This is a genomic window from Clostridium collagenovorans DSM 3089 (genome assembly GCF_900130005.1).
GTDB classification, from domain to species: domain Bacteria; phylum Bacillota; class Clostridia; order Clostridiales; family Clostridiaceae; genus Clostridium_D; species Clostridium_D collagenovorans.
In genome coordinates, this window is the sequence record NZ_FQXP01000004.1 from 12,703 (window position 1) to 128,045 (window position 115,343).

Here is a 115,343-nt window from a genome sequence, read left to right on the forward strand (position 1 = left end):
GAGTCGCATCCTTTACGGGTGCGTGGATTGAAATAACTTATACTTTAGCTGAATTGATTGATGGATATCGTCGCATTGATATTGTCAATATTACTTGACAGTTTTTTCTCGTATAGGTTGTTACTAGGCAGCTGTATTTAGAGATTGATAGTACCTATGTCTCTTAATCATAGGAGGTAGTCCTCTATTGACAGAACAGATCCTCCTGTTGTTCCAATAACTGATGAAGTAGCGCCATATAAGAATCTTAAGTTCTTCAACAGTCATTTCTTTAGTATTATAACGTCCATACAGTAATTCTTCCTTCATCCTAGCCCACATGCTTTCGCATCTTGCATTATCATGACATCTTCCACCATCACTATTCATGCTTTGCTGTATACCATATTTACTTATTACCTTGCGGTATTCTTTGCTGGTGTACTGTGTACCCCTGTCAGAGTGTATAATAGCACCCTTGAGCTTTGGATATGCTTTATACGCATTATCAAGAGTATTTACACACAGTGTAGCTTTCATATTTGTATCTATTGCAAGTCCAAGAACAGCTAAATCATAGCAATCAAAAATTGCTGATACATAAAGTTTTCCATCCTTTGCCTTTATTTCAGTTATATCTGTTATAGCTTTTTTTAGAGGCTCAGTTGCTTTAAAATCAAAGCTTGGTGCATACGCACTCTTCCGTAGGTATCATTATATTCATCCTCAGAATGGATTTTCACCATTTCTTTAGCAAGAGACGCATACTTCCAAGGCTTATCTTTATTTATAAGGTAATTATGGAAGTCTTGACGGCTAACTTTAAGCATTCTGCAGTAAAATGCTATTTTCCCTTTAATCAGGCCATCATTAGTCTTAGTTGCTATAAAGCTCATTCGCGATTTCTTGCTGACTTCAGACGGCTCGCTGCGAAAAAAGCGCTTGCTTCTTCAAGAAATTCATTTTCTTCTTTTAACCTTTTAATTTCCTTGTTCTGTTCTTTAACTTGCTTTTTCAAAGCTATAAGCTCTTCCGTAAGTGTAAGGGCACTATCAGGCGATTGAGATCCAATTCCTAAATCTAACATGCCTTCCTTGGAAGCTTTTACCCATCCATTTACTGTGCTTGGAGCAACTCCTATTTCTTTTGCTGCTTTATTAATACCAATTTCCTTGGCTAGCTTTACTGCTTGAATTTTGTAATCCTGGTCATAACGTTTTTGTGCCATGATAAGCACCTCCTTATTCTCTTAATTATATTTTGACTTATACGAGAATAAGGTGTCAACTTTATTTATACAACATCAGAGTAATATCATTAGATATTAGCGTGTACACTATTTAATAAATACAATAAGAGGATAGTTTATAAGTAAGTGTTAAAATTAAGCACCTAGAAACCATTAGCTCCAATTGGTAAACTTAAGTAACAGTTATCAATTGGAGGTTTACTTATGTATAGATAATTAGACAATGATGTTGCAGAAATATATGTAATTTATCTCTTTGATAATTTATCAAGGCTAGACATAGAAGGTAATAAAAATCTAGAAGTTCTTATGGTTTGGTAAGATAAAATACCTGAAAACAGGCAAAACTTTGACGCTTACAAGACGAGTAATCACATTACATGGTTATATGATAGGAGAATTAATTGACCTACAAAATGAAACAATTAAGACTTTGGAAGAAAGTCTATTAAGAAGAATAAAGTCAATAGTTATAGGAGATAGAGATATGCTAAATGATAAAATAGTTATAGAATATCATGAAAAAAATGATATAGAGTATTTAAATACAAAAATTCATGTAAAGTGTTTCATTTAAAAAATACAATATTAATACTTTTATAGAATAAAAATACATAGTATAATGTGCATATATAAACTTGGATTTTCTGCCAAATCTACGTTTATATTAGGAGTAATAAGTAAGAAAAATTGATAAGCCTCCTTCATTATCAAAAGCAGTTACGATAAGATAACTATAAAAATATAATTAATTTTTGAGCTAAAATATATAGGTTGAAGAGTTATCAGAATATATCTCAATTAAATATCAATAAAGTAATAAACTATGGAAGTTAGGAGATTAAGTTATGGAAACACTATATAGTAATTCATTTTCTTATTATGATAACCTGAATTCAAGAAAAATCTTAGATAAAATAATGGAAGCAATTCTTGAAAATAATGGAGAAGAATCACAAATATATGAATTATTAAAAAATGAGGATTTTAGAATATTGGGTCCTTATTTATATGCTTTAAAAGAAAAAGACATTGAGCTATTAGAAGCTATAAAGGATATTTGTATAAGCAAAGAAAAAAGAAAATATTTTAATCAAATCATGTTTAAAAAACAATTTCCACAAATCAATAATTTAACAAAAAAATTAGTATTTGTGGATACTATTGAAGAGGTTTTTTCTAATGGATTATCAAAGGGAGTTATTACTTTTACTTCTTCTTTAACAATACGTAAACAGTTTGAAGTGCTATTTAACGAGGTTCTAGGAGAAATGTCCTCATTTATCAATAGTCATTATGATTTACCTGGGGTTAATTCACTTGTAAGAAGAGGATTAGTTAAATCAATTATTTTGGATAATGATTGTACAGTGGTTACAAAATGTAATAATCCAAATAAGAAAGGTAAATTTTTAAAAGAACAAAGTAATATATTATCGCTCATTAAAATATTGCATTTAGATGAGGAGGATTCATACATTCAGTTGTCAAATAAAAAGTCTATAATGAAGGTTGTAAGACCACTTATTGTATTTGCTGATGTTGAAAGTCAAAAATTCTATTCTATGTCAAGATTTATAGATGGACATACATTAGAAGAGATTCTCCTAAATATACATGATCTTTCTCTTCGATCATCTTATCTTAATGATGTAAGAGCTATACTAGATACACTATATAGTAAAGGAATTCTATGGGGAGATTTGGCTCCTAGAAATATAATTATCAGAGAAAATCAAGATTCAAGAGAGTATTTTCTTTTAGACTTTGAAAAAACTGAAATACTTGATCATGTTGTAACATTATCAGAGAGAAAAAATCATTGCAGAGGTCCAATGTGTGTTGAAGAATTTGGAGCAGTTTGCTCTAGAGAAGAAATTGAAGAATGCTTCAAAGGATATTTTGTTCCAAAAGAATGGTGTACGGAGCCTGGTATACAAATAACACTACATAAACCTAAGCCAGATTTTATAGCCATACTTGAAATAAGGGGAGAAAAAGAGCCTGATATGGCGCAATACAACAAATTAGAGCTTGAAATTATGGAGATTAGATTTCCTTTTTTTGAAGATTCATCTAATAAAATAAAGTATCCTCTTTATACTGGCTTTAAGATAGATCATTATTTAGGGTTTGAATATGATAGAAAGATAACGCAAATATTATTAGCTGCAAAAGAACAGCAATGTTTCGTTCAAATTCTTAATATATTAGAGGATGCTATACAAAACTATGAAAATAAATTAATCGAAGGTGAGCTTTATAATATTCACATTAACAATTTAGTAGATTTTAATGATAAATGTTTTGAATTAAACTTTATTAAGTGCATTATTAATCATTTTTATAGTTGCATTTCAAATTTATCAAGGATAGACATAAAAGACAGTAAAAATCTAGAATATCTTATGACTTAGTGAGATAAAATGCCTGAAAATATGAAAATTAAAGTAAAGAAATAAAATTAATCCTAGTAAAGCTATGGCATTGTCTTACTAGGATTTTTAATACTTTTTTTGAAGATATTAAAGACGTCAAAACTTTGACGCTTACATTCTTAAACACAGAAGTTGTAAGTAATATTATTTTAATATCAATTCATATATGCATTGCTTCTCTATGCCGTCATACCAACCAAAATATTCTTTAGGTACATCAATTATTTCTATTAATTTACATCCTAAATATTCAATTATTTTTCTTGATGCTATATTTGATTCCTTGCATGATAAATTAATTGACTTCATTCCATGCTCTTTTGCTACTTGTAAAACTATACGAGATGCATAAAGTGAATAATTATTTCCTCTAAATTTTTCATCAATTTCATAACCTATATGTCCATTATAATAGGAATGATAGTTATAACCTATTCTAATGCTTATTTTACCAACTTTTTCATTGTATTTATTTTCATATATATCATAATAATAAAAAGGTATCATAATATCATCGCCTGGAAATTTTTCGATTATTTTTAAGTGAACCTTATCATTAGTTAATTCATCAAATTTCTCCTTAAATTCAAACATGATATTCTCCTTTACACTTTAATTACTAGTTGACACTCTAATATTATTGTAAATTATTATATGTATATTATAACTAAAATTTTGAAATAAATATAATATGTTTAGTAAATATCTATTCAATGTAGTTAAAGAGTTGCTCCAACTAAGAATTATTAAGCGTGGTTTTGAAAAATCACCAGTAATAGAAAATTTCCTTGAAAATATTTTTGCAAATTAGGTTGACTCTATAGTTACTATAGAGTTTATAATAAAGCTTGTCGAATTTTTGAAGCAGGGGGTTTAATAATGGTAAAACAATTTTTAAAATATGCCGTTCCATCTGCCTTAGCAATGTTTGTTTCCTCTTTATATACAGTTATTGATGGAATATTTGTAGGGCAAGGTGTTGGAAGTTCAGCCTTAGCTGCAGTAAATATAGTGTTGCCATTTACAGTAATGTTATTTGGTATGGCTAGTATGCTTGCAGTTGGTGGTGGTGCTTTAGTATCTAAAAATGTAGGTGCTGGAGACGTAGATAAAGCTATAAATATATTTAGACAAGTGTTTAAATTTCTTTTAATTATAAGTGGTATTATAACAGTAATATGTGTAGTATTTACAGGCCCAATTGTAAAACTACTAGGATCTACAGAGAATTTACATGAATTGGCTGTAGAGTATCTTAGATATTACGGTATATTTTGTATACCTAACTTAATCGGTATAGTACTTAATAGTTTTGTTAGAAATGATAATAAACCTAAGTTAGCTATGGTATCAACAATAGCTGGTGCTGTAACGAATATTATATTAGACTATCTATTTATCTTTACATTTGGTTTAGGAATAAAGGGAGCAGCTATAGCAACAGGATTAGGACAAATAATAACAGTTGTTATATTATTACCTCACTTCATTCAGAAAAAAGGTAACTTAAGCTTTGGAAATGTAAAATTAGAAAAAGAAAGTATTAAGGAATTTTGCGTAATAGGAATTCCATCATTTCTTTCACAGGCTAGCTTTTCAGTTATAGTATTACTTCATAACTTAACATTAGCTAGATTTGTAGGAGAAATAGGAATATCAGCTTATAGCATAATAAACTATATAACTACTAACGCATACATGGTTTTATTAGGCTTAACTTTTGGAGCTCAACCATTAATAAGCTTTAATTTTGGTAAAAAAGATGAGAAAAAGATGCTTGGTTATTATAAGATAAATTGTATATCATCAATTCTAGTAACAGCAGCCTTTACATTTGTATGTTACGTATTTGGTAGAGAGTTAATAGGTATATTTACTAACGATGCTAGTATTGTAGAGTTAACTTATACTGGGCTAAGAATAGCAATCTTAGGTTACTTTATAGCAGGATTAAACTTAAATACAGTTGTATATTATCAAGCTATTGAGATGCCAAGATTCTCAAATATGATTTGTATATTCAGATCAGTTGTATTCTTGCCAGTATGTTTAATTATATTAGCTAAGTTATTTGGTATAACAGGAATATGGGCTGGAGTATTAAGTGCTGAGGTTGTAACTCTTATAGTTATGTTATTTATAGCAAATATAAGAAGTTGTACTACAAAAGCTATAGGAGAGTAGTAATTAGATAAATAATAAGTATAAAATTTTATAAAGTATTTAAAATATATAAATACTGTTATATGTAGGAAATCCTTCTATGTACAACAGTATTTTATTTTATAATTTTTATAAGCTAAACTTTGTTACATTATATTTTTTTATGGTATTATATAATGTGAAATTAAAAAAAGAGTAAAAATTATATGCTAAAATTTGAGTAATAAAAAATTAAAATATTTTGGAACAGTTATTTATAAGGTATAAAAAATATGATTAATTCTTATAGGTGAAGAGTAAAGAGGTGATAAATTGAGTAAATATATTTCCATTGGAGAGATGTCAAAGTTAAGTAATATTTCTATTCAAACTTTAAGGCACTATGACAAAATAGGTTTGCTAAGACCTACTTATACAAATGAAAAAACAGGATACAGGTATTACTCAATAAAGCATTTTATTGCTATTGATTTAATAAAGCAGTGTAAGGCTATGGGATTATCTCTAGATGAGATAAAAGAACTCATAGGCAATTATACATCTCTAGAATCTGTAATAAGTATTTTGAGTAAACAAGAAAAAGTAATAGATGAAAAAATAAGAGAATTAAGTAATATAAAAAATAATATAAGCTATCTTGAAAATAGAATAAAGGATTCCTTAAATAAAGGGTTCAATGAGGTTTTCATAAAACATAATAAAGAAAGAAATTATATAAAATATAACTATGGTTCTAGGTTTACAGATGAATTTGAAATGAACTTGAGAAAAGCTTTGCTTGATATGGAGAAAAAGTATAGTAGCTTTATATCTGAGCTAGCCTTTGTAACCTCTTATAGCCAAGTTAAAAATGGTGAAGAATTAAAATACGATAGTTTACTTCTTAACATAATAAAGGATACTCCGCATAATGAAAAAAATGTAGTAACTTTACCTGAAGGGGATTATCTTACTTTATATTTTGATGATAGTTATGAAGAGAATAGAAAGTATTTCAATATAATTATGGATTATATTGAGCAACATAATATAGAGGTTCAAGGAGATTTTTACGAAGTATACATAATGACTAGAGTGGGAAATGATGGTAAAGATAAATCCCTAGCTCAAGTAGAAATATTAATTAAAAACACTTAAAAGAACTATATATAAGTTTCAACTAATTATCTACCTTAAGAATTTATTTAGTAAGTTAGATAAAACTAAAAATAATTGCAAATCTTGAGAAAAATTCTGCTGAAAACTAGATATTTTAGGTTTTTAAAATATACAAAGTAGGAAACTATACAGAAATATAAAGAGTTCATATAAAAATAAAAGACTATAACTTTAAAAATAATTTGAAGGTATAGTCTTTTGTGCTTGAAATAATAAGAAAAACTAGGAATTTATTATATTTTATTGTATTATATAATGGAATGATTAGGTTTTACCATAAGGTTTAAGGTCAAAACTATATTAGGAGGGGATTTTCATGTCTAAGTGTAAAAAAGGTGTAATAGACAATATAGTAATGACTTGTTTTATAGGAATAGCTTTAATTTATGGAGTAAGTGCAGTACAAACATATAAGGAAAGATCAGTAGATAGGGAGCGTAAATCAATAAAGTCTGTGGGATATAATGATGATTACTATTATGTTTTAAAAAATAATGATACAAAGGAATTTGTAGATAATTTTGAGAATGTTAAGTTAATAGCTTATGATAAGAATAATGATATAAAACAAGAACATAAATTAAACTTTTCTTCAAAAGAATATCCTATGGTCATAGAAAATGCAAATGGTTTAAGTAACTGGATATTGATAAATGATGCTGAAAATCAAAAAATTATGGGAATTAACACTGAAAATAATGAGACTAATATCTTGTTAGATAAAACAGATGTTGAAGATGAAGTATTCAAAATAGTGAGTTATAAAATCTATGATGATAAGATTGTATATGCATATCATAATTGGAAAAACAAAACTGTTATAGCAGTTAAGGATATTAATACAAAGGAAGTAGTAAAATTATTAGAATTAAATGAAGCTTGTCAGAACATACCTCTTTCTATATATGAAGAGAAGGTTGCTTATTTAGTAGATTATAAGCTTTATATTCAAGATATTAATACTAAGGAAATCATTAATAGTGGAACTGACTTTACTGGGCCCTTAGAAATATACAAGGATAAGGTGTATACTTGTAAGAAAGAAGAAAACGGATTAAATTTTGTACAAGTAGATTTCGATTTAAATACTAATATAATTCTAAGCAATGCAAATTCTAATGAAAACGTGTATTTAGATAATGGAAAAATAGTTTATAGAAATTATTTTTATGATGCAGATAAAGAGAAACTATATAAGTTAAATGAATATAATTCAAGGCTTAAGAAGCAAGTTATAGGGGATAGAATATATACTGAAGTCAATGAGTATGAAGTCATGAAGATAAATGAGAACTATTTTGAACAGAGCTTGGGAGAAAATATCATATATAAACAGTAAAATGAAAGGCTATTTCACGAATATTTATTAAATATTTAGTGAAATAGCCTTTTGATGTTAGTTATTTCTTTGAATGTAGTTTTCTTCTGCTTGGTTCCAATTTACAATGTTCCACCAGTTATCAATATAATCACTACGTCTATTTTGATATTTAAGGTAGTAAGCGTGTTCCCATACATCTATACCAATAATAGGTGTTAGATTTTGAGATATAGGGGAATCTTGATTAGCTGTTGATATAATAGAAAGTTTATCATTTTTATCAGAAACAAGCCATGCCCAACCAGAGCCAAATCTATTTAAAGCTGCCTCTTTAAATTTGTTTTTAAAATTATCAATGGAACCAAAATCTTTAATTATAGAATCTTTTAATTTACCATTAGGATCTTCATTTTTAGTTGGAGTCATTATACTCCAGAAAAAATCATGGTTGTATACTCCACCACCATTATTTATTACACTTTGTCTAATATCTTGTGGTATGGAATCTAAGTTCTTTAATAAAAATTCAATATCTTTTGAATACAATTCAGGATGTTTATCTAGAGCTTTATTTAAGTTATCTACATAAGTACCTTCATGTTTATCATGATGCAGTATCATAGTTTCTTTATCTATGTATGGTTCTAGAGCATCATAGGCATAAGGCAATGGCTTTAATGTGAATTTTTTTTGTGATGAAAAATCCATTGCATAAACGGAACTTATACAGAAACTAAAAATAAAAAATATAGATATAAAAAAACATATTTTCTTTCTCATAAAAATACCTCCTATTAAATTATTTATAGTATGATATTAATTGAAGAAAAAGTTGTATTAATTTTATAGGTATATATTTCTAAAAGGGAAAAAGATATACAAAGTATAGGTTGTATTAAAAAATATACTTACTCTTATATATTTTAGAGGTCTATTAGGAAAGACAGTTAGATAATTATCTTAAATATAGATTTTTATGTTAAGAAATAAAGTATGAGTTTAATTGGAGGGAAAATGAAAAATATATTTTTTTATGATACTGATATAGGTAAGATAGGAATTGCAGAAGAAAATGGATATATCACAAAGGTGACTTTTGAAAATATAAGTTATAAATTAGAGGATTATGAAGTTAAAGAAAGTGAATTAATAAAGAGAGCGTATATTCAGTTAAAGGGGTTTTTAGGAGGGGAGAGAAGAGAATTTAAATTACCTTTAAAACCCTTGGGGACTGAATTTCAAAATAAGGTATGGGAAGAACTTTGTAATATACCCTATGGAGAGACTAGAAGTTATAAAGAGATAGCTATAAATATAGGAAATGATAAAGCATCAAGGGCGGTTGGCTCTGCTAACAATAAAAATCCAATACCAATTTTTATTCCTTGTCATAGGGTTATAGGAAGTAAAGGAAAATTAGTTGGATATTTAGGTGGGATACATATAAAAGAAAAATTGTTAAAGTTAGAGAAGAATTTCAGTACTAAAATCTATTGAAGATATAAAGAAAAAATTAGCATTTATATAATAAAAAGTTATAAAACTGAAAAAAACAAAGGAAAATAGAATAAATTAAGTATAATTTCATATAATGGTAAAAAATAAGCAAATATGAGATTAGCAAATCTTTTTCACTATTCATATAATTAGATTAATATATTAAAACCTTTGAAAAGAGAGAGTAGGTAATGGAGTTTAGTTCCAGCGAGTTTGGGTAGGTGCGAGCCAAATACTGTAGCTATTATTGAATGGGTCTTTGAGGTGACTTTTTGAATTATAGTAGGAAGGTACGGAGGTCTACCGTTAAAAGGACAGGGTATCGAGGAGTTTTTACAAATCCGTACCTGATGAAGAATATGTACTTAGGTGGCATTGCGAAATTGTGGTATTTCGTCCTAGTTAGGATGAAGTACCTTTTTTATTACAATGAAATTTAAGTTATACAAAATGGGTGGCACCACGAGTCACTTCGTCCCATTATAGGATGAAGTGGCTCTTTTTTTATTTAAAAATAAAAATAATGTTATGCTGTAATATTCGTAAGAGTGGTACTAGGGCTCAATAAGATCTTTAGCTATCGTATATAAGGGGGATATAAACATGATAAATATTTCAGAAAATGAATTTATAGAGAAGAAGCTTAGTAAGAAGGTATTTTCAGTTATAAGTGAATTTAGAGGAGATAATGTAAGTGCAATAAGAATTTTTGAGGGTATGAGTGGAAAAGGAAAGTTCATATTAGAAAGTGGAAGTAAAGAAAATCATTTTGGGAGATATTCTTATATTTCAGAGAATCCTTATTTAGTAGTAAAAGGAGATACCGAAAATGAGCTAGAGCAAATTAAAAAGGAAGCTAGTATAGCTTTTGAAAATGATAGTAACTTATTTTCATTTAAGGGTGGGGCAGTAGGATATATAGGATATGATGCTATAGCTTTATATGAGAAAAAATTAAATTTCAAAAATAAGGACGAGCTTAAGATTCCATCAATAAATTTTAGTTTTTATAAAAGATATATTTGTTACGACAACTTTACTCATAAGGTTTATGTTGTGGATAATATTTTTGAAGATGATTCCAGAACCTATGAAGAGGTAATAGGGGATCAAAGAGAGTATTATAAGGGATTGCTTGAATCAGTAAAGGATTCTTTTATTGATATTATCCATGAGGAATTAGGAGAAATAAAGCTTGCTATACCGAGAGAAGAATTCATAAAAAGAGTTGAAAAAGCTAAGGAGTATATAGTGAATGGAGATATATTTCAAGTAGTGCTTTCACAAAGAATGTATTGTGAAACAGAAAAATCACCCTTTGAAATATACAGAAGGTTAAGAGAAGAAAACCCTTCTCCATATATGTTTTATATAGATTATGAAGAATATCAAGTAATAGGATCTTCCCCAGAAATTCTTGTTTCGGTTAAGGATGATGAGGTTATTACTAATCCAATAGCAGGTACAAGAAGAAGAGGTAAAGATAATTTAGAAGATAAAATATTAGCTAAAGATCTTTTAGAGGATGAAAAGGAATTAGCTGAACACGTTATGTTAGTTGACTTAGGAAGAAATGATATTGGAAAGGTTAGTAAATTTTCAACTGTAGAGGTAAGTGAATTTATGCAGGTTGAAAAGTTTTCACATGTTATGCATATAACTTCTAAGGTTAAAGGAAAATTACAAGAGGGTAAAAATTGTTTTGAAGCTCTAGAGGCTTGTTTGCCAGCAGGAACTGTATCAGGAGCTCCTAAAATAAGGGCTATGGAAATAATAGAAGAATTAGAGGATGTAAAAAGAGGTCTTTACTCTGGAGCTGTAGGTTATTTTTCTTATGGTGGAAATATGGACATGAGTATAGCAATAAGGACTTTAGTATTAAAGGATAAAATAGCTTATTTACAAGCAGGAGCAGGAATTGTTTATGATTCTATACCAGAGAAAGAGGCAGAAGAAATAGAAAATAAATTACTTGTATTAAAGGAGGCATTAAGATGATAGTTTTAATAGATAATTATGATTCGTTCACATTTAACTTATATCAATATTTAGGTGAGCTTACAGAGGTGAAGGTTTTCAGAAATGATGAAATAGATGTAGAGGAGTTAGTTAAATTAAATCCAAAGGGAATTGTTATTTCCCCAGGGCCAGGAAGACCAGAAGAGGCTGGAAAGACTCTAGATATAATAAAAGCTTTAGGAGATAAGATTCCTATTTTAGGAATTTGTTTAGGTGAACAAGCTATAGCTATGGCTTATGGTGGAAAGGTAGTAAAGGCAAAAAATATAATTCATGGAAAGAGTTCGAAGATTAAGGTAAAGGGTAATGAGATTTTTGAAGGAATTAGCAGAAGATTTGATGCTATGAGATATCATTCTTTAGTAGTTGAGAGAGAGTCTTTACCAGAGTGTTTAGAGATTATAGGTGAAAGTATTGATGATAATGAAATTATGGCTATAAGACATAAGGAGCATAGGGTATATGGTGTTCAATTCCATCCTGAATCAATATATACGCCAAAGGGAAATAGAGTTATACAAAATTTTGTGGAGGTAATTTGTAATGTTTATAGATAATGCAATTAAAAAAATAGTTGAAAGAGAAAGCTTAACTGAAGATGAAGGAAGAGCTGTTATAAATGAAATAATGAAGGGGGAAGCTACCTCAGCACAAATAGGCGCCTTCCTTGTAGGAATGAGAGTTAAGGGAGAAACATCAGAGGAGATTTTAGGGGCAGTAAAAGCCCTAAGAGATAATATGACACAAGTAGATGTGCAATACGATAATTTAATAGATACTTGTGGAACAGGAGGAGATGGGGGTAAAACCTTCAATATTTCTACAGCAGTTGCCATGGTAGCAGCTAGTGGAGGGGTGAAAGTAGCCAAACATGGTAATAGAGCTGTTTCTAGTCAAAGTGGAAGTGCGGATGTTTTAAAAGAGTTGGGAATTCCAGTTGATCTAGATTCAATGGAAAGTAAGAAAATAATAGAGGATATTGGAATGGCATTTTTATTTGCACCTAACTATCATAGTGCTATGAAAAATGTTGCTAAGGAAAGAAAGGAATTAGCTACAAGAACCTTATTTAATCTTATAGGACCATTAGTTAATCCTGCTCCAATAAAAGGACAACTTTTAGGAATATATGATGGAAACTTAATTGAAACAGTAGGAGAAGTATTATTAAATCTTGGTTTAGAAAGAGCTATGGTGGTTCATGGAGATGATGGATTAGATGAGATAACAACCACAACCACAACTAAGATTTGTGAAATTAAAGATGGAAAAATGAAATCCTATAAGATATCACCAGAGGATTTTGGAATAAAATTATCAAGGCCTGAAGATATACAAGGTGGAAGTCCTAAGGAAAATGCAGAAATAATATTAGATATATTAAAAGGTTCAAAGGGAGCAGCAAGAGATATTGTGGTTTTAAATAGTGGAGCAGCACTTTATGTAGGAAAAAAAGCTGAAAGTCTTGAAGAAGGTATAAAAAAGGCAGAGGAGCTATTGGATTCGGGTGCAGCTTATGAAAAATATAAGCAATTAATATCAGTAAGAAATAATTAGAAAGAATGTTCTTTTATAGGGGGATGACAAATGATACTAGATGAAATTATAAGAAAAAAGAAAATAAGTATAGAAGCAAGAAAAAGAGAAACTTCACTTGAGAGCATGTATGGTAAAGCATTAGAACTTTTAAAAGAGGATAGTAAGCTTAAAAATTTAAGTTTTAAAGAGGCCTTAAGTGGAAAAAATCTTTCTGTTATAGGAGAATTTAAAAAAGCATCTCCCTCTAAAGGAATAATAGTAGAGGATTTTAATTTAAAAAAGGTTGCATCTTATTATGAAGAACTGCAAGTTGATGCTTGTTCTGTTTTAACTGAGGAAGATTTTTTCTTAGGAAGCAATGAGAATCTTTTAGAGGTAAAGAAACTTATTAATAAACCTATTTTAAGAAAGGATTTTATAGTTGATTTTTATCAAATATATGAGAGTAAGGTTTTAGGTGCTAATGCAATATTACTAATATGTAGTGTTTTAAAGGATGATTTAGAAAAGTTTTATTGTGAAGCTAAGAAATTTAACTTAGATGTTTTAGTTGAGGTTCATAATGAAGAAGAATTAGAGCTTGCTTTAAAATGTGATTGTGAAATTATAGGAATAAACAATCGTAATCTTCATAGCTTTGAAACTTCCTTTGACGCTACAAAAAATTTATTAAATAAAATACCACAAAATAAAATTGTAATTTCAGAAAGTGGTATGAAGAGTGTGGAGGACTTAGAGATAATTAAGGGCTTAGGTGTAAATGGAGTGCTTATTGGAGAAATGTTTATGAGAAATATAGATAATGAATCTTTTATAAGGAGGTTTAAGGAGTTTAAAGTGACTTCTTAAGATATAGGTTGCTTTAAGTTCACACTGAATTATGAAGGTGAAAATTTGTGGTTTAAGAAAAATTGAAGAAATAGAGTATGTTAATATTCTAAAGCCAGATTATATAGGATTTGTATTTGCAGAGAGCAAAAGAAAGGTAAGTATTGAGAAAGCTAAAGTTTTAATTAAAGAACTAGATAAGTCAATAAAATCAGTTGGAGTTTTTAGAAATAATTCCGCAGAAGAGATATTACAGGTTTTAGATAAGGTTGATTTGGATGTAGTTCAATTACATGGTGATGAAGATGAGAACTTTATAAAAAGAATAAAATCTTCATGTAAAAAAGATATTCATATATGGAAGGCTATTTTTATAGGAAAAAAAGGTGAAGTAGTAAGTCCTTATATTGAAGAGGTAAATGCCATAGTTTTAGATGGAGTAGATCCAGGAAGTGGAGAGTGCTTTCCTTGGGATAAATTTAATAAAAAAGAGTTAAATGAAAATATATTTTTAGCTGGAGGAATTAAAGAAGAAAACATTTTAAAGGCTATAGAGATTATAAAGCCAAAGGGAATTGATGTTTCCTCAGGCGTTGAAATTATAGATGAAAAGGGAGAAAGAGTAAAATCCTTTGAAAAGATTAAGAGGTTAATAGAATTAGTGAGGTGTAATTATGAAGGGTAGATTTAATGATTTTGGTGGTCAGTATGTTCCAGAGGTACTGATGAATGCTTTAATAGAACTTGAAATAGAATATGAAAAGGCAATGGAAGATGAGAAGTTTAAAGAGGAATATAGATATTATTTAAAAGAATATACGGGAAGACCGAATCCCTTATACTATGCAGAAAATATGTCTAGGGACTTAGGTGGGGTTAAGGTTTATTTAAAAAGAGAAGATTTAAATCATACAGGAGCTCATAAAATCAATAACGCTATTGGACAAGTACTGCTTGCAAAGAAAATGGGTAAGAAGAAGATTATAGCAGAGACAGGAGCAGGGCAGCATGGAGTTGCAACAGCAACAGTTGCAGCTAAGTTTGATATGGAATGTAAAGTTTTTATGGGAGAAGAGGATATAAAAAGGCAAGCTCTTAATGTTAAGAAGATGGAACTTTTAGGGGCAGAGGTTGCACCAGTAAAAAGTGGAACTAAAACATTAAAGGATGCAGTTAATGAGGCTATTAGATACTGGGTTAGTAATATTGATGATACATTTTATGTTATAGGTTCTGTTGTAGGGCCGCATCCTTATCCAACTATGGTTAGAGACTTCCAAAGAATAATAGGAGATGAAGCAAGAACTCAAATATTAGAAAAGGAAGGTAGACTTCCAGATTATATTTTAGCTCCTGTTGGTGGGGGAAGTAACTCCATGGGAATTTTTTATCCTTTTATAAATGATGATGAAGTAAAGCTTATAGGAATAGAAGGTGGGGGTAAGGGAGTAGAGAGTAATTCTCATGCAGCTACCATGGCTAAGAAGGAAAGAGGTATTCTACATGGAATGATGACTTATGTATTAAGGGATGAAGAAGGTGAAATTCAAGAGGCATATTCAGTTTCTGCAGGGCTTGATTATCCGGCTATTGGACCAGAACATGCTTATCTTAATGAAATCAAACGTGCTACCTATGAAAGCATAACTGATGATGAAGCTATAGAGGCATTTTTATATTTAACAAAGAGAGAAGGCATTGTTCCTGCTTTAGAATCTTCTCATGCTATAGCCTATGCTAAAAAATTAGCTAAGAACTTGGATTCCTCAAATATTATTTTAGTAAATCTTTCAGGTAGAGGGGATAAGGATATGGATACTGTTATTCAGTATTTAAATGAAGAAGAAATATAGTTTAAGTAATTAGATAGTATTTATAGGAGAGTAAAGATAATGAATAGAATAGATAATGCATTTAAAAGACTTAAAGAAAATAATAAAAAAGCTTTAGTTCCCTTTGTAACTTGTGGAGATGTAAGTATAGAAGATACAGCAGAATTAATAAAGGAAATCTATGAGGTTGGAGGGGACATAGTTGAGATTGGAGTACCTTTTAGTGATCCACTTGCAGATGGAGAAGTTATTCAGGAATCTTATAGTAGATCCTTAAAAAATGGTACAAAACTTAAAGATGTCTTCAAATGTGTGGAGTTAGTTAGAAATACCTGTGAGATTCCACTGATTTTAATGACATACTATAATATTATTTATTGTTATGGAGTTGCAAGGTTTTTAAAAGAAGCTATGGAAAAAGGAGTGGATGGATTAATAGTACCTGATATTCCTCTAGAAGAAAGAGCTGAATTAATGAAACAGTGTGAGGAGAATAATATATATTTAATACCTTTGGTAGCACCAACTTCAAAAGAAAGAATAAGTAAAATAGTTGAAAACTCTAAAGGATTCGTATATTGTGTTTCAACCAATGGCACAACTGGAGAAAGAAGTACAGTAAACTCTAATATTCACGAGTATTTAAATACAGTAAGAGAATATACTAAGATTCCTATACTTGTTGGCTTTGGAATTTCATCAAGAGAAACTGTTGCAAGAATAAAAAATAATTGTGATGGAGTAATAATAGGAAGTGCTATTGTAAAGAGGATGCTAAAGGGCAATGAAGAAGTGATTAAGTTTTTAAAAGATGTAAATGAGGAACTTTAGAAATTCTATGTTTGAATATAAAGTAAAAGAGCATTCATAATTTAAATGAATGCTCTTAAAAATGTAAGTATTTATTGTATAAAGGTTTTTAGATTATTGCTTAATTAATGTACTAAGATGCAACTTTACTTACTTCTTTGTTTAATAGTCTTTTAGGAATAGCATCCCAAATATATTTTGAAATTGTAAAATCAACCATGCTATGAACTATTGTTCCTAAACCAACTAGTCCCATTACAGAAGTTACAAATCCACTATTATAATAACTTTGAGAAAGTGATGATCCAAAGTAAAATGGAGCTACTATTAAAACTTCTCCAATAGCATGTATTAATGCAATTACAAAGGAGAAAATCGTTGCACTTTTCCAGTTTGAAAGTGTATTTTGATGTTTTTGAATATAAAGTGCACCTAATCCAGCAAATACTACATGACTAAATGCTCTTAGCACTACTAATAGAGGAAAACCTCCAAGTAAAAAGCCTAAAGCACTTCCTATAGCCACAAATATTGCAGTGGATGGAGAAATAAACATGGCAATAAATATTGCTACATGACTAGCTAAAGTAAAAGATGCTGGTTCAAGCACAATTTTTATTGGTGAAAACATTGGAATTACTATTCCAATAGCACATAATAAGGCTGCTATAACCATTTTTTTTGTATTTAATGTCTTATTCATATTAATCCCCCTAAGCACCTATAAAGATAGGTGTCTTTACATCTGTAATCATAATAGTATGTTTTTGGTATATTGTCAACAATTAATTAAAAAAGGATTATTTACTTTGGTTATAGTAAATAATCCTTTTTATAAGTATGTATTTAAGTTTATAGTAAATAATTTTTATCTCTTAAAACTTTTAAGACATTATTATATTCTTTTTCATCTTTGCACTTTATAGTGTGTAAATGTATACCATCTGTTAATTGAGATAGTGGATTTACAGCGTCAGAGTGCATTTTATTTAAAAACTCCGCAACATCACGTCTTGATGATAAATGAAGATCACCAGTTAATTGACCATATACAGGGTGTTCAACTATTACATTTACAACTGTAGATCCTTCGTCAACTATTGTATTAAGTTCATCCTCAATTACATCTCTTGAATGTTTACAAGCTATAGTTTTTATTAAATATGCTTCTGTAGAGTTTTGTTTATTTAAAATATACCCCTTTGGTGTCGCAATGATATCTACTCCAGAGGCTCTTAATAAAGCAACGTCACCAACTATAATTTGTCTACTCACATTTAATTCATTTGCTAAGTATAATCCACTAATAGGATTTGATGACTCTGTTAGCATTTTTATAATGCTATTTCGTCGTTCCGTTGAATTCATAAATTACATCTCCTTTTAAAATTAACATTGAATAAGTAAAATTTATATTTATATAATCCCAGTTAAATTATAATAATCAACAATTTTAAAAATAATACTGTTAGTTCTAAAATGTTTTAAATCCTTACAAATAGTTCTAATATGGCAACTTAATTTAGTTAAACTCATAATTATTATACCAAAAAATACACCTTAATTATCTAAAGTTTGATATAAATTTTAATATTTTTATAAATATAAACAGGAATTTTAGTAAAATTTATTTAAATATAAGAGAAGATTTATATTATTTTTTTATGTAAAGTAAAACTTATGTTTATTAAGTAAAAGAAATACTAAGATAAAAACAATATTTAAAGTTTTGGAATATGAAAAGCAATTATAAGGTGAGCAAATTAAGTTTTTTAAAATTTATTTTGAAGTGAAATTATGTGCATATATATTGAAGAATATAAATGTATCGGTACACTTGTCTTTTTCCGAAATTAAAGTATTATATTAAAGTGTGGTAGGAATGGTATCACTTAATTATTTTAATACGTATTGGGGGAAATATATTATGGCAAAAAATTCACAGGGGAAATTTAGTGGCAGAGAGGTTGCTATATATGGATTATTTATAGCATTAGTTTATATTGCTACAAGATTTATTAATATTCCAGGACCAACTGAAGGTGGATTATTTCACTTAGGTAACGTAATGTTCTTTACTATAGCAATGGTTTTTGGAAAGAGAGCAGGAGCAATATCTGGTGGGGTAGGTATGGCATTGTTTGATATTACAAGTCCATATGCAGTTTGGGCACCTTTTACATTAGTAATTAGATTTGCTATGGGATATATTATTGGTCATTTTGCAAATATCAAAGTAGAAAGTAAATTAAAAGGTAGTATATATACAGGAGTAGGTTTATTTAGTGCTTGTGTAATCATGTTAGGTGGGTATTACATTTCAGAGGTTATACTTTTTGGAAACTGGATAGCTCCAATTCAATCACTTTGGGGTAATTTAATGCAATGTGTTGTTGGAACAGCATTATCAGTACCAGTTTCAGTCTCTTTAAAATTAGGTTTTAAAAACAGAAAGATTGCTACTGAAATATAAGGAGGAAGAGTGTAATGGAAAAATTAATAATGACTCCAGGACCAACTTATATAAAAGAAAATGTTAGAATGGCTATGAGTAAAGCTATAACTAATCCTGATTTAGATTTGGAATTTTATGAATTTTACAAAAATATATGTGAAAAACTTAAAAAAATATTACACACTAAAAATACTACTTTAGTATTAGATGGTGAAGGAATACTAGGATTAGATGCAGCTTGTGCTTCTTTAATAGAAACTGGAGACAAGGTTTTATGTATAGAAAATGGAATTTTTGGTTACGGATTTGGAGACTTTGCAAAGATTTATGGTGGAGATGTTCACTATATTCATGGTGATAAAAGAAAAGGTTTAAATTTCAATGAGATAGAAGAATATTTAAAAGAAAAGCATGATTTTAAAGTTGCAACCTTAGTACACTGTGAAACACCGTCAGCTATGACTAATCCAATTAAAGAGATATGTAAGCTTCTTAAAAAGTATAATATAATAACTGTTGTGGATGCTGTATCTAGTATTGGTGGAGAAGAAGTCTATGTGGATGATTGGAATATAGATGTAGTATTAGGTGGTTCTCAAAAATGTATTTCAGCAGCACCAGGATTAAGTTTTTTAAGTATAAGTGATGAGGCCTTAGAGGTTATTGAAAATAGAAAAGAGCCAGTAAGAGGTTTTTATACTAATTTAGGTATTTGGAAAGGTTGGTATGAAAATAAGTGGTTTCCATATACTCAGCCTATAAGTGCACTTTATGGTTTTGATAGAGCATTAGATAATCTATTAGAAGATAAGAATGTTACTGAAAGACATAGAGTTTATGCAGAGGCGTGTAGAAGAGCTTTTGTAGAATGTGGTCTAGAGTTATTTGCCAAGGATTCTTTTTCAAATACAGTTTCAGCTATTATGGTTCCGGAGGGAGTAAATTATTCAGATGTATTTAATAAGATGCAAAAGGAGCATAATATATTAATAGCTGGAGGATTTGACTTTCTAAAGGATAAGTTAATAAGAATAGGTCATATGGGTGAAAATTGCTATGAAGATAAGTTATATGTTACTTTAGAAGCATTAAACACTGTGCTTAAAGAGTTGGGCTTTAAACTTAATAAGGATTTGCATATTGTTTTTAAAAACTCAATTAAATAAAGGTGTAGTTTCAGAGGAAAGTTGATTTTAAAAATTGTAATTAATATATTATTTTAAATAAAGTTCTTTATAATATGAAAAGTATTTTGAATGGTTATAAAATAATAGGGAAGAAATAGTTTTATTTAGTTCTAAAATTTATAGAGCATTATAGAAAAAATATTTAGTAGAAATTAAGAAGAAATATATTTATATGAGGCTAAGGTATTAATAAATTCATGTACAGCATAGTGTTGCAAATTAATTGCAATGACAAATATGTTGATGTATATGCTTCTTAGTGCCATAGCCTCAATTTAGTTAGTTTTTATTAATTGAAGTCCAACTTTTTCTCTAAATCCCTAAAGTGAGAAGTATCTAAGCCTCTTATAGATATTATTTGAGATAGTGAATTACATTTATAATCTATATTATAATCACAAAGTTTTTTTCTATTTAATAAGAAGTTACTTTTTTTAGCAATTGATTCTATTCTTGAAATAGGAAGAATAATCTTTGAAAGCGAAAGTCCTCCATTTGTAATCATTAAAGTAGAATCATTATAACCTAAAGCAGAGTCTTTGTAACTTAAGTAAGAACTTAACATAAATATAGGTAACAATAATAATGCCCAAATTATTGGTTTGAACCAAATAGCACATAGGATTATTATAAGTGCATAAAGCAAATTCCATCTAAAGTATCTAAAAAGAGCTCTTTTAGGAACATAATTCATAGTACCTGTAAAGTTCATATGAGGTAAAAAATCATTTACTATAGCTTGTAACTTTTCTTCTTTTCCAATAGGAAATAAAATTGCTTCCTCTTTACTTTCATCTCCATACCCAATTGTACTTATTTCTAAAGTATATAACTTAAAAAATCTTCTAAAAAATGATTGTTTATAAGTCAGAGCATTAATATTATTTATAGGTAAAGAATAAGTTTTCTTTTCAAGAAGTCCGTATTCTATATTAATATGATCATTTAACTTATACACTTTAAACTTGTAATACTTTAAAAATGAGGTTAAGGTACTTACTATTAAACAAAATCCTAAAATTACTATAAATAAAGCAGTAGCAAGTAATATAAGAATAAAAATGTCCTTTGTAAATATATCTGAATTTACGGTGCTATTTACCATTTCATCAAAATTAAGTTCAAAGGCAGAGAATACATCATCTGCAAAGGCGAAACATGAGAAAAAGAAACCAAGTCCAGCTAAGAAAAAATTCTTAGTTAATGCCATTATTAATATTTCCTTAGAGGATATTTCATAAGAAGGTATATTTTCTAAGGAATTATTAAGTAATTGAGAATTATAATTAGCTAGAAGGTCTTTAGTATCCTCATTTAAGCCATTTTCTGTATTAGTTAATTTTAGTTCCTTACTGAAATTTAAAAGTTTATCTTTAAAGGCTTGGGCACAGTCTCTTTTTAAGATGATTTCAATTTCAGCACCATCACTTAAAGCACCACTATCAATTTTTAATTTATGTAGGTTAAAAGCCATTAGAATTAAGTTTTGGCTTAAGTCTATAGTTGTTATTTTATCTAAGTGTATTAGCATATTTTTTTTAGAAAATATGCCACTATTATAAATTAAGCTATCATTTTCTATGTAAAATGATATAGACTTCCATTTTATAATATACAGTAAAGATATAATAAAATAAGCAGAAACTATTCCTAAGATTGCCCAAAGTTTAAACTTAAGCAAAGCTAAAAATAATAGAAAGCCTACATCTTTAAGAAAGTTGAAGGAGTAATAAAAAACAGATCCCATACTATTTTTATTTGGTATGTCCATGATTAAACTCCTTTTGCTTCTGTAGTAGCGAGTTTATTTTTAACCTTACTTATAATTCTAGCATTTAAGTACTCACTTATTTTGTTAGCGTCTTCTAAGGTAAGTCCTGTAATATTATGAGCGCCACCAGCAGTATTAATTGTTATATTGTTTAAATTAAATAGTTTATTTATAGGTCCTTGGCTAATACTAACATGTTGAATTCTTAATATTGGTATAATAGTAGTTGTTACAAAGAATAGACCATGTACTATTTCGATTTTATCCTCAGTTATCATATATTTCCATTGTTTATACTCAAAAAAAGGATATATTAAAGCATTAAGTGATAAAAGTACTAATGAAACAATAACTATTAAATTAATTAACCAATTAAAATCAGGAATTATTTTTCCTAAGGATATTTTAATTCCAATAAGTATTCCGCCTAATATAAGTAGTAATATTAAACGAGAAATAAACCAAGACCATCTAGTTGAAGTTTCTAAATTCTTGTAATTCATATAACGTCATCCCCCTTAATGTTGCTATATTAAAATCCTATTTGAATAGTGATTTTATGGCCTCTAAATTTTCAAGAGCTAAATTATATCCGTGGTTATATCCAGCTCTTAATTTGTCAATATCTTTCTCAAAGCTTTCTATTGCACCTTCCTCTGAAGGTCTTAAAATAATAGCTTTACCTTGAGCTTCAAGTTCTTCACAAAACTTAACAGTTTTATTATATTGTATATGTCTAGTAAGAAGTGGTTCTTTTAATTTAGGATACCTCTTACATATAAGTTTAGAAGCAACTATATTATTTTTACTAAGACTTTTTCTATAACTTTTAGGTCTAGTAAGAATTATTAAATGTTTTTCGTTACCATCAGCTATAGCTTTTCTTATGGGAATAGGATCGCAGATCCCTCCATCGTAGTATTCATTTTCTCCTATTTTAATAACAGGGAAGAATATAGGTAAAGCACAGGTAGCTCTTAACATAGAACATTTATCATCTATTAATTTACCATCTAAATATTCGGTCTCACCAGTTTTAGCGTTGGTAACACCAACTACAGCCTTACCTTCATAGTTCATGAAGGTATCCATATCAAAGGGACATAGTTTATTAGGAATCTCATCAAAAACAAAGTCTAATCCAAAAAGACTTTTACATCTAAAATAATTAGAAATACCTAAGTAACGCTTATCTTGTCTATATTGTTCTAAAATATCTAGATTTCTTCTTTTTTGTTTTGATAAATATGAGAATCCATTGGTGATTCCTGCAGAAACTCCTATACAATATGGAAACATAATATTATTATCTAAAAGTGCATCCATTACACCAGCACTGAAAATAGGGCGAAATGTTCCGCCTTCTAATATTAAACTTGGCATATGTAACCTCCTTATATTTAAAGTTAGTTTAAGTTTATAAAGTTATTTTGAAGTAAAGAATGTAGCAACATATAATTATAATAACTTTATAATGAGATAAGTTAAGCTATTGATAATCTCATAGAAATTATATACTTTAGAAGAAAAAAATACAACATATTTGGTTTGATATGTAAAAAGTTGCAAATGAAAATTGATGTTATGTAAGTTTAATTAAAATAAATATGTAAAAAAATGAATTAAATTTATTTTACTCACATATAAGTATAAAATAAATTATAACTTTTTTGAAATGAATATTTATGATAGAATATAAATTAATATTATTTATAAATCACTGATATATAAGTTCTAATTAATATTCTACATTTATATTAATCATTGAAGTTATTCTATAATGAACCTTATATATAAAAAAATGAAGATTCTTTACTAGAATATATAGAGAGAAAATATAATTTATGTTAGTAATTTTAAGGAGAGTAAGTGTTTTAATTTTATAAGGGGGTGTGAGGTCATGAATTCAATAATAGAATTAAAAAGAAAAGATGGTAAGCTTATAAAAGCAAAGTTTAAAATTCTTGATATGAAGTACCTTGAAAAGATATTAGCACTACAGGATATGGTCTTAGGGGGATTGCCTCATAAGGATATATGTGCTCCAACTTATGACTATGAGTTTGAAGATTACATTATGAATAAAGGTAAATTAGTAGGCTGCGTAACTTTAGAAGAAAATGAATTAATAGCTATGGGAGCTTATGCTAAACTAGGATATCATGAGAATAATTATGGTTATGATATAAAACTTCAGGGAGAAGAATTATTAAAAGTTGGGCAACTTGAATCTACCCTTGTAAGAGAGGATTTTAGAGGAAATAAACTTCAAAGGATAATTTGTGAGTTATTAGAGAATATAGGAAGAGAGTGTGAAACTCCAATTATTTGTGCAACGGTTGCACCAGAGAATATATATAGCTTGAATACTTTTAAGAAGTTAGGATATACAGTTGCAAATGAGAAGGAAAAGTATGGTGGACTAAGAAGATATATATTAGTAAAGAAACTTTATTAGAGTTATTAATAAGATATAAAAAAGTATAAATTTACCTTCTATATCTAAGGGATAATTTAGGTTTATGTAAAATTTAGAAGATATTATTTGGAAAAGAGAAGTAGTTAGCTAAGAAATTAATTATGCATAATATAAAGAAGAAGCTGCTGTGCTAAAAGATTACATACAATATAGTTACTTTAAATATAAGTTAAAATATATTGTATTAGATATCTTTAGTACAACAGCTTTATTAAAGTGATTCCCTAAGATATTTTAATATAAGTTGTGAAGAGAATCTATAACTTATATATTCACAAGAGAACCTACTTACAAAGCATATTAAATTAAGATGAATTTAAATATGTTTTGTAGGTAAATCTGTTTGTGTAGGTGTATTAGTGTTAGCTTTATTTTTTACATTTTCTGCATAGTTTGGACTTGTTGGGTCTGATTTACTAGCAGTGGATTTCTTGTTTTTACAACCACAGTTTTTAGCCATTTGAAAAACTCCTTTCATAAAGTGATTAAACTCACTATTAGAGTATCCTATAGGCTAAAAAGAATACAGAAAATATTAAGTTTTATTTCTAAGATAATTTTTCTTTAATGAAAGAAATCACTTTATCAAATACAGAAGAATTTTCATCTGAAGAATCTTTTACAGTAACTTTTTTAGATTCTTTTTTATCATTTTCTTTTTTGTTATCATTGGTTATTGGTTTAGTTTTAGCTATGAAATTTACTTTGCTTGTATTTTCTTCATAGTTTCCACTGAAATTATTTAAAGATTTTCCATAATCAGTTATTTCTTTTCCTAAGTCAGTTAAAGAATTAATTTTATCCATTGTATCTTTTAAAGAGCTTTCCATTTTTAATATTCCATCATTATGGAATTGACTCATTCCTTTTGCTAGTGTATCAGCTCCTTTAGAAAGTTCACCAGATGCAGAGGTTAAGGCAGAACTTGCATCTAGAAGTTTCTTTTTACCATCGACAAGTTGAGTTTTACCACCATTTAAACCACCAAGGCCTGTTTGAAGCTTTTCAACACCAGCAGTTACTTGATTAATACCATCCTTTAATTTACCAGCAGCAGCAACATATTCTTTTACACCGCTAGTATAAGCTGTAGCACCTTTTTCTAATTCACCCATCTTAGCAATAACACCTAAAAGAGCTTGCTTTTGAGGTAGACTGTCAGGTAAAGTTGAAGTAATAGAGCTAATACCTCCTTTTAAGGCACTTATAGCACCAAGTTGAGTATCAGCACCATTTATAAGACTTTGTCCCTTTTGAACAAAAACTTCAGCATTGCTACTTAAAGATTTACTTCCATCGTGTAGAGTATTAACACCACCAGCAGCTGAGTCAAGGCCTTTTAAGGCACTGTCAATACCATTCATGAAGGTACTAAGACCATTTTCAAATTCTTTCATTTTACTAGAGTAAGTTTTTTCACCTTCAGAAAGAGTGTTAGCTCCATCTAAAAGTTTTTTACTTGCATCCACTAAAGCATCAACATCAGAATTCATACCATTTAACTTATCTAAACCTTCAGCAGTACTTAAATCAGGTAGTTCTGTAGAAGTACCTAAATATATAGAAGGCATCTCAAAGTCTTTAATTGTTCCTTGAATCTCGATAGTATCATATGTTTTTATATCATCATATCCTTCAAGATTTTTATCCATTCCAGGAAGTAAAACTCCAACTACAACTTGTCTTTTACCATCACTAATAAGATGACCAGCTTCACTTACTTTTACATTTGAAATACAGTCTGCATTAAATGGTAAAATAGATAAAGTATAATAAGGTGCATAAATAGTTTTGTTTTCACCATTTATTTCTTTTTCTGTACACTGATTATTTTTTTGAGCAATAGATATTTTTAAATTTCCACTTTTACCACCTAACTCTTCAGGTTTTATTTCTTTATCATTTAGATAGTAAGTTATTTTAGTTTCAACTGGAAGTTCCTTTTTAGAACTTCCTTGATAAAATACATCTTCACCATTAGCATCCCAAGTAAGAATATCACCATCTTTTTTAGGGGTAACATCTCCCTTTAGGTTAGTTATATTTTCTAAATCGGATTTGTCTTTTACTGTTTTATCCCCATTAGTTTCTAAATGATTGCTAACAGTTATTTTGTTTACACTACCAGATGAATCCATTTCAACATAAACACTTTCGTTTTTAGTTGCAGCAAAAGCTGGAGTACAACTTAAAGAAAGCATTGTTATAGTAGAAAATAAACATATATATTTTTTATGTGATTTAAGCATTTTAAATTCCCCCTAAATATTAATTATTTGCAGTAACTTTCGAATTTTCAGATTTTTTTCTGAATAGTTTTTGGCATTTAAGAAGTATTGAAGGTAGTATAAATAATATAATTAACATACTTATAATTGCTCCTCTAGCCATCATAGCTGTTAAAGAGCTAATTAAGTCAATTTTAGATACAAATACAACCCCGATTGTAGCAGCAAAGAAAGATAAAGCACTGGTAACTATTGATTTTGCAGAAGAAGATAATGCTACTTTCATTGCTTCTGTTGCATTTTCATGATACTCTAATTCCTCTCTAAATCTTGTTGTAAGCAATATCGCATAGTCTACTGTAGAACCAAGCTGTATACAACCTATAACAATTGAAGATACAAAAGGAATTAAGGTTCCTGTATAAGCAGGTATACCCATATTAATTGATATAGCAAGTTCTATAGTAAGAACTAATATAGCAGCTAATAAAGGAGCTTTTAATACTATAGCAATAATTATAAATACAACAGCTATAGAAATAAGGTTTACAGTTTTAAAGTCTGTATCAGATATAGTTATTAAGTCATCAGTTAAAGGAGCTTCTCCAGTTATAAAAGAATCTGGATCATATTCCTTAAGAATTGAGCTTATTTCTTTTAGTTGTGCTCCAACTTCAGGTGATGCTGTAGAATATTCAGAGTTAACTAATATTCTTTCATATCCTCCACCAAAGAATATATTCTGAAAGTCTTCAGGAACCATGGATTGAGGAACCATAGGACCAATTATATTTGAGTAAGAAAGTACAGTTGAAACTCCATCAACATTTTCTATTCTTTCAATCATTTTATTTTTCTGATTTACAGGAATATTATCTTTAAATCCAATAAAATGAGTAGTTTGCATATCGTAAGTCTCTTTTAAATGATTGAGAGCTATAATAGAGTCCATATCTTGAGGCAATCCTCTATCGATATTATAGTAAACTTGAGTTTTAACTTGTCCATATATAGCTGGAACAGCAAGTACTAAAGCTAAAACTATAAATATAGTAGGTTTTTTAGTAACTATTTCAGATAGTTTCTTAAAAGATGGCATAAGTTCTTTATGGCTAAGCTTAGTAATAAGTGAATCAAAGCTTAAGATAAGTGCTGGTAATATTGTAAGAGTACAAATTATACCTAATAAAACACCCTTAGCCATAACTATGCCGATATCTTTACCAAGTCCTAATTTCATAAATACTAAAGTTAAAAATCCAGCTATTGTAGTTAAAGCAGCACCAGATACTGAAATTGCAGTATTTTTAATAGCAAGGGCCATAGCTTCCACTTTATCTAAGCCTTTCCCTTTTTCTTCTTCATAACGGTGAAATAAGAAAATTGAAAAGTCCATTGTTACTCCAAGTTGAAGTACACCAGCAATAGCTGCTGTTATATAAGATATTTCACCTAAGAAGTAGTTGGTTCCTAAATTATAAAGTACAGCGAATCCAATACCTAATAAGAATAATATAGGTATTAAGAATGAAGTTGAAGAAAGTATTAGAACTATTGCAGCAAGTACTACAGCAAGTACAACATAAAAACCTCTTTCGCCGTCAGCAACATTAATCATATCCTTCATAAGTGGAGCTATACCACTTAAGTGATACTTATCAGTATATTTTTCAGATATATTCCTAATTTCTTCAATAGCTGATAAAGTAACTTCATTAGCAGAAGAGTAAGATAGGTTTATAGGAACAAGAGTATAATCTCCTCTATAAACTAATTTCATAACATCCTCAGGTAACATATCCTTAGGTACATTAACATCAAGGGTATCTCTAATCCAAATTACTGAATCAACACCATTAACTTTTTTTATTTCGTCTACTATGTTAGAAATTTCATAATCTTTCATATTTTCTAAAACTAACATAGCAATTTGAGAAGAACCAAAGGAGTCTGTAATTATATCTTCACCCTTAACAGATTCCAAATCAGCAGGTAAGTATGTTAACAAGTCGTAGTTAGTTTTGGTAGCAGCCATTCCTAAGAAGGAAGGTATAGTTAAAAGTACTGCTAGTATAAGAACTAAAACTCTATGCTTACCTATGAATTTTCCTAGTTTGTACACATTTATCACCTCTTACATTAAAATAAAATCATTAAAAAATGACCATAGGTCATTTGATAAGAATACAATAACATTATTATGACCAATAGTCAACTTTTGATTGTTAAATTATAGTATATTAATAAATGTTATAATTTGTTAATATATATTTTCCATATTGTAAAAAGTTAAAGAATAATAAGAGCTTATTATAATAAAATGCAATAGTAATTTAATTATTAAGAGTTGAAGTTTTAAAATCTAGTATGATATTCAATAAGGTGTAAGAATAAGCTCAAGTACTTAAAAAAATAAAAATAAAAAATTGACCTTAAATGTTAAAAATTGTATTATAGCGTATGAAGGTACTATATAAATATAAAGCTAATTGGTTACGGTTTATTTTAATTAATGAGCAGAATTAATTAAAATATTATTTAGTGAGAAATATTTAATAAAATATATATTGTAAAGGAGGGGGAGTATGGATAGTAGAGTTAAATCATTAAGTGGGGGAAATTTGGATATAGATTTATCAAGTGAGAATGTTGATTGGAATCAGACTCAATGCCCGTGGAATGTTGAAGATAAGACTAAGGAGCATAAATGTGCTGTAAAGGGAATATCTATATGTAAATATTTTTGTGGGATTAAATTTTTAGATAGTGTACTTTGTAGTTATCCTTATGAAAATGAAGAAGTACTTACAAGAGAGGATATTGATAGAGATTTATTTAAGTAAAATGTTTAACTTCAAAAAGGCTGTTGCACTAGAAATCTTAATAACAATATAATATTATATTGTTAAGATATTTTTTAGTGAAACAACCTTTTTATTATATTTAGATTACTCTCTTCCAGATTTTAATGTTGCTTTTATGCTATCATACAAATGAGGCTTTAAATCTTCTATTGAAACGGGTTGATTTAATAAAATTGAGCTATAGCAAGTTGAACCAACCATTTCTATTATTATGAATAGTAGAACTTCTGCATTTTTAAACTTTATGTTTTGTCGTCTTGAAGATTCCATAAACAAATCATAATAACTATAAGATGACTTTTTATCTGTAGAATTTAATACCTTTTTATAAATTCCCCAAGAGAGATTTCTAGAAATCATTTTTAACAATAGTTTATCTTGAGAAAGCTCATCTATAATATGGTTTACTATGAAAATTACTTCATCATCGAAGTTAGAAATATCTTCTTTCAAATAATCTTCTATGGCTTTTTGAAAAAGCTCACTTGTTTTTTTTACTATAAGTTTATCCCTTATGTCATATTTATCTTTAAAATACAGATAAAATGTACCTTTCCCAACTCCAGCAATATCAACTATATCTTTAATAGCTGTATTATTTATTCCCTTAGTTGAGAATAAGTTAAAGGCGGTCTGAAATAACTTTTCTTCTTTTTGGCGTTTATTTTCTTCAACTTTTCCCATAAAGCCACCTCCTATTAAGTATAATAAAAATTAAAGTTATATTTGTCAAATAAGATTTTACACAAAGTTGCACTTAGCAATATAAACATAGATAAGTATATATTTTAACAGTGAATTTTCATTATATTTGAAAGTAATATTATTTAATAAAGATATTTTTACATTAGAATCTAGGTTATTAATTCAAACTTATATAATATATATTTAATTAAGCCTATTATGAAAAAGCATATTTTAAATAATATACAATAAGTATTAAAATACATAAAAATATCAATAAGGGAAATTAATGAAAAATAATTGTAATATACTGTTATTGACAACTATGGTTTTAATATATAATAATATTAATGTATGTTAAATTTCTATTAACAATATAAATTGGCATTCATTTAACGAAGGTTTCATATTTATATTAAGGGACGGTGAGAAAATGGAAGTTGGAAACACGAATAAGCTTTTAAGCAATAGAAAAAACCTTAGATTTAATTTAATATTTCAAGGAGTTATAGTAGGACTTATTACAGGCTTAGTTATAGTCTTGAATAGACTCGCTATAAGTAAATTTTCAGTTTTTTTTAAAACTTTATATGCTACGGCTAAGGGAAATCCATTAAAGGTTATAGGAGTATTCTGTATACTTATAGTGATGGGTTTAATAACAGGTTTTTTGGCAAGAAAAGAGCCTATGATTTCAGGAAGTGGTATTCCTCAAGTAGAAGGAAGATTACTTAGAAAACTAAAAATGAATTGGTTTACAATATTAATTTACAAGTTTTTAGGTGGAGTTATGGGACTAGCTGCGGGATTGTCTTTAGGAAGAGAAGGTCCTTCAGTTCAAATGGGTGCATCTATAGGAGAAGGAGTAAGCAAGGTATTTAAGAAAACACCTGTAAACAAGGAATTTCTTATTACATCCGGTGCTTCAGCTGGATTAGCAGCTGCTTTTAACTCACCCTTATCAGGTGTTATATTTGCCTTAGAAGAAGTTCATAGAAGCTTTTCACCTATGATTTTATTACCTGCTATGGCAGCTGCTTTAACATCAGACTTTGTAACAAAGCAGTTTTTAGGAGTTGAACCAGTTTTAAACTCTTCTAGATTGATTTCTTTACCACTAAGATATTATTGGACATTAATAATATTAGGAATTTTAGTTGGAGTTTCAGGCGTTCTTTTTTCAAAGGGTATACTTCTTTTTCAAGATATCTATGGAAAGTTTAAGAACTTAAGAGTTGAATTTAAAGTTGCAATTCCTTTTATAATAACAGGTGTTATAGGATTCCTTATACCAGACCTTTTAGGGGGAGGACACGATCTTATCATGTCTTTGTTTAACAACGACATGAGTATATATACTATGTTATTTTATTTTGGTATTAAATTTTTATTAGTACTTATATGTTTTGGATCAGGAGTACCAGGAGGTATATTTTTACCACTATTACTATTAGGAGCTTTATTAGGTAATATCTTTGGAGTAATTCTTAGTAATACATTTGGTATCCCAGAAATCTTTATTATTAATTTTATAATATTAGCAATGGCTGGACATTTTGCTTCTATAGTAAAATCTCCTATAACAGGTATAGTATTAATAATGGAGATGACAGGTTCCTTTGAACAATTATTATCAGTATCTTTAGTTGTATTTGTATCATATATTGTTTCAGATATTTTCAAAAGTGATCCAATATATGAATCATTACTGGAAAGATTATTAAAGCGTGTAGGAGTTTCTAAAGCTAAGGAAAGTGCTAACAAAACTTTATTTGAAATTGGTGTTGAAGTAGGTAGCTATGTTGAGGGAAAACTTATAAAGGAATTAAATTTTCCAGAGGAATGTTTATTAGTTGCTATTAAGAGAGGGAACGAAGAAATTATTCCTAAAGGAAATGTTACTATCTTAGGTGGCGATTATCTTGTAGTATTAGTAAGTGATAATAAGGTTGCTAGTATGCTAGATGAATTTAAGAGTTTAACCTTAATGGATTAGAACTATGAAGTCAATAATGTACTTAAGAATTTATTAAAGCTTAAGTATTAGTATTGAAGAGTAAGTTTTTGAATAAAAAAGTGAGAATCAAGTAATTTATCATTCTTGATTCTCACTTTTTTTAACATCCTCTTGTATAGCCACCAAATTTTAATATAGTACAACCTTCAAATGGATTAGCAGTACCTACAAATAAAGCATTTTCTTTAGTTACTACCAAACTTCTTATACCATAATCATAGTGATTACCAAATCCATTTTGAGTTATTGGAGCAAAACTAACTCCATTCACGGTTGAGTATAAATCACATCCGAAGCTTTTCTTATGACTCATAAATCTGCTAAGGTTTGCCTTTATGCGTTTTTGGACTTCCTCAAAGGATTCTCCAATTGGATATTTTTCTAAGATCTTATTAAATAAATGCTTATTTTTTATTGCCATTTCTATAATAGGTTCAACACATACTGCAGCATTAAAGGTACCTACATATAGTCTGTTATTGTAAACCTTTAGCTGCCAAATGTAAAAGTTGTAAGGGTCATTAAAGCCAGAGGATAAACCACTTAAAGCATTACCTCTCATACCTGTTGTAGGATAAGTTGGACGCAAAGGTGTTCCACCAACTACAACTTCCCATTTATCAGCAGTGTTAACTCTAATTAAGTCAGCGCCTTTAGGAACTACAAAAGGTATTAATTTAGTAGGGTCTGTAGCGGTACCTATATAAAGATAATTATTAAATACCTCCATGCTTATAGGACATTCATTAGTAGCATCTCCAGCTCCTTTATCAACCACTAATACCCATTTATTAATTTCGGGTTCTTCACCTTCAGTTCTCCAAATCATAAAACCTTCCTTGGATTCAGTACCAACATAAAGATGATCATTAAATTCAGCCATACTCCATATGTTTCCTATAGGATTTTTACCAAAAATTTCAGGGGTACTTTCTAACTTCCATCCAAATAATTCAGGGTCATAGGAAGAATATAAAAGTGATGGTGAATTAAGTTTAGCAGAATTATTTATAACGCCCATATAAAGTTTATTTTTATATTGAAGCATAGATCTACAAGAAAGACCCTTTCCTAATTTGTTAGGTACTTCAAACCAGTTAACTCCATTAGTTGATTTTAAAATCTTAATTCCATCCTTACACATTCCTGAAGCATACATAACAGGTTTTACACCTAAGGATTTGAATTTTTGTAAGTATCTAAATCCATATATAGTAGGTTCTTTATCTGTAGCCTCAGGGGCTTTATACACTCGTTCCATAGGAAGTGAACCATCTTTTTTATATCTCCATATTTCTGCTGCCATATCCTTATTAGTAGACATGAAATCAATAGCTACTTTTAAATCAGGAAACATAGAGGTAGCAAGAGAACTTATTAAGTTACGTCCAGTTCCAACATAGATATAATCTCCAAATTCACACATAGACCAAGCATAATTATTTTGACGGCCATTATCTAGGTCTTCACTATCAAAACCTCTGTAAGGTGAGATGTGGGTATAATTTTTCATATCAATCACTCCTATAATTGATTAAGTATAACATCCAAGTCAATGTACTCAAATTAACTTAAACACATTTTTAAATTGGTATATATTACCATAATATACTTTGGTGTCAGTAAAGTTACTTTAAATTATAGATATAAATAAAATAAAAGAAGTAAAGGTGATATATTAAAGGATTCATTACTGTAAAAATAAAGACATCTCAAATTAAGATGTCTTTATTTTTCTCTTATTTAGCTGTATCTTCAGTAACCTTTGATGCACAAAGTTTTTTAGCAGTGGCTAACTTTTGAAATAAAACAAGTTCTAATTTTGTTATGGCATCTATAGTTTGTTTAACAGATGCATTGACATTTAAAAGGTCTTGTTTAGTAGGATTTAACTTAAGCATTTGTTGAATTTTTTCTCCTTCTGCATTTATTATATGAGAAAGAGCAGTTTCTTCTAAGGCTATTGACTCAATAAGGTCTATAACGGATTGGCTACAGTGTTCAGGTGGTGTAGGTGGTTCAGGTGGTGTTGTAGGTTTGTATAAACCAGCATTAGCATTTAAATATTTTGCACCTGCTGTTAAGGTTATTGTTCCTGACATTCCAGTTGAGGGATTAGCACAGGAGTTTTTACTGTCATCTGTGCCTACATTCGGAGTTGTAAAGTCATATCCATCTGGTTTTATAAATTGAACATGATAGGTTCCAGGTTTCAAACCACTGAACAAATAATAGCCAGATTTATCGGTACTAGGATTAGTAGTTGTATAAGTTGTAGCTACAACTTGTCCTGCACTATTTAGTAAATTAACCTTAGCTCCATTTATTCCACTTTCATCAGAATCTTGTAATCCATTATGATTTATATCATCCCATACATAGTCACCTATTTCAGCATCTGTAGGTGAAGGTTCTTCTACTTTAATACCAACTTTGATAGGCTCAGCTGGCAATTGTGGTTCATAGGAGCTTGTATTAGGGTTGTATAAAGAGTTTCTATAAGCAAAACTGTTCCAAGCTATATCTCCAGGTTTTACACCAGGTGGAACCATGGCAGGTATAGATATGATTATTGATTGTCCAGATTTTAAAATGGTGGTAGGAGAAGTTAGCTTTAAAGCAGCTATTTTAGTTGGAGGGCTAGGAGCTATAGAGGTCCAAGTACCAGTTCCAACGCTTTCTCCTGTTTTCTCTTGTGCTGAGAATCTAATAGGGTCATAGTTAGTAGAATATTGAATTTCAAGATCTGGATTAGGATCGTTAGGATCCGCTGGACTTAATATAGCCTTAATAACACCTTTGGGATAAACTGGAAAATGGGACTCTCTAGCTTGATTAACTATAACACCAGTATCTCCTACATGTGGAAGAATATCTATCAATTCTATATTTTTTGAGTTGAATGGTGTAGAGTTTTTTATTACTATTTTATATTCTAAGGATCCACCATTAGTTGTTTTACCAGATTCGGGATAGGTTGTATAGATTGTATCTAAGGCTCCTTTTACATACTTATTGCAACTTAAAGAGTTAATACCAGCTACCTGAGTAGAAGTTGGATTACTTTCAACTACTGGTTGAGAAGTTATTCCATTACCTAATAAGTCATTATTATCAATAGTAGGTGGAGTTCCAGCGGGAGGTTCTACAGTACCAGTTGCATTACCAAAAACTCCTCTGTTAGATAAATTACCAGAGGTTGAACTATCAATTTTTGCAGTAAAATACACACCTATAGTACTGTTTTGAGGTGCTTTAAAGTCCTTAGGGAAAGTAAATCTAACTAAGGTTCTGCCTGTGTTGTTGTAGTTCTTTAAAGTGGTTACAGTAATTGGAGGATTATAATCAGATTCTCCAGTGGCACCATTGTGGAAGAGGCTTCCGGTCATGCTTACAAAGCTTACTCCTGCTGGTAATAAGTCTGCTAATATAGGTCCTGTTATTGTACTTTGAGCTGTAGCACTAAGTGTATAATTTAGATCATCGCCAGGACTAGCAGAAGATTTATCAACAGATTTAACTAAGGAACCAATACTCTTATTACTTATATTAGTAGTTGCGCTTCCTGCTGGACCAGTTACAGGACCACTTTCAGTATTATAGGTTACTGTTGCTGTGTTAGTAATTGTAGGCTTAGCATAATTAGAATCTACAGTACCAGATACTGTAGGACCATTACTAGTATTCATGGCAGAAGGTAAATTAGATATTAACCATTTTATTTGAGTGTACTTTTCTCCTACTGGTAAAGTTGGTAAAGTAACTTTAGTAGAACTGTCACCGCTATAAGTGCCTAAGGTTGTATAATTAGTTCCACCATCAGTTGAATATTCTAATTTTACAGTACCGCCTACTGGGATATTCGCAGTAGTTAAGGTGTAAGCGCCTGTAGTTACAGAGGATGGTGTGAAACCATCAGGTATATTATCGACAAGAGAAACATTATTTAAATCGGTATTACCAACATTAGTAGGAAGTAGTTGGTAAATAATTTGATCACCAGGAGATGCGTAAAGTGGTCCTGTTTTTCCTGCATTAGCTTGAGCTTTAGGTGAAGCTATAGTAGCGCTATTAGAAGCTGGTGTTTTATTTTCTCCATTAACATTCCAATTAGCAGTATTATTTAGAATAGTTCCAGGTTTTGCATCCGCATTAACTTTGGCTTTAAAGTAAATTATATAATCGGTTCCGTTGTATTTAGGCAAAGTAAAGCTTATTGAGTTATTTGCAGCATCAACGGTACCCTTTAAGCCATTATACTGAGGATTACCGGAGTCATAAGGCGAAGCATCTTGACCTACAGGTAAAAATGATGAATCTACAGTAAGCCAGCTAGGAAGTTTATCAGTTATAGTTACATTGTTAATGCTTGAGCCAGCTATACCATTCCCGCCTTCACCTTGAAGGAGATTTTTAAGATTTAAAGAGTATACAACAGAGTTTCCAGGTGATGGATTTTGAGTGAAAGGAGAATATAATTGTTTTTGTAAATGAAAATCAGCTTTATTAATATAGGTTACTGGTGGAGCTGATGAGCTTGAATCTAAGGCTCCATTAATATAAAGGTGCGAGGTATTTGTAAAGGTAGAATTATAAGCTGTTGAAGGATTAAAACTAGCACCTACATTAATATTTACAATTTGCCCAAAGGCTTCGTTAGGATTAAGGGTGAAGGTAAGCAATGTACCACCCGCTTGTGGAGTTTGGGTAATTGACTGTATAGGGGGAGTTACAGGTGGTAAAGTATAGTTAATATTACTAGGAATAAAGTCTTCTACTTTAGCAGAGCCTAAACTTCCTACTATACCACTAAAACTAGAAGTTATAGTATAGTTAAAGTTTTCATTTAACCCAACTTTGGTTTTGTCTACAGTTTTAGATATAGATGAAACTGAAAGACCTGTGTTATTTGATTCATTTGGCATATAATCACCTCAATTTTTAATAGGCCAATTTGTAGAACTTACATAAATCTTCATAGCAATTTAAGATAAAATTGAATTTAAATATAAATTATACTTTATACTGGAATTATAAAACATATTCAACTTCATTAATATATAATATGACAATTTTTTATTAGGTGACAATGAATATTAAAACTTGATAATTATAAACATAAAAATAAGTATGATTTATGTATAAAAATTTACAAAATGTAAAAAAATATATAACTTTAGTTAATTGACAATAATAGTTTAAAATACTACAATGAAATAAGTAAAAAATCGTAGTTTATATATATTTATAAATTATTAAATATTTATGCGAAAGGATGATTAAATATGGCAGTTTTAGTAGCAGGTGGTATGGGGTATATAGGTAGTCATACAACAGTAGAGCTTTTAAACAAGGGATATGATGTAATCATTGCAGATAACTTATACAATAGTAAAGAATTAGTTAAAGACAGAATAGAGAATATAACAGGAAAAAATGTACAATTCATTAATATAGACTTAACAGTAGAAGAAGATGTAGATAAATTATTTGCTGAAAATAAAATAGAGTCAGTAATACATTTCGCAGCATTAAAGGCTGTTGGAGAATCAGTAGAAAAACCCTTAGAATATTATTATAATAACCTAACTAGTACTTTAGTTATGTTAAGAGTTATGAGAAAGTATGGAGTTAAGAATTTTGTATTTAGTTCTTCAGCAACAGTTTATGGAGATGCTAAGGTTGTTCCAATAGTAGAAGAGTCACCTCTATCTGCAACTAATCCATATGGTCAAACTAAATTAATGATAGAAAATATATTAAGAGATTTATACAAATCAGATAATTCATGGAATATAGCACTTCTACGTTACTTCAATCCAATAGGAGCACATGAAAGTGGTACAATTGGAGAGGATCCAAGTGGAATTCCTAATAATTTAATGCCTTATATAACTAAGGTAGCTATTGGGGAACTTAAGGAATTAAGTGTATTTGGTGATGATTATAATACTCCAGATGGAACAGGTGTCAGAGATTATATACATGTTGTAGATTTAGCTAAAGGACATATTAAGGCTTTAGAAAAATTAAACACAAACTCAGGGTTAGTTACATATAACCTAGGTACAGGTAAAGGGTATAGTGTTTTAGATTTAGTAGAAGCTTTTTCAAATGCTAGTGGTAAAAAGGTTCCATATAAAATTGTAGGAAGAAGAGCAGGGGATATAGCTACTTGCTATGCTGATCCAACTAGAGCAAATAATGAATTAGGATGGAAAGCAGAAAAAGGAATAGAAGATATGTGCAGAGATTCATGGAGATGGCAAAGCTCAAATCCAAAGGGATATAATGTAGAAGAATAATTATGATGAAATAAATTATTTTTGAAAAAGGTTATCTTAGGGTTTTTTAAGATAACCTTTTTATATTATATAGTGTTATTTTTTATGAATAACTTGAGTATGTTCAATAAATAATTATCTATATACATATAGAATAAAAAGAAAAGTTTTACAATTTAATTAAACATATGTAAGTAACATACTAAATATGCTATAATAGCAAATATAATTCATAAAAATATATAATAATTAGTATTGATGTAGTATTATAGTGAATAAAAAAATGTACTCACATAACTTAATAAAATATTTTAGTGAATTCTCTTGAAAGTGACTCGAAACTTTAAATTCAATTAATAGATAATTCTTAAAATATATCTTAAAATTTTCACAATTAATATGATGCGAGGGTAAAAGAATGAAGAAAAAAACTAAAAAAACTTTGATAATCACAGGTATAAGCATTTTAATTGCTATGGCAGTAGTAGTAGCAAGTGGCTTTGGTTACTTATATTATCAACTTTCTAAAATAGAAAGTGAGCCTATAACCAAAGAACCTGAAGAATTAGCAATAACAAAGGAAACTGAGGAAAAATCAAAGCAAGAGGATATAATTAACATAGCATTATTCGGTATTGATGCTAGAGATTTAGAAGGAAATGACCCTTCAAGATCTGATGCTATAATGGTTTTATCTATAGATAAAAAGGATAAGACTATAAGACTCTCTTCAATCATGAGAGATACATATGTAACCATTAAGGGAAGAGAAGGAAAGGATAAGTTGAATCATGCTTATGCATTTGGACAAGGTGAATTAGCTATAAATACTATAAACTCTAACTTTAATTTAGATATTAAGGATTATATATCTGTTAATTTCTATGGATTAGAGAAAATAGTGGATCGTCTTGGTGGAGTTACAATAGATGTAAAACAAGAGGAAATTCAATATATAAATAGTATGGCAAGTGGGATGGCTAGTGCAGAAGGGAAAACTGTAAAACCTATAAGTGCACCAGGTCCACAAACTTTAAACGGTATACAAGCTGTTGCTTATGGAAGAATAAGAAGCACTGCTGGTGGAGATTATGTAAGAACTGATAGACAAAGAACAGTACTTATGGCAGCTATAAATAAATGCTTAAAAACATCTCCTATGGAAATGTACAGTGTTGCTACTGAACTTATACCATATGTTAAAACTAGTATGTCACCAAGTTCAATTTTAAGTTTAGGTAAGGATATACTATTATCTGGAGTTAGCAATGTAGAGGAAAATCGCTTCCCTCTTCAAGATAAGTGCAAAGGTGATTTAATTAATGGGGTATCATATATAATTACTGATTTAAATGAAACTTCAAAAGATATCCACAAATTTATATATGGGGAAGAATAAAAAATAAATAAGTCATAAAGGATGTAAGGAATAAATTAATGTAGATATTTCTTACATCTTTTTTTGTGTTCAAAAACTTAATTATAAAAGTCTCTTATGAGTTTGATACCAGGAATAACTAGACTGTGATGAGTTTTCTAAATAATAGAAAGTACAACACTAACTAAACTTCTATGAGTACTAATATATTTTTTAGATTAAGCTTTTTAAAGTACAGATAAATAGTGTATTATAGTATAAAATTTTACTAAATACATTATTAATTGACAAAATTTTAAATATTTATTATAATAAGTTTTGAAAAATAAAGTTCTAAAAAGAAATTTAATCAATAAATGTTATAATATGTTGAAAAATATTTTACATATAAATTTTTAAAATTGAATATGAAGTTAAGGTGCCTTTAAAAAGGAGAATAGGGAAGTGGGTTTAAATCCCACACGGACCCACCACTGTAGTTGCGGACAAGTCTTTAATAAATCACTGTAAGTTTTATGGGAAGATTAAGATGAGGAGGATGCATAAGTCAGGAGACCTGCCTTAATGTACTAGTTATGTTTTTCATGGGGAGTATGAAAAGCAAGATTTTGATGGCTTAATATGGGAAAGTCTCTTAGTTTTTACTAAGAGGCTTTTTTTACTTATGTTTATAAATAGTTTTTAATAAATATTTTGTGGAGGTTAGGAAGAAAAAATAAATTAAAAGCTATATATATATATTTAGTTTTAAGGGGGATTTATTTTGAAAAAGAAGTTTAAGTTGATGAGTATTTTCTTGGTATTTTTATTTTTGGTAAATTTCATGACGCCAATTAATGCCATGGCTTTTGAAGGAGAAGAAGAAGCTTTATTAAAGGAGATTAATGAGATAAGAGCAGAAATATCAAATAATAGTGATGTAGATTACTTAAGATATTTAACTTTTAGAGCACTAGATGAACCAATAGACATAAATAATTTATATTTAGGTGATACTAAAAGACCATTAGTATACTGTCAAAATATAATAAAATTATTTGCTGCAAAAGCAGATTTTACTAAGGAAGAAAACTCAATATATGTTAATGAACTTAAAGAGTCTTTAGGTGAAAAAGGGTTTATTTTAGATAAAGCTGCAGAAGCAATGAGGGTAGATTTAGATTTAAAGGGTACATCTCTTGGAATTATAGCTTTAAATATGGTAAAGGAAGACTATGATAAGGATTTAGCATTTAGAGTTTTATGTAAGTATATAGATAAAGAAAGTGATGGAACTGACAGTAACTCAATACAATCTCTTTGTCTTTCACTTATAGCTTTAAAAGCTTTTGACAATGGAGATGAATACATAAATAAGGTAAAGGAAAAATTACAATATTGTAATACAGAAGGAAAAATTACAGGTGAGTACTGTGATGATTTTGGATGTGAGAGTGAGCAGGAGATATTTTATAATTCATTAATGATTCAAGCTCTTGTAGCATTAGGTGAGGATCCAACTTCAGAAGAATGGACTGATGAAGGTAAAAATTTACTAGATGGATTAAGAGATTTTGAAGTTAGAAATGAAAGTGAAAAAATATCAAAGTTAGCAGCTCTTGTAGATTACTATAACTTTAAATATAAAAGTAAACCATCAATGTATTTTCAAGAATATAAAACTGTTTATCCAAAGAGTATTAAGTTTAATGAAGAAAGAATAAAGTGCAAGATTGGAAAGGAAACGGAATTAGATTTTCAAGTTTATGATAATAACGGAGATTTAATGGCACTAAAAGATGTAGTATTAAAAAGCAGTGATGAAGGTATTATTTCAATAAATAATGATAAAATATTACCGCTTAAAGAAGGTGTTGCCACAATAGAGGTTTCATTAAAGGACCATGGTAATATAAAGACTTCAATTGAAGTGGAGGCTTATTCACCTAAGGTAAGTACTATTGAAATAAAAGTAAATGAAGAAGAGTTGCCACTAAAGGTTAAGGATAATACTACATTAAGCATTTTAACATTAGATGAAGATGGAGATGAGGTAAAAGACTCAAAAGTTATCTTTGAAAGTGATAATGAGAAGGTTGCAATAGTAAATGAAGGTGGAGTGGTCTTTGGAAAAAATGAAGGTTTTGTAAATATAAAAGCTTATGTTAAAGATAATGAGTCAGTTTCTACATCAATTAAAATTCAAGTTACTAAAAGCTTAGGATTAGATGAAATAACTAAAGATCAAGAAGCTTTGGTAAAAAAACAAATAGATGATCTTTTACTTCATTATAAAGAACAAGTTTCTGTTGAGGGGATAGCTTCTTTAGCTTTAAGTAAGTTTTCAGTAGATAAGAAAATTTATATAAGCAGAAACCTTGCAACTTGTTATGATTATGCCAAGGCATTATTTGCATTAAAAGGTTCCAATGGAGATTTTACAAACTATAATGGAAGAAATTTATTAGAAGAACTAGCATCATCTCAAGTTAAAGAAGGAGAAGATAAGGGGTTATTTATTAAAAATTACCTAGATAAAACTAACTTAGCTTATCAAAGCTATGCAGTATTAGCCTTAGATTTATGTGGCTGTAAATATGATAAGGATGCTGCTTTAGAAGGAATTATTAAATTGTATAAGAACGGAAAATATAATGTGAACTCCTTTAGTGATGCAGAAAGCAAAGCTGTATTCATAACTATGCTAGCTGGATGTAAAAGAACTAAAGAAATAGATAAAATTACAAAAGAAATAGTTACGGAATTTAAAAATGACTTCAACAATAATGTTGCTTTAAATAGCAGAATGGAACCTAGAGCTATAAGTATGGTAATTGAAGCTTTAGTTGCAAATAACATAAGTCCAATGGGAAAAAGTTTTACTAATAAAGAGGGTAAAAATTTAGTAGACAATTTATTAAAATATAGATCTACAAAATTAAAATATGAAGAGAAGATAGGTGGCTTTACCAATGGTAAAGGTGAAGTTACTTATGATGAAAGTACTTCTTATGGATTTACAGCGCTTACAGAGTTATATACTAAAAAATCTATCTTTGGAGTTAAATCCTCACTAGAAATGGAAGAGGAAGATCCACCAGTTATTACAATAGAAGGTATTAAAAATAATGAATTATATAGAGATGATGTAAATGTAAAAATAACTTCAACAAAGGGAAATAACTGGACTGCAACATTAAATGATAAACCTTTTAAAGGAGAAGAAATTTCTCACTCTGGAATTTATACTTTAGTAGTACAAGCTATTGATGAAAATGGAAATAAAAGCAGTGAAACTTTAAAATTTATAATTGATAAAAACCCTAAAAGTAATATTAGAGTAAGGATTGAAGGAAGAGATAAAATTTTACTTAATGAAGATGTTATGGTAGGAGATGGAATAGAAAACATTTTAGATTTATTAAAACTTTCTGTTGGTTGCGATGGTGTTGAAGGAAAAAGTAAAGGGGATTCAGGATATTTTGTAACATCAATATTAGGTACTGTTCAAGGAGATAACTATGGGTGGTGTTATGCTTTAGTTAAAGATAATACTATAAACATGCCTATGGTATCTATGGATAACTTTAAAGAGTTAAAAGATAAAGATGGAAATATGCAGTATGATGAATTAATATTTTTCATTGCTGATTATATTGATGCTAATATTATAACTAAACTTCCTAAACTAGAATATAGAATAAATGATGATAAGATTAATTTAAAATTATCTACTTCAGATGGAGTAGTAAAAAATAAACCTGTTATCATAAATAAAAAAGATTATACAACTGATGATAATGGTGAGATAAACTTAGAAAAGAAAACAATAAATGGTGATGTATTAGAAATTTATATTGGAGAAAGAGATGAAGAAAAAGGTGGTATATTAATAGTACCACTTAACTTTAAAATAACTCTAGAAAATACTAAAAAGATATTACCACAGCTTGAATATAAAGAAAATAAAAATGAAGTAACTTTAAAATTCTTTAGTAATGAAGGAGTTTTAAAAAATCAACTTGTAATGATAAATGGAGATAAGTATAAAACAGATGATAATGGTGAAATAACATTACAACAAAAAAACTTAAAGGATAGGACTTTAAAAATAGCATTGAGTGATGAAAAAATAATACTAACTAACTTTGATGTTAAGTTACAAAGTATTAAGGAAGAAGCAAAGGATGATAGTATAAAAGAGGAAGATTTGAATGAGAATAATACTAAAAACGAATCTTCCAAGGAAGAAGTTAATAATAGTGTAAGTTCTATTGAAAATAAAAAAGAAGAATCTAATAACAGTGTATCAGAATCTATTGAAAATAATGTTTCAAAGGATGAATTTATTACTGTAAAAGAAGAAAGTTCTTTACAAAATAATAGGGATAAAAATCCTATATATAATCAACTTTTAAGTATAGGGGAAATAACTACTGCAAATAAAATAGAAAATAAAACATCAAATGAAGTAAACAAATGGACGGATATAACTACTTCTAAAAAAGATGAAAATGATACTGAAAGTAAGAAAATCGAAGAGGAAACTAAAGAGAATAAAAGTGAAATTAAAAAAGAAAACACATCAGAAAAGAAAAAGGAAGATAAAAATGAAAGTGAATTAATAGCTAAAAACACTGATAAAATAAAAATTATAGCAGTTATAGTAGCATTTTTAATAATAGTAGCTGGAGTTTTAATAGTAAGGAAAAAAAAGTATAACTAAAGTTAAGTGAGCATTTACCATAGGTAAATGCTTATTTTTATTTTGTGTAATATAGATAGGTGATATAATTGTTATTGAGTTATTAAATACTGACTTTTTCATAAAAAATATTAATTATTTCAATACACTTTCCTTTAATTCTTTTAGCAATCAAGGTTTTAGAATATTCTACACGTATTATATTGACAAGAAGCTTTTTAATATAGCAATAAAGGAGGAGTATAAACATGAATTACTTAATCAAAAGTGTTTCAACGAAAGAAGAACTTGAGGAAGCTTTTAATTTATTTAAAAGGATTTTTATAGGTATGCCTGTGGTTGATAATCCAGAATATTCTTTTGAAAAATGGCAAGAGCGTATGAAAGATTACGGTGATTTGATGCTCTACGCAAGTATAGACAATCAAGTAATAGGTATTGTTTTTGGTAGAGTTAATGATAACTATAGTATTACAATGGGACCGGTGGCTGTGCATGAAGATTATAGAGGACTTGGAATAGCAAAAGAGATGGTTCCTCTACTTGAAGAACGAGCAGTTCAGCATGGAATTCATACTATTAATCTTGGTGCCGTTGAATCTGCAGAAAGGTTTTATAGCAAGCTAGGATATATAGGTTCATTATTAATACAGTCTCAAAGCCATAGAATAGAACAATTACTTTCATTAAATAATAATAGATATAAAGTTAAATTTACAAATATATATGAGGGCAAGGTTAATCAAGTATGCTTACAATTAAGGGAGCCAGATAGAGAGTTGCAGAAAGAATATGAGAAAACTTTTTTAGGGTGCTATACACAGATGATATATTCTAAAAATATTTAGACTAAATAATAAAATATTTAAATTATAAATTTTATTGACAACAATTAAAAATATAATATATAATTCAATTGTAAACTATAAAAATTAATTGGGTTTACAAAAGGAGTTGTTATTATGAAATTATCAACTAAGGATATAGTTATAAGTGGATTATTTGCAGCTATTACAGCTGTTTTAGCTCAGATTACAATACCTTTTCCAGGGGTTCCATTTACAATGCAAGTTTTTGCTGTAACTTTATCAGGGGTAGTACTTGGAGCTAAAAGAGGATTTTTATCACAGATTATATATGTATTATTAGGAGCAATAGGATTACCGGTTTTCGCTGGATTTAGTGGTGGTTTACCTATAATAGTAGGACCAACGGGAGGATTTATAATTACCTTTCCTATTATGGCACTTATTGTTGGATATGTTTCTTATAAATTTAAGGATATTAAGTATATTATGTCTACAATGCTAATTGCTATCATTATTAACTATACAGTAGGGGCAGCACAATATGCTTTGGTTGCTAATGTAGGATTTTTAAAAGCTCTGACTATATGTTGTTTACCTTTTGTAGTTGTAGATTTAATAAAAATTAGCTTAGCTACAGTTATAGGGTGTAATGTGAAAAAGAGAGTGAATTTATGTGTAATGAGATAATAAAACTTAGACCACATCATATGCTTTGCATGAAGGCATATGAAGGTAAAGGCTATAGTGAAGAATTTAATAACAACATGGAAATGACAATTAAAGCTCTAAGTAAAAATCCTAATCAAAAAATTAAGATAGTATCTTCTTTAGACAATATTTGTTCTAAATGCCCTAATAATATTGAAGGAAAAAGTTGTACAAGTCAAGCTCATATAGAAGAGCTTGATAGAAGAGTAGTTGAGAACTTTAATATAAATGAAGGGGAATATATTTATAGTGAAATAGCTAAAGAAATTTATGAAAATATGAATGAAGAGAAATTTGATGATATATGCAAGGATTGCGGATGGTATAATATTACCAACTGTAAAAGATTTCTATGTAGTAGATAATTCAAATATACAAAAAAAAGAGTAACTTTACCATTTTATAATTTTAGGTAATGCTAGAATTATAAGTGGTAAAGTTACTTTGTTTTATAAAGTTTAAATTTAAAATAAGAATAAAGGGTATGGGGATTAACTTATTTTATAACTTAAGAAGTTGGTTTCTTTACACTAGACTTTAGTTTACATATTCCTTGAGTCATAGTGCCCATTGGACAATAAATACACCAAGAACGAGGTTTAAATAAAATCGCGGTTACGATACCTAAAATTGTAGAGGTTACCATAACACTGAAGAACCCAAAGGCAAATTGAGCAACCCAGGGAGTAACTCCAGAAATCTCTGCAACATGCCAAGGAAGTCTAAAGGTCCAAAGTACTGTAATAACTTCTTTTAAAGTATTACTTCCTTTAAATACAAGGTAGGTATTAAAAATCATATTTCCAAACATGGTCATAAAGAAAATTAAGAAACCATACCTAAAATATTTTGATTTAAGAAATTTGGGCATAGGTTTGTTTCTTGAAAGCTTAAGATCTTTTCCTATAATGGTTAATAACTGACCTCTTCCACAGTATTTATTACAATAAACTTTACCACCACCAAAAATAGAAATAAGTAGTGGAATCAAGAAACATAACATTCCAAGCCAAGCGAATAATATATTAAATAACCCTAGAAATAAGTAAAGTGTAGACACTATCCACATATAATCCCAAGGACTTTTCTTTTTTTTCATATATAACCTCCAAATTTTAATATAAAATATACATAGTTAAGTTTAAATATTTAAATATATGAAAACTTAAATGTACATAAGTTGAATTATTTTTCTAATATTTCTATTATGGATGCAGGACACTCTTTGGCACATTTACCGCAGCCAACGCATTTAGAAGTATCAACTATTGCATTTATACCTCTATCTATTGTTATGGCATTAAAGGGGCATACCTTTACACAACAACCACAGGCAACGCAATAAGAAAGGTCTACTGAGGCACTTCGCTTTATTGCTTTATTTAACATAATTAGTCACTCCTTATAATAATGTTTATATCAGAGAATAATAAACTAGGTTTATGTATTCTTAGGTTTTCTATAGTTAGTAGTATATATAATAAGGGAAAAAAAGTATGTGACTTAATCACATAAAGTTATAGAACATTAAAAACCATATAAGAGATGTAGTATTTAAAATTTTATATTATAATAAATTATAAGAAAGTTTTACAATTAAGGTAGGTGATGTAATGGAACGAATTAAATCTTTATATAGAGAATATCCTATATTACAAAAATTAAATGTAAAGAGTAATGGAGTATTACAGGAAAAATTGATTTTAAGGAAGGTTTCTTCACAGGAGTATTTAAAAACAGCAGATAGTCCTTGTATGGGAATACCATTTATTATAAAGGGGCAGGTTAGAATTTTTAGGATTAACCAAAAGGGGGAGGAAACTAATTTATATAATATAGGTAAGGGTGAATTGTGTCATGAAACTTTAAGTTGTATTATACAGTGTATACCACTGAATATTTTTGCTCAAGCAACTCAAGATTCAGAGCTATTTATGGTGCCTATGGATATCTTTGATAAGCTTTTTTTACAGGATGTTGAGTTTTTAAAATATCTGTATATGAGTTTACACAATAAGTTTAAATTAATAGTAGATTCTAAGGAAGAAATAATACACGAGTCAATTGAAGAAAGACTTATAAAAAATTTAAAAACTAAAAATTCAAAGATAATTTATGCAACTCATGAGGAATTGTCATTAGAAATAGGTACATCAAGAGAGGTTGTAAGTAGAAAGTTAAAGAGCTTAGAAAAGGAAGGTAAATTAAAGTTAAGTAGAGGAAAAATAGAAGTTTTAACATAAGAGATTAGGTTTCATACTTAAATCTCTTATTTTTTATATATGTTTAGAATTTAGGAATCAATTCATTTAAGGTACTTGAAACATATTAAAGAAAAAAATGATATAAGGGAGTGATAAAGATGGAAGCAATTAAAGTGAAGGATTTAACGAAAAAGTATGGAAGTAGCAGAGGTATTACTGATGTAAATTTGTCAGTAGAGGAAGGTGAAATTTTTGGGTTTATTGGTCCTAATGGTGCAGGAAAATCTACTACTATAAAAACCTTATTAAATTTTATCTTTCCAAGTTCAGGACATGGAGAAATTTTAGGCTATGATATTGTAGGGCAAAGTAGTGAAATAAAAAAGAATGTAACCTATGTACCAAGTGATGTAAGGTATTATAGCGAATCTAAGGTTAAGGATATAATCAAGTATGCTGAGTCTTTTTTTAATAATGTGGATAAAAAGTATGTAGAAGAAATATGTAATGAATTGGAAATAGAGATGGATAAAAAGATGGGTGAGCTAAGTCTTGGAAATAAGAAAAAGGTTGCTATAGTACAAGCTTTAATAAGTAAACCTAAAGTTATAATTTTAGATGAGCCTACCAATGGTTTAGATCCACTAGTACAGCAAAAGCTTTTTAAAATACTACTAAGAGAAAGAGAAAAAGGTACTACCATATTTCTATCTTCTCACAATTTAGTTGAAGTTGAGAATTTTTGTGATAGAGTTGCTATAATCAAGGATGGAAAAATTGTAGATATAATTACCTTAAGTGAGGTACGTAAAAATCTAGGAAAGAGAATAACTATTGAAAGTAAGGAAATAAACAAAGAGAAAGTAAGATTAATAAGCAGAGAAATATTAAAAGAGGATGAGAAGGAGATAGTTTTTATATATGATAAAGACATTAATGAATTGATAGAATTCTTATTTAAATTTAAGGTTGATAGGTTGCTTATTGAAGAAATAAGACTAGAAGATTCCTTCTTAGATTATTATAAAAGTGGAGAGGTGAAATAAGATGAATATCTTTAAGTTTGAATTTAGAAGAGGCTTAAAAACTATGGTTTATTGGACTGTATCTACAGTATCTATAATTGCTATGTTCATGGCACTTTTTCCAAGTATGAGTGGAATGAAAGATATAATATCTACGGAAATAAATAGCATACCACCAGCACTTTTAGAGGCATTAAACTTCTCAGAAGCTGTTGATTTCAGCAATATATTTGATTATTCAGCTTATTGTTTTCAGTATATTGCAATGGCATTTGCTATGTATGGAGGAATATTAGGTGTTAGCTCCCTTATAAGAGAAGAAGGAGAAGGAACTATAGAATTTTTATATTCAAAGCCAGTATCAAGAGAAAAGATATTATGGAGTAAGGTTTTTTCCTCTACAATACTATTTTTAATATATTCAGTTTTTGTTTCTCTTACAACTATATTAATGAGTATGGTAGTAAAAAATGAGGGTATAGAGATATCTGAACTATTAAGAAATATGGGAAATATATTTTTAGGTATCACTTTACTTGGATATATATTTATGGCCATTGGAGTAATAATATCTTCAGCTTTGAAAAAGGAAAAGGGAGCTACATCTATGATAGTTGGATTATTCTTTTCAACTTATATAATAGGTATAGCTTCTAAACTTAAAGAAAGTTTAGATTGGATGAAATATATATCTCCATATGAATGGGTTGTACCAGCTAATATAATTAAGGATGGCATAGAAGGAAAATTCATTATTATAGGAGTTGTAATAATTATAATTTCACTTCTTATAGCTAACTATGTATATAAGAAAAAGGATTTAAATATCAACTAAGAATAATAGAAGCTTAAATAAAAAATATATATTAGAATAAATTTTATTACTAATATTTAGAACTCTGTTTGCTTATTTAATAAAAGATAAATTTATCTTTTAATCATTTTTAAAAATCACACTTAATAGTATATTATATAGTATTCTAATTAAGGAATGAGAGATATGGAATTTGATTATAAACAGGAATATAGTAAGGCTGAAAATGAATTTATTAAAACAGCAGAGAAGTATGATGTATATGTGCTTATATATGGACAAGAGTATCCTGATGCATTGAGTAAGATAAATAGTATCCCTGAAACTTCAGCTATAATTGTACAGGATACAATTGTATTAATATATACTAAGACTTCACGATTGAGAGAAGTATCTAAGTATTTAAAGAGTGTATCAGTAACGCAAATGGAGTCTATTTATACACTAATGGGAAGTCCAGTAGAAGAAAGTAAAGCTTATGTTATGCATAATAAGCCATATTTATATTTAAGGGGTAAGGGAGTTCTTGTCGGAGTAATAGATACTGGAATAGATTATTTAAATAAAGAGTTTCAGTATGAGGATGGAAGTACTAGGATAGTAAGAATATTAGATCAAACAATACAAGGTGATAAGCCAATATATGATTTGAAATTAGGTACGGAATTTAATGATAAAGAAATTAATGAAGCTATAGCAGCAAATCAACGAGGGGAAGATCCATATAAGATAGTACCAAGCAAGGATGAGTTAGGACATGGTACTGCTATGGCTGGCATTATAGGTGCAAGGGGAGCTCAAAGTTATGATAATCAAAATATAACTGGAGCAGCACCGGGGTGTGAATTTATAGTTGCCAAATTAAAACCAGCATCTAAATTAAAATTAGATTTAGCAGGAGTAAAGAGAAATGTAGCTGATGCTTACTCTCCAGAATATATATTGGCGGCTTTAAGATATATAGTTAGGGTTTCAGAGGAGTTAAAAAGACCTATAGTTATATATCTACCTCTAGGAACTTGTATAGCTAATAGAGAAGGTCAGAATATGCTAGAGCTATATATGGATTACTTAGTTGGAAGAAAAGGAACTATAATTGTAACTGGTGCAGGTAATCAAGGAATGGATGAAAATCATGCGCAGGGAAGGATTGAGAAAAGTGGAGCAAATGCCACCTTAGAGCTTAAGGTGGATAAGGATCAAGGAGACCTATTTTTTAACATACATTACAAGGTTCCAGACAAATATTCTTTAATAATAGTTTCTCCTAGTGGGCAAGTGGTACAAGAGTCCAATCCTAAATCCTTAGAAAAGGAAATAAAATTTATATATGAAGGCACTAAGATTCAAGTTTTTTTTGAAGAACCACGATCTACAATAAAAATAAAATGTTTTAATATAGTAGAAGGAATTTGGAAATTTGTTTTAGTTGGTAATGATATAATCGATGGAAGGTACTGGGCGTATCTTCCCCAAAGAAAGTTATTGGCTCCAGGAACTAAATTTTTAAATTCATCAACGGAATCTACTATAACTGTACCTAATAAATCTGCATCACTAATGGTATGCTCTTATTATAATCAAAGCAATGAGTCTATAGTTGCAACTTCAGGAAAAGGGTATACTATTTTTGGGGATATTGTACCTCAAGTTACTGCTGCAGGAATTAATGCTTTAGTATTAAAACCTGGTGGGGGTACAGCAATATTTTCGGGGGCATCTGTGGCAGCAGCTGTACTTGCAGGGGCTTTAGCATTGATATTTGAGTGGGCTATAGTAAAGGAAAATATACCAGGAATATATGCATATGATATAAAGACCTTAGTTATACAAGGTGCTAGGCGCCCTAAAGCATATAAGTTCCCTAATATTGATTGGGGATATGGTATACTGGATATTGAAGGTATATTTAATAGTTTGAGAAGCCTAGAAGATACTAATATGGGGAATAGAAATATTATTGATGAACTGTGTATTGAATATAAGTTAGAAAAAACATATATAAGAATACCAAAGACAATATTTAATTTTGAATAGTATATTTTGAAATTAAGAAGCTTTTAAAATTATTAAGAGTAAAGTTCAGTGAATATAATAAAAGTCTGATTAGCACGTAATATATAGTGTGTCATATTAACAAAGTCTAGCAAAGAAATTTGCTGGACTTTAATTTTTCATAGATTTAAGGTGAAGATATACATAAAAAAATACATGAAAAATAAAGACTTAACGGTTTCTTATAATCACTTTTTTAGTAACTATTATTCTTTAATACACTGTCCAAAGTCCTAATTGTCTAATAATTATATATTGTATTTTATAAATAAAAAGTAAACCAAGTAGGTGTTCAAGAACAGGTATTAATATAGTTTATAAAAGTTATATACAATAATATAATTCTATAGTTTTAATAGATACTTTAGAATATTAAAGCTACATCATATTAAGGTTTTTTAATTCTATAAAATATGAATGAAGTTTATTTAATGCAAGATATATATTATGAATAGGTAATATAGTAAATAAAAGAAATATAGAGAAATATTAAGTAAGTATTAAATAAATTCTTTTAATAAGGAAATTGTTAGTTGAAAACAGTTATCATTTATTATACTATAAGATAGTGATAATTAATATCAAGTGATATTTTCATTCAATTAAAAGGAGACAAGTACTTATGATGATTAATAAGAGGCTAATTAGCTTATGTAAAGATTCTAAAAAATATATAGGCCTTACAGTGTTAGTTAGTTGGATTTCGATTTTATGTAATATAATAACTGTTCTTTTAATAGGACAATTTATTAATAAGATTTATTTAGGAGAAAGATTAATTTTAAATGATAATGCATCTTTTATAAAGGCAATGATGCAGTTTAAGGTTACGGAGAATATATCCTTATTTGCAGCGATGTTAATAATAATAGTTTTATTAATAGCTAGATTTTTAAGTAATATTTTATATGGTAAATTTTCGTATTTAGCTTCAGCAGAAGCAAGAGTTACATTAAGAGAGCTTATTTATAAAAAGTTATTAAGATTAGGTACAGGCTATACTAATGTTGAAAGTACATCTTCTATTGTACAGGTAACAGTAGAGGGAGTGGAAGCATTAGAAGTTTACTTTGGAAAATACCTTCCACAGTTTTTCTATTCAATGATTGCACCTATAACTTTATTTGCAGTTTTAAGTTTTATATCTTTTAAAGCTGCTTTGGTATTTATATTATGTGTTCCATTAATTCCATTATCAATAGTTGCAATTATGAAAATTGCTAAAAGAATACTTAAGGATTATTGGAAAACCTATTCAAATCTAGGTGATGTTTTTTTAGAAAATCTTCAGGGATTAACCACGTTAAAGGTTTTTAATAGAGATGAAGAAAAGCATGAAAAAATGAATGTTCAAGCAGAAAGCTTTAGAAAAATAACAATGAAGGTTTTAAGTATGCAGCTTAATTCTATAAATATTATGGATTTAATAGCCTTTGGTGGTGCTGCCCTAGGTACTATAGTAGCCTTAATTCAGTTTAAGAATGGAGAAATTCTAATTGGAAGTTTATTAGTTATAATATTATTATCCTCAGAATTCTTTATCCCCCTAAGATTGCTAGGATCATTTTTCCACATAGCAATGAATGGTATGGCTGCTTCAGATAGAATTTTTGCTTTATTAGATACTGAAGAAAGAGAAAAAGAAGTTATAAAAGTTAATGATGAGGACTTATGTAACACTTCAATAAGTTTAAATGATGTGAGTTTTAGTTATGATGGAGAAAGAGAGGTTCTTCATAATATAAACATGGAAATAAAATCAGGTGGCTTAGTTGCTGTAGTTGGAGAAAGTGGTAGTGGTAAAAGTACTGTTGCATCACTTATTTTAAACAATTACAAAGTAACAAAGGGAGAGATAAAACTTAATAATATTAATATTGAGAAGTTATCTTTGGAGAACATATATGGTAAGATTTCTTTAGTTTCTACTAATAGTTATATTTTTAATGGAACTATCTTAGAAAATCTTTTAATGGGAAATTTAAATGCTTCAAAAGATGAAATAGAAGAGGCATTAAAAACAGCTAGATTATATGATTTCATAAATTCCTTAGATTCAGGATTAGATACTAATGTTGGAGAGGGTGGAAGCTTGCTTTCAGGTGGTCAGAAGCAAAGATTAGCTTTAGCAAGAGCCATTTTATCTAATAGAGAAGTTATAATATTTGATGAGGCTACTTCTAATATAGATGTAGAAAGTGAAGAAGACATATGGAAGGCTATTTATGAAATAGCTACTAATAAGACCGTATTAGTTATTTCCCATAGACTTGCTAATGTTGTTGATGCTAATAATATTTATGTTATGAAAAAAGGACATATAGTTGAAAATGGTAATCACCAAGAGCTAATAAATAAAAAGGGTGAATACTACAATATGGTAAATAAACAAAATGAACTAGAAATGATAAGAGAGGTGTGTTAATAATGGAGAGAAAATCTGGATTTCAGATAATGAAAAGATTAATATTAGAGCTAAAACCATTAACACCTTTTATGATAATAACAATAGTAATGGGAGTATTAGGATTTTTAGCAGCAATATCTATAGCTACCTTTGGAGCTGTAGCAATTGGAACTTTAATTGGAGAAATAAGCTTTATAAGCTTTAAGACTTCTTTAATAGTAATGGGAGTTTGTGCAGTTTTAAGAGGACTACTTAGATATTGTGAACAATTATCAGGACATTATATAGCTTTTAAAATATTAGTTATATTAAGAGATAAAATATTTACAGCTTTAAGAAGATTAGCACCAGCTAAATTGGAAGGTAAGGGAAAAGGAAATTTAATTTCTTTAATAACTTCTGATATAGAGCTTTTAGAAGTTTTTTATGCTCATACAGTAGCACCAATTAGTATTGCGGTTTTAACTAATTTAATAATAGCTGTAATATTATTCACTATAAATCCATTGTTTGGAATTATAGGGGCAGCATTCTTCTTAATGGTGGGATTTATTATACCTTATGCATCTTCATCTAGTGTTAAGGAAGAAGGAGTTAGATATAGAAATATATTTGGTGAAAGTAATTCCTATATTTTAGATTCCTTAAGAGGACTTAAAGAGGTTCTATTATTTAAGAATGGAGAAGAACGTCTAAAAACTTTAAATCAAAACTCTAAAAAATTAAATGATAGCTTAAGTAAGATAAAAAATCATGAGGGAATTATAAGAGCTGTAACTGATTTTACTATTATGATAGCAATTTTAAGTTTTGTAGTTATAGCATTTGCATTATATTCAGCTGGAACTATATCTTTTATTGAAGGAATTATAGCTATAGTAATAATTGCTTCATCCTTTGGACCAGTAGTAGCTTTAAGTAATCTATCAAACAATTTACTTCATACTTTTGCTTGTGCAGAGAGAATTTTTGGTTTATTAGATGAAAAGCCTTATGTTGAAGAGGTTATAGGTGATTATAAAATTAAAGAAAATGACATAGCTTATGAGGATGTAAGTTTTACATATCCAAACAGAGAAGAAAGTGTTTTTGAGAACATATCTGTGGATATTAAAAAGGGTGAAAAAGTAGCCTTAATAGGGGAAAGTGGTATAGGAAAGAGCACATTTATTAAGTTACTTATGAGATTCTGGGATGTAAGTAGCGGAAAGATTAAGATAGATAACAAGGCCCTTAAGGAAATACCAACAAGTGATTTAAGAGATAATCAAATTTTAGTTAGTCAAGAGACTTACCTTTTCAATGATTCTATTGAAGAGAATATTAAGATAGGTAATAAAAATGCTACGAAAGATGAAATTATAGAAGCAGCTAAAAAGGCATCTATACATGAATTTATTAAAACACTTCCAAAGGGATATGAAACTAAGGTAGGAGAGCTTGGTGGTAACTTATCTTCAGGAGAAAAACAAAGAATAGGATTAGCAAGAGCATTTCTAAGTAATGGAGAAGTCTTGATTTTAGATGAACCTACAAGCAACTTAGATACTTTAAACGAAGGAGAAATATTAAAAGCCATTAAAGAGAACTGTGAAGATAAAACGATAATACTTATTTCACATAGAAAGTCTACAACAGCTGTATGTGAAAAGGTTTATAAATTAGAAAACAAAACATTAGTAAGTGCATAAAATATAATTAAATACATTAAATGAGAAATTAATAGTAGATTTAAAGAGGGTTATTAGTTAAAATCAATAACCCTCTATTTAAAAAAAGATAAATGATAATGATTATCTTTTGCTTTTAGGAGGATACTATGAATAAGGTAGAAAGAGAAAAGAAAACCATAGCACTTATGATAAATATATATTGTAAGAAAAAACATAAAAGTAAAGATAACTTATGTGAAGAGTGTCAGGAGTTATTAAATTATGCAAATACAAGATTAAGCAATTGTAAGTTTGGAGAGCAAAAGACTACTTGTGGCAAATGTCCAATTCATTGTTATAAAAAGGATATGAGAAATAAAGTAAAAGAAGTAATGAAGTTCTCAGGTCCAAGATTAATTTTATATAATCCTATAGAAGTTATAAGGCATTTATTTTATTGATATCTTATTTTTAGTATTAATAAAACTTATACAAAGGTATATTTTTAGTCAATGAAAAGGTCTTAAAAAGGTATATATTTATTTTAAAAAAGAGGTTTAAGTATAAAAATATCATCATGAAAGCTTAAAAGTAAATATTTTTTATTAAATAAATTACATCTATACTTAGCTATAAGAAGCATAATATAGGGCAATTAGAAATAATGTGGGCTTATAAAACAAGATTTATATTAAGTAAATTTACACAATAAAAATTAAATTTAAAGAAGTTAAATAATAGTATTACTTAAAAGGAGAGGTTTAAATATGGGGAAAATAAGTAGAATAATATATCTTATAGTAGGGTTTATAGCCTTTGGATTAGGGGCTATAGGAGTAATCTTACCAGTGTTGCCAACAACACCATTTTTATTATTAGCATCATTTTGTTTTGTTAGAGGATCAGAGAAATTTGATGCATGGTTCAAGGGTACAAAGGTTTATAAAAAGCATTTAGAGAGTTTTGCTAAAGAAAAGGCAATGACTTTAAAACAAAAGATAGTTATTTTATTATTTGCTGATACTATGATGGCTTTTCCTTTAATTATCATAGATAATTTACATGTTAAATTAATGCTTATAGCTACAATATTATTTAAATTATATTATTTTACTTTTAGAATTAAAACAATAAAAATTAAAGCAGAAACAAATTAAAATAGTCTAAAAATAATAAAACAAATATAAGATAAGAGTTTTAAAGAACGAAGGAGAAGTTATGTCTAGAATATCGTCAATGTTTTTTATGGCATCATTATTAGTTTATTACATTCCGAAGCTAATGAAAAAACAAAGTAAAAGTTTTATAAAGGCTCATATAACTTTAGGAGCTTTATCTTTCATAGCTATGGCTTCTGAAATGCTTATGAATTTTGGAAATGCAGAGTTTTTTAAATATGTAGGATTTTCTATATTACTAGGAATTATAGTAATTACAGGAGCATTAATTAAGAAAAATAGAAAATTATATGGAAAATTACATGGACTAGCTACCATATCATTTTTTATTTACTTATTTTTTATTATTAATGCCGCTATATAATAATATATATAAGTTTTTTTAGAATAAATTCAATGATTAATATAAATGTAGAATATTAATTAGAACCTATATATAAGAAGTTAAAAGTTCTAAATTAAAAGGAAAGTTTCATTATTATACTGAAGCTTTCCTTTTAATTTAATTATTTTTCCATTCGTCTTTTAGAATTCCCATTATTATTTTATCATGAAATTTACCATCTCTATAGGAAGCTTGTCTCATTACACCTTCCTGCTTAAAGTTAGCTTTAGTATATGCTTTTACAGCTCCAATATTTTCATTTGATACAGTAAGCATTATTCGATTAAGATTTAAATTTTCAAATCCATACTTAATAATTTCTTTAGTTACGTAAGTTCCAATACCCTTATTATGATAGTCTTTATCTCCTATAAATATAAAATACTCTCCAGATAGATTAGTTTTACTGAGATTACAAATTCCTGCATAGCCAATAAGATTTCCAGTGGAATTATCAAAGATGGCTTTGTTATATGTAGAATTATCTAATAAAATATTATCAAACCAAAGTGATATATCTTCATGAGTTTTCATATTCTGAAATATGGATAAAGAATAACGTATGACATCTTGATCTCTTAACCAGCTAAAAAAGTAAGTTTTATCCTGGTTTTTTAAACTTCTTAATTTAATATCCATGTAGCTTTCTCCTTAAACCTTAAAAATTTAATAATTATCTGTAGAGTAATAAAGCATAATGAAGTTATGCAAAAATTATATTTTTAGGCTATGTTTAAGAATAATGTTTATTATAATAAATATTTAAATAGTATTAAATAAACACATATTTAAATTATTTTATCATAGTGTTGACGGGTTTTAATAAATATTTTCTAACAGTATTCCAATTTCCTTTATACTCTTCCAAAATCAGACTCATACACCCAATTTCTAAATGTAGTTCATTATCATCCCATCTATCACCAATACCTGCAACTATATCGTATTTTTTTGAAAGTGCATTTGCTATTTTCAGTCTATCTTCTTGTTTTTCCGATAAGTAAATTTGGCCATTGGGGAAACCAGTTCTTATTAACCATTCTAAAGTAACTTCTTTCATTTGCTCAGGACGTGCTCCAATATAAATAATATTAAAGTGTTCATGCAATTCATTTAAACATTCAACACTACCAATAACAGAAATGTCATTTAAAATATTCTCAACTTGATTAAAATGAGATGTACCATAAAGCTGTAATCTATGTCTATCATCACAAATTGTACCATCAATAAAGACCAAAATTGTGTTCATCAGATATTCCTCAACTTTCATTAACATAAATTATATATAATATGCATTTGTTTGATTATACCTAATATTAAGTTTATTTACAATGTTTTACATAGAATATACATAGATTGCTTCTTTTATCCTAAAATTTTTTAGTTTTGTGTTTGTATGATAGGTGTAAGATTAAACTAGTAGGTTTTTGATTTTTATAGTGCTTTTCTCTGTATCAAAGATTTCAATCCATTTAAACCAATACATATAGTTAGCAATATATTTAGTTATAACACCACCAACACTTCTTTAAGATAATGTAGTATTTCCTCTTGTCCTTCTGTCCATAAATTCTCTATATAATTCTTTACTGACTCTACAGTTAGTATAATAAGATCTTCATTAGTAGTCAAATTTAAATAATGTTCTTTAATAGGGACTAAATTTATTATACATTTACATGGGTTATAATTACATTTTGAATAAATTAAAGGAAAAAAGAAGTGGATTGGTATATAATTAAAGAAAAAAGAATGAGAAGGGATAAAATGAGCAAAAGTGAAAAAGCAATAGTAACAGTTTTATGTATGGTATATAAAGATGATAAGATATTACTTCAAGATAGGATTAAAAAAGATTGGTGTGGGCTTACTTTTCCAGGAGGTAAAGTAGAGAAAGAAGAATCCTTTGTTCAAGCTGTTATTCGCGAAGTACATGAGGAAACAGGACTTACTATAAGTGAACCTAAATTATGTGGAGTAAAGCAATTTCAAACAGATGAAGATGAAAGGTATATTGTATTTCTATTCAAGACAGATAAATTTGAAGGTACTTTAATTTCTTCTGATGAAGGAGAAATGAAATGGATTAATAGAGCTTCATTAGATAAGTGTAATTTAGTGGATGATTTTAAGGAGCTACTACAGGTCTTTGATTCAGAGTCTTATAATGAGTTTATGTATGAACGTAAAAAGTCGGGTGATGATTGGATAATAAAATTATACTGATTTCAATACTTATAATATATAAAAGGGAACTTATAAAAGGTGAATTGGGGAGAAGGATAATGAAAAGAATATTTTACTATTTGTGCAATAGCTATGAAGAACTAGCAGTACATAGTCCGGAAGAATTATGGTCTAAATATGAAGGAAATAAACTAAAAAATATAAGTAATGAAACTAAAAAATCAAATAATGTGGAATGCATAAGTGCTTATTCACAGGATTATATATATTTTTTATTAAAATGTAAGCAAGAAAAAATAATAAATAGAGATAGAGCTTATCAAAATGGGGATGGGTTTCATTTTGTAATAGCTAAACCACAAAATGATGGAATGGCTTCTCATGAGTTCTATGTTATAGGGGTTTCACCTTTAAATGATAATGATAGAAGGATTATAACATGGTATAAAGATATTAATATAGACTTTAAAGTATTAAGAGATAGTGAAATAGAGTATAAGATATTGAATGGATATACTTATTTTACAGTTAAGATTAATTGGAAGGATATAGAACCTTATAAACCTTATATTTATGGAAATTATGGATTTAACATAAGCTATGTACAAGCTGTAAGAGATGAGAAAGAAGTATTTATATTAAAAGATGATGAGGGAATTCAGGAAGAGGAGTCTTTGAGAGAATATGAAATATTTGAGTTCGAATATCCAAACTCAGATTTTTTTATTATAGATGTTGATAAGTGTAATCTAAAAGTTGGAGAATTTTTAAATGTTATTATTTCTAAATTTAGTTTAAATAAAGAAGAAGCAAAATTAAAGTTATATATTAATGATAAAGAACTAAAAGAGGAAAATATTACTTTTGTAAATGGAATTAATAAAATAGAAATACCTATTAGGGATTATGAATTTAATAAAGGAAAAAATAAAATAAAGATATTAATAAAATTGCAGGAAATGGAGAAACGTAAAGATTTTAATATTACTTTATATGATGAAGAGGAACTTCATTTTATAAAATCTAAAATAGACACGTTAAAGAGTAAGACATCAAGTAATTCTTTTATAAAAGAAAGTTTAACTTCTATAGAGTTTTATTATAAAGAGTTAAAAGATAAAATTAGAAAACTTAAAAGTTATGAGGAATTTAACGAAATAGAAAAGTCTAAAGAAATACTTTATAAAAGTATAGAAGAGATGGAGAAGGGAAATGATTTATTCAAAGTAGGGTATAAATTAAGATTAGGATTCAGAGCTAATGTAGATAGTACATTACAAGCATATTCACTATATATACCAAGTAGTTGCAAAGATAATAGGATAATTGGATTAATGGTATGTTTACATGGTAGTGGTAGTGATGATATATCTGTTTTAAGTAATGAATTATATTTAAAGATAGCAGAGGAGAAGAGGATAATATTACTTGCACCTTTAGCCAGAGGAAAATCTAATTGCTATTGTCCTGTAGAAGCAATAGAAGATACTATTGATATTACAAAACGAATAAAGAAACTATTTAATTTAGAGAATAAGATTACTATATTACAAGGGTTTTCAATGGGAGGATATGGAGCTTTAAGAATATTTGATTATAAAAAAGAAATATTTCAGGGAGTAGCTATATTTTCAGGACATTATGATCTAGGAAAAGAGTTTGGTTTTATAGATGCTAAAAATTATATAGAAGATAACAATATCAAAGCATTTGAATATGCAAATATGATTATTTATCATGGTGAAGAGGATTTAAATTGTAATTATAATGAAGTTCAAAAATTTATAGATAAATTAAAAAATGTAAATTTAAGATTAGAGGTTAAGATTTCTAAGTGCGGACATAAGTCATTAACAGAGGAGTGGTATAATAGCTTCAAAAGTTGGATAGAAACAATAGATAAAGATATAATTTTAGAAACTAATAGATTGATATTAAGAAATTTTAAAGATGATGATTTAGATATATTATGTGAATATAGGAATGATATTAATTGTTCAAGATATCAATCATGGAGCAATACATCAAGAGAATATCTAAGAAACTTTATAAAAAATGAAAAAGTAAAAACATTAAATTCAAGTAGAATTCAATTAGCTATAGCTAATAAGAATACAAAAGAACTTTTAGGCGATATATACATTGCTTTTAAAAACAAAACAATAACATTAGGATATACAATATCAACTAAAAATCAAAGAAGAGGATATGCTTATGAAATACTGCAAGGATCAATAGAATATCTCTTTAATATATTTCCCGAATATGAAATTGTATGTATGGTTCATCCAGAAAATAAAGCAAGTAAGAATTTACTAAAGAAACTTGATTTTAAAAATGAAGGTTATGAAGAACAAATTAATAGCATAATTTACTCTATGAAAAGATAGTAGTATAAAGTGGTTTTTGATATGGTAAAAACAATAAAATATCTATATGAAATTAAATGTAAATCTAAAAGTTATATAAGAGAATATATTATATAATCTCTTATATAACTTTTAAATTAAGTATATTCTATATTTAATTTAAATAAGTCTATGAGAAATTTACCGTTGTAAGTTTAAACATTAGAAGTACACTTATTTACTTAGTACAGCAGTTTTTTTATAATTTTGGTAATGCTCTACATAATGGGGATTGCACTCCCATAGTTCATCAGCTTTTACTTTCCATTTACATGAATAAGCCTTACACTTTGAACAAAGATTTTCTACAGATTCTGGTGATTGCAAGTCAGTTGATTTTGCACCTGTTTCTTTTACCATCCTCTCTAAAATTTCAGGGTTTTCTAACATAGGGCAAGGACGTAGATGATTAGAATTAAAAGGTTGATTATTGTGATAAGCCATAAATAATGGCTGCTTTAATGCTTCTAATAAGGTTACATCCTTAATGTTGGCACTGGAGTAATGAATAAACACGCAAGGTTCTACATCACCATTAGCATTTATATGAAGATAATTCCTACCACCAGCAATACAACCACCTACAAATTCACCATCATTTTGAAAATCCATTACAAATATAGGTTTTCCACCTTCGTTACCACGAATTTCACGTATTCTGTGGTACATATATTCACGTTGATCTATAGTTGGAATTAAGTCTACATTAGCAGAGCTTCCTACAGGCATATAATTAAAATACCAACTAAAGCGGCAACCTTTATCAATAATCATATCTAAAAATTCATCAGAAGTTACAGTTTCAACGTTAGCTCTAGTATAACAAATAGAAGTACCAAAGATTAATCCATGTTTTTTGAGCTTGTCCATAGCGTCTAGAACCTTTTTAAATATACCATTACCTCTACGTCCATCATTTACTTCTTCAAAGCCTTCTAAGCTAATAGATAAAGATAAATTACCTACTCTAACTATTTCTTCACAGAAATCATCATCAACTAAGGTACCGTTTGTAAAGGCATGAAAAGCACATTCTTTATGTTTTTCACATAAACGTATAATATCTTCCTTACATAAAAGTGGCTCACCACCAGTGTACATATAAAAATATATTCCTAATTTCTTGCCTTGAGTTATTATGTCATCCAATAATTCATAAGATAATCTTAAGTTATGACCATATTCAGCTGCCCAACATCCCTTACACTTTAAGTTACAAGCACTTGTAGGATCTAATAATATAACCCAGGGAATATTACAGTGATGTTCTTCTCTTTTTTCTCTAATAGTTTTGGTACCAATATAAGAGGCTTGAAACCCTAAATTAAGAGCAGTAACTTTAGCTACATTAGGATGAAGCTCATCTAGAAGCTTATTAACATATTGCATCCATTTGCAGTTTTCATTTTCAATAGTTTTTCTAGTGTTTTCATAACTTTCCTTTAAGAATATATCACCAGCTATTTTTTCAGTGATATCCACAAGCTTTAATAAGTTTTTTTGTCTGTCTTTATTTATATATTTTAGTACACCATCAATTCCCTTACTAAGAGCTAATCTTTCCATTTTAGTTGTAATTGTCATAGGCTATACCCCCTTGTAAATTTATAATATAATTTTAAATGCAGTTACACTTAGTAAAATACCACCTAATAAGCAAAGCTTTTTACTATAGTAAAATCCATTCCAATATCCATACCATAATCCTAAAATTGCAGCTAAAGTTGAACAAATTAAAACACATAAAATATCATAGACTGTATCAGGATTGAAATAATAAATGCCCATACCAATAATAAAGGCTTCTAAACTTGTACGAATGGCTATAATGGTACAGGTTTTTAAAGAAATGGCTTCTTGCCTTTTTTCTTCAAAATTTATTTCAGAGAATATCCTATGCAACATTTTAAACCCTAAAACAAATAAAGATGCAAAGGCTAAATATTTATAAATCTCACTTATAATAGTCATAGAAGTTAATTCTTCTATTATTAGAGATAGTCCAATACCTAGAACAACCATAAGAATTTGTACCAATCCAAAGATAAGTCCCATAAGAGTGGTTTTTGTATTTTTCAAGTTAACTTGTGTAGCACCCATTTTTAAAGTTGTATGAAACACATGAATAGATAATCCAATGGAAGCAAGTAATACAGTTAATATATTCAAATCTTTACCACCTTTAAAAATAATTAATTATTATTATAAATAACTTTACTTAAATATAAAAAAAAAGACTGAATCTTAGAATATCCAATCTTTGTTAATTGTTATTTAAATATATACAAAACAATAGAAATGTAGTTTTAATATTACAAATATAAGCTTTTGTATATTCTTTTTAATGTTTTTTTATAAAGTCATCTACAGATTTAGAAGCAAGGTCTAAGTATATGTTAGCCACTTCTTTAGCAGGGACTCTCATTCCATCTTCAATCCAGCTTATAATAATAAAGGTAATTCCATTAGCATAGTATTTTGATAAGTTCTCAGGAGTAATTAAAATGCTATGAATTTTACTTTCATCTAAGTTGAACTTGAAAATATTTAATAATAATTCATAGAATGTTTTATATAAGATACCCTCAAAGGAATTTTGACCTTTAATTCTTATGGCTTTAATATAAAATTCCTTATCTTGCTCCATTTTCGCAAGCATTAAAAGAATAGCTTCTTGTATCATATTTTCCTCTATTAGGGTCTTAATGTGAGTAATGATGTCATTATAGAAAATCCATTCTATTAACTCATATTTATCAGAGAAATGATTATAAAAAGTAGGGCGAATAAGTCCAACTGCATCTGTTATATTTTTTATTGTTATTTTTTCAAAGGCAATGTGTTGCATAAGTTGTTTTAGACTTTCTGCCAAGAGTTTATTCGTAGTTTCTTTTTTATTCTCCATAATCTTCTCCTCGCTAGTAATAAGTAATATATAAGGTTTAATTCATATTCTACATATGCTCTAATATCTAAATTTCAACTATAAGAATAACTAAATTTAAATATAGTACATGTTATTTATTAGAAAAAATATATATTTAAATTATATTATAGAACATTTTAAAGAAAAATGAAATGAACATATAAATAAGTTATAATTAACTAAGACATACTATAATTATAGGTTTATTCAAAATTTATTAGGAAGATTAAATATGAACTTAAATAGTTTTAAGGGAGTAGGATATTTATGGATATATATACAATAGGACATTCAAACTATCCTATGGAAAGATTAATAGATATGCTAAGACACCATAATATTAATTGCGTTGTAGATATTAGAGGAACACCTTATTCTAAATATAATGTGCAATATGATAGGGAAGACTTTAGAGAAACTTTAATAAGGTTAGGATTTACTTATATTTATATGGGAAAAGAATTTGCAGCTAATAGAATAAATAAGGTTTCTTACAATAGTGAAGGTTATTCAGATTTTGAAAAGGTAGTTAAGGAAGAGGATTTTTTAAATGGAATCGAAAGGCTTAAGATTGGATGTGAAAAGGGATATAAAATAGCAATTTTAGCAGCTATGCAAGATCCTATACGATGTCATAGAGCCATATTAATGGGAAAGCCTTTAATAGAAAATGGTTTTAATGTGAGGCATATTTTACATGATTATTCTTTAGGTACACAGGAAGATATTGAGAAAAGTTTGCTTGATAAATATTTTAGTACAAGAGGTCAGATTACAATAGATACTTTATTAGGTACAGAAAAAACTAAAGAGGATATGATTAGAGAAGGTTATAGGTTGGCTAATAAAGAAATAGGATATAGGGTGGAAAGGTTAAAATAAATTTTAACAAATTCATGTTTACAATTAATTAATGTAAAGTTATAATGTTAATATTAATGTAATTTAATATTATAAGTGTTGAAGGAGAAGAGTATATAGATAATTAACTTAAAGAGATCTAGGGATGGTGGAAGCCTAGAAGTTAGTGCTATAGAAGGAAGCTCTGGAGCTAGGGACTGAAAACTAATTTGTAGAGTAAGTCTTTGGGATTCTCCCCTTAAAGAGAAATTAAGAGGGTTAAAGGTAGTATATCTTTAATCAATTTAGGTGGTAACGCGGAAGTAGCCTTTCGTCCTAATTTTATAGGATGAAGGGTTTTTTTATTAAAAAAAATTAGAAAGGATGATAATAAAATGAGTTTAGAGAAATTAGCAGATTTGATATTTCCTAATGTAGATAAAACTATGGATTATTACATGGAAAAATATCCACAAAGAAACTTAAAAGAAGATGCAGTGGTTGTTAGATATGCACCATCTCCTACTGGGTTCCAACATATTGGAGGAGTTTTTGCAGCTTTAATAAATGAAAGATTAGCAAGCCAAAGTGAAGGTGTTTTCTATTTAAGAATAGAGGATACAGATCAAAAGAGAGAAGTTCCAGGTGCTATTGAAGATACAATAGAAACAATGCACAATTTTGGAATGGACTTTAATGAAGGTATGACTGGAAATGACACTTTTAAAGGTGAATATGGTCCATATAGACAAAGTCAAAGATTTGAAATATATAATGCCTTTGCTAAGGATTTAATAAGAAAAGGTTTAGCTTACCCATGTTTCTGTACACCAGAAGAATTAGCTGAACTTAGAGAAAGACAAACAGCTGAGAAAATAACACCAGGATACTATGGTGAATATGCAAAATATAGAAATTTAACAGCTGAAGAAGCAATAGAAAAAATACAAAATGGAGAAAAATATATTTTAAGATTTAGATCTCCAGGAAATCCTGAAAATAGAGTAGAAGCTCATGACTTAATAAAGGGTGATGTAAGTTTCCCAGAAAATAATCAAGATATAGTTATAATAAAAGGTGATGGTCTTCCAACATATCACTTTGCACATGCAGTAGACGATACATTAATGAGAACTACTCATGTTATAAGAGGAGAAGAATGGTTATCATCACTTCCAATACATTTACAATTATTTGATGTTTTAGGATTTAAGAGACCAAACTTTGCTCATATTCCAACTATAATGAAAAATGATAATGGTTCTAAAAGAAAATTATCTAAGAGAAAAGATGCAGAAGCAGCTGTTTCTTATTATAAAGAAGTTGGATATCCAACAGCTTCAGTTATAGAGTATTTATTAAATATTATAAACTCAAACTTTGAAGAGTGGAGAGCTGAAAACCCAACTGCTGATTACCATGATTTCAAAATATCTTTAGATAACATGAGTAAAAGTGGTGCTTTATTTGACATGGTTAAGTTAAATGATGTAAGTAAAGAAGTAATATGTAAGATGAAAGCTGAAGATGTATACAATCAATACATAGTTTGGGCTAAAGAATTTGATAAAGAAATGTTTGATTTAGTAACAGCTAATGAAGTTATGGCTAAAGAAATCTTTAATATAGATAAAGAAGGTCCTAAGCCAAGAAAAGACTTTGCTAAATGGGATGAAGTTAAAGCAAAAATCTTCTATTTCTTTGATGAGTTATTTGATAAGGAAACAGCTGAGCAAGTTGAATTACCAAAAACTTTATCTTTAGAAAATGCAAAATCTATAATTGAGGTTTATGCAAAGGAAGTTAACTTTAATGTAGATAGTCAAGAAGCTTGGTTTGAGGACTTAAAGAGAATAGCTTTAGATCTTGGTTATTGTGCAAATAAAAAAGAATACAAAGCTAATCCTGATAGTTACAAAGGAATGGTATCAGATGTTGCAGGTGCAGTAAGAGCTGCAGTAGCTCATAGAAGCAATACTCCAGATCTTTATACTATTTTTACAATCTTAGGTGAAGAAAAAACAAGAGAAAGATTTGAGAAGTTTTTGAAGTTATAATTTAAATAAAAAGGGGCTGTTGAAGCAACATATGTTACTTCAATAGTCCCTTTTCTCTTATAATAGATTATTTAAATAAAAATTTCTAAACTATTTAGTTATAAAAAATTACTTAAAAAGATAAGGTGAAGCTACAATAAATAAGTGTACACACATATAAAGTGACTTAAGCTCCCAAGTAAAATAAATATGTGAAAAATCTCGTGAAATCCGAAACTACCTATTTGAAGTTTCTTTGGCTTAACTCCATATATGATTCCACCTATTGTATAAAAAACTCCTCCCAAAACAAGTAACATCATAGGAACAGGTGTTAATGTATGAGACAAAGGTTTTATAACGAATAAGGCACTCCAACCCATTATTATATAAAGTGAAGTTTGTAGCCATCTAGGACAGTTAAACCAACACATTTTAAATATTATGCCGCCTAAAGCAACCAATATCATAATAGTAAAGAAAACTTTTCCCATAGTTCCATCTAGTGCTATTAAGCAAAAAGGAGCATAAGAACCTGCAATAAGTATAAATATCATGGAATGATCTAATCTTCTAAAGGCCTTTATAATTTTATCAGTGGATATAACAGCATGATAAGTAGCTGAAACAGTATATAAAAGTATCATACTTACACCAAAAATAATTACTGAAACCAAGCCTATAGTTGAAATATTTACAGAAATACCCTTAATTATCATAGCAATAAGGGCAACAATGGCTAATATAGCACCCATAAAATGAGTCAAGCTATTCATAGGTTCTCTAAAATATTTATCCAAATTTATCACCTCTTAGCTTTGATACGTAGTTTTAAAAACTATGTAATATTATATGACTATTATCCATTTAAGTTACAACATAGTCAAAGTTTATATTATGGAGTTTTTAGCAAAATATAAGTGTTTTTTGTGGTTTATCTTGAAATATCTAGGTAATACTATTATTATTAAATATATATGTTTTATTAAGTAGTTTATAAAACTACATGGAGGTATCTATGGATTTAAATGTACTACAAGAGAAATTTGATAAGTTAAATTTAGAAGATAAAATTGTTTTAGAAGATATTCCGGATATTGATTTATATATGGATCAAGTAATACAATTATTTGAAAATAAATTAGGTAATTCAAAAAGAAGTGAAGAAGATAAGATTTTAACTAAGACAATGATAAACAATTATGCTAAGGGTAAGCTTTTAATGAATGTGAAAAATAAGAAGTATAGTAAAGAACACCTTATTCTTATGAGTGTAATATATAATTTAAAAAAGAGTTTATCTATAAATGATATAAAAACTACCTTAGACAAAATAGTTACTACCTTAGATAATGAGGAAGAATATCCACTTAGAGAATTTTATAAAGCTTATTTACAGCAGTATGATGAGGATGTAAAATATGCTGAAAAAACTATCATGGATAAGTTTTCAAATATAGAGAAGAAAGTAAATTCGGAGGAGAAGCTTTCAGGAGAGTTTGAGGAAAACTTTTTACTTTTATGTTCTCTTGTTAATATGAGCAACATTTATAAGAGAATGAGTGAAGAGCTTATAGATGATTACTTCATAAAAATTAAGTAGAAATTTATAAGGAGTGTTATTAAAAATGAATTGTGAAGCTTTAAAAAAAGAATTAGATAAAATAGATGGTAAGAGTTATAAGGCATATAAAGGGTTAGAAGGTAAATGGGACTTCGAAAATTATGCCTTAAGTATAGATCATGTGCAAGGAGATCCCTTTGCTTCTCCTTCTAGGGTTAGAGTAATAGTAAAACAAAGTGTAGCTAAATTTCCAGAGAGAGTGTATGAAAAGAAAATAAATAATGTAGCAACTGCTGATTATTTAACAAGAGAGTTTTATTCTAATATACACAGATATGGAGAAAAGGTATTTGGTTCAGGTAAAAGTGGTTTAATATCCATAAGTAAGTGTCCACAAGAAATTCTTGAAAGAACTGCAATTATTATAAATAAGGAAAATATAGAAGCAAGGTTTTATGTTGGATTTCCTGCTAGAGGAAGAAGTGTTTTATCCAAGGAACTAGAGAAAATATTATTTAATATAATACCTAGTATAGTTAATAATACCTTGATATATAAAAATATAAATAGTGAAAAACTACTAAAAAGGGTAGAGTTAGTTGAGGATCAAGAATACATAAGAGAGAATCTTAATAATAAAGGCTTAGTAGCTTTTGTAGCTAATGGTTCAATACTTCCAAGAGAGAGTGGAATTTCTAATAAGCCATTAAAGGATGGAAAAAGATTTTTATCACCTAAAGCATTAGAAGTTGAATTTAACACACCTAATAGAGGTATTATAAAAGGTATGGGTATAAAAAGTGGTATAACTCTTATAGTGGGGGGAGGATATCACGGCAAATCAACTTTACTAAAAGCATTAGAACTAGGAGTATATAATCATATTGAGAATGATGGAAGAGAATTTGTAATAACAGACTTAAGTGCATTAAAGGTAAGGGCTGAAGATAACAGAGCAATAACTAAAACAGATATATCTTTATTTATAAACAATTTACCTAATGGAAAGAACACCATAGAGTTCTGTACTGAAAATGCAAGTGGAAGCACATCACAGGCTGCCAATATAATAGAGGGTATAGAAAGTGGTACAAAGCTATTTTTAATTGATGAGGATACTTGTGCAACTAACTTTATGCTTAGAGATGATTTAATGCAAAGGTTAGTTTCAAAGGAGAAGGAGCCAATAACTCCATTTATTGAAATAGTTAAGCCTCTTTATAATCAAAAACAGATTTCAACTATAATGGTTGTAGGTAGTTCAGGAGACTTTTTTGATGTTGCAGATTGTGTAATTCAAATGGATAATTACGAAATAAAGGATGTGACAGAGGAAGCTTGTAGCTTAAAAAGAGGAGAAATCTTAAAAAGGGTAGAAGAAGGAAATATCAATATAGATATTAAGTTTAATAGAAAATTAAAAAGAGGAACCATAGAAGAAGGGTTTAAGGGAATTAAAAGCAAAACTATAGGAGTTGATACTATAGTTATAAACAAAGAAGATATAGATTTAAGAGCTGTTGAGCAAATAGTTGATAATGAACAATTAAATAGCATAGTTTCAATAATGAAGTATGCAGAAAATAATCTTATGAATAGAAATTTAGCCTTTGAAGATATGATAGATTTTATATTAGATGAAATTAATATAAAAGGTTTATTATCTATAGATAAAACCAAAGGTGGTTTAGGTAGTTTAGCTATACCTAGAAAACAAGAAATAATGGCAACATATAATCGATATAGAAATTTAAAGCTATAGTATATTTTTATGCATGAAGAGGGTGGGTTAAAATGAAGTATGATAGCTATAAAAACAATCCAGAAAAGATTATTTTAAGGGATAGCTTAGCTATTGATAGAACAAAGTTAGCCAATGAAAGAACTTATTTATCATATATGAGAACAGTAGTAAGTTTTAGTGTTGCAGCAATAACTTTACTTAAACTTCTAGGGGGAATAGAAGGAGTTATAGTTGCAATAATATTAGTGATATCAGCTGTATATTTTTACATTAGAGGAAGCAAACTATACAAAGAAGTAAGTGAAAATCTAGACTTTGTATGTAAGGATGATAAAGAAGAAAATTAAAAAATTTATAATTGAGAAAAGTGTTGTTATCAGTGATATAAGGTTTTTAATACTTCAGATATACTATATGAACAAGGGATATTTAAAGAATAGAGAGTTAAAAATAAAAATAATTAATTCTTTAAATGATAAGATTGAATGAAAAATTTAAAAAGATGTAATTATAAGCAAAATTAATTTATAAATAAATATGAAGGAAAGTGGGCAAAGCAACTTAAAATTCTTCAATTATAATATTCAGTTTGAGAAAGGCAACTGAGTTTATGGTGATGGAGTATGAGTTTTGTCCACTTTTATATTTTTTGAAAAATAATAATTAACAAGTATTTTGTAATTGATGATATATCAATAAAAGTTTAGTGAAAATAAAGAAAATATAAAAAACAAGTATTAATCAATAATTATTACAAATTAATCTTGACGAAAAAAGTAGGATATGATAAATTATAAATGAAAATGATAATAGTTATCACTGAAACAAAAATACAGAAGAATAAATTAATAAATACAAAGTGGAGGAAAAGAAAAATGAAGAGTAAGAAAATAGTATCAATGCTTATGGCTACAGTTTTATCAGTTGGTTTATTAGCGGGGTGTACAAGCAATAAATCAGATGCAAAGGATAATGGTGAAAGTAAGATATTAAATTTATATACAAGTAGACATTATGAAACTGATGATAAATTATATGAAGAGTTTACAAAAGAAACAGGAATTAAGATTAATGTGGTTGAAGGAAATCCTGATGAACTACTTGAAAGATTAGAAAGAGAAGGTGCGGACACTGAAGCAGATTTATTTATAACAGCTGATGCTGGAAGGTTAGATGCTGCTAAGAAAAAGGATTTACTTCAATCTGTAAGCTCAGAAACTTTAAATAGAAACATACCAGAAAATTTAAGAGATAAAGATGATCAATGGTTTGGATTAGCTGTTAGAGCTAGAGTTTTAGTTTATGATAAGGAAAGAGTAAAAGCAGAAGAATTATCTACTTATGAAGCTTTAACTGAAGAAAAGTGGAAAGGCAAAATTCTAACAAGATCTTCAGGAAATATATATAATCAATCTTTATTAGCATCCTTTATTGCTATTAATGGAGAAGAAGAAGCAGAAAAATGGGCTAAGGGATTAGTTAATAATTTTGCTAGAGATCCAAAGGGTAGTGACAGAGATCAAGCTAAGGCAGTAGTAGCTGGTGAGGGAGATGTTGCTATAATGAATACTTACTATGTAGGTAAGTTATTAAATTCATCAGATCCAGAGGAAGTAAAAGTTGGAGAGAAGGTAGGAGTTTTCTTCCCTAATCAAGAAACAACAGGTACACATATAAATGTTAGTGCAATCGGACTAACTAAAAATAGTAAAAATAAAGATAATGCTATTAAGTTTATGGAGTTCTTATCTTCAGATTTTGCACAAAAACAATTTGCGCAGACAAACTTTGAATATCCAGCAAATCCTAAGGTTGAAGCATCAGAGTTATTAAAATCTTGGGGAGAGTTCAAAGCTCAAGAAATTAATTTATCTTTATTAGGAGAGTATAATTCAAAAGCTGTTGAAATAATGAATAAAGTAGGCTGGAAGTAAAAAATAAAGGAGTAGGCAGGAGAAACTGATGATAAATAAATTTACGAGAAGCTTAAAGAAAAATATGAATTTATGGTCTATTTTAAGTGTAGTGGTAGTAGTGTTAGTTTTAATGCCTACTTTAGATATAGTGCTTAATATATTCACTAAGCCTAATGATAATTGGTACCATATAAAAGAGTTTCTACTAAAAGAGTACACAATTAATTCACTTAAAATAGCAATCTTCACAGGAATATTTACCCTTATAATTGGAGTTGTATTAGCTTGGATTATAAGTATGTATGACTTCCCACTAAGAAAATTTTTTAGTTGGGCATTGATTTTACCAATGGCAATACCAGCATATATAGGAGCATACACTTATGCTGGTATGCTTAGTTATACAGGAGTTATCCAAAAGACTCTAAGAAGCGCCTTTGATTTACAGTTAAATCAAAAGTACTTTAATATAATGTCTATGAATGGTGTAATATTCATATTTACCTTATTCTTATTCCCATACATATATATTATAACTAAGGCATTTTTAGAAAATCAAAGTTCAGCACTTATTGAAAATGCTAGAATACTTGGACATAAACCAAGCTCTATATTTTTTAAGGTTATAATTCCAGTTTCACGTGGTGCTATTGTGGGTGGACTAAGTCTTGTGATACTAGAAGTATTTAGTGATTATGGAGTTGTTAATTATTATGGTGTAAGCACATTTACAACAGCCATATTTAAAACTTGGTTTGGTATGGGTGATATAAACACTGCTGTAAGGCTTGCGGCAATATTAATGATTTTTGTTGTAGCGTTAATGGTGGGAGAAAATAAATTAAGAGGAAGAAAAAGATTTGCATTTACTACAAGTAAAATAAGAACTTTGAAAAGAGAAAAGTTAACAGGACTTAAAGCTGCTATGGCATTTTTAAGTTGCTTTATAGTATTTGCTATTGCGTTTATTATTCCAGTAGCTCAACTTATTCAATGGGCATTTATGAGTTATGACAGGGTTCTAAATCATAATTTTGTAGAGTTGTTAAAGAATACTGTTATGGTGGCTTCAATAACTACTTCAATTATAATTTTCTTTGCAATAATTGTGGCTAACTTTTGTAGAATTAATAAATCTAAAGTAAGTAAAGCTTTTGCTAAAATAGTTACCTTAGGATATTCCATACCAGGAGCTATTATAGCTATTGCTGTTATAGTGTTTTTCATATCTATAGATAGGGCTTTAGGTGGAGTTTATAACCTTATGGGAATAAACAGTAAGACTTTAGTTTTAAGCAGCTCCGTTATTATATTAATATTTGCTTACGTAATTAGATTTTTAGCTGTTGGATTTAACAATGTAGAATCTGGTTTTCAAAAGGTTGGGACAAGTTATTTCGAAGCATCTAGAATGCTAGGAATGAATGTAACTAAAACTTTCTTTAAAGTTGATGTAAAAATGATAAAGGGTGCGATTTTAAGTGGAGCAATTTTGACCTTTGTGGATGTAGTAAAGGAATTACCTTTAACAATGACTTTAAAACCCTTTAACTTTGAGACGTTAGCAACTCAAACATATAAATTTGCAAGTGATGAGAGATTACAAGAGGCAGCAATTCCAGCTTTAATAATAATAGGGTTAAGTATTATATCTATTTATATATTTCATAAAATTAGTGAAAAGAGGGGGTAGAGGAAATGCAGGTTCAAGTTAAAAACTTAGATTTTAAGTATGATAATTCAAAGGATCTAGTAATAAAAAATTTTTCTTTGGATATTGATAAAGGAGAAATAGTAGCTATATTAGGTCCAAGTGGATGTGGAAAAAGTACTATTCTTAGGTTAATTGCTGGATTAGAAGAGCCTAGTGCTGGTGAGATTACTATAAATAACAAAATAGTAGTTAATGATAAGCTATTTCTAAATCCAGAAGAAAGAGGAGTAGGAATGGTATTTCAAGATTATGCACTATTTCCTCATTTAACGGTTTATGAAAATATAAGATTTGGATTACATAAATTGAGCAAAGAAGAACAAAAATCAAAGGTAAATGAAGTTTTAAAGTTAGTTAATTTAGAAGAATTTACAAATAGATATCCATATGAATTATCAGGTGGACAACAGCAAAGGGTAGCATTAGCTAGAGCATTAGCTCCAAAACCGTCGGTGTTACTTATGGATGAGCCCTTTAGCAATTTAGATAGCCATTTAAGAAGCAAAATAAGAATAGAATTAAAAGAGATAATAGAAAAGTCTAATACAACATGTATTTTTGTAACTCATGATATAGAAGATGTAAAGGCTATTAGTAGTAGGGTTATATCAGTATAGGATTCAACAACTATATTTTAAATAAAATGTAAAATGATCAGATAATCATTTGAATATGTAAAATAAAAGTTGAGAAATGTATATTTGTACACTTTTATAAAGAACAAGCATATTATATATAAGAAGTATGTTTTGGAGGTGATTATCATACAATCATTAGATGAAGGAAAATATAGTGGAATTGATGTTTCAAATTGGCAAGGATCTATTGATTTTAGTCAAGTTAAAAATAGTGGAGTGCAAGTTGTTTATATGAAGGCAACAGAAGGAAACTATTATACAGATACAAGTTTAAATAGAAATTATTCTGGTGCTAAAGTTAATGGTTTATTAGTTGGGTTTTACCACTTTTTTAGAGCTAATATAGACCCTAAAGAACAAGCAAAATACTTTATTAATAGTATATCAGGAAGAACACCTGATTGCAGATTAGCATTAGATATAGAGACTACACAAGGATATGGCCCAGATGAATTAACAAGTAGATGTATAGACTTCTTAGAGGAAGTGAAAAGATTATCAGGCTTAGATGTTGTAGTATACACTTATACAAGCTTTGCAAAGAGTAATTTAACATCATCAATATCTCAATATCCATTATGGATAGCTCATTATGGAGTAACTACTCCAGGGTATAATGGAGTATGGGATAGTTGGATAGGTTTCCAATACTCTGATAGTGGAAGTATATCTGGGGTAAATGGAAAGTGTGATTTAGATAAATTTATGGAAGAAATACTTTTATCATGCACCGAAACCATACCTGGTAGTAGACCAAGTGAAACTGAATCATCTAATTCAAACAATGGAACTTATACTGTACAAGCTGGAGATACCTTAAGTGGAATAGCGCAGAAATACGGAACAACATGGCAAAGCTTAGCACAGCTAAACAATATAAGTAATCCAAATGTAATATATCCAGGAGAAGTATTAAAAGTAAGTGGTGGAAGTTCTAATAGTAATTCAACTGCAGTAGGTGGAACCTATACAGTACAAACAGGAGATACTTTGAGTGGAATAGCACAGAAGTATGGGACAACATGGCAAAATCTAGCACAGTTAAATAATATAAGTGATCCAAATGTAATATATCCAGGAGAAGTGTTAAAAATAAGTGGTGGAAGCTCTAATAGTGGTTCAACTGCAGCAGGTGAAACCTATACAGTACAAGCAGGAGATACTTTAAGTGGAATAGCACAAAAATATGGAACCACATGGCAAAAACTAGCGCAGATAAATAATATAAGTAATCCAAATGTAATATATCCTGGACAAGTTTTAAAGATTAATTAAATTGTTTAGAAGTTAAAGTTAGTTACTAATTAATAAAGAAGAATCATTTAAGTTAAGATTTTCTTTATTATATTTAGATAAAATACAATGAAGATTTAAGTTATAAGGGTAGATTTAAAGAAATAATAACTTCTTTAAATCTATCCTTTTTATTAGGAAAAAATAACAATTAAATAGTGAAAAAATATAATCTAATTAATTAAATTATAGAACCATAGGAACTTTTATTTAACTCATGAGAAAAGAATTGAAAGGCAAGAGAATTATGGTTATAATAACCTTATCAAACTTACTAGGGGGATAAAAATGAGTGAATTTAAAAATGCTACAGTAGTAAAAAAGGCTAATGTTTATTTTGATGGAAAGGTAACTAGTAGAACAGTTATACTTGAGGATGGGGAAAGAAAAACTCTAGGTATAATGTTACAAGGAGAATACGAATTTGCTACAGGAGCTAAGGAACTTATGGAAGTTTTAGGAGGTTCTTTAGATGTTAGGTTACCAGGAACAGACTCTTATGTTACATATAAAGAAGGAGAAAGTTTCGAAGTACCTGCAAATTCTAAATTTCAATTAATTGTAAAAGAAGTTGCAGATTACTGCTGTTCTTATATAAATGAGTAATAAATATTTAATAGTTTAGTTATAAAAATAAGACATGACTTTTAGTTAAATATGCTGAGGGGTCATGTTTTATTTTATTTTTATTAAGAAGTGTAGAAAAGAAAATTATAGAATTTATTTGTTATAAAAAGTATATTTGTATATAATATACTTGCATTATTTGGTATAATGTAAGAAAGAAAATTAAGAATATCTTATAATAAGGGAGAGAAATTACATATGGGAAGGAAGTTTATTAAGAAAGAGCTGACCAATAAGCAAGCAATTTGTTTATCAACTCTAGGAATTGCCAGTGTAATGGTAGTAGTGATTATAGGATTTTGGGCCAACACCCGTAATTACAACACCTATAGTAAGAAGAACAAAGAAGATGTAGTGGTTAAGGCAGATAATGATGAGTTAGAAAAAGAGAAGGAAAAAGAGAAGAAAAAGGAAGTTGAAGAACTTTTAGAAGATTTAAAATCTATAGATATTTCCAAATTACCAGAGGAAGAAAAAAAGTTGTTGGAAGACAGTATTAAGGACATTGAATTACTTATATCTAAAAAGGATTATAGTAAGGCAAGGGATACAATAGAAAACCTTAAAAAAAGTTATGATGAAAAGTTAAAGGAGTTACCAGATAAGGAAAAAGAGGAGAAGGAAAAGGAAAATAAAAAAGAGGAAGAGGATACAAAGGAAAATGACAATTTAAATAATTCTAATGGAGAAAATACTAATACTACTCCAGAAGTAAAACCGAATCCAACACCACCACCAGTGGATCCGACACCACCAATACCTGATCCAGATCCAGTACCACCAGTGGATCCGACACCACCACAACCACCAATACCTGATCCAGATCCAGTGCCACCGGTGGATCCGAATCCACCAATACCACCGAATCCAGATCCGGTACCACCACTAGAACCGGTACCACCAGAATTAGGTAACTAACAGAATATATAAGATAAGTTTAGCTTTAAGGTAAAACTTGAAGCTAAACTTTTTTATATCTTGAAACATTAGTCTTAATTTTGAATATTAGTATTTAAGATATAGTATTAATTTAAATTCATATTATAGTGATTATACTGAAGACATTTAGAAGGTTATTTAAACTCATATATATTAAGTATAAAATTTATTGTGACATTGTTTTAAAATGAAAAGTAAGTATAATTATATATGTGTATAAATTAATATTTAGCATAAAGAAGCTAAATAAATAGGGGGAGTTTTTATGCAAAATCCAATAGCAACTATGCAAATGAAAAATGGAAAAGTAATAAAAATGGAGTTGTTTCCAAAGGAAGCGCCAGAATCAGTTAAAAACTTTATTAGCTTAAGTAAAAGAGGTTTTTTTGATGGCTTATATTTTTGGAGAATTGAAAATGGAAAGCTTATACAAAGTGGATGTCCAGACAATGATGGTGCAGGAGCTTTAGAATATTGTATAAAAAGTGAATGTAAGGAAAATGGGGTTGATAACAAACTTAAGTTCACTAGAGGAACAGTAGGTTTAGGGAGATTTGAGTTTAATACAGAAAATAGCGATTTTTATATTGTCCTTGTAGATACACCACAATTAGATGATAAATTTACTGCTTTTGCTAGAGTAATAGAAGGTATGGATGAAGCAGATAGAATTGGAAGCTTAGAAAGTGTTGAAGATGGATTTTTACATAGAGCAGTAGAAAAGGTGTATATAGAAACTATGACTGTTGAAACCTTTGGAGTAGAATATGGAGAACCAGAAAAATTAAAAGGATTTACGAAGGAAGAAGTAGTTGCAAAGATGAATGAAGTAATGGAAGAGAGAAAAAGAACAGGATTTAAAGTAATTTAGTATTAATATATTGGAACCATGCAATGCTATTAAAATATGATGTAGTATATGCATGGTTTTTTATTGTAAAAACTTCTAGGGTAAATTAATTTATAAGGGCAAAAATAAAAATGAACTTATTTAATAATAATTTTAATATACTGGTTGATTATTTTATTAAATAGTTATATAATTTATTGAGGATAATTATTATCAATTAATAATTATTATAAATATATTTTACGGAGGTAAGGCTATGAAAAAGTTACAGAGTAAAGTAGCTATAGTTACAGCAGCTACAAAAGGGATTGGTCTTGCAAGTGCAGAGGTTTTAGCTGAGAATGGAGCTATAGTTTATATAGCAGCACGTTCTGAGGAGCTTGCTAATGAGGTAATTGAGAATATAAAAGGCAAAGGCGGATGTGCAAAGTTTGTTTACTTTAACGCTAAAGAAAAGGAAACTTATACTTCTATGGTAGAAGAGGTTTATAAAAATGAAAATAGAATAGATATACTTGTAAATAACTATGGTGGAACCAATGTAAGACTTGATAGAGATCTTGTGAATGGTGATGAAGCTGAGTTCTTTAACATTTTAAATACAAATATAGAAAGCGTATACTTACCATGTAAGGCTGCAATTCCTTATATGGCTAAGAATGGCGGAGGAAGCATAGTAAATATATCAACTATAGGATCAATAGTTCCAGATTTATCAAGAACAGCTTATTGTGTATCTAAAGCAGCTATAAATTCATTAACTCAAAATATAGCTCTTCAATATGCTAGACAAAACATAAGATGTAATGCGGTATTACCGGGTCTTATAGGTACAAAGGCAGCACTTGAAAATATGACTGATGAATTTAGAGAATCTTTCTTAGGGCATGTACCTTTAAACCGTGTAGGAAGACCAGAAGACATTGCTAATGCAGTTTTATATTATGCAAGTGATGATTCAAGTTATGTTACAGGAATGATACATGAAGTTGCAGGAGGTTTCGCTTTAGGAACACCTCAATATTCAGAATATGCACCAAGATAAATATAATAGTAAAAATAAGTAATAAAAAAGTAAAATCCTAAATTTATATAGATAATAGTACAATAATTTAAAAATATAATCCTAAAAAGAAATTAGAGCATAGTGAAAAAGGTAGGTTTAGTTTGACATATAGTCAGGCTAAATCTACTTTTTTTATAATATATAAGTTTTAATTAAGCTTCTACACATATAGTTATTCTCACATCGATTCAATAAATAAATTAAAGTTCGCTATATTGAATTTTATTTAAAGATATATAGAAGTTCTAATTAATGTTCTACATTTATATTAATCATTGAATTTATTTTATAATACTAGAATATTTTATGAACCTTGAAATGATTAGTATATAAAGAAACCTATAGCTAAATATATGAATAATTATGAGTAAATATATTGAAAAGATAATTCTTGATAGTATAATGAAGAGGGTATAAATATTTACTACAATGTAAAAATAAAGTATATATTTCAAAACAAAAGTTGGAGGTATTTTTATGGGGAAAATAGCATTTGTAGGTGGTTTGTTAATAGATTGTACAGGCAATGAACCTATAAAGGATTCTTTAGTTTTAGTAGAGGATAAAAAAATATTCTATGCAGGAAAAAGAATAGAGTTTGATAATTCTTATGAGGTTATTGACATAAAAGGAAAGACTATTATGCCGGGATTAATAGACTCTCATCTACATTTTAGTGGTAACTTAACTGACAGTGATACTGATTGGGTTATGGAACCACCAATTCAAAAAACTATAGTAGCAGTAGCACAAGCTAAAGAGGCACTTGAACATGGACTTACTTCTGTAGGGGAAATTTCAAGATCAGGTATTCATCTTCGTAACATGATTGAAAAGGGAATAATACAAGGGCCACGTATGGTAACAACAGGTCTTGGTTTTTGTAGAACAGCAGGCCATGGAGATTCTCATAACTTACCTTGGGAACATAATGAATGGTCTCATCCTTGGGCAGAGCGTGTAGATGGGCCTTGGGAGCTTAGAAAAGCTATAAGACATAGATTACGTGAAAATCCTGATGCAGTTAAGATATGGTCGACAGGGGGAGGAATTTGGCGTTTAGATGCAAAGGCAGATTCTCATTATTGTATGGAAGAGATTCAGGCTGTTGTAGATGAGTGTAATATGGTTGGAATCCCAGTATGGTCTCATGCAGAAGGCTATGAAGGTGCACTTAATTCATGTAAAGCTGGAGTTAGTGCAATAATACATGGACAAGAACTTAATGAAGAGTGTTTGGAAATAATGAAAGAAAAGGACATAAGCTTCTGTCCAACTTTCCAATTTTTCTTTGAATGGTTTACAGTATATGAACCACCATATAGACCTATATTAGATAATTTTGAAGGAGATACAATAGCTGAAAAAGAGCTTAATCGTATTACAAGCAATCTTCAAAATGCAAATAAAAAAGGAATACGTATTACAGTAGGGTCAGACTCTTTCTGTAGTAGCTTAACTCCATATGGTAAATATGCTATAACTGAAATGTATGCACTTAATAAAGCTGGTCTTACAGAAATGGAAGTACTTCTTGCAGCTACTAGAAACGGAGCTGAAATGCTTAAAATTGATAATATCACAGGAACTATTGAAAAGGATAAGTTTGCAGATTTATTAGTACTTGAGGGCAATCCCTTAGAGGATATTCATGAAGTAGATGTAGATAAAATGAGAGTTATCATGAAAGAAGGAACTTTTGTAAAGAAGACACTATAAGCATAGAAATAAATAAGAGCATTTAATAATAGGGTGTATTTTATAAAAGTTATCTTGAAATAGCTGAAAAGCTATTTCAAGATAACTTTTTTTTATATAGAGATATTTTAATAAAACTCCCACATTACATTGAGAGATAATTATAAGAATTTAAAAATATACAGTTGAAGAATTAATTGTAATAGTTATTATGCAAAAGCTTTTAGATTTTATAAGAGGTTATAAATAGTAATTATAAATTAGTTTTAAAAGATAAATTTAATGAAAAAGAAGAATAACTCCATGAGTATAGGTGAAGAATAATTAAAAAGAAAATCACCTATGAGGAGCGATATTTATGGAGAGTATAGATTTTATAATGTATTTTTTATTTAACTTTTTCTTGTATGGATTCATTGGATGGATAATAGAGAATGCTTATTGCTATTTTAAAAATAAACATTTTCAAGAGGATGGTTTTTTAAATAGTCCATTTAAACCTATGTATGCTTTTGCAATGGCTATAATAATATCTGTATATAGCATTAACCCTAATACATATGGCTTGATTTTAATGTGCCTTGTAATTCCAACATCAATTGAGTACATAACAGGAGTTCTTATGAAGCACTACTTTAATAAGGAGTATTGGGATTATTCTAAGGTGAAATTTAATTTTCAAGGAATAATATGTGCTAGATTTTCAGTGTATTGGACATTACTTACCTTTGTAGGGGTAAGATATATTCAGCCCTATATAATAAATTCTTTATATGAACTTATTATGCCAATATGGATAGGATTAGCACCTATATTACTTTTAGGTTTACTTATAGATGATATATATACAATAAAGGCTTTTAAAATAGAGTTCTTTAAGAAAAATGATAATATGGCATAAAATTATGGCTAGCAAGTAGAATTAATGTATCTATTTACTAGCCATATGAGTTTTAAATAATATTTAATTTGCTATTTAAATATTTTTATAATTTTGAAGTAGGTAAAATAAGTATTAATATTTTAGTATTTGCTTATGTAGATATAGATTTTACATTCTTTTATTTACTCATAGAAATACTAAGTAGATGAAGACTAAGTATAGATATACTTAAGAGTAACAATATGAGTTTAATTATACTTTTATAGTGCAACTTAAAATCATCAATACACAGGAGAATATAAAAATATATTGAAAAAATGTGTAAAAAGTATATTATTTAAATACTGGGATTATAGAAAATAAATAACAAATAATAAATAATAAATAATAAGTATACTAATATAGTTAATTAAATTTATTAAGGAGTTAGAATTAGTGCTAAGCAACTTTAGTTCAATTATATTATTTAGTATAAGAAAAGACTCTGGGTATAAACTAAACCTAAATCTATGGCTATGCCAAATCTAAATTTTAAAAGGAGGATTTAGTGAGAGTTAGGTATATACAAGATAATTTCTCACTAAAGATAACATATGAATAAGGAAAGAGTAATTGAAGATAAATATTTAGAGTTAGAAAACACTTATACATCTCTGCCACAAAAGCTATTTTCCAGTGAAAATCCAGATAAAGTTCCTGTTCCTAAAGTAGTAATGTTTAACGAAGTCTTGGCTAAAGAATTGGGAATAGATGTTCAGTTTTTGAAAAGTAAAGAAGGTGTAGACTTTCTTTCAGGGAATAGAATTCTAAGTGCTACAACGCCTATTGCACAGGCATATGCAGGACATCAATTTGGTTATTTCACAATGTTAGGTGATGGAAGAGCGGTTTTATTAGGCGAGTATGTTGCTAAGAATGGAGAGAGAGTTGATATTCAGCTTAAGGGAGCTGGAAGGACTCAATATTCCAGGGGTGGAGATGGAAAGGCTGCTTTAGGTCCTATGTTAAGAGAGTATATTATAAGTGAGGCTATGAATGCTTTAGGAATAGATACAACTCGTAGCTTAGCAGTTGTAACAACAGGTGAAGAAGTAATAAGGGAAAAGGAGTTACAGGGATCTATATTAACTAGAGTTGCTAAAAGTCATATACGTGTTGGAACTTTTCAATTTATTTCTAATTGGGGAACTTTAGAGGAACTTAAGGAATTAGCAGATTATAGTATAAATAGGCATTTTAAAAAAGGAATATCTGAAGAGAATCCATACATATATTTATTGCATGAAGTAGTAAAAAAGCAAGCTGATCTTATAGCAAAGTGGCAATTAGTTGGATTTATACATGGAGTAATGAATACTGATAATATGGTTATCAGCGGAGAAACAATTGATTATGGACCATGTGCATTTATGGATGTATATGATACAAATACAGTGTTTAGCTCTATTGATACTTATGGAAGATATGCCTATGGAAATCAACCTCAAATTGGAGCTTGGAATTTAGCAAGATTTGCAGAGACATTATTACCACTACTTCATGAAAATCAAGATGAAGCTATAAAAATAGCACAGGATGCAATAGAAAATTATATGTCTTTATATAAGAAAAATTGGCATAGTGGAATGAGAAGAAAATTAGGATTATTCACAGAAGAAAATGAAGACGAAAAATTAATTGAGGAATTGCTATTCATAATGCAGAGGTATAAAGCTGATTATACAAATACCTTTTGTGATTTAACCTTAGAAAGAGTTCATGAAGGAGAACTTTATGAAAGTAGAGAATTTAAGAAGTGGTATGAATTATGGCAAAAGAGATTAACCAAACAAAGTAATTCAGTAGGAGAATATAAAAAACTTATGGAGAAAAATAATCCTACAGTTATACCACGTAATTATAGAGTAGAAGAATCCTTAAAAGAAGCTGTTGATAATAATGATTATAGCTCAATTAAATCACTTTTAAAGGCTGTTACAAGACCCTATGATTATTCTAATATAGATGAATATTATACTAAGCCAGATAAGTCAAGAGATACGCCATACAGAACTTATTGTGGAACATAAATTTAGATAACTATGATAGGGTCAATTTTAAAAGCTTAACTTTAAGCTATAGAAGTTAAGTCTTTAACTTAAAGTTAAGCAAAATATATATAATTAAATGGGGGATTAATATTATAAAATTGAGCTGTTATGGAATTGGCATGAAGAAAGATAGTAGTATAATAGGCATAGGGGGTGTAGCCTATGAAGAGAAGTAGAATGACATATTTAATATTATCAATATTAGTAATGATATTAGGCTTGCTATCAAGGAGAATAGATAATTTACCACAAATAATATCAGCTTATTCAGGGGATATTCTATGGTCTCTTATGATATTTTTACTTATAGCATTTATATTTAATAAAGGCTCTTCAATATTTATTATTTCCATGGCAATAATTTTCTCATATTCAGTAGAAATAAGTCAGCTATATCACGCACCGTGGATTGATGGGATAAGAGGGACAACCTTAGGAGCACTTGTACTTGGATATGGATTCTTATGGAGCGATTTAGTATGTTATACAATAGGGGTTATGATTGGAGCTGGGTTAGATTTATTAATAATGAGATATATAAGGAAAAGGGATAGAATTTAAACATAATCCTAAGGTTTTAAAGTAGGAATGTTAATGGAGATTTATTCAAATGTTTGTATTGTGGAAAAGATAGATTATGGGTTTATGTTAAGTAATAAAAGGAATAATATTATGGGCAAATTTATATTAATATATAAAACTATATAAGGATTATTAAAATTAGATTTGGAAAGTGTATAAGTAATACTATGTTATTAGGGGGAGTTTTTATGATAATGTTATATTTCTCAGGAACAGGAAACTCAAGATATATTGCAAATTTATTTAGTGAAAAGTTTGACGCTAAATGTTATTCCATTGAAGAAGAAATGAATTTTTCTAAAATAATAGAGGAAAGTGACACTATAGGATTTTGCTACCCTATTTATGGCTCATGTGTACCACGTATTATGAGAGAATTCGTAGATAAAAATATTGAAAAACTTAAAAATAAAAAGTTAATAATATTTTGTACGCAAGCTATGTTTTCAGGAGATGGAGCAAGGGCTTTAATGGATATTTTCCCTAAGGGTTATGTGGAGGTTATTTATGCAGAACACTTCAATATGCCTAATAACATTTGTAATTCTAGCTTATTTTCTATAAAAAATGGTGAGGGTATAAAAAAATACATCATATCAGCAGAAAAGAAAATGGACAAGGTATGCAAGGACATAAAAGAAGGAATCATAAAAAAGCGTGGCTTTAGTAGTTTTTCTCATTTTATAGGTAAAAGCCAAAGTTCATTTTGGCCAAATGTTGAAGAAAAAAACAAATCTTCAGTAAAGGTTTACGAAGATTGTGTTAAGTGTGGTGTTTGCGTGAAGTCATGCCCAATGAAAAATCTTATTTTAGATGAGGAGGGAATAAAACAAAATAACAATTGCATGTTATGCTATAGATGTGTTAACGTATGTCCTAAAATGGCCATTACAGTATTATTTAATAAAAAACCTAAGATTCAGTATAAGGGTATTAAGTTAGAGAAGTAATAAATACAAAGTTAAAAATACAATAAAAAGAGACTATGTAATAAAAGATATAATATAAATAGCATTTTGATAAATAACTATTTATATCATAATTAAAATCTTTATATTATATAGTCTTTTTAGTTAACCAATGAATTCTACTTATATTTATTAAGTATATAATCATGCTTTTGAGATTCCCAGAGTTCATAAGCATTGTTCCATACTTCCTTTGAATATGGATAAGAATCATCTTGAACTTTAACAGAATAATCATGTACGAAATCAAAAAAAGCATGGAGCTCACCGAATGCAGTGCTTAATTCAGTAGCTACAATACTGCTTAGGACATTAGATTTTTTAAATAAATCAGATTCTAATAAGGTATCAATAGTTTTTTCTATATTATATTGTACACGACGTTCTATGACTTCAAATTTATTCTTTGAAGTATCAATGATTGTGTAGGAAGCGCCAGTTAAGCAATCTAGTGGTATCCCACAGGAACCAGGGTTTATTAATAATTTATCATCAAGTTGGAAATGCCATTGTAAATGAGTATGACCAAAGGCATATATTCCATTAGGAAGTTTACTAAGAACTTCTTTTAAATCACTGTCATTACTTAAAGTATTATTTACAAGAGTTGAAAAATCATTCTTAGAAAAAGGTTTCTTGATATAGTTTTTTGAATAAGTGCTATTCTTAAAGTGGATAACTTTTGTATTATTAAAATATGTTTGAGGATAGTGTGAAATTCTTATTGGAATATTTGAATCATCTACAGTGAGTTCTGATGGAAGACTATATATGTAATCTAAGTTTTCTTCTGTGAGTTCATTATAAGTCCAATGAAGAGTAGCAAATTGACCATTAATCCAATCAGTATTATCCTCAGTTGAAATATTATTAAAGTAATCCTCATGGTTTCCACGAATTACGTAAGAGTTAGGAAGAGTTTTTATTGTGTCTATTACTTCGTTTGGAAATGGTGAAAATAAGCAATAGTCTCCAAGAAAAATAAATCCATCAACTTTCATTTGTTTAGCATCTTCTAAAACAGCTTTAAAAGCTGGCATATTTCCATGAATATCAGCAATGATTGCATATCTCATTATATAATAAACCTCTCTTTATTTAAGTTTGTTTTTGGTTTTACAAGTTGATAATACCAAAAATTCATGTTATTAACAATAAGCTGAATATTAAGTAAATGTAAATAATTCTTAGTTTAGATGTATGGAATTTTAAAATAATATAGGATTAAAAATAAGTTTGATATTTTTATGATTCTATTAAAATATGATTTTATATCTTAGTTTTAATAATGAAATTTATATATAAATACAGAAGATTACTTAAAGCTAGTAGAATGATGTATTGTTTATTTTACTAATATAGCTTGCAAAGCTATATTAGATGATAATAAGATATATACAATATAATTATTATAAGATTTAAAACTTAAAGAAAGAGATGTGATAAGGTGAGGATACGAGAAATAAAAGAGAAGGACAATAAGCAAGTTGAAAGCGTTATTAGAACTTGTTTATTGGAGTTTGGGGGTAACAGAGAGGGGCTAGCATGGGCAGATCCTGATCTAGGTGAATTTTCAAGAGTATATAGTAAAGAAAAAACTAAGTATTGGGTAATTGAAGATCATGAGGGAACTATATTAGGGGGTTGTGGTATTGGAGTTATAAAGGGCGCACCAGAGGATACTTGTGAACTTCAAAAGATGTATTGTCTAAATGAAGTTAGAGGTACAGGAATATCTAATAAGTTAATGACTATAGCATTAGATTTTGCCAAGGAGTATTATAAATACTGTTATATAGAAACTCTAAGCAATATGCTTGCGGCCAACAGGTTTTATTTAAAGTATGGATTTGAAAAGCTTCAAGAGCCACTTATAAAATCAGAACATTATGCATGTGATGCATGGTATTTAAAGAGATTATAATATTAGAAAAGTTATATAAAAGTTAAAGAGACTGTCATACTTAAAATAAATTTTGGAATAGAATCTATTTGCAATTAATTCGCAAATGTGAAATATTATAAAATTTATTCATATGACAGTCTATTAATAAAATAAAACTATATTATAAATTTAAGTTAATCTAAGGGTAAATATATAGCAACTCTAAACTTATCATCTAAGGTATGGATTTCTACAGTACCATTATGCCCCTTGATAATTTTACTAATGGATTGAAGTCCAATGCCATGACGACTTTTATCACTTTTTCTTGAGATTAGTTTATTATTTAGAATATTAGACTTTCCATCATAGTTATTTTCAATTAAAACAAAATACATTTGTGAAGATACTTTACTTGAAAGAAGTATTTTACCTTCCCTTTGGGGTAATAACTCACAGGCTTCAATTGAATTTTCTAGTAGGTTGCCTAAAATTGTGCAAATCTCTACATCTGAAAGCGATATTTTATTTGGTATATGTAGTTTAATATCTATAATAATGTTTTTTTGTGTAGACATATTAAAGTAATAATTTAATAGTGCATTAACGGCAGTATTATCACAGAAATTCCTCGTAGCTATAGTTTTTGAACTATTCAAGATTCCTGTAACTGTATTTAAATAAGTTAAAATTTCGATTTCTTTAGAGCGTTCAGCCATTGAGTAAATAGTTCTTAAATGATGACGAAAATCATGTGTTATACGGCGATTCTCATCAGAATATTCCTTGATTTGTCTTGAATATTCTCTTTGCATAACAAGCTGACGTGTAACTTGTCTATACTCTTCGGCGAAAGTAAGATTATAAGAGTAAGCTTTAATTATATTATGTAATATAACAACTCCTATGCCTAAAACTAATGCAAGTGCCCCCCATTCCATAAACCACCCACCAAAAATCGGTTCATAGGTTTTAAGTAATCTATCCCAAAGACAAGAGCACGCAAAAAATACTGAAGAGTATAATAGAGGTTTTAAGTAGATATCTTGCTTTTTAATAGTAACATAAGATGTAAAAATTAAGTAGATTGCAGTAAAAAACTTAAAATATGCAACTAAATTAGAATAAAGCTTTATCATCCAAGGTTCTAAAGTATAGGAGAATACTCCAAACAAGAAAGTTATTATACAAAATACTCCAACTAAAGTATTACTTATAACTGCAATAATAGGTTTTGTATTACACATTCTGTTATGTAAGATTAAGATCAATAACAGAATTACAATACCGGAAGTTAATTCAAAGGTACGCCAAGGAAAAGTTGGAAGTATAAATATATTATTTAATAAAGGATATGAAGTAAAGAAGCACATAGCAATACAGAGCAAAGAAAAGAGTAATGTATTTTTTTGCTTCATTTTAAATCCTAAATAAAGACAAATAATAGTAGTAACAATAGCTAGAGTAATAGATACTAGTGTAATTATAAGTCTAATTAAATTAAATAAATTAACTCCATCACTTGTACCAAAGCTAGGAGGATAAACTAAGCCACCATAAAAATGTGAGTAATTACTTACAGCAATAGTAATAGTTACAAAACCAGACTTTTCAAAGGTTATTATCTTATTTTGTGTTAAATCTTTATAGGTATCTTTATCTGGATTTCCTATTTCAAGTAATAATTTATCATCTACATAAAGTCTAAAGGCAGAATAAATTTCTGGTAGTTCTAAAGCATAGGTAGCAACAGTTTCCGGTAGTTTCAAATGCATAACATATGTCCCACTTCCATATGGTGAAATATTAGTTGAATCTGAACTAAGACTCATATTACTTCCTATAGAGATATATCTCATATAATATTCAGTATCTCGATTCTTTAAGTCTTCTGGTGTTAATAATACACCTGGATAAAAGGCCCACCCATGATTTAAAAATCTAACAGGATTATTTTCAATATCATTTTCTGATAATACAAGAAGGCTATTAACTCCTTGAGAAGTATTATGTGTATACTTATTATCAAAAGAATAAATACACAAAAAAAACAAGGATGAAGCTGCAATTGCAATAAAAATTGTAGTTGTTTTTTTTACAGATTGTTTAATATACATTTACCTTATCTCCTTGTATATCTATAAGCTATAAAAAGTATTGCACTAATAGATAATATTATTATAGTGACTATACATCCTATAAAGATACTTTTATTTGGGGGTTTTGATTCTATATTTGATTCTTGAGCATCTAGTCTATCTACATTTTCTCTTATATTAAAAGTTCCTGTGCTATTAGCAGTAAATGACAATACCTTTTGATTCATATCATAATCATAAAGAGATATTATGTTACTAGAATCACATAAAATGGATAAGGAACCTTCAGTGAAGTTTTTAGTATATGGTACCATGAAAGTTATATTTTCTATATTTTTAACTTCTACTCCATTAACAGCAATAAACAAAGAAAACTCAGAGGATGAAATATTTTTGATTTCAATACAAAAACTATCATTATCTTTAATATTTAAAGTTTCCAAGAGTGATTGTAGTAGAATTACTGTTACTCCATTTTTAGAAAAGATAGCTTTTCCACCACTTGACTCATACATTAACTTTAATCTATATCCGGATATAATATCTTTATTTTCCCCAAAGTATTCAAATACACCATCTTCTCTATTTAAAGTGTTATCTACATTGGGTACATTGCTCATAGTAGGCAGTTTTTTATCGCTTAAATAAACCCTTTTATCAGATTCATTATCAGAAGGGTCTTTTAAAGTAGGTTTATAAGATTCACTATTTGATTCATCACCATCGTCACTAGAATTAATTGATGAACCTAAATTAATAGGGGGTGGTTGGATAATATCAGGCACATCATCACCTTCCGAATCTCCACCGTCCCTATCACCACCTATAGAGTCATAAACTGAAATATTACCATCATCAAATATATGAATAATATTAGAATATTCAGTATCATGCTTAATTCGGAAATAGTAATGCTTATTTAGTTCTAACTCATTTCTAGATATCCTAAAAAATTTTATAGGCGGCATTGTATCATATAAATCCCAAGTTACATTTTCAAGTTCTTGTATAGTCATAGGAATATCACTTTGAAAACAAAGAAGATCTAAATCTTCAGTGACAGGTTTTAAAAAATCAATATCGTAGGTACTAGCATTAACTCCTAATACAAAAATGTCTAAATAGTTAGGATCAGATATACGAATAGGAATATATAAGGTGCGAAGTTCATCGGAAATAAAATACTCTTCGGAATAATCTGAATCTATTTGAAGTTTAATTATTATAGTATATGTACCCACTTTACTTATGTCAATTTCACTAAAATCAAAGGATTCTACAGTAAGAAGTGCTTCATCATAATTTTCATTATACCCAGCTACAAAGCTAAGCATTTGTTTTCGAGCCTCGATTTCTTGATTTAAAGATTCTATATCATTAATAGGAATAACTCTACCTTTTATAAAGATATCATAATTAAATATCTTGGTTATTTCTTTTTTCTTATTGATATCTATTGCAAAAGCCTCTGATGCATTAATTAATTTGAATAAGAATATAAAAGCGAATAAAAACAAAGTTATAAATTTTATTATCTTTTTCATAAAGGTGCCCCCCAGATTTCATTAAAGCATAATCGAATCAAATTAAAACAAATTCTAATCATTAATTATAATTTTACCTAAATTTACTTAAAATATCTATACATAAGTATCAATATACAAGTTTATAATAAGTAGATTTATTATTAATAAAAATAAGTAAATTATTTTAATTTATATGTTTAAGATAAGTTTTTTATGTTATTTTTAAGGAGTATGTTTGTAGGTTTCTATATGTATAGCAATAAAATAATATGTATGAGAATTTAAGTTATATATACTATGTGTAGGATTAAACAGGATTAAATAATAAAACAATAAGTTAAAGGAACCCATGCTATAAAAAATATGCGTTGAGGTTCCTTTAAAGTTTCTAATATAATAATTAAAGTTTATATATTTAACTGAATAAAGTTAAGTTGTATTTAGAGATTTATAAGAAGAAACTTTAGTATAAAAGAAAATAGAGTATTGAAGCTTAAATAATCTAAGCCTACAAAAATTTAAACAGAAATTTCCCCCAAATCCTTTAAAGTATCCTTTTCTTTAGATCTTCTTATAAGATTAATGAAATAAGCTGTGATCCAAAAAGGTCCTAACAAATATACTAAAAATACAAATATTGTGTATAGCCAAGGAGCATCCTTAACTAGTTGGTGTACAAATAGCACAGGTATTTTAAAGGGTTCTCTAAGAAGCATTAAATTACTATTAAATGTTGTATTCATAATAATTGCTATTAATGCAAATAAGGTATAGAGTTTAGTATAAGCTTTATATGTAACTTTGTTAAGCTCCATATTCATTTTCCATAGGTACATAACTCCTATATAAATCATCAAAGTATGAAAAAGCATACTGTAAAGACATTGAAAATGCCATATAGGGTACATCATTAAAGAGGTTGAAGGAAATAATAAAAATGCTGTTCCTCCCAAAACACATCCTCCAGCTAAAAAAGCCTGTCCCATTTGCTTCCATTTACCATTGCCATAGCCACTAAGTAATAGAGCATACATGAATATAGAACAATAAGCAATAGGAAACCATTCATTTAGCCAAGTATATCCAAAAGAAAAGCTATAGTAGATTTTTACTCCTTCTAAGGTTACCATAATGATTGCTAAAAACTTTGTTATTTTTTCTAAAGTAGGTCTTTTAAGATTTCTTGAGTTGTATAATAAAATAATTAGTAAAATTAAAGATATACACAATAAAAACATATGACCTCGTGTAAACATGCCCACAGGATCATAAGCATTTCTAGGTGCCCAAAATTGATTGAAAAAATTCATTAGTTTATTCTCCTTTATTTTTCAGATGAATCAAAACCATAGTAATTAAAAAAAGTTACAATAAATAATGTAAAGCATATCTCGTACTTAATCAATTGATTTTACAGTTATTTTGGAATATTAATAGAATATATACAAATCCTAATGTGATATTTTAGTATACTAAAATACAAAATTTTATCAAAATTTTATTTAGTATATATGATATATGAAATTAAATAAATTTTATTACAAAAAAATTCAAATAAATGTTATAATATATTATGGTAAAAATAGTGTAATATGGAGGGGTGTTTATGGATTTAAGGTTAAAGTTTAATGAAGATGTATATAATTATGACAAAGCTAGACCAACATATTGCAAAGAATTACTTTCAGATATTATTAGTTATTCAAAGTTAGATAGTAAATGCAAGGCCTTAGAAATTGGAATAGGTACTGGAAAGGCAACATTACCTATATTAAAAAGTGGGTGTGATGTAACTGCTATTGAATTAGGAGATAAGCTTGCTAATTATGTTAAAGATAAGTTTCATGATTATGATAACTTTGAGGTAATCAATGATGATTTTATGGAATACTCCATTGAAGAAGAGTCGTATGACTTAATATATTCTGCAACGGCTTTTCATTGGCTACCATTGAATGAAGCTTTGGTGAAAGTAAAAAACACATTAAAAAATAATGGGTCTATAGCTTTGTTTTGGAATCATCCTTTCCCAAATCGTAAAGAGGATGAAAGCAATATGGCAAGTAAAAGCGTATATGATAAGTATTTTAAACCTAAAAAGCCAATCAATGAATTTTCAGAAGAAGATTGCAAAGGACTTGTTGAAAAATTAGAAATCCTTGGATTCAAAGATATCAAATCTAAATTGTATTATAATACAAGAACTCTTACTACAGATGAATACATTAAGTTATTAAACACATATTCAGATCATAGAGCTCTACTCCTAGAAATTAAGTTGAATTTTGAAAAAGATATGAGAAAAGCAATTGATGATGTGGGGGGAAAAATAAATATATATGACACAATGGACTTATATTTAGCAAGAAAATAAAATACCTTTGAACTTTTTTAGGTATTTTAGTTGTTTTAAAAGAACTTTATTTTAATTATGAATTTTCAGAAGGCAATTAGCATAAATTTAAAATGTAAATAAAAAAATACTTAAATGTTAAAAAATGTTGACAATTCCAATAATGGTATTATATATTTATAGAAAATAGTATATTTTCACGGAGGTGCAAGATGGCTAATTTGCAAAAGAAAAGTCCTGAAGAGGAGGATTCTTTACATGGTCGAAGTAGTCTTAAAGCCTTTCTATTTGGCTTAGTCCTAACTATATTAGGAAGCTATATGATTTTTCAAATGACAACTGTTAGTGCCAATTGGTATACCTGGAGTTTAGGATCATACTCTATTCCTACAGGCTTCGTAACTTTACCACTTCTCATAGGTATAGGCATTCTGTTTTACAATTCCGACTCGTTTTTAGGAAAATTCGTAGTATTTATAGGTGTTGCTATTATTCTTATTACTATTATCATGAGTATTCGTATTGTTTTCAAAACAACAAGTTTATTTAATTATGTACTTATGTTTGGAAGTGTATTAGCGGGACTAGGACTTATGACAAGAGGATTATTTCCACCTAAAAATAAAAAATAATTTAATATTAAAAGGAGAGGATACATTATGTCTATTTTCAAAAGAGTTGGAGATTTATTTAAAGCAAATGTAAATGATATGATTGATCGTGCTGAAGATCCAGAAAAGATGATCAAGCAATCTATTATTGACATGGAAAAACAATTAACGGGTGCAACACAAGCACTGGGACAAGCTATGGCTAGTGAAAAAGCTGCTTTTAATACCTTAGAAAAAGCAAAGAAAACTTCTAGTGAATGGGAAGAAAAAGCAAAAATAGCTCTTAAAGCAGGTAATCAAGAGCTAGCAAAGAAAGCACTTTCAGCTAAAGTAAATTCTGATCAAAGCATAGCTTCATTCCAACAGACCTATGATTCTATACATGGTCAGGTTGTTGATTTACGTTCAAGAGTAGAAGCGCTTCGTGCTAAATTAGAAGAAGCTCAAGGGCAACAAAATATTCTAATTGCACGTGCACGTACTGCTGATGCACAAAAGGACATTGCTCAAGCTATTAGTGGTGTAGATAGTAAAAGTGCATTTTCAAGAATGGAAAAGATGGAACGTAAAATTGAAGAGAAGGAAGCTGAAGCACAAGCTTTTACTAATGTTTCAGGGGATGATATTCTAGCTAAGGATGAGTTTAAAGAACTTGCTACAAATAGCAGTGTAGACGAGGAATTAGCTCGTTTAATGGCTGAAATGAATTCAGAGTCTAAATAGTTGAGGTGTTAATTTATGAATGTTCTTATTTTCATTCTTGTGATAATAGCATGCGTAGGATATGTCATATATGTGTTTAAACAAGCTGATAGTAAATCCTTAGACATTAGTTATATGAAAACTTCAAGTTTAAGTGATGCTATTAGTGTTTTAGATGAGATGTCTAACAGTGATACTAATTATAGACATTATGCAGAGATTAAGGTAACAGCTCATGGTAATAATAGTTTTCCAGCACCATTTAGCGGTCAAAGTGTTATTTATTATAGTAATCAATGTTTTTCTGTAACTCAAGAAAAACAGGTTACTTATGATAAAGAAAATAAGAGACATGAGCGTATTGTAAAAAGGGAGAGTGAGCTTTCTTCTGACAATAGTTCAGAACCTATTTTTATTAAGGATAATAGTATAGAATCACCTATACTGTTGGATCTTCAAAGTTTTGGAAGTAAATCAGATTTAACAGCTGGTTGTGATCGTTTTGAAAATAAAGATTCTCAATTTTCAAGAAGTCATTTTTCAAATTATAGATCTGGTGCTGATTTCTTAGGCTTTAGATTAAAAGAACGTATTCTTAGAGAAGGACAGCCTCTTTATATTTTAGGAGAGCTATATAGAATGGGTAATGATCTTTACTTTGGTTATGCTCATCAAGCTAATAAAAGTTCAATGGTTTCTGTAAAGTCAGAGGATCAAATTTTAAATGATGTAAAGGGTGAGAAAACAAAAGCTCTTATAACTGCAGCAGGTGTAGCTATAGTGGCATTTTTCTTCTTCTTTTCAAAACAATTTTAATAAAGGTACATGTAAGTTTTAGCTAATTATATGTATTTTAATTTAAGAGAAGAATAATTTAATAATAAAATTTAAATGTTATTAAAAATTGTTTTTTTGGATATACATTCCAATGAAGAATATTCATTCTTTATTTAGATAGAAGGTTCATTATAGAATAAATTCAATACTTAATGTAAATATGGAATATTAATTACAACTTAGATATACTTTAATGTATTGAATTTATATTATGAAACTTTACTTTATAGTGAGATTTTAATGTGGAAAATTAATAAGGTAACTTATTAGGATAATTAATGCAATATATGAAAAAATAGAGTGTGAATAAGTCACACTCTATTTTTTATAAATATTTATTTTCAATGCAAATATACCTTATATAAAGTTCTTATTCAGTGTAACCGTAAGTTACTTTAAGGCATTTTCTATGTGAGATAATAGCTTATCTAAAAGATAAAATTCGTTTATATCATCTTCTTTTTTTTCTAATTCAACATAAGAACCCTCTGTGGCTATAGTAATTATTTCTGCATTATTTATTAAGTAATTTAAAATAGATATATTAGTAGGATTTATAGCCTTTTTAGTATGGAAACAATCCAAATCAATATCTAAGATGAATTTTTTAGTTATACTATTATCAGTAAAAAAGCCAGGGATAAACTTATTTATTTGTTTTAATTTAAATATTAGTTCGTCACTTTCTATTACAGTATTATATGTATTAAGTAAACATTCCTCATCATGGGATTCTTTCATACATGTACTTGTACAGAATGGGTCTACGTAATATATCTTATCATTAGAGTAGTCTTTACAAATACCAACACCAAGTAAGCTAAATATTACAGCATGACTTATCATATCAGTTTTTAAGGAAAAATCTATATGCTCATTATTACGAAGCTTATCTAATGATGATGTAATGTCACTTAAATTATCTATATCTACAGTTGATAATAATTTCTTGCTAATAGTTTTCCACTCACATTCATTAATAGCACAGCTATGTCTATAAAATGCAGTACGGGTATCCATATGGTGGTCAAAAGTTAATAATACTGGTACAATTTCATTATTAGAGGCGTACTCTGACCATGGAAGTATAACTTCATGATGATTCTCTACAATGTAAATCTTTTTGTCCTTTATTACTTTTTCCCTTACTATATCCTGTTTCAAATTAAACACTCCTTTAAAAGAACCTTTAAGTTTCAATAATATATAGAATATCATATACTTAGCAAAAGGAAAAGCAAGTACTTAAAGCATCGCATAATTGAGTGTAATTAATATATGAACCACTATATAAATTTTAATAAATAAAAAGAAATGGGGCTGTTGCACTAAGAATAAATCTTTTAATGCCACAAGCCCCATTATACATTAATAATAATTAGATTATGGTATATAATAAAGTACCAATTACACCAGAACCGAATATAACAAGTATTGGATTAATCTTAAACTTTCTTAAAGCAACTAACCCACCAACAAATAAAAGCCCTTCTATTGGATGGAAATTTGATAATACTATATCAGCCTTTTCAGCTTGGAAAAGTGCTAAAGTCAGTATTGATAATCCAGCTGAGCTTATTAAGGCTACTACTGCTGGTCTAAGGCTTGAAAGGATAGTTTGTACACCTTTTAAATTACGATATTTATAATAAAAGTGAGCTAATATAAGACAAATTATAAATGAAGGAATAATACATCCTAATGTACAAATAAGAGCTCCAGGTAATCCTGATAATTGAGTTCCTACAAAGGTTGCTGAGTTAATGGATATAGGTCCAGGAGTCATTTCTGCAATGGTGATTAAATCAGCAAACTCTGCTAAGGTCATTAATCCATGAACATTAACAACTTGATTTTGAATTAGTGGAATAGCAGCATATCCGCCACCAACACTAAATAATCCTACTTGAATAAAGCTGAAAAATAGTAAGGTAAGAATTTGCATCTTATAAATCTCCTTTCACTTGTTTTTTATCACGGTATATTTCTAAGATAAGAGAAGCGATACCGATACCAACACAAAGTAAGATAACAGCCATTGCACTAATATCCATAACATATGTCATAATAAATGTTACAATCATTAAAATAATATAAAACATGTTACCAGCTTTAATAATATTTTTAGCAAGGTTAATAACTACATCACAAATTACAGCAGCAACACCAGCACGCATAACTAATAAAGCAGTAGCAATGGTTGGGTTAGATCTGAATTGATCGTAGAACATAGCTATAACTGATATAATAATTATAGGTGGAATAATTGTACCAATTACTGCAACAAGAGAACCTAATATACCTTGTACACGATAACCTAAAATAACAGAGGCATTAACAGGAATAGGACCAGGACTTGATTGTGATATAGCAGTTATATCTAACATTTCACTCTCATCTAACCATTGTAATTCCTCAACAAATTTTTTCTTCATAAGAGATACGATTACAAATCCACCACCAAAAGTACATGCACTAAGCATAAAGGTAGATTTAAAAAGTTGCCATAAAACTTTCCAATCTCTTTTAACTTTTTTATTGTCCATATTTTATAAACACTCCTTATATTATTATTTGGAATTATGTCCATATAAAATTCAATTTATAATGTCAAACAACTTAAGTTTAAGGTAAAACCTAACATAAGTAAAATATATAATTATTATATAGATGATAAGTAAATAATTATACACATCAGTTGCTTACCAAATAATTATATACAATATTTATATAAATAGTAATAATATTAAATATATTTCTAGATATAACAAGTATATTTTAAATTGTACTTTTGATTTTTAATTATGAGATAATAAAATATTAAATATTGGGTTATATAGAATAACCTACTTAGAAGTTGTAGATTTTAAGTATATATAAATTAAGCTAAATAAGTACTATTTTTAAAAGCTTGCTTATGTATTATGTGAAAATATATAACATGTTTGAATTTGAATCTGATTTACATAAATGGTATTAAATTGTACAATATAAATATATATCTAAAATTAAAACATATAAAAGTATATAATGAGAGTAAAGAAATAAAGTATAAAGTATATAGTAGAAAATAAAAATTTTAGAAATTAGATAAAAGAGCAAATCCTCATAGAAGTAGTGAATCTATAAAACTTCATCTAAGAGTATTTTTTAAACAACAAAGTCGAAAGTTAAAAGTGGATGCATCTTCAATGCTTGTCTTATTAGAACATTCCATAATTTGTAAAAATTCAAGAGTAAATTAATTAGTAATTTTAAATATAAAAACTTTTAAAGAGAAGAGGGGGAGTATTTTTACTTATATATTGTAATATTAAGACTTCATTATTAAAGCTTAGTTTATATTTAAATATTCTTATAAGAATGTATAAGAATATTAGAAATTTTTTATGAATGTATTTTTAAAAAGTAATTTTATAAGTAATTTTATAAGTAATTTTAAGGAAGGAGTTAAATATGTTTAAGTTGTCTAAAAAGTTTATTGCAAGAAACAAAAAGTATACTTTTATAATAATTGCTGGAATTATGCTGCCTGTAATGATGATGTTTTCATTGATACAGCTTGCTAACAGTATAGGTTTAAAGTATAAGGATTTTTTGATTAGTAACGAAAGGCAGGATTTTAAAGTATCATCCATAGATAAAGAAACCTGTGAGAAGATAATAAAAAATGTAAATGAAGTTTATAAGGATGAGGTAGAGAGAATAGAATTCAGCGCATATATAGGACAAGCTTACTTTGAAAATGTGGATACTACTAGAGGAACACTGATATTAACTAATGAAGAAGGAATTAGAGAAATCAATGACTTTAAAATACTTGAGGGGAAATATCCAGAAAAATCCTTCGAAATTGCTATAGAGAAAAGTGTTAATAATAAATTTGACCAACCCTTCAAAATAGGTGACAAAATAAATCTTGATGTGGAGGATGGTGAAGGAAATTTAATTGAAAAATCCTTTGTCATTAGTGGATTTATGTGTGATACACCTATACAAGGTAGCACTTTAGGGAAGCAAAGTTATATTTTTACGAATAAAAGTACTGTAGAAGCCTTAGAAAAGGAAGATTTTATATTTCTAAAGGATAATTATAATATAGATTTTTTAGTAGATAAAAATAAGTTTGATGAAGACAAAGTTTTTGAGATAATCATGAGCATTTATCCTATGATTGATGAGCAATATTTGATTAAGGTTGATAAGAATAGAAAAGGAGAAGCTACAGAGGAAGAAGCAAAATCTATTGGAGAGGTATTAAAAAAGGTTAAAATTAATGAGGCTAAATCTAATGCCTATGGAGAAAAAGATGGTTACGATTCCGTTGAAATATCAATAAAAACCATATCAATAATAATATCAATAGCAATGGTTTTATTAGTGTATAGTAACATGAATTTAGTTACTATGGAAAGAGTTAAGCAGTATGGGACACTTAGATGCATAGGTATGAGTCAAAAACAATTATCAAAAATGATAGTGTTTGAAACAGTAGTTTATGGAGTAGTAGGGGTGGCATTTGGAATAATCCTAGGTACATTGCTTAATTCTGTAATTGGTGAAAAAATAATGTATATGGTGGTGGGAAGTGAAGTTAAATTAGCAGGAACCTTTAAATCCTATTGTGAAATTTTAATATTAGTCGCTTTTTCACTGTTAATAGTTTCAGTAGGTATAATTTTAAAAATGAAAAAATTTCAACCTACGGAAGCCCTAAACTATTCAGAAAGCAATAAGTTTTTTAAAAGTAAAACAAGCTCCTATAATTTAAAGGAAAAGCAAAAGCTTATAAGTTTATTTGCTAAGAGAAACTTAAAAAGAAATTTAGATAAAACTATAGTTAATTTTATATCTTTAGTAGTATCTATTACCCTAATTATGGTTATTATAAATGGAGTGTTTTCTATAAATAAACCAGAGAAAAGCTATAAAAGCAAGTTTTCAGATTATGAGATAGTTCAAGGATTTTCAGGTGGAAATAAATCTTATATAGCAGAAGAAAAGATAAGTAAAATATCAGATATGGAAAATGTAAGAAAGGTTTATGCCTTAAACAATATTGTAGAGAATACTTTTAGTACACTAGATGATAAAGATAGTCCTTCACTAGTAATTTACAACAATGAACTTTTTGATAAATTTATACAAGATAATAATCTTAAGGATATTAATTATCTTAATGAAGATATAGCTATTTTTATAAAAGATAAAAACCTCCAATCACAAAAAAATTATTTTGAGAAGTTTCAAAAGGAAGTAAACAATACTTTGCAAGGATATATAAGAAATACTTATACAGAGGATAAGAAGGAAGTAAGTTTTAAACTTAATAAGTGTATAGAGGGTTATGGGGTAAATCAAGGAGGAACTCCAAAGCCAGATGGTGAGTATATAATAATAAATGAAAATCTAGCAAGAAAGCTTTATGGGAAAATAAGTTATACGGACATAATGATTGATTTAGGTGGAAAAGTAACAGAAGATTTTCAAAGAAATATTTCTAAATTATTAAAGGATGAGATAGAAGTTACCCATGGAAAGTATGATGCTGGTTTTGAAGAAAGTGAAAGACAAGTATTAGGTATGGTTATTTTAATTGCTTATATGCTATTTGCTACGGGATTGGTTACATTTTTAAATATTAGAAACACAATTAAGGCTAATATAATAAACAGAAAAAAAGAAAATGGAGTGCTTAGAGCTATTGGAATGTCAAATAAGCTTTTGACCAAGGTAATAAAACTAGAAAATATAAAGCTAACAATTTATGCAGATATTACAAGCATTATTATATCAATGCCTATTAATATGTATGTAACCTATACTTTAACAGAAAAATCACAAATTAAATTATGGATATACATTTTAATTAGTATTATAGCTATCTTGTGTATATATGGAATCTCTGCCTTAGAAATAAAGAAGAATTTAAGTGAAGAAATAATAACAGAAGTAAATGAGTATTAGGAGGTGTTTAAGATGAAGGTAATAGAAATAAAAAATGGTTCTAAGATTTATGGTGAAAATGAAAGTAAAGTTGTGGCTTTAAACAATGTAAATTTAGCTATTGAAGAAGGTGAATTTATAGCAATATTAGGGACAAGCGGTTCAGGGAAAAGTACCTTATTAAACATGATAGGTGGATTAGATAAATTAACAAAGGGTGAAGTTTATATATGTGGTAAAAAGTGTGATAAACTAAATGATGAAGAGATGTCAAAGATAAGAAGAAAAGATATTGGCTTTGTGTTTCAAGCATATAATTTGATCCCTGTATTTACAGTCTATGAGAACATTGTAACACCAATACTTTTAGATGAAGGAAAGATTGATGAAGAGTATATAGAGGACTTACTTAAAACCCTTGGAATAGAAAATAAGAAATCAAGCTTTCCAAGTCAATTATCAGGAGGGCAAAAGCAAAGAGTAGCAATAGCAAGAGCTTTAGCAAATAAGCCTAAAATAATCTTAGCAGATGAACCTACAGGAAACTTAGACACAAAAAATGGAGCAGAGGTTATGAGTTTGTTGAATATATCAATAAAAAACCATAAAAGTACACTTATAATGGTAACACACAATGAAGAGATTGCTAAAACAGCAGATAGAATTATAAAAATAGAAAATGGAGAAATACAGTTAAAGTAAGTATTTTATATAAGAGCTGTCACAGGAACAATAAATATAATGATATGTTACATTTGAAGATAATCTACAGAGTAATATATTATATATGTATTTATTAGAGTGATAGCTCTTAATTATTTTAAGAAAGTTTTATAATAAAATCTGAGCTTAATATATAGGTTCTAATTAATATTCTACATTCTTAGTAATAGCTGTATTCTAAAATGAATGGTAGCTGTAAATGCAATGAAGAGTGTTTATTATAATATATATTGAATATTTATTTTATAGTTTGTTAAAATGATATAAGAATGTAGTGAGAGAAGTTAAATTTTATTTATAGTAATTTAGCTAATAATTTTCTAAATAGGTATAACTTAGGGGTGATGTAATGGCAGTTATCTTAATTGTTGAGGATGATAAGGAACTTAGAGAAGAATTACATATATTGTTAGAAGACAATGGGTATACACCAAAGGATGTAAATGAGTTTAGCAATACTAAGGAGGAGATTTTACTTTCAAATGCAGATTTAGTTTTGCTTGATATTAAGATTCCATATATAAATGGACAGCAACTTTTAAGAAGCATAAGAAAGGAATCTGATGTACCTATAATAATGCTTACTAGCAAAAACTCTGAAGCAGATGAAGTGCTTAGTATGAGTTATGGTGCAGATGATTATATAACTAAACCATATAATCCAGTATTATTACTTTTAAGAATAGAGGCTTTACTTAAGAGAACTAGTAAAGTAGGACAGGATTTAACTTATAAGAATATCAAGGTAAATTTACTTAGAAGTACTTTAGAGTGTAAAGATGAGGAAGTATTATTGTCTAAAAATGAGATAAGTATATTTTATTATATGTTAATGCATAGAGGAGAGATTGTTAGTAGAGACGATATAATTAATTATTTATGGGGTAATGATAGATTTATAGATGATAATACCTTAACCGTTAATATAAATAGACTAAGAAAAAAACTAGAAGGTGTTAATTTGAAATCAGTAATAGAGACTAGAAGGGATCAGGGGTATATTCTTATATGAGACTAAAATATTATTTACAAAATAAAGTTGTACATATCAGTATGTATATTGTTTTAATGGGTCTTATTCAATTTATGCTTTATATGTTTAAGGTTCCTTCACCATTAATGATTTCAATCTTAATTTTAATGCTTACTTTTATAATTCTAGAAGTTACATATGATTACAATAGAAAAAAAGATTTTTTCAATGAGTTTTTAGAAAATTTAGATCAATTAGATAAAAAATATCTTATTACAGAAATAATTAAGAAGCCTAACTTTATTGAGGGTAAAATTATATATGAATCACTACAAGATATTAATAAAAATATCTATGAGGAAATAGAGCAGTACAAAAATAGTGTAAGTGATTTTAAGGAATACATAGAAATGTGGATTCACGAGGTTAAAATACCAATAGCAAGCTCAGTTTTGATTCTTCATAACAATAAACCAGATACAGTTAAAAAGGTACAGCTTCAAATAAATAGAATAGAAAGCTATGTAGAACAGGTTCTATATTATGTTAGAAGTAAAAATGCAGAAAAGGATTACCTTATAAAACAGTGTAATTTGAAGGAAATAATAAATAGTGTAGTAAGGAAAAATAAGGATATTCTTATTTCAAAGCATATTGCCATAAATGTTGAAGATGTTTCTGAAAGTATATTGAGTGACAGTAAGTGGTTAGAATTTATTATAAATCAGATAATAAGCAATAGTATAAAGTATTCTAAGGATGAAAGTCCAAAGATAAGCTTTAGGAGTGAGAGTAAAGAGGGTAAAATAATATTGCATATCGAGGATAATGGTTTGGGAATAAACAAAAGTGATTTACCCAGAGTCTTTAATAAATCTTTTACAGGTGAAAATGGTAGGGGTAACTCAAGTTCAACGGGTATGGGACTTTATTTATGTAAGAAGTTATGTAATAAGATAGGTCACTTTATTGAGGTAAACTCAGAAAAAAATATTTTCACTAGAGTTTCTATAACATTCAACTGTGATGAATATTACAAAGATGTAAGATAAGGTTATATAAATCGATGTTAGCAATATTTCCTTTTTTATATAATTATTTTAGAAATAATTTACGAATCAATAAGAAAGGAGCAAAATTATATGTTTAATATTTTAAAAATAAATAATATAAGTAAATATTATGGTAACAAATCTAGCTTAACAAAGGCTTTAGATGATCTTTCAATGGAGGTTGAGAAGGGTCAATTTGTTGCAATTATGGGGGCGAGTGGTTCAGGAAAAACTACACTTCTAAATACGATTTCTACTATAGATAATGTAACTAGCGGACATATAATTATAGATGATAAGGATATAACTACACTTAAGGGACCTAAACTTAATAAATTTAGAAGAGAGGAGCTTGGATTTATATTTCAAGACTTTAATCTTTTAGATACCCTTACAGCTTATGAAAATATTGCCTTAGCCTTACAAATTCAAAACATAAAAGCTACAGAAATAGAAGGTAAAATTAATGAAATTGCAGAAAAGCTTAATATTAAAAAGGTTTTAAATAAATATCCCTATGAAATGTCAGGGGGACAAAAACAAAGAATTGCCGCTGCAAGAGCAGTTATAACAAATCCTAAACTTATATTAGCGGATGAGCCTACAGGAGCCTTAGACTCAAATAGCGCTAAAAGGCTTCTTGAAATATTTCAAGTTCTTAATGAAGAATTAGAATCTACTATTCTAATGGTAACCCATGATGCTTTTACAGCTAGTTATGCTTCAAGAGTGATTTTCATAAAGGATGGGAAAATATTCAATGAATTTATAAAAGGGAATGATACTAGAAAAATATTCTTTGAGAAAATTATAGATGTTGTTTCATTGCTAGGAGGCGACGGCAATGATGTTATTTAAGCTTTCACTGAAGAATATAAAAAAGAGTTATAAAGATTATGGTATATATTTTTTTACTCTCATTTTAGGTATTTCTATATTTTATATTTTCAATTCAATAGAAAGTCAAACAGTTATGCTTAACTTAACAAAAACAACTAACAATGCAGTTTCTACCATGACAAAAGCATTATCAGTTATAAGTGTATTTGTGTCCTTTGTGTTAGCTTTTTTAGTAATTTACGCTAATAATTTTTTAATGAAAAGAAGAAACAGAGAGTTTGGTATATATATGACCTTAGGCATGGGAAAGGGGAATATCTCTAAGATTATACTATTTGAAACAATGATTATAGGTGCCATATCGCTATTAATTGGACTTATTATCGGAACTGCTTTATCACAGGTTATGTCTATTGTAGTTGCAAATCTTTTTGAAGCAGATATGAGCAAGTTTAGATTTGTAATTTCTTATAGTGCAATAATAAAAACAGTTAGTTATTTTTGTATAATATTTTTGGTTGTCATGATATTTAATGTTATACAGGTCAATAGATGCAAGTTAATAGATTTAATTCAAGGTGTGAAAAAATCTGAGAAGATAAGAATTAAAAATCCATACATTTGCACAGTTACACTTATATTTTCATCAGCTCTTTTAGGCTATGCATATTATAAGGTTACTAGTGATGTATCTAGTATAGGTACACTAAAAGATGTTATATTGCAGATTGTATATGGAATTATAGGAACAGCTTTGTTATTTTGGTCTTTATCAGGACTTCTTGTGAAGCTTGTAATGATGAGAAAAGGTTTTTATTATAAGAACTTAAACAGTTTTACTTTAAGACAGATTAGTAGCAAAATCAATACAACAGTTTTATCTATGACAGTGATTTGTCTTATGATATTTTTAACTATTTGTATTTTTTCAAGCTCGGTTTCCATGAATTCTTCTTTGAAAGAGGGAATGAAAAAATTATCAACTGTAGATATAGCTATTTTAAAATCTTCAAACTTACCTAAAGTAAACGAGGAAGAAGGCGAGGAATATACTGATGAAGAAATTGAAAAGTCTAATATAGCTATTAATCAATACTTAGAAATTGCTGGGTTTTCAATAAATGAAAACTTAAAAGATATAGTTAGCATCAAGACATATAAAACGAAGGATGTAACACTTAGGGATACCTTAGATGTAGAAGATGAAGGTTTTGATTCAAAAGAAACTTTAGTAAAAATAAGTGATTATAATAAAATAGCCAAACTTTATGGACTTAATACTTATGAACTTAGTGAAAATGAGTACATGATAATTTGTAATGTGAAAAATACCATTAATATGAGAAATTCAGGACTTAAAAATAAAACACCTATAAGTATAAAAGGAAAAGAATATATACCTAAATATAAAGAGTGCAAGGATGGGTATATTATGATGAGTTCAGAACCTCAAAACTTTGGAGTAATTTTACTTCCTGATAAAGCGGTAGATGAGACAATGGTTACTTCGGAAATACTGGCTGCTAATTTCATAGGAAGTAGTAAGGAAGAAAAACAGTTAATAGAAAATAAGGTTTCAGAGCTTAGAGAAAAATTAAAGGGTAGTAAATTAGGTTTTAGCACTAAAATAGATATTTATAATGCCAATATTGGTACTAGTGCAATGGCAATATTTATTGGTTTATATGTAGGAATAGTATTTTTAATATCTAGTGCTGCCATCCTTTCTTTAAAGGAATTATCAGAAAGTGCTGACTCTAAGGAAAGATATAGAACTTTAAGAAAAATTGGTTTGGATGATTCCATGATAAATAGATCATTATTTGTACAAGTTGCCATATTCTTTGCATTCCCACTTATACTTGCAATAATTCACTCTATTTTTGGCATACAGGTAAGCAACATGATGCTTGAATCCTTTGGAAGAAGTGGAATGTTAAAAACTATAGTAATTACTTCAGTATTTTTAGTAGTTATATATGGAGGTTACTTCTTAATAACTTATTTATGTAGCAAAAATATTATAAAAGAGTAATTAAAGTTTATGTTAAAAGTAAATTAGCATTATTAAAATAGTGGCCTTTGAGAAATTATAGCCACTATTTTTAGATTTCAAAGAAAAAAGTATTGAATTCTTGAAATTTAAAATATAAATAAAATATTAAAGATAGAGATATAAGTATATTATATTTAAAGTAATAAATATAATAATTTAATTTTAATATTTGAGTAAAAGAAGAAAATTTATAAGAATTATAGGATAGAAAAAATAGAGGTATACCATATTAGTAAATATAAAAAAGGTTCAACGAATAACTTTTCATGTTTATGAGATAGTAATAATGAAAATAAAATTAATTTTATTACAGGAGGACTAGTTATGTTTAAACATGAAAAGCATTTGTTAACAGAAGTTAAAGTTGAAAAACCAAACCCTATATATGCAAATTTAATGCAGGAGCAACTTGGTGGTGCTAACGGAGAGCTTACAGCTGCTTTAACTTATTTTATTCAAAGCTTTAGAATAAAGAATCAAGAAATTAAGGATTTATTTTTGGATATTGCGGCAGAGGAATTTGGTCATGCAGAAATAGTTGCAACAACTATAAATTTGTTAAATGGGGAGGATGTTACTGCGCCACCAGCTCCAGTAGGATCAATTGAAGCAACAACTACTAGTAGACTTACACCTATGCTTGCAAATTCATCAGGTTACTTATGGACTGCTGCATATGTAAATGAAACAGGTGACTTGGCTGCAGACTTATTAACTAATATAGGAAATGAGCAAAGAGCTAAGACGACCTATGAAAATTTATATAGACAAATAAAGGATAAACATGTAAGAGAAACTATTATGTATTTACTTGAACGTGAAGAAGCTCATAACACAATGTTTAGAGAAGCCTTTAGTAAAATTTTAGGCACAGGTTCATTAAAGGATTGGGGAACTACAGAGGATGCTAAAATATATGCTAATTTATCTACGCCTGGACAATATTTTGGAGACTTAAAAGATCCGAAAGCACCAGAATTTAAGGATGCAGATCCAGGAAAATAATAGCATATTAATACTACAGTATTGAGATATAAAGTGATTGATAAAATAATTGTAGTTATAAAATTGGTGAGTACATAACAAACTTGAAAATAATATGAAAAACTATAAATAAAAGAAGTCTTTAAACATTGTATTGCATAGTAAAAATCAGCATTAATAAAATAAAAAGCACTAATAATTAATTTATCTTAGCTATTAGTGCTTTTTAAATATAATATAGTCTAAGTATTATTTATATCATTATCTATATATTCTAAAATGTCTCCTGGTTGACAATTTAGTTCTTTACAAATAGATTCTAAAGTAGAAAAACGTATAGCTTTGGCTTTACCATTTTTCAGTATAGAAAGATTAGCATTAGTTATATCAATTTTTTTAGCTAAGTTTTGTAAAGATATTTTTCGTTTAGCCATCATCACATCTAAATTTATTATTATTGGCATATTAAAATCTCCTATTATTATATAGTTTGATCATTTTCTTCTTTAATTTCTTTAGCATTAAAGAATAACTCTGAAAATACTAAACATAAAAGTCCTATTAGTATACATATTAGTGAAATTAATAATATTATTGGAGTTATTAAAAAATTGCTAAAGATATTTGTATTAAATTTTAAAAATAATGAAGTAAAAATAATTAGTAGTATTTCACTAAAGGCACATACAGCTATTGTTTTTAAGCATTTAACGCTTCCAGTTGAAAATGGTGTATTTTTAATTACTAAAGTGCAAATTTTTTTTAAGCTAAATAAAGACATAATATAAGGTATAGAGCATAAATAAATACAAAAAGAGATTTTTAAAATTAAATTTTGATTTAAAATTCCAAATGCGCTTTTTAAAAAAGCAGTAGTAATTAATGGCGTTCCTAAGAGAAGAAGGAAGGTTAGAATTATACCTAGTATCAGAATGATATTTAGAATCTTTGAAGTTAAATGTTCGTTCATTTTGTTACCTCCATAAATTTAGTAGAATAAATATAAAGGGAATAATTTATTTTAAAATAAAATTAACACACTTTGAAAAAAATTATAAAGTTAAAAAGGCTCAAACTACGCCTTTTTAACTTTTTTATACAAAATACATAAAAAATTAATAAAAGATATAATGATTCCAATAAATAAGAACATATATCCAATAGGTATTAAAAAGAAAAATGGTTCAATAAGCATTCCATTAGGTGAGATAGTTGCTCCAGATATTTCTGAGATGATAAAACAACATATTCCTAATATAAATGGTAAAACATAAATGTATTTTTTCATATAAAACACTCCTTTTAAACTTTGTAAATTTATAATACCATGAAATCAATCCAAAAACAATAATAATTTGTTGTTTATCAATAAATTATTATTCCGATATGATAATATTTCGTGCTGATGTTTGGTTATAAAAAACTTTAGTATTAAAAAAGTAGAATAGCTTACATGAATTGAGAGAAACTAATATGAGTTAAAAAATGTTTTTTAGAATTAATAATTAAATTAAAAGAACTAAGTAGTAAGTACTTAACCTCAGATATAATGAATGACCATAGAAACCGTTAAAAATTAAATTCGAATTATTTTCAGAAATAATTTAAAAAAAGTGTTGCAATAATATAAAGGCTATGTTATTATAAATAAGTAGCAGCGAAGTTGCTAATTAAAAAAAGTTTCATTTAGATAAATAGTTTCTTGAAATTAGAGATTATTATATCCATTTAGAATCTTTAATTTTAGGAGGAATATATATTATGACAGATAAGACAATAGTATGCAGAGATTGCGGAAGCGAATTCGTATTCACAGTAGGAGAGCAAGAATTCTACAAAGAAAAAGGATTCGATAACGAGCCAACAAGATGTGCTGCTTGTAGAAGAGCTAAAAAAGAACAAAATAGAAGATAATTTTAGAATGTTCAGGGCTGTAGTTTAAACTACAGCCTTTTTTATTTTTTGCAAAAATAACCTTTCATTCAATGTAAGTTTTATATAGGGTGATTATTTTATATAATAAGGGCATGGAATATGACAAGATTAAGTTGGATATAAGATTTAAATTATAAAATAACATAATATAAATCGCATTTTTGAAAAAACGTATTTAATCATTCTAGGGTGAATGTTATTTATTAAAATATAAGATATATAAATTAGAGCTTTATCTAACTATAATTAGTACATGAAAGAGGGGTATAAAAATGAGGGATACGATATTAGAAGTAAAGGATCTAAAAAAGTATTATGGAAAAAAGGATTCTATAACTAAGGCATTAGATGGTATAACTTTTCAAGTTATTAATGGTGAATTCATTGGAATTATGGGAAGTAGTGGTTCTGGTAAAACTACATTACTTAATTGTATAGCAACTACAACGAAACCAACTGAGGGAAGTATACTTTTAAATAAAGAGGATCTTGGTAATTTTAAAGGAAAAAAACTAGCGGAGTATAGAGGAAGTAGAATAGGATATCTTTTTCAAAACTTTGAGCTACTGGAAAATTTAACAGCAAGAGAAAATATCATGTTACCCATAGCTATTCATAATAAATTAAAAGAAGGAAATGAAAATAGAGTAGAAGAACTTGCAAATTACATGGAAATCAAGGATGTTTTAGATAAATTTCCAACTGAGATGTCAGGGGGACAAAAACAACGTGTGGCTGCTGCAAGAGCACTTATTCTAAATCCAGAAATTGTTCTTGCAGATGAACCAACAGGAGCCTTAGACTCAAAGAATGCAAAGGCACTTATGGAGAAGTTATCGCAGTTAAATGAAGATAAAAAGGCTACAATTTTAATGGTAACTCATGATGCTAATGCAGCAAGTTATTGCAATAGGATTTTATTCATACAAGATGGAAAGTTATTTCATGAGGTAAGAAGAAAGTTTCCAGAGGAATCTAGACAAGATTTTTATGAAAGAATTTTATTAGTAATGGCACAATTGGGAGGGGGAAGTGCTAATGTTCTCTAATTTAGTTAAGCAGAATAGTAAACGAAATAGAAAAGAGAATGGGTTATTTTTCATTTCTCTTATTGTATCAATTGTGGCATTTTACATTATTTTATCATTAGGGAAACAAGATGTAATTATATTTCTAAAAACTATGGAAAGTGATGCTATAAATAAATTATTTTTATTAATTCCTGTGTTATATGGATTCTCTTTATTTATATTATTTTTCTTAGTATATTTTGCAGGAAAATATCAATTAGAGAGAAGAAGTCATGAATTAGGCATGTATTTAATGCTAGGTATGAAACGTAGCAAATTATTTTTCATGTTATTTTTAGAGGAATTTTGGAATAGCATTATTTCTCTAGCAATAGGATTACCTGTTGCTATTCTATTGTCAGAAATGATTAGCTTAATTACTGCAAAGATAGTTGGTCTTGGGATTATAGGACATGAATTTTCCTTTTCAATATCAGCTGTCTTAGGGACGATTATAGGATACTTCCTTATTAGGCTTAGTGCATTATTAATTCTTAGTGGGAAGTTTTCTAGAAAGGAAATCATAGAATTGCTTTCAGAGTCTCAAGAAGAAAAGAATAGAAAAAATAATAAGATTTTCACTGCTATTAAATTAGTTGCAGGAGTTGTCTTACTAGGAATTGCTTATAATAAAGCAATCTACGGTGGAGCTTGGGAAAGAATAAGTTCCATGGCATTTGCAATGATTATGGGTGTTTGTGGTACATTTCTTTTATTTCATGGAATTGGAATTTTCTTTGAAATGATTTTAGTTAAAAGAAAGAACAAAAATGGTTTAGGAATGTTTACCTTTAGGCAATTACAGGAATCGGTATTTCTTAAACCCAATGCACTTGCAATTTCATCACTTTTAGTTTTAATGGCATTATGTTGTTTTGGTTATGGAATATCAGTTGGTTTTTTATTTAACTCTACGGATGCTCATGTAATTGATTATACTTTTAAGGAACCATCGGAAGTTGTGAAGTCAGAATTACAGAGAGTAGAAGCTGAAAAGTATATAGATAAGATATTTGAGATGAAGGTAGGTATGTATTTCCCAGAAAAAAGTGAATACAATTTTTCTATAGAGAATTTAATTACTATGATAAAAGCTGAAGGAGAAAGTGAAAGGAAAAATGTTTTAATAAATAATTTTGAAACCTTAGAATCGCCATATTTAATTTCCTTATCTGGTTATAATGAACTATTAAAATCAGGTGGTAGAGAACCTATTAAGCTTAGTAATAATCAAATGGCATTTTATATGAATTCTGATTTTCAGTATGGAGATTCAAAAGAAATACTTGAGAGATTACTTAAAGAAAAACCATATATAGAAATGGGTAAAGAAAGCTATGAATTAGTTGATAAACTATATGATGATAAGATAGTTACAGATAGATTTATTACAATTAGTAAAGGATTTATTGTTACGGATGAAGTATACAATATTTTAGTAAATAAGGGTGATTCTTATTGGAATGCTACCTTAAATAAGAACTTTATTAAGGAAAAAGGATTAATGCAAGCAATTGTAGAAGTGAATAAGCTACTTGACACTTCTAAATTATCCTATGAGAGCTATCTTCAAAACATGGGTAGAGGGTTGTTTTACACAGTATCAGCAAGTTACACTACAATTTATATAGCAATTATTTTCTTAATTATTGCTAATACTGTAATAGGTGTACAGTTCTTAATGCAACAGCAGAAAACAAAGAAACGTTATAGTACATTAATTAGTCTTGGAACAGATTGTGGAATGTTATGTAAATCAGCAAGAGCTCAAATTAATTGGTATTTTTCACTGCCAGTAATAATAGCAACAATAAGTAGTTTCTTTGGAGTAAGGGCATTGTTTGCAGGACTTATGACTAGAACAATGAGTGGAAAGGTAAATTCATTAATGATAATTGCAGCTGCTATTATTATGGTACTTTGTATGGTAGAATTTTGTTATATGATGCTTGTAAAAAGAAGTAGCGATAAGAGTATTGTAGAATTAATAGAAGAAAATTAAGAGTATAAGTAGGAGGAACTGTGTGAAAAAGATTGTGATTGTTGAAGATGAAGCATTTATGAGGGAAGAATTGGTTTCCATATTAGAAAAGGAAGAATATAAGATAAGTTGTATTACCAATTTTGAGAATGCAGTAGAAGAGATACTTAAGGAATGCCCTGATCTTGTGCTATTGGATTTGAACTTACCTGGCATAACAGGCTTTGAAATATGCAAGGGGCTTCGTCAAAAAAGCACAGTTCCAATCCTAGTATTAACAAGTAGAGATAAATTAAAGGATGAGCTACATGCCTTGGGCTTAGGTGCCGATGAATATTTAAATAAACCGTGCCATAAGGAAAGGCTACTAGCTAGAATTTCTAATTTACTTCGTAGATTTGAGGATAGAGAAAACTTTTTAGAACTTAAGGGCATAAAACTTGATGTACAAACTTACACCATGTATGTAAAAGGGACTTCCTTAGTTTTACCAGAAAATCAAGGGAAAATCATGGAGCTTTTATTATCACATTCTGAGGAGATTGTTACAAAGGAAATGTTATTTAAGAAATTATGGGGAACAACTGAGTTTGTGGATGAGAATGCACTCCAAGTTAATATAACAAGACTAAAAAAGACAATAAAGAAGTTAGAAATAGACTATAAAATTACTAATATAAGAGGAAAAGGGTACTGT

103 protein-coding genes, 1 riboswitch and 2 other annotated features (1 of these 106 running past the window's edge) are annotated in these 115,343 nt (G+C 28.4%); of the genes, 69 read left to right on the forward strand and 34 right to left on the reverse strand.

Annotated features, from left to right (window positions below; translation table 11 throughout):
- Positions 1–123: 123 nt before the first annotated feature.
- From BUA48_RS16005 to BUA48_RS04575, 3 genes are read right to left on the reverse strand one after another with little or no spacing between them, the layout of a single operon-like run.
- On the reverse strand, positions 124–624 hold the full coding sequence (locus BUA48_RS16005) for a DDE-type integrase/transposase/recombinase (protein WP_423231108.1): 501 nt from the start codon (positions 622–624) through the stop codon (positions 124–126).
- 8 nt (positions 625–632) lie between these two features.
- On the reverse strand, positions 633–875 hold the full coding sequence (locus BUA48_RS15985) for a hypothetical protein (RefSeq protein WP_341465237.1): 243 nt from the start codon (positions 873–875) through the stop codon (positions 633–635).
- Positions 872–1,207, reverse strand: a complete 336-nt coding sequence (locus BUA48_RS04575; protein ID WP_072830605.1) for a transposase — start codon at positions 1,205–1,207, stop codon at positions 872–874. Before BUA48_RS04575 ends, BUA48_RS15985 begins: the two co-directional genes overlap by 4 nt.
- Positions 1,208–1,577: 370 nt before the next feature.
- Here BUA48_RS04575 and BUA48_RS15325 point away from each other — a divergent pair, with 370 nt between their 5' ends.
- Both BUA48_RS15325 and BUA48_RS04580 read left to right on the forward strand, forming a co-directional pair.
- Positions 1,578–1,805 carry a hypothetical protein gene (locus BUA48_RS15325; protein ID WP_143147664.1) on the forward strand — a complete coding sequence of 76 codons (228 nt, stop codon included), beginning with the start codon at positions 1,578–1,580 and terminating at the stop codon, positions 1,803–1,805.
- Between the two features lie 271 nt (positions 1,806–2,076).
- A complete protein-coding gene (locus BUA48_RS04580) occupies positions 2,077–3,645 on the forward strand; it encodes a BUD32 family EKC/KEOPS complex subunit (RefSeq protein ID WP_072830607.1) in 1,569 nt (522 codons plus the stop codon).
- A 165-nt stretch (positions 3,646–3,810) separates the two neighbouring features.
- Here BUA48_RS04580 and BUA48_RS04585 read toward each other — a convergent pair whose 3' ends face one another.
- Positions 3,811–4,260, reverse strand: a complete 450-nt coding sequence (locus BUA48_RS04585) for a GNAT family N-acetyltransferase (RefSeq protein WP_072830609.1) — start codon at positions 4,258–4,260, stop codon at positions 3,811–3,813.
- Between the two features lie 285 nt (positions 4,261–4,545).
- On the opposite strand from BUA48_RS04585, the gene BUA48_RS04590 reads away from it, so the two are divergent.
- From BUA48_RS04590 to BUA48_RS04600, 3 genes are all read left to right on the forward strand, one after another.
- Entirely contained in the window at positions 4,546–5,850 is a 1,305-nt protein-coding gene (locus BUA48_RS04590) for an MATE family efflux transporter (protein WP_072830611.1), read from the forward strand.
- A gap of 291 nt (positions 5,851–6,141) precedes the next feature.
- A complete protein-coding gene (locus BUA48_RS04595; protein WP_072830613.1) occupies positions 6,142–6,966 on the forward strand; it encodes a MerR family transcriptional regulator in 825 nt (274 codons plus the stop codon).
- Between the two features lie 337 nt (positions 6,967–7,303).
- A complete protein-coding gene (locus tag BUA48_RS04600) occupies positions 7,304–8,326 on the forward strand; it encodes a hypothetical protein (RefSeq protein WP_072830615.1) in 1,023 nt (340 codons plus the stop codon).
- Between the two features lie 57 nt (positions 8,327–8,383).
- Here BUA48_RS04600 and BUA48_RS04605 read toward each other — a convergent pair whose 3' ends face one another.
- Positions 8,384–9,088 carry a superoxide dismutase gene (locus BUA48_RS04605; protein WP_084666078.1) on the reverse strand — a complete coding sequence of 235 codons (705 nt, stop codon included), beginning with the start codon at positions 9,086–9,088 and terminating at the stop codon, positions 8,384–8,386.
- 234 nt (positions 9,089–9,322) lie between these two features.
- Between BUA48_RS04605 and BUA48_RS04610 the strand changes: the two genes are divergently transcribed.
- The 8 genes from BUA48_RS04610 to trpA all read left to right on the forward strand — a co-directional run bounded on the left by BUA48_RS04610 (position 9,323) and on the right by trpA (position 16,854).
- Complete coding sequence (locus BUA48_RS04610; RefSeq protein ID WP_072830617.1) at positions 9,323–9,805, forward strand: methylated-DNA--[protein]-cysteine S-methyltransferase; 483 nt, start codon at positions 9,323–9,325, stop codon at positions 9,803–9,805.
- A gap of 162 nt (positions 9,806–9,967) precedes the next feature.
- Positions 9,968–10,288 (forward strand) — a binding site (T-box leader).
- Between the two features lie 120 nt (positions 10,289–10,408).
- The gene (gene trpE / locus BUA48_RS04615) at positions 10,409–11,803 is read left to right on the forward strand and encodes an anthranilate synthase component I (RefSeq protein ID WP_072830619.1); all 1,395 of its coding nucleotides are present in this window, start codon (positions 10,409–10,411) and stop codon (positions 11,801–11,803) included.
- Positions 11,800–12,381, forward strand: a complete 582-nt coding sequence (locus tag BUA48_RS04620) for an anthranilate synthase component II (protein ID WP_072830621.1) — start codon at positions 11,800–11,802, stop codon at positions 12,379–12,381. The genes trpE and BUA48_RS04620 overlap by 4 nt, the downstream gene beginning before the upstream one ends.
- Entirely contained in the window at positions 12,368–13,381 is a 1,014-nt protein-coding gene (trpD, locus tag BUA48_RS04625; RefSeq protein WP_072830623.1) for an anthranilate phosphoribosyltransferase, read from the forward strand. Before BUA48_RS04620 ends, trpD begins: the two co-directional genes overlap by 14 nt.
- Positions 13,382–13,411: 30 nt before the next feature.
- Positions 13,412–14,212 (forward strand): indole-3-glycerol phosphate synthase TrpC, encoded by an 801-nt coding sequence (gene trpC / locus BUA48_RS04630; protein ID WP_072830625.1) that lies wholly within the window; start codon positions 13,412–13,414, stop codon positions 14,210–14,212.
- A gap of 31 nt (positions 14,213–14,243) precedes the next feature.
- Positions 14,244–14,876 (forward strand): phosphoribosylanthranilate isomerase, encoded by a 633-nt coding sequence (locus BUA48_RS04635; RefSeq protein WP_242944298.1) that lies wholly within the window; start codon positions 14,244–14,246, stop codon positions 14,874–14,876.
- Positions 14,866–16,044 (forward strand): tryptophan synthase subunit beta, encoded by a 1,179-nt coding sequence (trpB, locus tag BUA48_RS04640; RefSeq protein ID WP_072830629.1) that lies wholly within the window; start codon positions 14,866–14,868, stop codon positions 16,042–16,044. The genes BUA48_RS04635 and trpB overlap by 11 nt, the downstream gene beginning before the upstream one ends.
- 39 nt (positions 16,045–16,083) lie before the next feature.
- Positions 16,084–16,854, forward strand: a complete 771-nt coding sequence (gene trpA, locus BUA48_RS04645) for a tryptophan synthase subunit alpha (RefSeq protein ID WP_072830631.1) — start codon at positions 16,084–16,086, stop codon at positions 16,852–16,854.
- 112 nt (positions 16,855–16,966) lie between these two features.
- On the opposite strand, the gene BUA48_RS04650 is transcribed toward trpA, so the two are convergent.
- Together BUA48_RS04650 and BUA48_RS04655 are read right to left on the reverse strand one after the other, a co-directional pair.
- Positions 16,967–17,536, reverse strand: coding sequence for an ECF transporter S component (locus BUA48_RS04650; RefSeq protein ID WP_072830633.1), 570 nt, complete (start codon positions 17,534–17,536; stop codon positions 16,967–16,969).
- Positions 17,537–17,685: 149 nt separating this feature from the next.
- Positions 17,686–18,201 carry a transcription repressor NadR gene (locus BUA48_RS04655; RefSeq protein ID WP_072830635.1) on the reverse strand — a complete coding sequence of 172 codons (516 nt, stop codon included), beginning with the start codon at positions 18,199–18,201 and terminating at the stop codon, positions 17,686–17,688.
- A gap of 559 nt (positions 18,202–18,760) precedes the next feature.
- Here BUA48_RS04655 and BUA48_RS04660 point away from each other — a divergent pair.
- Both BUA48_RS04660 and BUA48_RS04665 read left to right on the forward strand, forming a co-directional pair.
- Positions 18,761–19,306 carry an ECF transporter S component gene (locus tag BUA48_RS04660; RefSeq protein ID WP_072830637.1) on the forward strand — a complete coding sequence of 182 codons (546 nt, stop codon included), beginning with the start codon at positions 18,761–18,763 and terminating at the stop codon, positions 19,304–19,306.
- Between the two features lie 14 nt (positions 19,307–19,320).
- Entirely contained in the window at positions 19,321–20,454 is a 1,134-nt protein-coding gene (locus BUA48_RS04665) for a pyridoxal-phosphate-dependent aminotransferase family protein (RefSeq protein WP_072830639.1), read from the forward strand.
- Between the two features lie 310 nt (positions 20,455–20,764).
- Here the strand turns inward: BUA48_RS04665 and BUA48_RS04670 are convergent, their stop codons facing one another.
- From BUA48_RS04670 to BUA48_RS04680, 3 genes are read right to left on the reverse strand one after another with little or no spacing between them, the layout of a single operon-like run.
- The gene (locus tag BUA48_RS04670) at positions 20,765–22,246 is read right to left on the reverse strand and encodes a PH domain-containing protein (RefSeq protein ID WP_072830641.1); all 1,482 of its coding nucleotides are present in this window, start codon (positions 22,244–22,246) and stop codon (positions 20,765–20,767) included.
- 2 nt (positions 22,247–22,248) lie between these two features.
- Positions 22,249–22,749 (reverse strand): PH domain-containing protein, encoded by a 501-nt coding sequence (locus BUA48_RS04675; RefSeq protein ID WP_072830643.1) that lies wholly within the window; start codon positions 22,747–22,749, stop codon positions 22,249–22,251.
- 37 nt (positions 22,750–22,786) lie between these two features.
- Positions 22,787–23,629: a patatin-like phospholipase family protein gene (locus BUA48_RS04680; protein ID WP_072830645.1), complete on the reverse strand. Its 843-nt coding sequence runs from the start codon at positions 23,627–23,629 to the stop codon at positions 22,787–22,789.
- A 517-nt stretch (positions 23,630–24,146) separates the two neighbouring features.
- On the opposite strand from BUA48_RS04680, the gene BUA48_RS04685 reads away from it, so the two are divergent.
- Positions 24,147–24,704: a GNAT family N-acetyltransferase gene (locus BUA48_RS04685; RefSeq protein ID WP_072830647.1), complete on the forward strand. Its 558-nt coding sequence runs from the start codon at positions 24,147–24,149 to the stop codon at positions 24,702–24,704.
- Between the two features lie 337 nt (positions 24,705–25,041).
- Here the strand turns inward: BUA48_RS04685 and BUA48_RS15525 are convergent, their stop codons facing one another.
- The 3 genes from BUA48_RS15525 to BUA48_RS04695 all read right to left on the reverse strand — a co-directional run bounded on the left by BUA48_RS15525 (position 25,042) and on the right by BUA48_RS04695 (position 29,075).
- Entirely contained in the window at positions 25,042–25,185 is a 144-nt protein-coding gene (locus tag BUA48_RS15525; protein ID WP_178138946.1) for a hypothetical protein, read from the reverse strand.
- A gap of 88 nt (positions 25,186–25,273) precedes the next feature.
- Positions 25,274–26,974 (reverse strand): hypothetical protein, encoded by a 1,701-nt coding sequence (locus tag BUA48_RS04690; protein WP_072830649.1) that lies wholly within the window; start codon positions 26,972–26,974, stop codon positions 25,274–25,276.
- A gap of 19 nt (positions 26,975–26,993) precedes the next feature.
- A complete protein-coding gene (locus BUA48_RS04695; protein ID WP_072830651.1) occupies positions 26,994–29,075 on the reverse strand; it encodes an efflux RND transporter permease subunit in 2,082 nt (693 codons plus the stop codon).
- 463 nt (positions 29,076–29,538) lie between these two features.
- On the opposite strand from BUA48_RS04695, the gene BUA48_RS04700 reads away from it, so the two are divergent.
- Positions 29,539–29,796, forward strand: a complete 258-nt coding sequence (locus tag BUA48_RS04700) for a hypothetical protein (RefSeq protein ID WP_072830653.1) — start codon at positions 29,539–29,541, stop codon at positions 29,794–29,796.
- A 105-nt stretch (positions 29,797–29,901) separates the two neighbouring features.
- Here the strand turns inward: BUA48_RS04700 and BUA48_RS04705 are convergent, their stop codons facing one another.
- Positions 29,902–30,501 carry a TetR/AcrR family transcriptional regulator gene (locus BUA48_RS04705; protein WP_072830655.1) on the reverse strand — a complete coding sequence of 200 codons (600 nt, stop codon included), beginning with the start codon at positions 30,499–30,501 and terminating at the stop codon, positions 29,902–29,904.
- Positions 30,502–30,934: 433 nt separating this feature from the next.
- On the opposite strand from BUA48_RS04705, the gene BUA48_RS04710 reads away from it, so the two are divergent.
- The gene (locus BUA48_RS04710) at positions 30,935–32,497 is read left to right on the forward strand and encodes a ClC family H(+)/Cl(-) exchange transporter (RefSeq protein ID WP_072830657.1); all 1,563 of its coding nucleotides are present in this window, start codon (positions 30,935–30,937) and stop codon (positions 32,495–32,497) included.
- A gap of 121 nt (positions 32,498–32,618) precedes the next feature.
- Here BUA48_RS04710 and BUA48_RS04715 read toward each other — a convergent pair whose 3' ends face one another.
- Complete coding sequence (locus tag BUA48_RS04715) at positions 32,619–34,031, reverse strand: hypothetical protein (RefSeq protein ID WP_072830659.1); 1,413 nt, start codon at positions 34,029–34,031, stop codon at positions 32,619–32,621.
- A 226-nt stretch (positions 34,032–34,257) separates the two neighbouring features.
- Entirely contained in the window at positions 34,258–37,443 is a 3,186-nt protein-coding gene (locus BUA48_RS04720) for an SdrD B-like domain-containing protein (protein ID WP_072830661.1), read from the reverse strand.
- Between the two features lie 360 nt (positions 37,444–37,803).
- Here BUA48_RS04720 and galE point away from each other — a divergent pair, with 360 nt between their 5' ends.
- The 6 genes from galE to BUA48_RS04750 all read left to right on the forward strand — a co-directional run bounded on the left by galE (position 37,804) and on the right by BUA48_RS04750 (position 46,746).
- A complete protein-coding gene (galE, locus tag BUA48_RS04725; protein ID WP_072830663.1) occupies positions 37,804–38,823 on the forward strand; it encodes a UDP-glucose 4-epimerase GalE in 1,020 nt (339 codons plus the stop codon).
- Between the two features lie 397 nt (positions 38,824–39,220).
- On the forward strand, positions 39,221–40,201 hold the full coding sequence (locus BUA48_RS04730) for an LCP family protein (RefSeq protein WP_072830665.1): 981 nt from the start codon (positions 39,221–39,223) through the stop codon (positions 40,199–40,201).
- A 378-nt stretch (positions 40,202–40,579) separates the two neighbouring features.
- Positions 40,580–40,758, forward strand: a riboswitch (cobalamin riboswitch).
- A gap of 185 nt (positions 40,759–40,943) precedes the next feature.
- Positions 40,944–44,885, forward strand: a complete 3,942-nt coding sequence (locus BUA48_RS04735; RefSeq protein ID WP_072830667.1) for an Ig-like domain-containing protein — start codon at positions 40,944–40,946, stop codon at positions 44,883–44,885.
- A 227-nt stretch (positions 44,886–45,112) separates the two neighbouring features.
- A complete protein-coding gene (locus tag BUA48_RS04740) occupies positions 45,113–45,712 on the forward strand; it encodes a GNAT family N-acetyltransferase (protein WP_072830669.1) in 600 nt (199 codons plus the stop codon).
- Between the two features lie 114 nt (positions 45,713–45,826).
- A complete protein-coding gene (locus BUA48_RS04745; protein ID WP_072830671.1) occupies positions 45,827–46,360 on the forward strand; it encodes a biotin transporter BioY in 534 nt (177 codons plus the stop codon).
- On the forward strand, positions 46,345–46,746 hold the full coding sequence (locus tag BUA48_RS04750) for a DUF1284 domain-containing protein (protein WP_084666082.1): 402 nt from the start codon (positions 46,345–46,347) through the stop codon (positions 46,744–46,746). Before BUA48_RS04745 ends, BUA48_RS04750 begins: the two co-directional genes overlap by 16 nt.
- Positions 46,747–46,889: 143 nt before the next feature.
- Here BUA48_RS04750 and BUA48_RS04755 read toward each other — a convergent pair whose 3' ends face one another.
- Together BUA48_RS04755 and BUA48_RS04760 are read right to left on the reverse strand one after the other, a co-directional pair.
- On the reverse strand, positions 46,890–47,480 hold the full coding sequence (locus BUA48_RS04755) for a 4Fe-4S binding protein (RefSeq protein WP_072830673.1): 591 nt from the start codon (positions 47,478–47,480) through the stop codon (positions 46,890–46,892).
- Positions 47,481–47,566: 86 nt separating this feature from the next.
- The gene (locus BUA48_RS04760) at positions 47,567–47,770 is read right to left on the reverse strand and encodes a 4Fe-4S binding protein (RefSeq protein WP_072830675.1); all 204 of its coding nucleotides are present in this window, start codon (positions 47,768–47,770) and stop codon (positions 47,567–47,569) included.
- 224 nt (positions 47,771–47,994) lie between these two features.
- Here BUA48_RS04760 and BUA48_RS04765 point away from each other — a divergent pair, with 224 nt between their 5' ends.
- The 9 genes from BUA48_RS04765 to BUA48_RS04805 all read left to right on the forward strand — a co-directional run bounded on the left by BUA48_RS04765 (position 47,995) and on the right by BUA48_RS04805 (position 58,080).
- On the forward strand, positions 47,995–48,624 hold the full coding sequence (locus BUA48_RS04765) for a Crp/Fnr family transcriptional regulator (RefSeq protein ID WP_072830677.1): 630 nt from the start codon (positions 47,995–47,997) through the stop codon (positions 48,622–48,624).
- Positions 48,625–48,743: 119 nt separating this feature from the next.
- On the forward strand, positions 48,744–49,631 hold the full coding sequence (locus BUA48_RS04770; RefSeq protein WP_072830679.1) for an ABC transporter ATP-binding protein: 888 nt from the start codon (positions 48,744–48,746) through the stop codon (positions 49,629–49,631).
- 1 nt (position 49,632) lies between these two features.
- Complete coding sequence (locus tag BUA48_RS04775) at positions 49,633–50,445, forward strand: ABC transporter permease subunit (RefSeq protein WP_072830681.1); 813 nt, start codon at positions 49,633–49,635, stop codon at positions 50,443–50,445.
- A gap of 165 nt (positions 50,446–50,610) precedes the next feature.
- The gene (locus tag BUA48_RS04780; RefSeq protein ID WP_072830682.1) at positions 50,611–52,461 is read left to right on the forward strand and encodes a S8 family peptidase; all 1,851 of its coding nucleotides are present in this window, start codon (positions 50,611–50,613) and stop codon (positions 52,459–52,461) included.
- A gap of 640 nt (positions 52,462–53,101) precedes the next feature.
- Entirely contained in the window at positions 53,102–54,904 is a 1,803-nt protein-coding gene (locus BUA48_RS04785) for an ABC transporter ATP-binding protein/permease (protein ID WP_072830684.1), read from the forward strand.
- 2 nt (positions 54,905–54,906) lie between these two features.
- On the forward strand, positions 54,907–56,577 hold the full coding sequence (locus tag BUA48_RS04790; RefSeq protein ID WP_072830686.1) for an amino acid ABC transporter ATP-binding/permease protein: 1,671 nt from the start codon (positions 54,907–54,909) through the stop codon (positions 56,575–56,577).
- A 128-nt stretch (positions 56,578–56,705) separates the two neighbouring features.
- Positions 56,706–56,999, forward strand: a complete 294-nt coding sequence (locus BUA48_RS04795; RefSeq protein ID WP_072830688.1) for a nitrous oxide-stimulated promoter family protein — start codon at positions 56,706–56,708, stop codon at positions 56,997–56,999.
- 306 nt (positions 57,000–57,305) lie between these two features.
- Positions 57,306–57,695 carry a YbaN family protein gene (locus BUA48_RS04800; RefSeq protein WP_072830690.1) on the forward strand — a complete coding sequence of 130 codons (390 nt, stop codon included), beginning with the start codon at positions 57,306–57,308 and terminating at the stop codon, positions 57,693–57,695.
- 61 nt (positions 57,696–57,756) lie between these two features.
- Positions 57,757–58,080 (forward strand): hypothetical protein, encoded by a 324-nt coding sequence (locus BUA48_RS04805; RefSeq protein ID WP_084666086.1) that lies wholly within the window; start codon positions 57,757–57,759, stop codon positions 58,078–58,080.
- 138 nt (positions 58,081–58,218) lie between these two features.
- Here the strand turns inward: BUA48_RS04805 and BUA48_RS04810 are convergent, their stop codons facing one another.
- Positions 58,219–58,740, reverse strand: coding sequence for a GNAT family N-acetyltransferase (locus tag BUA48_RS04810; protein WP_072830694.1), 522 nt, complete (start codon positions 58,738–58,740; stop codon positions 58,219–58,221).
- 154 nt (positions 58,741–58,894) lie between these two features.
- Positions 58,895–59,353, reverse strand: a complete 459-nt coding sequence (locus tag BUA48_RS04815; RefSeq protein WP_072830696.1) for an HAD family acid phosphatase — start codon at positions 59,351–59,353, stop codon at positions 58,895–58,897.
- Between the two features lie 518 nt (positions 59,354–59,871).
- Here BUA48_RS04815 and BUA48_RS04820 point away from each other — a divergent pair.
- Positions 59,872–60,330: an 8-oxo-dGTP diphosphatase gene (locus BUA48_RS04820; RefSeq protein ID WP_072831211.1), complete on the forward strand. Its 459-nt coding sequence runs from the start codon at positions 59,872–59,874 to the stop codon at positions 60,328–60,330.
- Positions 60,331–60,389: 59 nt separating this feature from the next.
- Positions 60,390–62,681, forward strand: coding sequence for a GNAT family N-acetyltransferase (locus BUA48_RS04825; protein ID WP_072830698.1), 2,292 nt, complete (start codon positions 60,390–60,392; stop codon positions 62,679–62,681).
- Positions 62,682–62,873: 192 nt separating this feature from the next.
- On the opposite strand, the gene BUA48_RS04830 is transcribed toward BUA48_RS04825, so the two are convergent.
- From BUA48_RS04830 to BUA48_RS04840, 3 genes are all read right to left on the reverse strand, one after another.
- Positions 62,874–64,283: a radical SAM protein gene (locus BUA48_RS04830; RefSeq protein ID WP_072830700.1), complete on the reverse strand. Its 1,410-nt coding sequence runs from the start codon at positions 64,281–64,283 to the stop codon at positions 62,874–62,876.
- 21 nt (positions 64,284–64,304) lie between these two features.
- Positions 64,305–64,868 carry a manganese efflux pump MntP gene (locus BUA48_RS04835; RefSeq protein WP_072830702.1) on the reverse strand — a complete coding sequence of 188 codons (564 nt, stop codon included), beginning with the start codon at positions 64,866–64,868 and terminating at the stop codon, positions 64,305–64,307.
- A 172-nt stretch (positions 64,869–65,040) separates the two neighbouring features.
- Positions 65,041–65,604: a TetR/AcrR family transcriptional regulator C-terminal domain-containing protein gene (locus BUA48_RS04840; RefSeq protein ID WP_072830704.1), complete on the reverse strand. Its 564-nt coding sequence runs from the start codon at positions 65,602–65,604 to the stop codon at positions 65,041–65,043.
- Between the two features lie 288 nt (positions 65,605–65,892).
- Here BUA48_RS04840 and BUA48_RS04845 point away from each other — a divergent pair, with 288 nt between their 5' ends.
- Together BUA48_RS04845 and gltX are read left to right on the forward strand one after the other, a co-directional pair.
- Positions 65,893–66,507 carry a DUF488 domain-containing protein gene (locus BUA48_RS04845; RefSeq protein WP_072830705.1) on the forward strand — a complete coding sequence of 205 codons (615 nt, stop codon included), beginning with the start codon at positions 65,893–65,895 and terminating at the stop codon, positions 66,505–66,507.
- A gap of 69 nt (positions 66,508–66,576) precedes the next feature.
- Positions 66,577–66,807 (forward strand) — a binding site (T-box leader).
- 53 nt (positions 66,808–66,860) lie between these two features.
- Positions 66,861–68,522, forward strand: a complete 1,662-nt coding sequence (gene gltX, locus BUA48_RS04850) for a glutamate--tRNA ligase (protein WP_072830707.1) — start codon at positions 66,861–66,863, stop codon at positions 68,520–68,522.
- A 131-nt stretch (positions 68,523–68,653) separates the two neighbouring features.
- Here the strand turns inward: gltX and trhA are convergent, their stop codons facing one another.
- Positions 68,654–69,301, reverse strand: a complete 648-nt coding sequence (gene trhA / locus BUA48_RS04855; protein WP_143147665.1) for a PAQR family membrane homeostasis protein TrhA — start codon at positions 69,299–69,301, stop codon at positions 68,654–68,656.
- 218 nt (positions 69,302–69,519) lie between these two features.
- Between trhA and BUA48_RS04860 the strand changes: the two genes are divergently transcribed.
- The 16 genes from BUA48_RS04860 (at position 69,520) to BUA48_RS04935 (ending at position 87,055) form a co-directional block, all read left to right on the forward strand.
- A complete protein-coding gene (locus BUA48_RS04860; RefSeq protein WP_072830709.1) occupies positions 69,520–70,104 on the forward strand; it encodes a DUF1836 domain-containing protein in 585 nt (194 codons plus the stop codon).
- Between the two features lie 25 nt (positions 70,105–70,129).
- Complete coding sequence (locus BUA48_RS04865; protein WP_072830711.1) at positions 70,130–71,827, forward strand: ABC-ATPase domain-containing protein; 1,698 nt, start codon at positions 70,130–70,132, stop codon at positions 71,825–71,827.
- 32 nt (positions 71,828–71,859) lie between these two features.
- Complete coding sequence (locus tag BUA48_RS04870) at positions 71,860–72,156, forward strand: DUF202 domain-containing protein (RefSeq protein ID WP_072830713.1); 297 nt, start codon at positions 71,860–71,862, stop codon at positions 72,154–72,156.
- 528 nt (positions 72,157–72,684) lie between these two features.
- Entirely contained in the window at positions 72,685–73,743 is a 1,059-nt protein-coding gene (locus BUA48_RS04875; protein WP_072830715.1) for a Fe(3+) ABC transporter substrate-binding protein, read from the forward strand.
- 28 nt (positions 73,744–73,771) lie between these two features.
- Positions 73,772–75,418, forward strand: coding sequence for an ABC transporter permease (locus BUA48_RS04880; RefSeq protein ID WP_072830717.1), 1,647 nt, complete (start codon positions 73,772–73,774; stop codon positions 75,416–75,418).
- Between the two features lie 5 nt (positions 75,419–75,423).
- The gene (locus BUA48_RS04885) at positions 75,424–76,056 is read left to right on the forward strand and encodes an ABC transporter ATP-binding protein (protein ID WP_072830719.1); all 633 of its coding nucleotides are present in this window, start codon (positions 75,424–75,426) and stop codon (positions 76,054–76,056) included.
- A gap of 138 nt (positions 76,057–76,194) precedes the next feature.
- Positions 76,195–77,352, forward strand: a complete 1,158-nt coding sequence (locus tag BUA48_RS04890) for a LysM peptidoglycan-binding domain-containing protein (protein ID WP_242944311.1) — start codon at positions 76,195–76,197, stop codon at positions 77,350–77,352.
- 306 nt (positions 77,353–77,658) lie between these two features.
- On the forward strand, positions 77,659–77,976 hold the full coding sequence (gene ppnP / locus BUA48_RS04895) for a pyrimidine/purine nucleoside phosphorylase (RefSeq protein WP_072830721.1): 318 nt from the start codon (positions 77,659–77,661) through the stop codon (positions 77,974–77,976).
- 219 nt (positions 77,977–78,195) lie between these two features.
- Complete coding sequence (locus BUA48_RS04900) at positions 78,196–78,915, forward strand: hypothetical protein (RefSeq protein ID WP_072830723.1); 720 nt, start codon at positions 78,196–78,198, stop codon at positions 78,913–78,915.
- A gap of 286 nt (positions 78,916–79,201) precedes the next feature.
- Positions 79,202–79,807 (forward strand): peptidylprolyl isomerase, encoded by a 606-nt coding sequence (locus tag BUA48_RS04905; protein ID WP_072830725.1) that lies wholly within the window; start codon positions 79,202–79,204, stop codon positions 79,805–79,807.
- Between the two features lie 235 nt (positions 79,808–80,042).
- Complete coding sequence (gene hdhA, locus BUA48_RS04910) at positions 80,043–80,831, forward strand: 7alpha-hydroxysteroid dehydrogenase (protein ID WP_072830727.1); 789 nt, start codon at positions 80,043–80,045, stop codon at positions 80,829–80,831.
- A gap of 498 nt (positions 80,832–81,329) precedes the next feature.
- On the forward strand, positions 81,330–82,571 hold the full coding sequence (locus tag BUA48_RS04915; RefSeq protein ID WP_072830729.1) for a metal-dependent hydrolase family protein: 1,242 nt from the start codon (positions 81,330–81,332) through the stop codon (positions 82,569–82,571).
- 337 nt (positions 82,572–82,908) lie between these two features.
- A complete protein-coding gene (locus BUA48_RS04920; RefSeq protein ID WP_084666092.1) occupies positions 82,909–83,451 on the forward strand; it encodes a putative ABC transporter permease in 543 nt (180 codons plus the stop codon).
- Positions 83,452–84,026: 575 nt separating this feature from the next.
- Complete coding sequence (locus BUA48_RS04925; RefSeq protein WP_072830731.1) at positions 84,027–85,502, forward strand: protein adenylyltransferase SelO; 1,476 nt, start codon at positions 84,027–84,029, stop codon at positions 85,500–85,502.
- A 183-nt stretch (positions 85,503–85,685) separates the two neighbouring features.
- A complete protein-coding gene (locus tag BUA48_RS04930; protein ID WP_072830733.1) occupies positions 85,686–86,084 on the forward strand; it encodes a ribosomal maturation YjgA family protein in 399 nt (132 codons plus the stop codon).
- 209 nt (positions 86,085–86,293) lie between these two features.
- A complete protein-coding gene (locus BUA48_RS04935) occupies positions 86,294–87,055 on the forward strand; it encodes an EFR1 family ferrodoxin (RefSeq protein ID WP_072830735.1) in 762 nt (253 codons plus the stop codon).
- Between the two features lie 137 nt (positions 87,056–87,192).
- On the opposite strand, the gene BUA48_RS04940 is transcribed toward BUA48_RS04935, so the two are convergent.
- Positions 87,193–88,149 carry a metallophosphoesterase family protein gene (locus BUA48_RS04940; RefSeq protein ID WP_072830737.1) on the reverse strand — a complete coding sequence of 319 codons (957 nt, stop codon included), beginning with the start codon at positions 88,147–88,149 and terminating at the stop codon, positions 87,193–87,195.
- A gap of 371 nt (positions 88,150–88,520) precedes the next feature.
- Between BUA48_RS04940 and BUA48_RS04945 the strand changes: the two genes are divergently transcribed.
- Complete coding sequence (locus tag BUA48_RS04945; RefSeq protein WP_072830739.1) at positions 88,521–88,997, forward strand: GNAT family N-acetyltransferase; 477 nt, start codon at positions 88,521–88,523, stop codon at positions 88,995–88,997.
- A 155-nt stretch (positions 88,998–89,152) separates the two neighbouring features.
- Here BUA48_RS04945 and BUA48_RS04950 read toward each other — a convergent pair whose 3' ends face one another.
- From BUA48_RS04950 to BUA48_RS04960, 3 genes are all read right to left on the reverse strand, one after another.
- Positions 89,153–91,075 (reverse strand): sensor histidine kinase, encoded by a 1,923-nt coding sequence (locus BUA48_RS04950; RefSeq protein ID WP_072830740.1) that lies wholly within the window; start codon positions 91,073–91,075, stop codon positions 89,153–89,155.
- Positions 91,076–91,080: 5 nt separating this feature from the next.
- Complete coding sequence (locus tag BUA48_RS04955) at positions 91,081–92,601, reverse strand: hypothetical protein (protein WP_072830742.1); 1,521 nt, start codon at positions 92,599–92,601, stop codon at positions 91,081–91,083.
- Positions 92,602–93,101: 500 nt separating this feature from the next.
- Entirely contained in the window at positions 93,102–93,893 is a 792-nt protein-coding gene (locus BUA48_RS04960; protein ID WP_072830744.1) for a TMEM164 family acyltransferase, read from the reverse strand.
- 296 nt (positions 93,894–94,189) lie between these two features.
- Between BUA48_RS04960 and BUA48_RS04965 the strand changes: the two genes are divergently transcribed.
- The 4 genes from BUA48_RS04965 (at position 94,190) to BUA48_RS04980 (ending at position 97,065) form a co-directional block, all read left to right on the forward strand.
- Positions 94,190–94,957: a methyltransferase domain-containing protein gene (locus tag BUA48_RS04965; protein WP_072830746.1), complete on the forward strand. Its 768-nt coding sequence runs from the start codon at positions 94,190–94,192 to the stop codon at positions 94,955–94,957.
- Between the two features lie 191 nt (positions 94,958–95,148).
- Positions 95,149–95,568, forward strand: coding sequence for a hypothetical protein (locus BUA48_RS04970; protein ID WP_072830748.1), 420 nt, complete (start codon positions 95,149–95,151; stop codon positions 95,566–95,568).
- A gap of 27 nt (positions 95,569–95,595) precedes the next feature.
- Positions 95,596–96,270 (forward strand): PspA/IM30 family protein, encoded by a 675-nt coding sequence (locus BUA48_RS04975; RefSeq protein ID WP_072830750.1) that lies wholly within the window; start codon positions 95,596–95,598, stop codon positions 96,268–96,270.
- Between the two features lie 15 nt (positions 96,271–96,285).
- A complete protein-coding gene (locus BUA48_RS04980; RefSeq protein WP_072830752.1) occupies positions 96,286–97,065 on the forward strand; it encodes a GIDE domain-containing protein in 780 nt (259 codons plus the stop codon).
- A gap of 411 nt (positions 97,066–97,476) precedes the next feature.
- Here the strand turns inward: BUA48_RS04980 and BUA48_RS04985 are convergent, their stop codons facing one another.
- The 3 genes from BUA48_RS04985 to BUA48_RS04995 form a co-directional block, all read right to left on the reverse strand.
- The gene (locus tag BUA48_RS04985) at positions 97,477–98,259 is read right to left on the reverse strand and encodes a peptide arginase family protein (protein WP_242944300.1); all 783 of its coding nucleotides are present in this window, start codon (positions 98,257–98,259) and stop codon (positions 97,477–97,479) included.
- A 205-nt stretch (positions 98,260–98,464) separates the two neighbouring features.
- Complete coding sequence (locus tag BUA48_RS04990) at positions 98,465–99,031, reverse strand: chromate transporter (RefSeq protein WP_072830756.1); 567 nt, start codon at positions 99,029–99,031, stop codon at positions 98,465–98,467.
- 1 nt (position 99,032) lies between these two features.
- Complete coding sequence (locus BUA48_RS04995) at positions 99,033–99,632, reverse strand: chromate transporter (protein WP_072830758.1); 600 nt, start codon at positions 99,630–99,632, stop codon at positions 99,033–99,035.
- Between the two features lie 910 nt (positions 99,633–100,542).
- Here BUA48_RS04995 and BUA48_RS05000 point away from each other — a divergent pair.
- The 7 genes from BUA48_RS05000 (at position 100,543) to BUA48_RS05030 (ending at position 109,681) form a co-directional block, all read left to right on the forward strand.
- The gene (locus BUA48_RS05000) at positions 100,543–103,053 is read left to right on the forward strand and encodes an ABC transporter permease (protein ID WP_072830760.1); all 2,511 of its coding nucleotides are present in this window, start codon (positions 100,543–100,545) and stop codon (positions 103,051–103,053) included.
- Between the two features lie 12 nt (positions 103,054–103,065).
- Complete coding sequence (locus BUA48_RS05005; protein WP_072830763.1) at positions 103,066–103,734, forward strand: ABC transporter ATP-binding protein; 669 nt, start codon at positions 103,066–103,068, stop codon at positions 103,732–103,734.
- A 370-nt stretch (positions 103,735–104,104) separates the two neighbouring features.
- On the forward strand, positions 104,105–104,767 hold the full coding sequence (locus tag BUA48_RS05010) for a response regulator transcription factor (protein ID WP_072830765.1): 663 nt from the start codon (positions 104,105–104,107) through the stop codon (positions 104,765–104,767).
- Positions 104,764–105,780 carry a sensor histidine kinase gene (locus BUA48_RS05015; protein ID WP_072830767.1) on the forward strand — a complete coding sequence of 339 codons (1,017 nt, stop codon included), beginning with the start codon at positions 104,764–104,766 and terminating at the stop codon, positions 105,778–105,780. The genes BUA48_RS05010 and BUA48_RS05015 overlap by 4 nt, the downstream gene beginning before the upstream one ends.
- A 90-nt stretch (positions 105,781–105,870) precedes the next feature.
- The gene (locus BUA48_RS05020) at positions 105,871–106,638 is read left to right on the forward strand and encodes an ABC transporter ATP-binding protein (RefSeq protein WP_072830769.1); all 768 of its coding nucleotides are present in this window, start codon (positions 105,871–105,873) and stop codon (positions 106,636–106,638) included.
- Entirely contained in the window at positions 106,625–108,655 is a 2,031-nt protein-coding gene (locus tag BUA48_RS05025; protein WP_072830771.1) for an ABC transporter permease, read from the forward strand. The genes BUA48_RS05020 and BUA48_RS05025 overlap by 14 nt, the downstream gene beginning before the upstream one ends.
- A 345-nt stretch (positions 108,656–109,000) precedes the next feature.
- A complete protein-coding gene (locus tag BUA48_RS05030; protein WP_072830773.1) occupies positions 109,001–109,681 on the forward strand; it encodes a manganese catalase family protein in 681 nt (226 codons plus the stop codon).
- A gap of 221 nt (positions 109,682–109,902) precedes the next feature.
- Here BUA48_RS05030 and BUA48_RS05035 read toward each other — a convergent pair whose 3' ends face one another.
- From BUA48_RS05035 to BUA48_RS16010, 3 genes are all read right to left on the reverse strand, one after another.
- Entirely contained in the window at positions 109,903–110,124 is a 222-nt protein-coding gene (locus BUA48_RS05035) for a helix-turn-helix domain-containing protein (protein WP_072830775.1), read from the reverse strand.
- A gap of 17 nt (positions 110,125–110,141) precedes the next feature.
- Entirely contained in the window at positions 110,142–110,630 is a 489-nt protein-coding gene (locus tag BUA48_RS05040) for a DUF2975 domain-containing protein (RefSeq protein ID WP_072830777.1), read from the reverse strand.
- Positions 110,631–110,735: 105 nt separating this feature from the next.
- Positions 110,736–110,948, reverse strand: a complete 213-nt coding sequence (locus tag BUA48_RS16010) for a DUF3955 domain-containing protein (RefSeq protein ID WP_072830779.1) — start codon at positions 110,946–110,948, stop codon at positions 110,736–110,738.
- Between the two features lie 473 nt (positions 110,949–111,421).
- Here BUA48_RS16010 and BUA48_RS05050 point away from each other — a divergent pair, with 473 nt between their 5' ends.
- From BUA48_RS05050 to BUA48_RS05065, 4 genes are all read left to right on the forward strand, one after another.
- Positions 111,422–111,574, forward strand: a complete 153-nt coding sequence (locus BUA48_RS05050) for a zinc-ribbon domain-containing protein (protein ID WP_003371037.1) — start codon at positions 111,422–111,424, stop codon at positions 111,572–111,574.
- A gap of 293 nt (positions 111,575–111,867) precedes the next feature.
- Positions 111,868–112,644: an ABC transporter ATP-binding protein gene (locus BUA48_RS05055; RefSeq protein WP_072830781.1), complete on the forward strand. Its 777-nt coding sequence runs from the start codon at positions 111,868–111,870 to the stop codon at positions 112,642–112,644.
- Entirely contained in the window at positions 112,634–114,667 is a 2,034-nt protein-coding gene (locus BUA48_RS05060) for an FtsX-like permease family protein (RefSeq protein ID WP_072830783.1), read from the forward strand. Before BUA48_RS05055 ends, BUA48_RS05060 begins: the two co-directional genes overlap by 11 nt.
- 22 nt (positions 114,668–114,689) lie before the next feature.
- A protein-coding gene (locus BUA48_RS05065) for a response regulator transcription factor (protein ID WP_072830785.1) crosses the window boundary here: on the forward strand, positions 114,690–115,343 show its 5' portion. Its footprint extends 33 nt past the window's final position; 654 of the gene's 687 nt are visible here — the first part of the coding sequence; its start codon is at positions 114,690–114,692; its stop codon lies beyond the right edge, outside the window.

Coding starts and splice junctions, on each gene's coding strand:
- BUA48_RS15985 (WP_341465237.1), bottom strand. CDS start 875: ATGAGCTTTATAGCAACTAAGACTAATGATGGCCTGATTAAAGGGAAA.
- BUA48_RS04575 (WP_072830605.1), bottom strand. CDS start 1,207: ATGGCACAAAAACGTTATGACCAGGATTACAAAATTCAAGCAGTAAAG.
- BUA48_RS04580 (WP_072830607.1), top strand. CDS start 2,077: ATGGAAACACTATATAGTAATTCATTTTCTTATTATGATAACCTGAAT.
- BUA48_RS04585 (WP_072830609.1), bottom strand. CDS start 4,260: ATGTTTGAATTTAAGGAGAAATTTGATGAATTAACTAATGATAAGGTT.
- BUA48_RS04590 (WP_072830611.1), top strand. CDS start 4,546: ATGGTAAAACAATTTTTAAAATATGCCGTTCCATCTGCCTTAGCAATG.
- BUA48_RS04600 (WP_072830615.1), top strand. CDS start 7,304: ATGTCTAAGTGTAAAAAAGGTGTAATAGACAATATAGTAATGACTTGT.
- BUA48_RS04605 (WP_084666078.1), bottom strand. CDS start 9,088: ATGAGAAAGAAAATATGTTTTTTTATATCTATATTTTTTATTTTTAGT.
- BUA48_RS04610 (WP_072830617.1), top strand. CDS start 9,323: ATGAAAAATATATTTTTTTATGATACTGATATAGGTAAGATAGGAATT.
- trpE (WP_072830619.1), top strand. CDS start 10,409: ATGATAAATATTTCAGAAAATGAATTTATAGAGAAGAAGCTTAGTAAG.
- BUA48_RS04620 (WP_072830621.1), top strand. CDS start 11,800: ATGATAGTTTTAATAGATAATTATGATTCGTTCACATTTAACTTATAT.
- trpD (WP_072830623.1), top strand. CDS start 12,368: ATGTTTATAGATAATGCAATTAAAAAAATAGTTGAAAGAGAAAGCTTA.
- trpC (WP_072830625.1), top strand. CDS start 13,412: ATGATACTAGATGAAATTATAAGAAAAAAGAAAATAAGTATAGAAGCA.
- BUA48_RS04635 (WP_242944298.1), top strand. CDS start 14,244: ATGAAGGTGAAAATTTGTGGTTTAAGAAAAATTGAAGAAATAGAGTAT.
- trpB (WP_072830629.1), top strand. CDS start 14,866: ATGAAGGGTAGATTTAATGATTTTGGTGGTCAGTATGTTCCAGAGGTA.
- trpA (WP_072830631.1), top strand. CDS start 16,084: ATGAATAGAATAGATAATGCATTTAAAAGACTTAAAGAAAATAATAAA.
- BUA48_RS04650 (WP_072830633.1), bottom strand. CDS start 17,536: ATGAATAAGACATTAAATACAAAAAAAATGGTTATAGCAGCCTTATTA.
- BUA48_RS04655 (WP_072830635.1), bottom strand. CDS start 18,201: ATGAATTCAACGGAACGACGAAATAGCATTATAAAAATGCTAACAGAG.
- BUA48_RS04660 (WP_072830637.1), top strand. CDS start 18,761: ATGGCAAAAAATTCACAGGGGAAATTTAGTGGCAGAGAGGTTGCTATA.
- BUA48_RS04665 (WP_072830639.1), top strand. CDS start 19,321: ATGGAAAAATTAATAATGACTCCAGGACCAACTTATATAAAAGAAAAT.
- BUA48_RS04670 (WP_072830641.1), bottom strand. CDS start 22,246: ATGGACATACCAAATAAAAATAGTATGGGATCTGTTTTTTATTACTCC.
- BUA48_RS04675 (WP_072830643.1), bottom strand. CDS start 22,749: ATGAATTACAAGAATTTAGAAACTTCAACTAGATGGTCTTGGTTTATT.
- BUA48_RS04680 (WP_072830645.1), bottom strand. CDS start 23,629: ATGCCAAGTTTAATATTAGAAGGCGGAACATTTCGCCCTATTTTCAGT.
- BUA48_RS04685 (WP_072830647.1), top strand. CDS start 24,147: ATGAATTCAATAATAGAATTAAAAAGAAAAGATGGTAAGCTTATAAAA.
- BUA48_RS15525 (WP_178138946.1), bottom strand. CDS start 25,185: ATGGCTAAAAACTGTGGTTGTAAAAACAAGAAATCCACTGCTAGTAAA.
- BUA48_RS04690 (WP_072830649.1), bottom strand. CDS start 26,974: ATGCTTAAATCACATAAAAAATATATATGTTTATTTTCTACTATAACA.
- BUA48_RS04700 (WP_072830653.1), top strand. CDS start 29,539: ATGGATAGTAGAGTTAAATCATTAAGTGGGGGAAATTTGGATATAGAT.
- BUA48_RS04705 (WP_072830655.1), bottom strand. CDS start 30,501: ATGGGAAAAGTTGAAGAAAATAAACGCCAAAAAGAAGAAAAGTTATTT.
- BUA48_RS04710 (WP_072830657.1), top strand. CDS start 30,935: ATGGAAGTTGGAAACACGAATAAGCTTTTAAGCAATAGAAAAAACCTT.
- BUA48_RS04715 (WP_072830659.1), bottom strand. CDS start 34,031: ATGAAAAATTATACCCACATCTCACCTTACAGAGGTTTTGATAGTGAA.
- BUA48_RS04720 (WP_072830661.1), bottom strand. CDS start 37,443: ATGCCAAATGAATCAAATAACACAGGTCTTTCAGTTTCATCTATATCT.
- galE (WP_072830663.1), top strand. CDS start 37,804: ATGGCAGTTTTAGTAGCAGGTGGTATGGGGTATATAGGTAGTCATACA.
- BUA48_RS04730 (WP_072830665.1), top strand. CDS start 39,221: ATGAAGAAAAAAACTAAAAAAACTTTGATAATCACAGGTATAAGCATT.
- BUA48_RS04740 (WP_072830669.1), top strand. CDS start 45,113: ATGAATTACTTAATCAAAAGTGTTTCAACGAAAGAAGAACTTGAGGAA.
- BUA48_RS04745 (WP_072830671.1), top strand. CDS start 45,827: ATGAAATTATCAACTAAGGATATAGTTATAAGTGGATTATTTGCAGCT.
- BUA48_RS04750 (WP_084666082.1), top strand. CDS start 46,345: ATGTGTAATGAGATAATAAAACTTAGACCACATCATATGCTTTGCATG.
- BUA48_RS04755 (WP_072830673.1), bottom strand. CDS start 47,480: ATGAAAAAAAAGAAAAGTCCTTGGGATTATATGTGGATAGTGTCTACA.
- BUA48_RS04760 (WP_072830675.1), bottom strand. CDS start 47,770: ATGTTAAATAAAGCAATAAAGCGAAGTGCCTCAGTAGACCTTTCTTAT.
- BUA48_RS04765 (WP_072830677.1), top strand. CDS start 47,995: ATGGAACGAATTAAATCTTTATATAGAGAATATCCTATATTACAAAAA.
- BUA48_RS04770 (WP_072830679.1), top strand. CDS start 48,744: ATGGAAGCAATTAAAGTGAAGGATTTAACGAAAAAGTATGGAAGTAGC.
- BUA48_RS04775 (WP_072830681.1), top strand. CDS start 49,633: ATGAATATCTTTAAGTTTGAATTTAGAAGAGGCTTAAAAACTATGGTT.
- BUA48_RS04780 (WP_072830682.1), top strand. CDS start 50,611: ATGGAATTTGATTATAAACAGGAATATAGTAAGGCTGAAAATGAATTT.
- BUA48_RS04785 (WP_072830684.1), top strand. CDS start 53,102: ATGATGATTAATAAGAGGCTAATTAGCTTATGTAAAGATTCTAAAAAA.
- BUA48_RS04790 (WP_072830686.1), top strand. CDS start 54,907: ATGGAGAGAAAATCTGGATTTCAGATAATGAAAAGATTAATATTAGAG.
- BUA48_RS04795 (WP_072830688.1), top strand. CDS start 56,706: ATGAATAAGGTAGAAAGAGAAAAGAAAACCATAGCACTTATGATAAAT.
- BUA48_RS04800 (WP_072830690.1), top strand. CDS start 57,306: ATGGGGAAAATAAGTAGAATAATATATCTTATAGTAGGGTTTATAGCC.
- BUA48_RS04805 (WP_084666086.1), top strand. CDS start 57,757: ATGTCTAGAATATCGTCAATGTTTTTTATGGCATCATTATTAGTTTAT.
- BUA48_RS04810 (WP_072830694.1), bottom strand. CDS start 58,740: ATGGATATTAAATTAAGAAGTTTAAAAAACCAGGATAAAACTTACTTT.
- BUA48_RS04815 (WP_072830696.1), bottom strand. CDS start 59,353: ATGAACACAATTTTGGTCTTTATTGATGGTACAATTTGTGATGATAGA.
- BUA48_RS04820 (WP_072831211.1), top strand. CDS start 59,872: ATGAGCAAAAGTGAAAAAGCAATAGTAACAGTTTTATGTATGGTATAT.
- BUA48_RS04825 (WP_072830698.1), top strand. CDS start 60,390: ATGAAAAGAATATTTTACTATTTGTGCAATAGCTATGAAGAACTAGCA.
- BUA48_RS04830 (WP_072830700.1), bottom strand. CDS start 64,283: ATGACAATTACAACTAAAATGGAAAGATTAGCTCTTAGTAAGGGAATT.
- BUA48_RS04840 (WP_072830704.1), bottom strand. CDS start 65,604: ATGGAGAATAAAAAAGAAACTACGAATAAACTCTTGGCAGAAAGTCTA.
- BUA48_RS04845 (WP_072830705.1), top strand. CDS start 65,893: ATGGATATATATACAATAGGACATTCAAACTATCCTATGGAAAGATTA.
- gltX (WP_072830707.1), top strand. CDS start 66,861: ATGAGTTTAGAGAAATTAGCAGATTTGATATTTCCTAATGTAGATAAA.
- BUA48_RS04860 (WP_072830709.1), top strand. CDS start 69,520: ATGGATTTAAATGTACTACAAGAGAAATTTGATAAGTTAAATTTAGAA.
- BUA48_RS04865 (WP_072830711.1), top strand. CDS start 70,130: ATGAATTGTGAAGCTTTAAAAAAAGAATTAGATAAAATAGATGGTAAG.
- BUA48_RS04870 (WP_072830713.1), top strand. CDS start 71,860: ATGAAGTATGATAGCTATAAAAACAATCCAGAAAAGATTATTTTAAGG.
- BUA48_RS04875 (WP_072830715.1), top strand. CDS start 72,685: ATGAAGAGTAAGAAAATAGTATCAATGCTTATGGCTACAGTTTTATCA.
- BUA48_RS04880 (WP_072830717.1), top strand. CDS start 73,772: ATGATAAATAAATTTACGAGAAGCTTAAAGAAAAATATGAATTTATGG.
- BUA48_RS04885 (WP_072830719.1), top strand. CDS start 75,424: ATGCAGGTTCAAGTTAAAAACTTAGATTTTAAGTATGATAATTCAAAG.
- ppnP (WP_072830721.1), top strand. CDS start 77,659: ATGAGTGAATTTAAAAATGCTACAGTAGTAAAAAAGGCTAATGTTTAT.
- BUA48_RS04900 (WP_072830723.1), top strand. CDS start 78,196: ATGGGAAGGAAGTTTATTAAGAAAGAGCTGACCAATAAGCAAGCAATT.
- BUA48_RS04905 (WP_072830725.1), top strand. CDS start 79,202: ATGCAAAATCCAATAGCAACTATGCAAATGAAAAATGGAAAAGTAATA.
- hdhA (WP_072830727.1), top strand. CDS start 80,043: ATGAAAAAGTTACAGAGTAAAGTAGCTATAGTTACAGCAGCTACAAAA.
- BUA48_RS04915 (WP_072830729.1), top strand. CDS start 81,330: ATGGGGAAAATAGCATTTGTAGGTGGTTTGTTAATAGATTGTACAGGC.
- BUA48_RS04920 (WP_084666092.1), top strand. CDS start 82,909: ATGGAGAGTATAGATTTTATAATGTATTTTTTATTTAACTTTTTCTTG.
- BUA48_RS04925 (WP_072830731.1), top strand. CDS start 84,027: ATGAATAAGGAAAGAGTAATTGAAGATAAATATTTAGAGTTAGAAAAC.
- BUA48_RS04930 (WP_072830733.1), top strand. CDS start 85,686: ATGAAGAGAAGTAGAATGACATATTTAATATTATCAATATTAGTAATG.
- BUA48_RS04935 (WP_072830735.1), top strand. CDS start 86,294: ATGATAATGTTATATTTCTCAGGAACAGGAAACTCAAGATATATTGCA.
- BUA48_RS04940 (WP_072830737.1), bottom strand. CDS start 88,149: ATGAGATATGCAATCATTGCTGATATTCATGGAAATATGCCAGCTTTT.
- BUA48_RS04950 (WP_072830740.1), bottom strand. CDS start 91,075: ATGTATATTAAACAATCTGTAAAAAAAACAACTACAATTTTTATTGCA.
- BUA48_RS04955 (WP_072830742.1), bottom strand. CDS start 92,601: ATGAAAAAGATAATAAAATTTATAACTTTGTTTTTATTCGCTTTTATA.
- BUA48_RS04960 (WP_072830744.1), bottom strand. CDS start 93,893: ATGAATTTTTTCAATCAATTTTGGGCACCTAGAAATGCTTATGATCCT.
- BUA48_RS04965 (WP_072830746.1), top strand. CDS start 94,190: ATGGATTTAAGGTTAAAGTTTAATGAAGATGTATATAATTATGACAAA.
- BUA48_RS04970 (WP_072830748.1), top strand. CDS start 95,149: ATGGCTAATTTGCAAAAGAAAAGTCCTGAAGAGGAGGATTCTTTACAT.
- BUA48_RS04975 (WP_072830750.1), top strand. CDS start 95,596: ATGTCTATTTTCAAAAGAGTTGGAGATTTATTTAAAGCAAATGTAAAT.
- BUA48_RS04980 (WP_072830752.1), top strand. CDS start 96,286: ATGAATGTTCTTATTTTCATTCTTGTGATAATAGCATGCGTAGGATAT.
- BUA48_RS04990 (WP_072830756.1), bottom strand. CDS start 99,031: ATGCAAATTCTTACCTTACTATTTTTCAGCTTTATTCAAGTAGGATTA.
- BUA48_RS04995 (WP_072830758.1), bottom strand. CDS start 99,632: ATGGACAATAAAAAAGTTAAAAGAGATTGGAAAGTTTTATGGCAACTT.
- BUA48_RS05000 (WP_072830760.1), top strand. CDS start 100,543: ATGTTTAAGTTGTCTAAAAAGTTTATTGCAAGAAACAAAAAGTATACT.
- BUA48_RS05005 (WP_072830763.1), top strand. CDS start 103,066: ATGAAGGTAATAGAAATAAAAAATGGTTCTAAGATTTATGGTGAAAAT.
- BUA48_RS05010 (WP_072830765.1), top strand. CDS start 104,105: ATGGCAGTTATCTTAATTGTTGAGGATGATAAGGAACTTAGAGAAGAA.
- BUA48_RS05015 (WP_072830767.1), top strand. CDS start 104,764: ATGAGACTAAAATATTATTTACAAAATAAAGTTGTACATATCAGTATG.
- BUA48_RS05020 (WP_072830769.1), top strand. CDS start 105,871: ATGTTTAATATTTTAAAAATAAATAATATAAGTAAATATTATGGTAAC.
- BUA48_RS05025 (WP_072830771.1), top strand. CDS start 106,625: ATGATGTTATTTAAGCTTTCACTGAAGAATATAAAAAAGAGTTATAAA.
- BUA48_RS05030 (WP_072830773.1), top strand. CDS start 109,001: ATGTTTAAACATGAAAAGCATTTGTTAACAGAAGTTAAAGTTGAAAAA.
- BUA48_RS05035 (WP_072830775.1), bottom strand. CDS start 110,124: ATGCCAATAATAATAAATTTAGATGTGATGATGGCTAAACGAAAAATA.
- BUA48_RS05040 (WP_072830777.1), bottom strand. CDS start 110,630: ATGAACGAACATTTAACTTCAAAGATTCTAAATATCATTCTGATACTA.
- BUA48_RS16010 (WP_072830779.1), bottom strand. CDS start 110,948: ATGAAAAAATACATTTATGTTTTACCATTTATATTAGGAATATGTTGT.
- BUA48_RS05050 (WP_003371037.1), top strand. CDS start 111,422: ATGACAGATAAGACAATAGTATGCAGAGATTGCGGAAGCGAATTCGTA.
- BUA48_RS05055 (WP_072830781.1), top strand. CDS start 111,868: ATGAGGGATACGATATTAGAAGTAAAGGATCTAAAAAAGTATTATGGA.
- BUA48_RS05060 (WP_072830783.1), top strand. CDS start 112,634: ATGTTCTCTAATTTAGTTAAGCAGAATAGTAAACGAAATAGAAAAGAG.